The organism is Brevibacillus nitrificans (genome assembly GCF_003710965.1).
Lineage (GTDB): Bacteria > Bacillota > Bacilli > Brevibacillales > Brevibacillaceae > Brevibacillus > Brevibacillus centrosporus.
This window is the reverse complement of sequence record NZ_RHHU01000028.1, coordinates 1-105015: the sequence shown is the minus strand read 5'-3', so window position 1 is coordinate 105015 and position 105015 is coordinate 1. Positions and strand designations below refer to the sequence as shown.

The following is a 105015-nucleotide window of genomic DNA, read 5'->3' as shown; positions in this document are numbered from 1 at the left end:
TCAGTTTTCAAAGAGCATTTTACCTAGCGGCCTCTACCGCAGGATTTCATTCTATCAAGTTCGAGCAAGAAAGTCAATAACTTTTTTAAACTCACTTTAACTTGTTCTACCGCGTTGTAATTCGTGTTAGCGGGTAGATCTATAATCTAGCAGAATTTCATTCGTAAATCAATAGCTTTTTTATAATTAATGAAAAGAATCTCCTATTTCCCTAAATCCATTTCAGCACAGAGCAGCCTTCCCCGTGCGAACAAAAGCCTTCATCCACATGGATAAAGGCTTCTGCTGCTTTCTTTTCGCAAGGTCCTAGTCGTCCCAGTCCACATCCAGTATGGCACCAGTTGTAGCGGAGATATCCATTTCGACTTCAGCCCATTGGCTCGTTCTCATTTCCACTTCGTAGATGTATTGCCCATCATCCTCGTCCAGCTTGGCTTTCACGATGGTACCTGGCACTTTGTTCAAAGCAATTTTCTTCGCTTCTTCCAAACTGATCTTGACTACCTTTTGCCTATGCTGCGGATCATTTTCCCTCCAGGTCTCGCCCGTAGTGGCATCCACGTAAACATCCACTTTCTTCGCCAATGTCTTGATCTCTACTTTATAGAGGAGAAGGCCGTGCTCCCACTCAAGCTCGATTTCTCGAATCGTCCCTGGTTGTGCGGCAAGCGCGCGCTTTTTTGCCTCTTCCGTAGAGATTTTGACGTTTTTCCATACGTCCGCACGGATATCATCATCGATCTCTACATAAACAGTGGAACTCTGTGGTTGAACGCCCCCACTATTCCCTTGCACTTTGTTTTCCGCTTGGGCACTGAAGCCGATACTCCCTACGATTACGGCCATGACTACTGCCGCTGCTGCTATCTTTTTCATATGATCTCACTCCTATTCTCTGCTTTTCTTCATAATAAGAAGGCCACATGAGAAGGACATAAGAAAAAGATTAGAATTTGATGAGAAAATCATTAGTCTTCCCACAAAACGGACAGGACCACTCCTGTATGGGCATCGACCTGTACTTTCACTTCCTGACCATTTGGGGTATCCACTTCTACTTCATACACCGCCGCTCCGCCTACCTCCTCGATCTCAATACCGTCGAACACGCCTTCTACCTGCTTCAATGCGATGGCTTTCGCCTGCTCTAACGAGATACCGTACGCGGCGTTTTCAGAGGATTGGGGTTTGGCTGGGTCAGATGGCTTTACTGGTGTAGGCTCGCTTGGATGATTGACATGAATCTGCAGCAGGGAAATGCGCAGGATATGGCCAGAATAAGCATCTGCGCGAATTTCATAGGTACCGGTTTTACCCTGCAGGACACTTTTATACGCTGCTTTGCCAGCCTCATCCACCAACGCAATGGAGGTAACGCTGCCGGCATAGCGAGACTCCAGCGTTTTTTTCATCGTGTCGCGGGGAATCTGATTATCCTCTTTGTCAGCAGTCCACAGCTGAACACTGGCGATGACGAGAAGGAGAACCAACAGCCCAAGAAGAAGCCACATGTTTTTCCGCTGCCTCATTGACTCACCCCCGATATCTGCACTTCTTTGGGTAATGTCACCATAAAGGTAGTTCCTCGGCCCTCTTCACTCAGCACGTTGATTTCTCCGCCGTGCGCATCGACAATGCGTTTGGCAATGGACAGCCCAAGTCCGGTTCCCCCGGTTTCCCTTGCCCGTGCCTTGTCTACACGATAAAAGCGATCAAAAATGTGCGGCAAATCTTCTGCGGGAATGCCCACCCCCTGATCAATAACAGAAATCTTCACAGCTCGCGGTTGCTGCTCTATCTCGATCTGAATCGGCTTGGAACTGTACGTTAGCGCGTTATCGAGCAAAATAACGAGCAGCTGCTTAATCTTTTGCTCATCTACACACACTAGCACCTGTTCCTCTCGAACATGAACAGTAATGGGATGTTCATAGGTCCTTTTCATCCACTTGCTCGTTTCCTCACTGAGCTTGACTAGATCAACCTCTTGCAAAGCCAGCTCCGATTTCTCGTCCGGATTGGCCAGCATCAGCATTTGCTGCGTCATCGTTTTCATCCGCACCGCTTCGGCGTAGATGGCGTCGACAGCTTCTTCCAGCATATCCGGCTCTTTCATTCCCCATCGCTTCAGCATCGTCGCGTAGCCTTCGATCACGGTCAAAGGCGTTTTCAGTTCGTGCGAGGCATCTGAAACAAACTGCTGCTGCTTGGTGAAGTTTTGATGCAGAATATCAATCATCTTGTTAAACGTATTTCCGAGCTGGTACAGCTCATCCTTTGAAGGCGGCGGCAGATTCAGCTTCTTGAAGACGCCCCTCTTTTGAATCTCCTCCATCGTGAGCATCATGGACTGGATGGGCCCCACTATGATGTTTCCCAGCATCCTTCCAGCAAAAAGGGCGGGCAATAACACAAACAGCGAAGCCAGCACGAGCACTACCAACAGCATGCTCATAGTTTCCTGGGTGCCTGCCAAACTGTTCGTCATTTCAAGCGAAACGACTGTCCCATCCTTCCAGATCACCGGGACTTGTGCAATTGCATACAACACCCCATCTTTCTCCTCCAAACGGTATACCTCCGCATCGCTGTACGCGGGCTTCAAACCGCCAAATTTGACATCCTTGGCAGCTGTAAGAACTGCGTGTCCCTCCGCATTCACGACTCTGATCATACCGATTGGCGTCAAATAGGCCTGCAGAAAATCTGCCGGATCGACCTGATTGACTGTGGCATGCAGCGTTTGCGCTATGTTTTGCGCCTGTTGCTGGAGCCTCCCGATTTCCTGATCCGTCATTTGCTTATAAAACAGCCAGTAGATCGAGACGTTGGTAATACATAAAATCAGCACCAGCCAAACCAAGGAAAAAACCTGAATCTTGTTCCGGATATTCATCAGCTTCTACCCCTTGATCGAATACCCGATACCCCGCACCGTATGGATAAGTGGAGTATGAAGGTGATCTTCCAGTTTCTTGCGTAAATAGCGGATGTACACGTCAACGATGTTCGTGTCGCCGTAATAGTCGTACCCCCAAACGTTTGTCAAAATTTGCTCTCGATTCAACACCTGGTTGGCGTTCTTGACCATATAGACGAGCAAATCAAACTCACGGGGAGTCAGCTCAATTGGATTGCCACCCCGCGTAACCGAGCGCAAGCGTTCATCTACGCAGAGGTCCCCCAGTGTAACAGTCTCGTTTTCTGTCTCCTGCTTGAGATGGTTCGCCATCCGCATGCAGACGCGGAGCCTCGCCAGCAGCTCTTCAATGGCAAAAGGCTTTGTGATGTAATCGTTCGCTCCCAAATCCAGACCGCTTACTTTGTCTGGCAGCGAGTCTCTCGCGGTTAACAAAATGACTGGCGTGATGCTGTCCGAAGCACGTATGCGCCGCAGCACTTCCATGCCATTGAGCCTGGGGATCATGACATCCAGCAGCACGACATCCCATTTTTGGCTGGCATAAAGCTCAAGCCCGCTCACCCCATCCTCCGCGCAAAGCACCTCGTAGCCCTCATATTCCAGCTCTAGCTGCAGAAATCTGCTAATCTTCTTCTCATCTTCAATCAGTAAAATGTTGGCCTTATCCATAAAACTCTCCCTCCATTCTCTTGATCAAGGTGCAAGGGAGCTGTTCGCAGCTTGATGGAAGTATTCCCTCTCTATTATAAGCAGTGATCTCCCACTTTGGATAAGCGTAAAAAACGAACGGCTTTTCCCACAAATAAAGTCTAGTATCGGAGTCAAAAACCACATACTATCTATAGTAAGAGAATCGACAATATGCAGACAGCCTTTCATAAGGAGGAACCGCCCCATGAAAGAATTAGTAATCGCAGGAGCTCTTGCTGCCGCTATTTCCTCGATTGTACTGGGGGCATCCATGGCCTCCCCAATGGACACTCCAGACGGCATGCTTGCAATGCACGATGAAGTAGACGGGGTCTTTGAAAGCCATGGAATGCTGCTCGACTACCATTAAGGCCATTCTATGAAAAAAACAAGCTGGCAGAAACTCGCAGCTTGTTTTTCTTTTGCTTCTCTATTCGATTGCGGTCCGCTCACGCCAATTCTACGAGAACATCCCCTTCGTTGACGAAATCAGCTTCGCTCACCTTCACTTCTTTGACAGTGCCGCTGCTCTCCGCTGCGATCGGAATCTCCATTTTCATGGACTCCAAGATCACGACATCCTGCCCCTCTACCACAGCGTCTCCCGGCTGCACCAGTACCTTCCACACATTTCCCGCCATACTTGCCACAATTTTGCTCATTCTGATTCCTCCCCTATGCGGTAGTTATTCGCTTATTCGACTTCTACGAGCGCTGCATTCTTGACCATGAACGACATCTCTCACATCTGGAACACCGATCACCGCCACCTCCCGAACCAGGGGATGTCGAAACAGAACCTGCTCTATTTCTACTGGATATACATTTTCGCCGTCGGTTATGATCATATCCTTCTTTCGATCCACGATATACAAAAATCCTTCGTCATCCTAGGTCAAGCCTCGCCTGCTTCAATTTCCATGCGCAGAAGATTGGACCCAAAGCATTTGCCCAAATTGTCCATTCGGATAGAAGTAGAGCCTCCACCAGCCAATGCTCCCCGCAAGACAAAGTTCATCGCGTGAATATTGGGCATCAAGTAACGTTCCACCTCTCCTTCTACCAAGCCTCGAAAGTGTTCTTTGACCCGCTCTGGCGTCACTTCTCTCACGAACACCTCATACCACTCCGGACGGGCAGCGAACAACCCGATGTTTACGGTGTTTCCCTTATCTCCCGAACGCGCAAAGGCTACTTCGCGCAATTGTACGTTTCCCATGTACTACCCCACCTCCACCAGGCTGACCTCGACTCTGCTCTCCACCACTTCTCGCGGAACAAGACAGGACCACATCCCAAAAAGCTCACGGGGCGCAGTCATCCCACCGATCCCACTCATCGTCGGCGGTCCGCTCAGCGCCAAAGGAGGAAACAATCGGGGAAACTTGGCGGCAGCCTCCTTCTGCGGAGTCCAAACCGCCATCCGCAAATACACCTCATTGAGATTTTCCTCCGGAAGAGTCGAGAGTGGCCCGTGCAGAGAGTTGTAGCCTAGAAACTCAGTCTGCACCTCCTCATACTGCCAGCCCATGCGCTCTAGCTGCTTTCGCACAATCCGATCAGCTGCTTTTGCCTTTTCCAGCGCATTTGGCCAGGAATAGCCGACCATCGCCTGGCCGACATAGCCATTTGGATACCCCATCACGACTTTGAGCGTATCCGGGCTGGGCTTTCCCTTTGCTCCTCGGACGCGAACGCGATGCTTGCCGGACTCCTCCAGCACGACCTGTGTCATATCCAGAACTACATCAGGCGTCATATAGGCAGCCGGATTGTGGATTTCGTACAGCATCTGCTCTTTTACTGTTTCGATAGAGACAAGTCCGCCAGTTCCCTCAGCTTTGGTAATGACAAAGCTACCGCTCTGCTCCACTTCGGCGATCGGGAATCCGAGCTGATCCATCTCCTCCACTGCCTGCCAGTCGCCGCTGAAATTGCCTCCTGTCACCTGCCCGGAGCATTCCATCAGATGCCCCATAAGAATTCCTTGGGCGAGTGAGTCCCAATCGTCCTTTTTCCAGCCGAATTCATAGATCAGCGGGGCGAGGAATTGGGCCGAATCCGTCGTCCGTCCCGTAATCACGATATCCGCTCCTTGCCGCAGTGCCTCTACGATGGGCCAAGCCCCCAGGTACGCATTTGCAAAGCTGATTCGCGGCAAAACGTCGTCGATCGACCGACCATCCTCCATATGGGAGAGCGAAATTCCCTTCTCGCGAAATTCAGAAAGCCGCAGCAAAATGTCATCTCCGGTCACCACCGCTATCTTCAAGCCTGTGATTCCCTGCTCCCGAATCATTCGCAGGACTTCCTGCTGCGCGCCAAGCGGGTTTGTGCCGCCCGCATTCGTCAGGATCTTGAAGCCCTTTTCCTTCATGTACGGCAGCAAAGCTGGCATGGAGGAAGCGATATCACGCGTATACCCTTTGGAAGGATCCTTCTTGCGGTCCTTTTGCAGGATTGCCAGCGTCAGCTCTGCTAGACAGTCGAAGCACAAATAGTCGAGGTTTCCCCGTTGAACGCTCGCCACAGCGGGCAGGATGGAATCCCCGTAGAAGCCTTGAGCAGCTCCGATCCGTATGGTTCTCATCTATTTCCCCTCCCAAACCGGTGCTCGCTTTTCCAAAAAGGCTGTGGCACCTTCACGCAAATCATAGCTGGAAAAAGCAACGAGGCGCAGGGTACTCAGCTGAGCCATGGATGTGAGCAAATCTGTCTGTTCCGTCGTGCGAAACGCCTCGATCCCGAGCTTCACCGCCAATGGACTGTAGGACGCAACCAGCCTGGCCAGCTTCCATGACTCTTCCTCCAGCTGCTCTGGTGCGGTCATGCGGTGAATCAGCCCGTACTCATACGCCTTTTGCGCGGAGATGATGTCTGCTGTGAGCATCATCTCCATCGCCCTTCTTTCCCCGACCGCTCTGCGAATCCATGGCAAAATGACAAAGGGGACCAGACCGAGCCGCAGCTCAGTCGTCCCGAACTTCGCCTGATCAGACGCAATCGCGAGGTGGGACATCGCGACCAAACCACAGCCTCCCCCCAAGGCAGCTCCATGAACCGAGGCAATCAGCGGCGTACGAATGGCAGCCCCAAGCTCAAACAAGCGCGTGCCTTCCTTTCCTTCGAAGTAGAGCTGTGGAACGCTTTTGCTGAAATTCTCCTTGAACTCGTTCATATCTCCCCCAGCACAAAAGGCCGGCCCATTCCCCGTAAGAATGATTGCTTTTACCTGCTCATCCTGATCCGCTGCTTCGATGGCGGTGATCAGTTCGCTGGTCAGGCGTGTCGTCAATGGATTGCGCATCTCAGGCAGATTCAACGTGATTTTTGCGATCGTATCCCTGACCTCATACAAGACAGCTTCCTTGTCCATAACCAGTACCTCCTACACCGGATGAATAGCATTGCGTTTTGGATAGACGACAGGCTGCTTGTTTTGGTAAAGCTTGAACCGAGCGATGACGTCGGATCTCAGCCTCTCGTACGGGACGATGTCGTCGATGACCAGCTCCGAGCCCAGACGGTAAATGTCGATATCCTCCGTGTACTCCTGGCGTTTTTGGGCGATGAAATCCGCTCGCTCTGCTTCGGGAAGACTCATGATTTTGTTGTAGTAAACGGCATTGATCGCGGCCTCAGGTCCCATGACGGCGATGGAAGCACTGGGCAAAGCAATCGTCGCATCCGTTCCGAAAGCTGGACCTGCCATCGCGTAGAGGCCCGCCCCGTAGCATTTGCGTACGATAACGGACAGCTTGGGCACGGTCGCTTCCGAGACGGCAGACAGCATCTTGGCTCCGTGGCGAATGATTCCTTGCCGCTCCACCTGCGAGCCGATCATGAAGCCGGGTACATCGCTTAAGAAGAGCAGTGGTATTTGAAAGGCGTTGCAAAGCCAGATGAATCTGGCGCCTTTGTCCGCAGAGTCGACGAACAGTGTGCCACCCTTTACCTTGGACTGGTTCGCGACGATGCCGACTGCCTTGCCGCCCATTCGCGCCAGTCCGGTGATGATTTCCTGCGCCCACAGCTTCTTCACTTCAAGCCACGTGTCCTCATCGATAATTTGCATGATCAGCTCCTTCATATCAAAGGGGACATTTTGGTTTTCCGGAACGATTTCTGCCAGTGGCCGCCCAGCGACTGGCTCGCGTCTCTCGGTCACAGGTGGCTTCTCCCTCCAGCTTTGCGGCATGTAGCTAAGGTATCGCTTGCATGCGGCGATCGCCTCTTCCTCGGATTGCACGAGTACGTCCCCGAGTCCGCTCACGCTGCAGTGCATGCGCGCGCCGCCCATGTTTTCCATCGTCGTCTTCTCGCCAATCGCCATCTCCACCATCCGCGGTGATCCCAGATAAGCACTCGCATTTTTCTCCACCATAATGGTCAGATCGCAAAAAGCAGGAATATAAGCGGAGCCCGCCGGTGACGGACCGAACAGGATGCAGATTTGAGGAACGATCCCCGATAGCTGCACCTGGTTGTAAAACAGTCTGCCTCCGTGTCTGCGTCCGGGAAACATCTCGATCTGGTCCGTAATGCGCCCGCCTGCGGAGTCGATCAGGTACAAAATCGGCACATGCAGCTCCATCGCCTTTTCCTGCATACGAATCTGTTTTTCCACAGTCCGTCTGCCAAAGGAGCCCGCTTTCACTGTCGAGTCGGAGGCCATGAAACAAACGGGTCTGCCGTCAATCGTCGCCATGCCAGTCACGGTGGCATCTGCCGGAAGATCAGGTGCCTGTGCATTGGCGAACAAACCGTCCTCTACGATGGAATCTGCATCAAACAGCAGCTCCAGTCTTTTACGAACGAACATTTTATCTTGAGCTTCGAGATTTTGATGGTATTTGGCATCCCCGCCTTGCCTGATACGCTCGATTTCGTCTTTTAGCTTCTGATTGGGATTGTGCATGGGAGCTCCTCCTTTTTGTTCTTCGCTCCTTTTTGTTTGCAACACATATGCCAGTCATTACGAATCACGAAAAGCCCCAGCTTGCTTTTGCAAAGGGGCGCTGTCTGCACACACATTTGTTAGTGGGTCCGCACAACTGTACGGATACTGATACACCTGTAATCAATGGAAGCGACGACTGAGACAATAAGAAAACCTCTAGCGAGGCCATCTCATGGAGGAGCGACCGCGTTTTAGCGGAAAGATTTACCGAAGGAATGCCAGAAGCGGACGCTGAGGCACTTCGCCATGCGCTCCAGAATTCATAAGCATTACGCTTATCAATTCTTATACGTTAAAAAAGGACTCCCTTCGCTGTGGAGTCCACTCTCATTTGCGAGCTATGCGGTTAGAATAATCGGCTGCCCGTTCGTCACGACCACCGTATGCTCGAACTGAGCTACCAAGCTCTTGTCCGGCGTGATCAGCGCCCAACCATCCCGACCTTCCTGAACATACTCTGCACCGGTTGATATAAACGTTTCCACCGCAATGACCAAGCCCTCTGTCAGCAGTCGTTTATCCCACTTGTCGTAGTAATTCAGGATATGGGTCGGTTCCTCATGCAGCCTTCTTCCGATTCCGTGTCCTGTCAGATTTTTCACGACGGTAAAACCCTTCTGCCGCGCTTCATTATGAACAACTCGCCCGATCTGACTCAGCTTTGAGCCTGCTCTTGCGGAAGCGAGCGCTTTGTACAGCGAATCCTCCGCACATTTGCACAGCGCTTGCCGTTTTTGATCACCGTTTCCGACGACGGTGGTAGCCCCTGTGTCTGCGTAGTACCCATCCAGCTCGGCAGACACATCGATGTTGATCATGTCGCCTTCTTTAAGCTGGTAGTCATCGGGGATCCCGTGAGCGACGACATGGTTGACACTGATGCACGTGTAGCCCGGAAAGTCGTACTCTCGCCTCGGGGCTGAATGTGCACCGTGCTTTGTTAGCACTGCTTTCCCGATCTCATCTAATTCCTTCGTGGATACACCCGGCCAGACTGCCATCAGCATCGCTTCTCTCGCCTCTGCCACAATCTTGCCCACTCGTTTTAGACAGATAAGATCCATTTCATTTTGAATGGACATGCAATTCCTCCTACACATCAGAATGATCCACATTATATCCTATTTCCGGCAAACTCTTCTTCTCATCTCACAAACCGACTCAGCGCAAACGGTGTAAGGTCGAAATCCGTTTTCCCTTGCAAAGTCAGCTGTGCGGAAATCTCACCTACAACACTGGCAAATTTGAATCCGTGCGCGGAGCAAGCCGAAACGAGCAGCACGTGGTCATGGTTGGGATGGCGGTCGATAATAAAGTCGTGATCCGGCGTCCATGTAACGAGACACACTTGCCCACGCACCCGATTGTTGGTAACACCCGGAAAGAACCTTTGCGCGACCGTACCTAGATCACCGTCATCATCCGGTTCGCTGCCAAAAAGGCGATTCACCCGATCAGGATCGGTATTGCTGCCTGCATCATGACTGCCGATCTTCAAGCCGGAACCTTGAATGCTTGGAAAGCCGTAGAAGCGATCATTCGGCAGATCCATGAAATACGAAGGAAACCTCCCGAGCCCATACATAGCCTCGTCCGCTTCGTACCATGCCACCGTCTTGCGGAACGGCTGCAGAGGAATCTCCAAATCTTTCAGCAAGGAACCGGTCCAAGATCCTGCTGTTACAATCAGCTTGTCGGCATGATAATCTCCCTTTTCTGTGTGAACGGTGACCCCATCTGCATGATAGGTGATCGATTTGGCAGGAGTATTCGTGAGCAAAGCTGCGCCATGCCGGGTAGCGACTTGCCGATACGCCTGGATGCATTCCTCGCTGTACAGGATACCCGAGCTCGGCTCAAATGCGCCCATAATCTCATCAGACACGGTGATACCCGGCCAGCGCTTTCTCACTTCCTCCGCCATCAAGATCTCCAATGGCAAATCAAACTGCTTGGCACTGATGATCTCTTCTTCCAAAAAGGCAGAGCCGATATTGGCGAGCCCCAGTACGCCTGTACGCTCAAACAGATGCTTGCCTGTCTCAGCCTCCAGCTCTTCCCACAGCTTTTGTGCACGCAGCACCATCGGAACGTATTTCTTGCCTTCCCCGTAAGCATGGCGAATCATCCGCGTATCCCCGTGGTGGCTGCCATTGGCATGTGGAGGATCAAAAGCATCCATCAGCAATACCTTGGCATTCTGCTTCGCCAAAAAAGCGCCTGCCGCCATCCCCATCGAGCCTGCTCCCAAAACAATGACATCATATGTGTGATTCATCCCGTTTTCCCCTTCCTTTTCCGTGCCGTTATGTCTAAAGAAAAGGGTCCCCTCCCCTACAGGAAGAAGACCTTTTCATCAAAGAATGGTCAGATTCACTCGATTACCAAGCCGTAACCATCGAATCTCCGTATTTTTCTGTCACCAGCTTTTTCACTTCATCCGAATGGAAGGCTTTCACAAGCTTTTGGAAAACAGGCTTGTCTTTGTCCGCCTCCCGTACCGCAATGATGTTCACCCACGGAGAATCCTTTGGCTCCATGAAGATCGCGTCTTTGGTCGGAACCAGACCACTTTCGATGGCAAAGTTGCTGTTGATGACAGCAGCCGCCAAGTCATCCAGCGCTTTGGTCAGGAAGGCCGCGTCCATTTCCTTGAACTCCAGCTTCTTCGGATTGTCGACGATATCGCGAATAGTCGCTTTTACCCCAACGCCTTCCTTCAGCTTGATCAGACCTGCTTGTTCAAACAGGATCAGCGCCCTCGCTCCGTTCGTCGGATCGTTCGGCAAACCGACGAGATCGCCTTCCTTCAATTCCGCTACGTCTTTGACTTTTTTGGAGTACATCCCGATCGGGTAGTTGATCGTGTCAGCCAGCTTCACGATATGTGTCCCTTGACCGGCATTGAATTCCTCCAGGTACGGCACGTGCTGGAACGCATTCGCATCCAGCTGTCCATCTTCCAGTACCTTGTTCGGCTGTACGTAGTCACTGAACACGACGAGCTCAAGATCCAGGCTATCCTTGGCCGCTACTTCCTTTACCACTTTCCAGATGTCTTCTTCAGGACCGGACATGATGCCGACCTTCAGCTTTTCCACTTGTCCTGCACCAGCATTCCCTGCATTCGCTTCTCCACCTGCTTGCGGATCTTGTCCCTGTCCGCCTCCGCAACCAGCTACCACAAGTGCCACTACGAGCGACAGGAATAGGGATACGTACGATTTCTTCATGTTGACCTCCCTAAAATAACTATGTTTTCCGATGCGAATAATACGAATTAGATCGTAATCCTTTTATTACCTTGCGTCAAGTGCAGTTTTGCAAACTATCTCTCACAGCGCACAGGCGAAATGCTTTGGAACGATCTGCTGCGGCTCTCGGTCCAAATACAGTACGATCTCATCGCCCTCTTCTTTTGCGTCGTACATCTTGATGGAAACCTGAGGGGAAAACAGCGCTTTGCCTGTCTTCAGGTTGAATTCCCATCCATGCAGCGGGCAGCGAATGATTTCGTTGTGGAGCCCATACACGTACTCTTGCGGCTCGGAAGGCAGCATCGTGCCTACGACCGATCCATACAGCATGGGTACACCTTGATGGGGACAGCTGTTGCGAAAGGCATAGCAGGCTCCTTCCGCCCGGATCAGGCCGATCTCGACTCCGTCTACCTCAAAAAGCCTGCGCTCTCCCTCCTGCAGCTCCTCTGCGGAACACAAGACGAGACGATGTTTTTCCTGTGATCTCATGATGCTCGTGCTCCTTTTCTACGGTTGTAGGCGGAATGATGCCAGCGGATTTTCGTAAAAGACTTTATGCCGCAGCTCTTTGGGAAAATGGAGGAAAGCGCGATCCAGCTCGTCTCCGTCCCAATGCGGGTAATCACTGCAGAACAGCAGCATATGCTCGGCATCAATCATTTGAATGAGCTCAACCAAATCCTTCGGGCGTGCCGGCTCTTCAATCGGCTGCGTGCCAAAACGGATGTTTCTGCGGATATACTCGCTCGGGAGCATCTTGACCCATGGCACCTCATGGCGCAGCGCCTTCCAGTTTTTATCCATGCGCCACATCGTGGGTGCGATCCAGGAGAAGCCATACTCGATGAAGTTTACTTTCAGATTGGGGAACCGCTCGAAGACTCCCTCACACACCAGACTGATCACGTTGCGCTGTCCGATCAGTCCAAGAGACGTGTGCCACTCCATATAAGTCGAAGCAGGTCCTACCCCAAAGCTGGCAGCATATTCCCCGGTTCCCTCCGTATCAGGATGCAGCACGATGGGCAAATTATACGCTTCGGCAATCTCGTAGATGGGCCAATAATGACGCTTGCCTAACGGAATATTCACACAATGCATGTTAATCCCGACAATCTCGGGGCGCTTCCCGATTCGTTCGATTTCCTGTACAGCAAGCATTGGATCAAGCGGGGTAATCTCCATCGTCATTCGGTAACGCGGATCGCTTTTCACCCATTTGTCATAGAGCCAATCATTGGCGGCAGACGTGTACTTGGCGGCAACCTCCACATTGTGAAAGGCTGACATCGTTCCATGCCCAATGTTTAAAATCGCATAATCTGTCTGGCAACGATCGAGCAAATCACTCGCCAGGAATGCAGGATCGCTCCCGGGTATGTCTCCGTTCGGCGGAAACGCATCTGCCCGCAATGGCACAGGAAGCGGATTCGCGTAGGCCGAAGCCGGGAATTTGAAGGAGCCGCTGTTTTGCTTGCTCAGAGCGCCCTTGGCAAACTTGCCGATGTTCATGTACTGCTGAATGGATTCATCAAGATACGGGACCAATTCGTTAAAATCGCTCAGGACCGGATGCACGTCGCAGTCGATTAACCCATTATGCTTTTCTCTGGTTGTCACGCCTCTCCCACCCTTACCCAATCATTTTGTTACTAAGTTCAATTTATGAACACGTTCATTTTTCGGCATGAATCTATTATGAGCCCCTGAAAAACGAGGGTCAAGTGAAAATACTTACCTTGCTCGCCCCTCTTGCAAAGGACTCATCATATTGCGGATGTACCTCATCGTTTTTTCTGCGGCCTCTTCCGGCTTCATGTCCCGTCTTTTGTTCAAAACGGTCGTGATCATCCCTTCCCAGATCAGGACGCACATCTCATTTACCTCTTCAATCGTTGCGGCGTCGATGTCCTGCTCCTTTTGTGCCAGCTCCAATAGCGCCTTGCTGCGAGAGGTCAAATCCGGGTCGTAGAGCATCGGCTTGATTTCGTCCGTGAAGCCGATCAGATCACTCGAGTAGATGGAGAAATAATGATTGACCATCTCGTCCGTCTTCTTCCCCAAATCGGCGATATAGATGGCATGGTAAATTTGCGGTTTTTCAAAAGAATGCTTGCAAAAACACTCCCAGCTCGAGATGTACTTCTCTACGTATGTATTCCCACGCGCCAAATAATCCGGAAGCTCTTGCAAATATTCCTTTACAAAACGCATAGACGCAAAGTAGATCAAATGCGACAGCTCATCAAAATAGTTGTAGATCGTCGAGCTGGTATAGCCCGCTCGCTCGCCGATTTTGCGCGCACTAACATTTTCGATGCCTTCTTCCTCGATCAGCTCTACCGTCGCCTCCACAAAATACTGCAGCATTCGTTTGACTTGGATTTCTCTTCTCGCCATTCCCATATCGTCCCTTCGAAAAAATCGTTCGCTTCATTATATCTCAGGAGAAGCGTAAAAAAACCTCTCCCGGGATGTGGACGCGAATAGGTGCGAAAAAGAGCGGAACCCCTCCATGAGAAGAGTCCCGCAGTCTCAAGCCATGCAGTTGTATTCCTATGCCTTTCTCTTCCGGCGAAGCTGATAGTACGTCACAGCCAAAGCCAGCGCCAATACGACCCCTTTGACAATATCGTAGGCGTAGTAAGGCAGGTTGAGCATCGTCATTCCGTTCAGCAGCACCCCGATCAGGATGGCACCGACAAAGGTACCAAAGACATTCGGTTTCCCGGCACCGAAAACGGAGAAGCCTACGAAAGCAGCTGCTACCGCGTCCATCAGCATCGAGCCGCCGCTGCTGACTTGACCCGTACCGATCCTTGCCGCGAGGAGCATCCCGCCCAGACCCGCGAAAAGCGCAGACAAGACGTAAGCAAGCGTGCGATAGCGATCAACCGGAATACCGGAGAGACGTGCTGCCTCCAGGTTTCCGCCCGTCATGTACAGCATCCGTCCCTGACGTGTGTAGGTCAAATAAATATGCGTGACGACTACGAGCAGGAAGGTCAAGATAACAGGCACAGGAACAGAAGCGATCTCCCCTTGTCCCAGCCACAGGAACCATTCCTGGAATTTACCCGGTGCCACGGATCCATCCTCCATCGGCATGTTTGCGTAGATAGAGTAGCCTTTGGAATAGGTCATATGAATCCCGTTTACAATGTAGAGCATCGCCAGTGTTGCCAGCAAATCCGGAATGCGGATTTTTACGACCAGCAGTGCATTGATCAGTCCGACGAGAAGGCTCAGGACGATAGGTGCAAGCAGGGTAACCAAAGGACCTTGCTCATGCCACACCATCATGGAGGCCGCGACGACTGTAGTCAAGGACACCGTCGAGCCTACAGAGAGGTCAAACCCACCCACAATCAGGGAAAACGTCACACCGATCGCAACAAAGGTCACAATCGAGATGGACCGCAGGATGTCGGTAATGTTGTCATAGGTAAAGAAATACGGGTTGGTCAGGCTGAACACCAGCATGACGATGACGATCACCGCTACCGTCCCGTATTTGTATACAAAATCAAAGAGACTGAATTTCTTGCCTTCCACATTACTCACCTCCGCTAGCATAATACATGATCAATTCTTGTGTCGCTTGGTCGCGACTCAGTTCCTTTACGATCCTGCCCTCAAACATGACGAGAACTCGATCCGCGATCCCGATGACCTCCTGGAACTCGCAGGAGAAGTAGAGAACACCTTTTTTCTGCTCAGCCAGGTTCCCGATCAGTCGATAAATATCGCTTTTCGCCCCAATGTCCACGCCCTTGGTCGGCTCGTCGAACATGAAGATGCTGGCGTCCGTCTCCAGCCATTTGCCGATCGCGACCTTCTGTTGGTTTCCCCCGCTGAGAAATCCAACCAGCTGGCTAATATCCGCTGTCTTCACACCCAGACGCTGCACCAGATCCTTCGCCAGACCGGCTTCCAATCCGCTGCGGATAAAGCCGAACGGAGACCACTTGGAGATCGTTGCCACAGACAGGTTGCTCTTTACCGATTCCTCTACGAAAATGCCTTCTTTTCGTCTTTCCTCTGGCACGAGAACGATTCCTGCATCCACGGCGTCTTTTGGTGTACGGATGCGCAGCTGTTTTCCTTTCAGCTTGATCTCTCCCGCTTCTGCCGCGTCCGCTCCGAACAGCAAGCGGGCAAGCTCGGTTTTCCCGGCACCCACGAGGCCGACGACTCCGACGATCTCTCCCTCGCGTACAGTCAGATCGGCATGGCGCACCTTTCCGCCTTTGGCACCGGTGACTTCAAAGATCGGCTCGCCAATCTCGACAACAGCTTTCGGGAATTCCTCCGCAAAGCTTTTTCCCAGCATGTGACTGATGACCTCGTCCATATTGGTCGCCTGTGTTTCCGTCGTTATCACGTGCTGACCGTCACGCATGATGGTGATGCGATCACAAATTTCAAAGATTTCCGGAAGGCGGTGAGAAATATAGATTATACCGACGCCTGCCTTTTTCAGCTGGGCGATAATGTGAAACAGCCGTTCGCTTTCCTTCGTGCTCAGGGGAGCTGTCGGTTCATCGAAAATGACAAACTTGGCCTTTTGCACAGTCGCCCGCGCGATGAGAATGAGCTGCTTTTCCGACAGCGAGCATTCTTCTACTGTCATTTGAACAGGAATGGAGAATCCGAATCCACGGAGCAGCTCTTCGGACTGAGCGTATAAACGCTGCCAGCTTACGAAGCTCGAGCCTTTGTCCTGGACGAGCTGATCCAGCAAAATATTTTCCGCGACACTCAAATACGGAACCAAAGCCGTATCGACTTCCTGATAGACACATTGAATTCCCAGCGCCTTGGCATCCTGCGGGGATTGTATCTGGACCGCTTGATCGTCAATCGAAATGGTTCCACCATCTGCCTGGTAGGCGCCCGTGAGAATTTTCATCAGCGTACTTTTTCCTGCTCCGTTCGCTCCGAGCAGCGCGTGAACCTCCCCTGCCTTCACTTCAAAATCAACGGTTCGCAGTGCAGGCACTCCGGAGAACTGCTTCTCGATGCCTTGCATGTGTAAAGTAGACAATCTATCCACCCCCTAGTTGCGCTTTTACTGGCTAAGAAATCCATCCATTCTTTTCTATAAATAAGGAAGATTCCCGTTGAGAGGTTCAACGGGAATAGCCAATCCTTTCATCTATACGATCTTATTTGCCCCACTCTTGCACGTATTGGGAAAGATCAGCCATCGTTACTTTTTTGTCTTTTGGCAGGTCCGATTGTTGTACGAGCACTGGGTTCAGGTTTACGTTGTCTGGTACTTCCTCGCCTTTGATCTTTTTGAACACTGTTTCAGCCTGGATGCGACCGATGTTGGATGGGTCTACCGCAGCTGTTGCTGTCCAAGGAGAGTTTGGTTCTTGGATCATTTGCAGGTCTTCGTCGCTCAGGTCGATGGAGTATACTTTGATCTCGGTGCGTCCTGCCTGCTGAATCGCACGCGTCGCGCCTTTTCCGAACTCATCCCATGCTGCCCATACCGCTGTGATGTCACCTTTGTTTGGATATTTCTTCAGGATTGCTTCCATTTGGGATTGTGTATCCAAAGCAGTATTGTTGGTAGCCGAACCGAAAGCGGCTACTTCCTTGATGTCCGGATATTTCTTCAGGAACGCATCATAGGTGATTTGGCGTTTTTCCATTGGCGCAAAGCCAGCTACCCAGATTTTTACGATGTTTCCTTTGTTGCCGTTGTCCGCAGCAAGCTTCTCGAGACTCAGGTCAGCCAGCTTTTGGTCATCCTGCGCAACGGTTGGTACTCCTGCGATTTTGATATCGGTGTCAAAGAGTACAACCGGGATCTTCTTGTCTACCGCCTTTTGGGTGCCTTGCTGCAGGGCTTCTGCCGTACCGTGGTCGATCAGAATTCCGTCAAAGTGCTGGTTCACCGCTGCATCCAGGTTGGAAGCCATTTTCGCCAGATCGGTGTCTGCATTGAAAACAGTCAGCTCTCCGCCGTTTTTCTCCACTTCCTTTTTCACCCCGTTGATGTACTGCGCCGAGAACGTCCCCACATTTTGGCGCATAATCAATGCGATTTTCTTCGCTTTCTCGCCGGAAGCGCCGTTTGCGCCGTTCGGAGCAGCCGCCCCTCCACCGTTTCCGCACGCTGTCAGGGCGAGCGATGCTGTCAATGCAAGAGTCACGAGCAGACCAAATTTCTTTTTCATGGATGTTCCCCCTTTTTTTGTGAACTCATCGCAGAAAGGAGCTAGTTTTTGCCCATTAGAAAAGCCTCTTTCCACCAGAAAGAGGCTAAAATCGTCAGCACGATATTCCGCCTCTTATCTGTCAGGTATTTCTACCTGGTGGAGTTAGCACCTTGGCGCGGGAGACAAAAAATCTCACGTGCTAGGTTGCCGGGCTTCATAGGGCCATTCCCTCAGCCTTCTCTGGATAAGAGTAGTTATTATTTTCAAAACGTTTCTTGAATATATACAGACTATAATCAATCCATTGCCCACCTGTCAACTAGGACTTTTTTAGGAGATGTTTCTTTATTGTGACAAATTTGATACTCGAATCTTTGGAGGGATTGTCGTATGCCGTGTCGAATTAACGGTGGATGATTCAGAGCCAGTCTGCGGTGGAGATGCACGATGAGCCTATTAAAAGAAGTCATTCTTCAAATGTTTTTTGTCCTGATCCCTTTTGTCCTGTTCAATATCTACTACCGGGATAAAATGAGAAATTTTAGCCAGTCCTTCATCCTGGTTACTAGTTCGATCAGTTTATTCCTCGCTATGACGTTTTCTTCCAGCGTAGTAGAAGGGGTCATCTTTGACGTTCGCTACGTCATCATGTTTTTCGGGCTTGTCTATGGCGGTGTCCAGACAGGCTTGATTTTGCTGGGCGAATTCGTCATTTATCGACTCTACCTGGGCGGCGATGGTTCGTTTATCGCCTTGGTCATTTCCGTCTTCTCCTTTTCGGTGTCCCTCCTCATGTACAGAACCTACAAAACTACTCACCGGAAAACGTTTTTCACAATATTGGCGGGCGTATTGTTTTCCATCATCGCCTTAACGCTTACCTACTTCTACCTCCCCCACTATTTTGTTAAACATTTGACGTATCACATGCTGGTCATCCCCTTGCAAAACACGCTCGGTATCTGGATTCTGATGTCCCTGTTCAGTAAATCCGTATCGGACAAGGAGATCTTTATCAAGCATGCGCAAAATGAAAAAATCGAAACGATGAGTCATGTCGCAGCCTCGCTCGCTCATGAGGTGCGAAACCCGCTAACGGCCGTAAAAGGCTTCTTGCGTTTGATGCAGGAGAATCCGCATGACTTCACCAAAAGCGCCCAGTATATGAACATCTGCATGGACGAAATCCAGCGCACGGAAGTGATTCTCTCGGAGTATCTGGCTATTTCCAAGCCTTTGACAAACCGGCATGAGCAGGTTAACGTCGTAGAGCTGTTAAAGGTCATGCGAGCTGTGATGTCGCCTTTTGCGATTCTGCACAATGTCGAATTGGAAGTGCGTACACCTGATATATCCGTCACGATCATGGCCAACCCGGATGAGATCAAGCAGGTGCTCGTGAACTTTATCAAAAATGCGATTGAAGCCTGTACGAACGTAAGGAAAGGGAGAGTGTTCCTGTCGCTGGTAGTCGAGGAAGGCAAAGCGATTCTCATCATCAAGGATAACGGCGTAGGAATGGATGAGGGCCAGATGAAGCGTTTGGGGTCCATTTATTTTTCTACTAAGTCGAGTGGAACCGGACTTGGTCTGACGTATTCCTATCATGTCATCCACACAATCGGTGGTACCGTGACCGTGAACAGTAAACCAAATGTCGGCACAAAATTTTCGATCATCTTCCCTTATCAAGAGTAAATCCCCATACCCAGGTCGGGTGATGGGGATTTTTTCATTCCAAAAGATCCGTTTGCTAGACTCCGCCGATTTTCGCGGAGACCGTCGCGGCCTTTTCTTTGACTCTCTCAATCAAAAAAGACATGCGATCTTCTGTCACGCGAAAGCTGGGGGCATTGATCGACAGTGCCGCCACAATCTGATTTCCGTAGCTGAAGATAGGGGCCGCCACCGCGACAGTCCCTTCCGTTTTCTCCCCGTAGCTAATCGCATAGCCTGTCTCTTTGACATGCGCCAATTGATCAAGAAACGGCTGCTGCAGGGCAGGAGCGAGCTGAGCTGCGACGACCTTTCTCACTTCCTCTGGCTTCCAATGAGCGAGAATCGCCTTATTCGGGGCACCGATGGTCAGTGGGATCCGCTCGCCCATGTTCTCGTCAATGCGAATCTTCAACGGACTCTCTACCTTTTCGATCGGAATGGAATCATACCCGGCTGGCACGCTCAAGAAGATGCTCTCTTCGACTTCGTGAGCAAGCTCCTCCATAATCGGCCTCGCCACGTAGCGAAAATTGATTCGGTTATGCAGGGTGAAACCGATTTCCATCCACGTGTAGCCTGCCTTGTAATGCTTGGTGACCGGCTCCTGCTCGACCAGACCGAACTGCATCATCGAATCGAGAAACCGGTGAAGCGTACTGATCGGCAATCCGGTAGCACTCGCCAAATCGGATATTGGCCAAGCTTGTTTCTCGTCGGAAATCAGCACCCGGATAATTTTCATCGTCCGCTCGATTGATTGAACCATAGTCCCCCGCCCTCTTTGGCCATGCGCTGGTTACGCTGCCACACTGTTATCCTTGGCTTGCTTTTTCGAAAGTGCGACCGGTAGACAGCCGCCCTTCCAGCCTGTTCACAAAGTAAGTGAAGATCGTAATCATAACCAGGTAATACAAGCCTACTACCATGTAGGTTTCAAGCTGGCGATAGTTCGAGGCCGCTTCGCTCAGACCCGTTCCCCATAGATCCTGCATTCCTACGTATGCCACCAGAGACGAGTCCTTCAACCCGATAATGAACTGGTTTCCCAAGGAAGGAATTGCGCGGCGGAACGCCTGTGGCAAAATGATGCGTCTCATCGCGAGCGGATAAGACATCCCGAGAGATCTCGAAGCCTCCATTTGCCCGCGGTCAATCGACTGGATCGCCCCACGGAATATTTCGGCAATATAGGCGCCATTATGAACAGCCAAGGCAATCGCCCCTGCCCAAAATTGGGAGAGCGTCACCAGATTGGATATCCCGAAATACAAAATGGCAATCTGCACGATCAGCGGTGTGCCGCGAATGACCGTGATGTAAATATGCGCGATGTAGTTCAGTACCTTGGAGCTGGAAATCCGGAAAAAAGCAATGACGAGGCCCACTCCACAGCCGAGCAAGAGCGCAACTGCCGTCAGCTTGAGCGTGAGCCATGACGCTTTCAGAAAGAGGGGATAACTGGATAGAAGAATGTCGAGAATCACGTAAGATCACTCCTCGCATGTAGCTGAAAAATGGGGGCGTCCAGCCTGGACACCCCGTAACCCGCCTTATTGCTTCTGCAAGATGTTGCGACCAAACCATTTTTGGCTGATTTTCTCATACGTGCCGTCTTTGATGATCTCATCCAGCGCCTTGTTGATGCGATCTACGGATTCCTGATCCCCTTTGCGTACTGCGATCGCCTGTTCATCAAAGCTGAGTGGTTCGCCCACATCCATCACTTTACCGCCGCCCTCTTTGATGAAGCGCAGACCTACCACCTGGTCTGTAATCACGGCATCCAAGCGTCCGGTTGGAAGATCGAGCAGCGCTGTAATATCGCTGTCATAGGTCGTGATTTTGTCCTCATCCGTGAGCTTTTTCGCCCAATCCAGGTAGTTGGAGGCTTTCACTACCCCGATCTTTTTCCCTTTCAAATCTTCTTTGGATTTGATCGTGGTATTGCCCTCTTGTACGAAAATCTGCGAACCGGAACGATAGTAAGCATTGGTAAAGGATACAGCCTTTTGGCGTTCCTCCGTCACCGTCAAGCTCCCGATGATGGAATCGTATTTTTTCGAGTCGAGTCCTTGAATAATCGTCTCAAACGGATTCGTGATCGGTACGGCATTCATGCCCATTTTCTCTGCCAGAGCTTGTCCAATTTCTACGTCAAAGCCTGTGAGGTTTCCGTTTTCCTTGAAGCTAAACGGCTTGTACACGCCGCTCATCGCATAGGTAAAGTCCTTTTTGCCAGAGTCAGCTTGCCCGCCTGCTGCTGGAGCACTGCTTGACTGCTGCGAACCACACGCAGCCAAAAGAAGGGAGCTCATCAATACAGTCGACAACAGAATGCCTGTCCATTTTGCCTTTTTCATTTTTATTTCCCCCAGTATCGTTTATTTATCTTTAGCGGATGCTTCCCAGGAATTGCTTTGTCCGTTCGTTTTGCGGATTTTCAAAGAAGGTATTTGGAGGACCCTGCTCCAGAATCTGACCGTTGTCCATGAACACCGCGCGATCGGCCACCTCACGGGCAAATCCCATTTCGTGGGTGACGACGATCATCGTCATGCCTTCCTTTGCCAGCTGCTTCATGACCTGCAGCACTTCCCCCACCAGCTCGGGGTCGAGCGCTGATGTAGGCTCATCAAACAGCATGATTTTCGGCTTCATCGCAAGCGCTCTGGCGATAGCCACCCGCTGCTTCTGTCCACCGGAGAGCATATCTGGATACACGTCCGCTTTATCCTGCATATTTACTTTTTTCAGCAGCTCGTAAGCCAGCTCTTTCGCTTCAGCTACGTTCATTCGTTTGACATAGACGGGTGCCTCGATGACGTTTTCCAAAACAGTCTTGTGCGGAAAGAGGTTGAAATGCTGGAACACCATGCCGACTTCCGCCCGAAACTGATTCAAATTGGATTTGTACGGATCGATCTGAGTGCCGCCGACCCACACTTCACCCTCGTCATAGACCTCCAGAAAATTCAGGCATCGAAGCAACGTACTCTTTCCTGAACCGCTGGCACCGAGCAAAACAACGACTTCTTTTTCCTGTACGGTCAGCGTAACGCCCTTCAGTACAGTCAAGGAACCAAATGACTTCACAAGATGCTTAACCTCAATCATCCTGCTATCCCCCTGTCTATGGACTATCGGATGGATTTTCTATACTTTTCCGAATATCGGAAACAGTTTCTATTTTTAAATTATACTTATATTTTTTCTGATATTCAAGAAAAATCTGATAGATGCATATTTATTCGTTTTTGTGAATGGTGCGAGTGGTCTTCATGCAAAAAAAAGCTATCCCTTGGCCAGTAATCACGGCTTTCGGGACAGCTCCCCTTCTGATGATGCTTCTTGCTTATGGGCGAGTGAATCTCTGGAATTGCCCAGCAGGTACCTCTTTGAAATCCGGCAGCGTGGTCAAGCCTTTTTCCGCCCCTCCCGGATTGTAGAAGGCCAAGAGGCGCAGCGGCTCCCACCCGGTGTTATACGTCGAGTGGAACACAGCCTGCGGAATGTAGATGACATCCCCCGCCTTTACGGAGAAAGGCTCTTCATCTCCGATCATTTGCTGCCCTTCCCCCGACAGGACGTACAAAATTTCCTCTGCATCCGGGTGATTGTGCCGGTCATGCCCTTGTTCAGGCAGCAGAATGACCTCCCCAAAGGTGACTTTTGCCCCTTCCGTCTGGTCAGGCGTGATCATCCACTTGATCATGCCCCAGTCGAAGGAATGCGTAGAAACATCGTTTGGATGGATTTGTTTCACATTATTCCCCTCCGTGTCCGATTGATTTGAATTTGCGCATATTCGTAGAAATGGCTACTTCAGTAGGCAGCCGCTCCATGCTCGACGCCCCGAAAAACCCGACCACGCCAGTCGTTCTCTCCAGTACGTAGGCCGCATCGTCCGGCTCCGCGATCGGACCTCCGTGGCACAGCACGATGATGTCTGGATTGATTTCTTTCGCAGCATCGTGCATCGCCTGTACGCGCTCGACAGCTTCGTCGAGTGTCAGTGCCGTTTTTGCCCCGATCGTGCCAGAAGTGGTCAAGCCCACATGCGGTACGAGAATATCCGCTCCCGCCTCCGCCATCCCTCTCGCCTGTTCCTCATCGAATACATAAGGCGCTGTCAGCAAGCCGAGCTCATGGGCGTGACGGATCATATTCACTTCCAGATCGTAGCCCATGCCTGTCTCTTCCAGATTCGCACGGAAATTGCCATCGAACAGCCCGACCGTTGGGAAGTTCTGTACGCCTGTAAAGCCCATCTCCTTCAGCTGTTTGAGGAAAACAGGCATCAGACGGAACGGGTCAGTCCCGCACACCCCTGCGAGAACCGGCGTTTTTTGGACGACTGGCAGCACTTCTCCTGCCATTTCCACGACGATCTGATTGGCATCGCCATAAGGCAAGAGGCCAGCCAACGAGCCGCGTCCTGCCATCCGGTAGCGCCCCGAATTGTAAATGATGATGAGGTCTGCGCCGCCAGCTTCAGCCGACTTAGCCGACAGTCCCGTTCCTGCTCCCGCGCCGATAATCGGCCGTCCTTCTTCGATCTCTTTTCGCAATACGCTTAGCGCTTGTTCGCGTGTCATCATGATTGATAGGTCCTCCTTTTGTCATTGCCCAGATGAAATGTGCTTACTGCCTCGTCACAGAGGCTTGGAACAGCTCATGCAGGCGTTCTGCCATCGCACGAGCAAACGCAGGATCGTTGATATCGGTATCCATCTCCACCAGCTCGACTACTGTCGTGTCCAGGTGCTCGTACAGTGCTGATATCAGTGCCTTGTCAGCGACCGGATCGTGGAACAGCTGACCTTCCTTCGCAATAATGGAAACTCCGCGCAAGGGAACGAATAGCGACACAGGTCCCTTCGCCTGATTCAGCTTGAGCGCGATACGGCGTCCCAGCTCTGCACACTCCTCCGGGGTCGTACGCATCAAGGTCACGGTCGGGTTGTGCTCGTACAGCAGTCTGTCTTGGAACGCTTTTGGAACGGTATCTTTCGGCCCGAAGTTCACCATATCGAGCGCACCTAGCGACACGACTTGCGGAATCCCCAGCTCTCCCGCTGCTTCCAAACGCTGCGGACCGGCAGACAGCACGCCGCCTACCAGATCATCTGCCAGCTCGGTCGTGGTCAAATCGAGCACGCCGCTGATGAAGCCGTCTCGCATCAGCGCTTCCATGGACTGCCCGCCCGTTCCTGTCGCATGGAAAACCAGGATTTCGTAGCCGCGCTCCTCCAAATGCTTGCGCGCTTCCTCGACAGCAGGTGTCGTCACCCCAAACATCGTCGCGGCAACCAGGGTTTTCCCGCCTGTCAGATCAGGTGCAGAAGCTTTGGCCATTCCCGCGATCGCTCCTGCTGCGTTGGACAAAATCTGCGCCGAGAATTGATTGATGCCTGCAATATCCACGACGGAATACATCATCGTGATATCGACTTCCCCCACATAAGGACGCGTATCACCAGAGGCCATCGTAGAGACCATCAGCTTGGGAACACCGATCGGCAGCGCACGCATTGCCTGCGTAATCAGCGCCGTACCCCCTGAACCGCCGAGTCCCAGAATTCCCTGCAGCCTTTTTTCTGTATACAGCTGCCCCACGATGCTCGCCGCTCCCGCAGCCATCGCCTTGATTGCGGCCCCTCGGTCTTTTGCCTCCAGCAGCTCATACACATCGTACCCCGCTGCCTTGGCGACTTCTTCTTTCGAGATGTCCGGTTGAACGGCTGGCTCGCCCAACACGCCCGCATCCATCAGGATCACGTTCACACCGTTCTCATGTAAGCGCTCTCGAATGTATCCATACTCGATTCCCTTTGTATCCAATGTGCCAAGCAGCACGACTGTCGGTGTGACTTGTTGTCCCATCTGCCACTTTCCCCTTCCCATGGATTGGTGTCCCATGAATATTGAAAGCAACTCTCATGCCAACCTCGTTGTCCCGTATGCTGTGCTTATTCGTCATTGGTGTGAGAAAAAATTTTCCCATTCTCATACTCAGCGTGAGAAAAAAATTCCCAAGCAAAAGAACGAATCGCTCTTTTATTTGGGAATGGGCTCAATACCGTATTTTTTCATTTTGTTAAACAGTGTTCGGCGGGTAAAGCCCAGTGCTTCCGCTGTTTTCGTTCGGTTCCAGGCGTGTTTGCGCAGCGTCTCGAGAATCCATTCCTTTTCCACGGACTGCAAAGGCTTGTCTGCAAAATCTCCCTCGCCAACCGCTTCGCCCGTGACAGGTGCGGCTTGCTGAATATACGCTGGCAGATCCGCGATCCCGATCCGATCTTCCTCGCACAAGACAGCCGCACGCTCCAAAACATGCTCCAGCTCACGGACATTGCCCGGCCAATCATAAGCCAGCAGAGCATCCAGCGCGGGTGCGGTCACCCCACTGACATCCCCTTGGAATTTCTCGTTGATCTTTTTCAGGAAGTGACTGACCATCAGGGGAATATCTTCTTTTAGCTCACGCAGCGGGATTGTTTGAATGGAAATCACGTTAAGGCGGTAGAACAAATCCTCGCGAAACCTGCCTTCCTGTACCGCTTTCCACAAATCCCGATTTGTTGCACAGACGATTCTCGTATCGACCTTGATCGTCTTGTTCCCGCCCACCCGTTCAAACTCGCGGTATTGGATCGCGCGGAGAAGCTTGGCTTGCGTGACCAGACTCATTTCCCCGATCTCATCCAAGAACAGCGTGCCTTGATGAGCCAGCTCAAAACGACCGATGCGCTGCTGAATCGCTCCTGTAAACGAGCCTTTCTCGTGACCGAACAGCTCACTTTCCAATAGCTGCTCAGGTAGTGAAGCGCAATTGACTTTAATAAAGGCATGCTTGTAGCGGTCACTGTTGTAATGGATGGAACGCACGATCAGCTCTTTTCCGGTTCCGCTCTCTCCTTGTACCAGGACATTGACGTTTTTACCGGCTACCTTGCTGATGATCTCGTATATTTCCTGCATCGCCCGACTTTGACCCACGATCTCGTCGAAGCGCATCTTTTTCATCAATTCTTTTTTGAGATAGCGATTTTCCTCTGCCAGAACCCCGACTCTTTTAAACTCCCCGATGACGCCCTTGATCCGTTCCTCTGTAGGGATTCTTTCAAAGGTCGAGCCGCCAATGACACCGACTGCACTCGTCTCCAGATAAAAATGACTGGCATGCTCGGGTGAGACGATCGGGCCTCCGTATACCATGTGCAGAGCTTCGGGATTGATCTCTTTGGCAGCGCGGAAAATGCGATTTGCCAAATCTACCGCTTCCGGAATGCTCATCCCGTGCTTGATCCCGGTCCCCCCGCCAATCGTCCACCCGAAGTGAGCGCAGATGACATCGACATTCGCTTTCGCCATCGCACGGGCCTGCTCTTCCGTAAAGACAAACCCGATAGTGAACAATCCCCGCTGTGCACACTCCGCCAAAAAATCCACTTCCTGCTGAAAACCGAAGCCTTCTTCCTCCAGCATGGCTCCTACCGTACCATCGATCAGTCCCACGGAAGGAAAGTTATTGACCCCTTGAAAGCCCGCCCCCATGATCTGGTCGATCAGCACGGGACGATGGATCGTAGGATCGGTCGCGCACACGCCAAAAACGACAGGTACCTCCCCGGCATGAGGCAGCACTTCCCGTGTTCCCACTTGCATCACCATCTCATTGCTGTTGGCAAAAGGCAGCAGGGAGCCAAGTGAGGACACGCCGGCATTGCGAAACAGACTCGCGTGCAGCACGAGCAGCAAATCCGCACCGCCCGCCACAGCCTGCTTGGCAGAAAAACCAGAGCCAGTCGCGACACCAATAAGCGGTTTGCGCTTTTGGAGGGAGTCTGTGAGCGCTTTGCGGATGTTTGTTTTTGGATTCATGGGGAGAGGACTCCTTTCTGGGCATAGGCGAAACTCTATGTCATCCGGTTACAAATTTGTTTCGATCTTTCCAAGATACAAAGAAATATGTGGAGAGATCCTTCCACCGCCCGGGACATGTATAGGGCCAACTAGTTTCCCCTTTTCAATCTTTCGGCGTTGTAACAATTCCCCAACAAAAGCTTGTAGATCCCTTTCATTTTGTTCCGCCTTCTTCGTTTTGCCCGTTGGTGGCACAAATTCATGTATGATCAATACCGCATGAGCTGCCTTTTGCAATTGCGCCTCAATCAGTGTACCAGCCACAGCATGGAGTAATTGGTAGCGCAAATGCTCGACTTCCGTATGACTAAATATCGCTTCAGCAAGTTGCCTGATTCGATCAGGCACACGACTCCGTGGATTTGCCTTAACGCTCGCAGTAAGGTAATCTCCAATCCTCTTTCCAAAAGGTTCATCCGTCTTAGCTTCTATTGCGATAAGCAACCCCTTTGCAGCATTCGTACCTGACAGCACCAAATCATGCTTTCTGCCGCTTCCGTGAAAATCGTCAAGAGTGGTTTCTTTTTCTATCATCCCGTACTCTACTACTGCACCACGCGTAATTGGATAGGATTCCAATAAGGTGAGCATCTCGTGGGGCATTTGTGCCGTTTCATTTCGAAACCACGCCTTCGCCAGCTCCTTGGCACTTCGCCCCTCTTTCCATTGATCTTCACCTTTTAAAGGAGGGGCATAGGAGAACCAGTCTTCTACGCTGACGATGTTTTTTCCGTTGGGGGAGTTTAGTATCATTACGTACTCCTATCTAAAATAAGAGGTATTTTAGACTCCAGCTCAATATGTATCCCTTTTCCCTTTGGAAGAAGTGATTTCCTGCTAAATACAATAGAATTAAAAAAGGAGCTTCCATCCGGAAGACTCCTTCACTGCTATGCTTTACTTCACAACTGTTTTGGCAACGAAACCGACGAGTATTTTCCCGTTTGCATCTTTGGATGACCCATAGTAAAATCCGTTACTCTCTCCTACCACCTGAACTAGCGTATTTTTTATTGTGCTCCCTCTCACCGTGCTAGTTGCAACCGGTGTAGCAAAAAAATAAGCCTTGTCAGTGGCTATTGTAACAGTTTTCGCCTGGGTTACTGTATATTGAGTCAATACCAACTTCGACACATAGCCCTGTGCAATTTTCACAAACTGATCATCATAGCTTCCTTCATCACTGATCTCAAACCCATACCATAATGCACTTACCGCTTCTGTACTATTCGGATAAGCCACTACTTTCGCCTGATCAACTGCTACAATCGTTTTCATTTGAACGACTGGAGTTGCAGTTTGTGCTGGAGCAGGTTTTACAGTTGATGGTTTGGGTTGAGATCCTCCGCTCGAAGTCGAACCGCCATTGTGATAATGATATTGACCGTACTGAAGTCCCCACTTCTCACAATTGGTACGACAAGTATGTCCTCCATTTGCATCAGTCCGCCCCGGATGTGCATCGACCATGTTGAAAGGGACAAGGAGTAATGTTAGTAACACAATAAAATGATAGAAGTATTTCATATAATCCCCCTAATAAATTTATGTACAGCACGACCATTTTACAATATTTTCTTTTGTATAGGAATTTTTAACATTTGGTTCCTCTTTGAGAATCTATTACTATGTCTTTCAAATCTCTGTTCTATCCACCAGCAAGCACCCGCCATATATATCAACCGTCCAAATTTCCTTGTACTGTGGCCATTGCCTCAACGAGACGCTGTACAGCCATTCATCGGTTGTAACCACTAATAGGTGGCGATACTGCTCCTGCTGCTCGATGGTTTGAAAAAAAGCAATTTCGTGACCCAATTCCCGGACAAAAAACTGGAGAAGCACACGGCGATAATCTTTCCGGCTGGAATGACGCTGCAGCTTCTTTAGCTGTCTCCCATCAGGCTCTTCTCCAGAATCAAACTCATCAATGCGAGAAAATTGCTCTACCAGCCGAATGCGCTCCGGGAAAGGCAGGGGAGGGATTGCGTCGCGGATGCTTGCCTGTTTTGGGCCGTCGTACCTGCTCGCCAGCAGCATGACGAGAAGCGTCGTTATGTTCCTCATCCCTTCCCCCCCCTCCACTTGCCCGTCCTATCTCCAGCCTCCAATGCCTAGACGACATCATATTCTGAAAGGCTCCTTTTATACCCCAAACAGGCTATCCCAAATGAGAATGCTTGGCAGGAAAGACAAACTGCCATAAAAAAAGCTGCCTACTTGGCCAGCTTTTCGATACCTCTTCGTTCCTTTTGTTTATTAGGTGTGCAGGCCTCCCTGTAGCCTTGGGCGAGGGCGATAAGGACCAACCGGGATTTGAATCAGGCTCGTTTTCCCCTCTGGCCCCAGCCCGTATAGCTCATCACACGTATTCCCATCATAGCCCAGCAGCGGGTGCCCTCCCAGACCGAGTGCTGCTGCTGTCAGAAGCACTCGCTGAACCAGCATGCCTGCCTCCATTTGTTGAATGCGGTAGCCTCGATAGCCCAACGCTGAGATAAGATGATCGTTATTCCCCGCTATGTGCATACAGATTGGCACCTGCATCAGATTGACATTGTCTACCGCCATCGCATACTGCAGCCAAAGCCGATGATCGCCCGGGCGCACAGCGTATAGGCCGTGACGCTTGGCATCGTACCGATAAGCCCCATCCTCGACTGCTTCGATGCTGAATAAACAGCTATACAAACACAGACGTGAAAACGCACCATCCTCTTGCTCATCCAGGTCATTTCGGTATCGCAGAGCAGTTGTCGCCTCTTGCAGCAAGGCAGCTGTCTGTTCCATTGTGACTTTGCCCAAGACAAAATCCTGCTCCGGCGAATACCGTTGCCTACTCGCCGCAGCGAGGTCGTACTCCAGTCGCTTTGTCTGAGGGAGCAGCCGTATCGCTCCCTCTTCATCTGCGGCCTCTCCTCCCCTCAAGCAGCGAAATTGCTCCGTAGATTCATACTGCGCCGACTCATTCATGCGTAAGAGCAGCGGGTGCTCCTTTGCTCTGCTTGACCGGACGAAGTGTTCATGCTCGATGGCAGGCAGCTCCCTGCACACGTCATCAGCAGTGATCCGTTCGACTTTTGATTTCCCATCCGCCAGCCAAGCCGCTCCCCTCTCTGCTGACAAAGGGATGATTGCGTACACAGCCTCTTCCTGCTCAGACACCCCCAGCAAATGATGGACAGCCCGATCCAGGAACTGAAAGTACACGCCCGCCTCGTAGTCAAACCGTTTGCCCACCTCCAGCAATTGCCCGATGACGGCACCTGCATCCAGACCTTGCAGACGATAGGAGAAGTTGTAGTATTTAAAAAAGTTCTTCCCATACATCGTCGAGACAAATACGGTAGCAAAGGTCTTCGTAAGATCGCAGCGGTTCCCCAATACACGAGCCACGTACGAGTCGAAGTGACCGGACCGCAGCAACACGAGTCGATGGTGAGCAGCATCATAATGATAGATTCCGCTGGGTGCCCCCGCTACCTTTAGATACACGTAAAGCTCACTCGGATACAAGCCACCGCCCGAGGGAACGAATCTTCGGGCTGACTGCGTCGTCCCCCCCTGGGCAAATGGCGATTGGCTGAGCTGGGTGATGCCATAGACGTACCAGAGAAAATGTCCAAATTCTCGCAGTTCCGGTCTGGCACGAAGTTGATGCACAGGCTCATCCAGCGTCAGCGGAATATCTGCGGACAGCGCTACGGCAGGCAAGCCGCGGTAAAGCTTATAGGGAAGCGGCGCGTCATCCCAATCGATTTCATAGTCGCCAGCTTTTGTGCGATCCAATCCAGCATGCAGTTCGTGCAAGAATGCCTCGAGACTCATCCAGCTCCCTCCTCGACAGCGCTTATGGAAACGGATGCGGATGTGGATTCAGCTTTTCATAGGTGAGCGGCTCTGCTGTATACCCCAACTCCATCGGAACGCGCAGCACCCGATCCAGCCCGGACAAGCGTGTCAGATGGTGTCCAAATGTCATCGGCAGCATCCCCGGGATCAGTACCTTGACGCAATGCAGGCCGTTTCGCAAAATCTCGGGGGTCGTCTGATCGACCACGATCACATCCTGCTTGAGCTGCTGGAACCTTTGGAGCATATCCTTTACATCCTCGGTCAAATCCGCATGCCTCGCCGGCTGCTTGAATTCTTCGGCAAACGTCCGCAGTGGCCGCTCGTCATTCAGCAAAAAGTGCAGGCGTTCTTCTGCTTCTGGCAACGCATACAGCATCGAGTGATCGTCCATCTTTCGCACCTTGGCAGGATCGTGCAGCATTTGCAGGTACGTATCCCGATTCGCTTGGAATTTATCATTTAAGGTAAGTACCATTGCGGCCGCTTCATAGATCGAGCTTTTCACCGCGCGGATCGGATCAGGATGGGCACCCCCTGCGCAAATGACATTGAGCCCCTCCTTCCTCGTATTTTTTGCCAGCGTCCAGACACTGGGAATCCCGTTTTCCATCGTGGCATTAAATAAATGAACCTCATAGCCCGCCACCGCCTGCAGTCGATCCAGCATGAAACGCAGCTCCTGATCCGGTGCGGAGTATGGATCCAATCGGGGCAGCCCCAGATTGGCATACCAGGTCATCAGAAAGGAATCCCGCTCCACCACTTCCAGAATGCCGTAGAAAATCGCCTCCTCCAGACTCCCGCCGAGCGCGCACCCATTGGAGGTCTCAAAAGCAAAACCTTCCCCGAAGCCGAGGCTGTAATAGGCCAGCAGCTCCGGTACCAGGATTGGCCGCTCCTGCGCAAAGGAATAGCCCCACACCCAGTTCAAGGAACGATCCGGATCGAAGGGAGTAAACGGATACCCCGGCTGCTCATACTGTTCCTTTGTGTGCAGCCCTACTGTTGTCGGATCAAGCGCTTGACCTCTGAGATTGCGGTAGGTGTCGCGGATGACTGTCCGTTTGCCACGCGGTGCCATGCCGCAGTACCTCTCCAAGCCTTCCAATATCGCGGTCATTTCGCTGTCTGCGTAGGAGTGTGTTCGTCCAGCGGTCCCTTCGTCTCCTTGGAACAGAGGCAGGTTGACGCTCACGTCTGCAAACGGAGACACGAGATCGCGAATTTTCCCGTTCAAAAAGCCTGTCCGGTAGTCCAGATAGTCCCTCTTAATTCCCTTTTTCAGATCATCCAGAGAGCGGCAGCGATAGCTGCTTGGCCCAAGCTTTGGACTCGGCTGCAAAACGATTCGGGCGGCCTCAGGGGAATCCTCCGGGAGCGTCCCGCACACCTTGCACGATGGATCTGGCAGGAAAAAGTGACGCGAAGTCTTGAGCGTTTTCAGATGGATCAGGTACATATGCCCTTCCGTGTGTGCCTGCTCACCCTGCAGCACTCGCTTCGTCTCCGCTGCGAGCAGATGGGACATATGCAGAAGACCGCTACGCGATGCCCAAGCGTCTTTCGCGATACTGCCGCGATCCCGAACACGCTGATGCAGCTCCCACATCTCTTTTCTGTCTCGTCCCCCCATGAGCATTCGCATGTCCGCGCACTGTGAACAACCGGTCATACCTGGGCGCACCAGCGGCCCAATGATTCCTTCTCCAAAAGAGACAAAACCACGCAGCCAGGGAATTCCATAAGACCTCGCTCCCTCCTCTGCCTCCAGGTGAGCGAAAGGCTGCCAGCCATCGTGCAGCTGCAGCGCCAAATCTGCCTCTCGGGGCAAAGAGGACCTCCAATCTGGCTGGCGCACGACAACGTAATGGACAGCCAGCTCCTTGCAGACGAGATCTGCCAGCTGGCCCGCTCCGACAACTACCACTACAGCGCTCATCAGACCTCCTCCTCCCGCAGCATGACACCAAATACACCGGCCAGCTCTTCTTTCAAAAAGGGCTCCACGGCTGCATCGCAACAAACGAGCCTTTTCCCATGTTGCTGCAGCGTTTGCAAAGCAGACCTGAGAACTTCCTGCTGGTCATCCTCAGCGCACGCCGGAATCTTGTACAGCTCGGGCTCTTGCTCTTCCCAAAGGACGCGAGAGGCAGTCGCAGGCAATTGCCCCCAGTCTTTCTGCACCTGCAAAAGTGCTGCTTGCAAGGCTTTGCGTAGAGCCAGCGTGACATTCAAACCAACACTGCCAAACCAGCCTTCACGTATCCCCACCCAAACGACGGGAAAGCCGTGCACAAGCGCTCCCTGGCCCACCTTGGGCTGATCTCTTAGCGTCGTCAGAGCTTTCAGGTAGAACTGGCAATGTGCATCCTCGATCTCCCCGATCTGAATTTGTTTGACCACGGAATTTTCCGTCTCCAGCCGAGCCTCCCATTCTTTTGACAGGCAATGCTGTATCGCTCGTGCCAATGCCTCTTCGACCGTTTCTCCCGCTCCTATACCGATCTTCCCGCCTGGCACCGCTTCCGCAATCCATTGCGAAACGTAGGCTTCGATTCCCGCGAGTCCCGCTTCCTTGCGCGCCTCTTCGTGGGTCATGCCTGAACAAACCTTCTCAGTCAACAGCTCGGCTGGCCCGCTGGACAACGGATTCGCCACCTGCACGAGACATTGGGACAACGGCAGCTGTATCGACTCCCCCTCTTCCCACAGATGGAAAACGCCCGTCTCTGGCGAAGTCAGCTCACGGAAGTAGGACATCAGCCCTTTTGACGCTGTCTGCTTTTCGTCCTTTTGCTCGAGAAGCACCTCCACCTGCTCTGTCCAGTTCAGCTGCGGTTTTCCTGTCGCAGCGGGATGGGGCAGAAAAGAGTGCCAGCTGCCTTCCAACGTCTCCAGGTTTAACAAAAAGACCTTCTCCTTCAGCTCCGAATCTACCACCTCGGTCGCTGTCTTAAACCATTCAAATGCGATGACGTTGGCTAACATGGCACCTGCCGTGACGGAAAAGCAGTGATGCTCCGATGCCTTTTGGATGGCCGACTGATGCAGCCGCCTCCACGCCGACTGCCAGCTGCCATTGGAGCCTGGTGTCACCAGCGGACCCGCAAGACCTGCCTGCTCCAGACAAATAGCCGGCAAAAAGGCTTTCCTCTCCTCTTGGCAGGCGGCTTGGATCGTTTGCAGCTCTTCCAGGCTCCCGGTCTGCGATACGTACAAGATCGCTTCAAAGGGCTGGACTGCCTCCCGCCAAGCCTCTACTCCCCGCCGCTCTACCCTGCGCACTTCGATAGCTGCGTCCGGATCCGTTTTCCGTGCAAAGGCAACCAGCTCCTCAATCCGCCGCTCATCGGTTTCCATCGAATCCGTCAGCAAAACGTGAAAATGGGACAAGCCCGAATCCAGAAGAGCTGCAGCCAGAGAGGCCAGCATGGGACCAGCACCTACTGCCGCTACCTTCGACTGTCGATAGCACGAGAAGCGATAGGCACCCGAATCAGCCACATGACTTAGAAATTCAATCTGGGATCCAAACCGTTCGAGGACCTTGTCCGTCAAAGAATGGCTTCGATCCTGGCTGACATCCTGGACGAACCCGTTTTGAAACAGGCTGTCGGCGATGTCCATGACCCGATCCCGGTACTCATCTGGCAGACCATCTGTGAGCTCCTCCAGCGTGTGCTCGCCATTGAACATCGGCAATAGCTGCTCCACCCACTGGTCAATCATGCTTCCTTCCATGCGAAAGGAGCCTACATTGTTGCGAAAATACACGCTGCCTTCTGGGTCAGGTAGAAAAAACGTATCCCGTTTCACTTTCAGGCGCATAGAAGGGGTCAATTTCTTCATGTCGCTCCTCCTAACCGTAAGCCGTTCCTGTTCTTTTGATCGAACGCTTTCACGTAATCTTATGTACGACGCTTTGTCCGTCATGCCAGATCCGCACACAGGAAAGGGCCTCTGCAGATGTTCTTCCACCTCTGCAGAGGCCCTCTTGAAAATCGTTTGGAAGGATTAGCGGAAGCAGTTAAAGAAGCACGGGAAGAAACAACTGCAGAAACAACTGCACGAGCAACTGCAGGAACAGCTGCACGAACAGCTATGACAGCGGCCACAACCTCCGCAGCCCCCACAGCGCCCGCAGCCTCCTCCGCATCTGCCTCGAACCATCATCGCATCTTTGTCCTTTTCTTGATCCCAAGGTTTGACCTCTCCGCCTTTGAATTTATCCACCTTTAATTTTTTTAGCTCATTTTTAAATTCATCCACGTTTTCCACCTCCAGCATGAACGAACGGGTAACCCTCCTGCACAAATACCCATCGCGGTTATACCATAGGTGTATGTCGCATCGCCTATCAGAGGTGACTGCGCCAAACGCCTATTTTTGATTAGCAGAAGCAACGACGTGTTTATTGACAGAATTTTTGTATTACAATAGGAAGACAAGCCACAAGCCAGAAAGGGAGCGCTGCATGCTACTGACCACAATCGGATTTTCCAAAAAATCACTTCGTACCTTTGCCACTGCCCTGCAAGAGCATAAAGTAGATCGCGTCATTGACACACGCCTGCAAAATACGTCTCAGCTGGCCGGATTTGCCAAGAAGGAAGACCTGTCCTACATATTGGAGCTGCTCAGCATCGATTACATACATGAGCTTTCCCTGGCCCCTACCGAAGAGCTGCTAAAGGCGATCAAGTCCAAAGAGATTCCGTGGGGAGAATTCGAAAAGACCTTTCTGGACTTGCTGCAGGAGCGCAAAGTCGAAACGAAAATGAACGAATGGCTGGGCGACCGTGTCCCCTGCTTTTTGTGCAGTGAGGAAAAGCCGCATCATTGTCACAGAAAGCTGGTCGTCGAGTACTTGCGCGAGTTTGACCCCCGGATTGAAATCGTTCATTTGTAAAAAGAAAAAGTGCAGGGAGCTGGTATCGCAGCCCTGCACTTTTTGACGTATTGCCGATCGGCTCCTCCATTCCTAGAGCAGCTTTTCCATCGCCATTACATCTACAAATTTCCCATCCAGAATGCCCTGATTTTGAAAGACGCCTACCTCGCGATACCCACTTTTGCGATAGAGTCCCTGCCCCAAGCCGTTAACCGGAAACGTAAATAACACGATCTTGTAAAATCGCTCGGAGCGGGCGGCCTCCTCCAGCTTTTCCAGCAAGGCTCCCCCCACTCCTTTTCCCCGGTAGGAGCGTTCGATGTAAATGGACAGGTCCGCGACACCATCATAGGCGCTGCGTGCTGAGTAACGGTTGAGGGACGCCCATCCGACCACTTCCTGTTGTATGCAGGCTACCAGCACCTGGTATCGCCCTTGATGGTCGCCAAACCATGCCTGGATGTAGGCGTCGTCCTTTTCTTCGACCTCGAGCGTAGCGATCCGATCTGCGATTCCCTGATTGTAAATCGTTAAGATCCTTGCAAGATCTGCTTCTCTTGCTGTACGTATCGTTACGTCCATTTCGGTCACTCCTTCTTCCAGCTTTGCTTTTTCGTGCTATCCGCAGCAACGGGACGTCTTTATCGGTGCAGGAGCACAGCAAGAGGTACCTGCCGCAGGATCAACAAGCGGTCCTCCTGCACTGCAAACCCCCGTCTCCGGCAAGGAAAGCTCGACTCTTTTTGCTGCTTCCCAATCTCCTGCCAAAGCTGCCACTACCGATCTTACTTGCTCATAGCCCGTTGCCAAAAGAAACGTTGGCGCACGTCCGTAGCTCTTCATGCCCACGATGTAGAAATCCTTTTCCGGTTGACGAAGCTCTCTTTCTCCATGCGGTCTCACTGTACCGCAGCTATGAAGGTTCGGATCGATCAGCTCTGCCAAAGCTGGCACACACTCGATAGACGCGTCCAGCTGAAATCTGACCTCCCGTAAAAACTGGGCATCAGGTCTTGAACCGGTATTGGTGATGATTTCGTCGATGCCATCCAGCCGCATGGGAGCGCCGTTCCACACCCCCGTTACGACTACCCCATCGTTCTTTGTTGAAACTTCTTGGATGTAGGCAGGGGTATGTACGCTCACACGCCCGCTCTCCACCAGGCTTTGAATCGCTGTTCCCAAAGCGCCGCGTGCCTGCAGCTGGTCTGCCTCCCCTCCCCCGTACGCCTCGCGAACGTCTTTCTTCCGCAACAGCCACATAATCTCAGTCGCTGGCACTTCTTCTTTCAACCGATTCAGGTCAAGAAGCGTATTGATTGCTGAATGACCGCTGCCTACGACGAGAACCCTTTTTCCGGCATAGCGTCCGCGCTGTTTGCCATACACATCGGGAATGCCGTAAGTAATCCGATCAGCTGCTTCTGCCTCGCCTACAGCAAAAGCGCCACCTGCTCCAAGCGGATTGGGCTGCTTCCATGTACCTGAGGCGTCGATTACCGCTCTTGCTTCGATCTGCCGGATTTGGCCATCCTGTTTATAGCGTACGACGAACGGTGCCTGCTCCCTGCCTTTTGATTTCATCTTATCCAAATCTTTTTTCCCGACTGCGATCACCTGACTGTTTACGTGAATGAAAGGAGCGATCTCTGGAAGGGCAGCCAGTGGTTGCAGATACTTTTCGATGAGCTCCCGTCCAGTCGGGATGCCGCTTCCATCTGGAGCCTCCCATTTATGCGTGGACAGCAGTCGCGTGGCCGATGCATCCATATTGTATTCCCAAGGTGAAAACATCCGAACATGCCCCCACTCCAACACGCTCGCACCGACCTGGCTTCCTGCCTCGAAAAGAACAAAAGACTCTCCTCGCTCCAAAAGCTGGGCAGCTGCAGCAAACCCGACTGGACCTCCACCGATAATCGCAACTGGCAGTTTCATTTTTCATCAGTCTCCTTTTTAAATAATTGTCATTTGCAACTATTGGTTTTAAGGAAACTCCTCTATGAGTTATAGAGGAGGCGTACAACAATCCGCGCTCTTCTTCATCGCTTCGTTCATAAGAAGAAGGCTCTCCAATACCTGCTCATGCTTTTCCACCGGTATTTGCTCAAATACATTGGCAAAATAGCTTTCCATATAGGCTGCGATCTGGGCGTGCTGCTCTTCTCCCTGCGCCGTTAACGAAAGCACCACGTATCTCCTGTCTTTCGGGTCTGGCAATCGGTTTATCATTCCCGTTTCCACGAGATGATGAACCTGGCGGCTGAGCGTACTGGTATCCATCGATAAGAGGTCGGCGAGTTCATTCAGGGCGATGTTCGGTCTTTTTTGCAGCTCATACAGGATATGACTATGGACGACCGAGATCCCGCAGCATTGGGCGCCATCCTTTTGCAAAAGGCCAAAGCGCCGCACCAGGACCTGAAAGGTTTCTCGTATATTTACAAATGTAGCTACTGGTTTCATCTTCATCACCTGAAACCATCTTACAGCACAGTAATTGATAAATGCAACTATTCGCCAGAGAAAATACTGCCCATCTTCTATCTGCCCTCTTTTACAAAAGCCTCGATGCGCGCTTGGATGGTATCACGGACGCGGCGGAAGCTTGCCATGATCTCTTCTTCGGTTCCAGTTGCTTTAGCTGGATCATCAAAACCCCAGTGCCATTTCACCACATGGGGATTCGAAATTACAGGGCAATGCTCATCCGCGTGTCCGCAAAGCGTAATCACATAATCCGCGCTCTGGAGAGTCCCGGCATCTATGACTTCAGAAGAGTGGCCGCTAATATCTACGCCCGCTTCCTTCATCACCTGAACAGCACGAGGGTTCAGTCCATGCGCCTCCAAACCTGCACTTTTGACCTCGTATTGCTCACTGCCCATTGCTCGCAAAAAGCCTTCTGCCATTTGGCTTCTGCAGGAGTTCCCTGTACAAAGGAAATACACGAGAGGTTTATTGTCCATGTTTAAGCTCCTTTTGTGTTGTTGAAGTATTTCTTTTGCAGCCAAAGCGCCACATTCACGAGGGCGATCATGACGGGTACCTCAACTAACGGCCCAATCACCGCAGCAAAGGCAGCTCCCGAATGAATGCCAAAAACACCAACCGCAACGGCTATCGCAAGCTCAAAGTTATTGCTCGCAGCCGTAAATGCCAGCGTAGAGCTCACCGGATAGCTGGCTCCTGCCTTTTTGCCCATGAAAAACGAGATGGCAAACATCACCACAAAGTAGATGAGCAAAGGAAGCGCGATGCGAACGACATCCAGAGGCAGTGCCACGATGACTTCGCCTTTCAAGGAAAACATCACGATAATCGTAAACAACAGCGCGATCAACGTAACGGGACTGATTTTCGGGATGAATCCTTTTTCGTACCACTCGCGTCCTTTTGCCTTCACGAGTGAATAGCGGGTCAGCATTCCGGCTAGAAAGGGAATCCCCAGGTAGATCAGGACGCTTTTCGCCACCTCCGAGATGGTAATATCCACGACCATCCCCTGCAAACCGAACCAGCCTGGCAGTACCGTTATGAAAAAATAAGTATAGATCGAGTAAAACAGCACTTGGAAAATCGAGTTGAACGCAACCAGACCTGCCGCATATTCCGTATCGCCCCTGCACAGATCGTTCCAGACGATTACCATCGCGATACAGCGGGCCAAGCCGATCATGATCAGTCCCACCATGTACTCCGGGTAGCCTTGGAGGAAAACGATCGCCAAGACAAACATCAAAACGGGACCAATCACCCAGTTCTGAATCAGGGAGAGCCCCAGGATCTTACCATCCCGAAATACCCGCCCCAGCTCTTCATAGCGTACCTTGGCCAAAGGTGGATACATCATGAGGATAAGCCCGATGGCAATGGGGATGGATGTCGTCCCTACCTGAAAAGACTGCAAGGAAGACACCAGCTCTGGAAACAGAAAGCTGCTCCCGATCCCGACCACCATCGCTGAGAATATCCACAGCGTCAGATAGCGGTCGAGAAACGATAACCGTCTTCCTACCTGTTTGCCCATGACTCACTCCCCCCTCCTATTCGCATGTGACGAGCAGTCCCTGCTTTTCTAACTCGTCGAATTCAGAGGAGAAGTCTGGCAAGCGCTGCAGCGAATAGCCGATGTCCTCAAACTGCTGTCGGTTCAAGGAGTAGAATACCCATTGTCCTCTCCGCTTTTCCGTAACGAGATCCACATTTTTCAGGCGGCTCATGTGCTTGGAAATAGACGGCTGCGAAATCCCGAAGATCGGTACCAGCTCGCATACGCAGCAGTCGCGCATGTTCAGCAAAGCCACGATTTTCAAGCGTGTCGGATCTCCAAGCGCCTTTAGGACATCTGCTAGTTTGTTAAATTCCATCGTTATCCTCCTCTCTGCCCTAAATTCTAATATAGCCATATGGTTATTTCAATATTTATTCTTTACTCTTTGATAAACTCATACCCCTTCGCCGTCACCTGGCAGCCTGCTCGTCCGATTTGCACATGGACCAGTCCTCTCTCGCAAACGGTCGACCAGCTTGCGGATGCTGCTCTCCGCTAGAATCACCCCTTTTCTTCGCGCCAGAACCATGATGTTTTTCCACCCCGTATGTAGTCCGGTTATCTTCGCCTCCAATATCAGCTCCAGCACAAACTGCTCCATGTCCGCTCCACACACCTGCGACGGACGAGCGTCAGCATGCACAAAGATCCTGAATCTCCAGCTCCCGGACATTTCCTGGATTTCTCATGCGTCTCATCTTCATCTATTTTTCTGCCAGAGAAAAAAGCGACATCCATGCATGTCGCTTTTCTCCTTACTATCGTTTGCCGCTTCGCTCATCTCGTTAGTCGAGCGTGAAGTCTCCGGAGCCCGTAGAAACTTTAAGCATAGTTTTACCGCTGCCAAACGTCCCTTTTATCATTTCCCCATCCTCTGCACGATCTGTTTCCTGGAAGCCATCCCACCGGACATGGCCCGTTCCCGAACCACCTCTATAATCGACCGTCAACGATTTCGGCTCCTGCTCCAGCTTGATGTTCACATCACCGCTACGGGCGGAAACGTCGACATCATGCAAAAGCTCTGCAAATTCGATCTGAATGTCCCCCGATTCTGCTTCGCCTTTTAAAGCGGCTTCTCCCTCTTTGAGAGAGACGTCTCCGCTATCCGAATGAAATTTCAACATATCTGCGTGAAAGCCCTCTGCCTGTATATCACCAGAGTTCGTACTCAACACAATCGTCGAAGCATGGCTTTCTTCCAGATATACATCGCCACTTCTCGTCGATAGATCCATGCTTTTTCCTTCCACATCTTCTACCGTGATATCTCCACTGCCTACTCCTACTTTTAACTCATCCCATTGTTTCTCTGGCAGCTCGACGGTCAAGTCCACGCTTTCGTAACGGAACATTCGAAACCCTTCCTGCTTTTCCAAACCAATCTGAAGCCTGCTTCCTTTATTTTCGCCCGTCAATCGATATTGATCAGCAATCTTTGGGCTTGCTTCGCCTTGAAGCCGTACTTCGATTTTCTCGGAGCTTCCCCGGACAACTCGTACGTCCGTACTGGAAACATCCACGACTACCTCTTTTATGTTGCTTGCATCAAAAGATTGTTCGAGGTTGACTTCCTTCGTTTCAGTAAAAGGCAAATTCCACGCGAAAACTTTTCCTGAACTCAGCGCGGATACCCCCAGCCATACGCCCACTGCAATCAGAACGACACCGATCAGACCATTCTTACTCATGTTTTCATTACTCCTTATAGGTAGGTACTTTGTATTTTGATCCTTGCTCCCGAGAACTGTTCTGGAAAAAGTGTAGCATTGAGAAGAAATGGATATCAAAGGGCCGCCGGCTGATCATGCGTAAGCCCTGAGATTGATTGACAAGGAAGTCAGATTGTGATTTACACCCTTCTCAGGTATACGTGAACATTTTCCTTGCGATCAGGTAAATATCGTACTGAGAATGGTAAACTAAGGATGATTCCTTGCAAGAAAGGATGATCGCATGTCGATCCGTATTTACCCCATCGATCAACAAGTATCTGGCCAGTTTGACGAAGGCAGACTTGTCGAGCAAAAGCCCATCGGTTTTCCGGGTGAAGGCTCCGCAGTCGAACGTGTAGGAACACTCTTTTACTGGGCATGGTTTCAAGCGAAGGAAGATGCCTATCTCCCGCCGCACCCGCATCGCGGTTTTGAAATCATTTCTTATCTCTTAGAAGGTCATATTCAGCATCAAGATACTCTCGGGACGCAACGCTCTCTCAAAGCCGGCAGCTTGCAAGTCATGCAAACCGGCAGCGGCGTACAGCACTCCGAAAAATATGAAAAAGGGACCTCCGGCTTTCAAATTTGGTTTGAGCCGTTTCTGGGTGAGGCTAATTACGCTACCCCAGCTTATTCAGACTATCTGGAGCAGGACTTCCCCGTGGTACAAAGAGATGGCTGCACCATCAAATCGGTGGTAGGTGGCAGCTCTCCCGTTCAATTGGTTGCAGACGCAAACATGTGGGATGTCACGATTTCTGCCGGACAGGCGTTCGAAATGATGGTGCCAGAAGGATATTCGATAGCTGGGCTCGTAGTCGAGGGCTCATCCACTTGGTGTTCCTTTACCGAAACAAGATCAGCGGGGCCGCGAGAGTTTGTGGTTTGCGAAGGCGATGCACCTGGCCTACTACGAGTGGAAGCAGATGTCGGTGGAGATACGCGTCTGATCCTTATTCAAGTTCCCAGCGAGCTCCCCTATCCTTCTTATAAAGAGGTGAAGATACGGTTAAAGGTGGAGAAAGAGAGGTAGTCCGTCTCCCGCCCATCACCCCCCATACATAAAAAGGCACCCAAAAAGGGTGCTCGTCTTATGTATGGGTAGTGGCGGGGGGCGAAGCTCTGGCCGATCGTAGCATCTCATCGTGTACTTGCCGTTCTGGATGCCACGGAAGAAGTCCTCGTATTCCTAACGCTCTTCCTATCCATTTGCTTTGCATACCTTCGTACCTGGTCATCTAGGAGACACGGAAACGTTGTCTTCTCATCCACATCGTTGCCACCCACTTTTCCCCTTTGATTACTTGTGTCCCTGCATGCAATGTGGACTCGTTTAATTCATCATTTCTGTAAAAATATTCAAAGTACACAGCCATTCCTTTGACAGGCGAAACAGAAAAATGAAGCATCGGGAATACCGTTTCTCCGCCTTCCTCTACATCATTTAAATACATCACGAGCGTGCTAATTCGATTATTGCTGCTAGCTCGACTCGTTTTTGCAAAGAAATCGTAATGAGGCTGATATTCTTGGCCAGGGGTATATCGCAGAACTTGCAAGCCATCACCGTGTTCAATCGGAATATTCATGATTTGAGAGATTCGCTTCTCGATTCTTGTAATCGTCTCCGTCTGCTCGCAGAACACCCCGCTGCTCGTTCGAATGGTATTGACCGTACGATCTTCACCCGTTTTCGAGCGTTGCAATCGTTCTCTGGAATGTTCAATGAGCTCATCGCATTCGTCATTGCTAAGCACATTCCCTAATACGACAACCAGCGGTTCCTCATACTTCGCAAGAATTCGAATCTCTCGATCTTCAGTCTTGATCCGATTCCCCGTATGATCAAATATCGTCCGTTCCTTTTCTGTCGCATGGCCATTCATTCTTATGCACCCCATATATATGGCATCCATTACGGAAAATAGAATACCATAAAACGATCAACCCTATTCAGAAAAATAGAAATGTTTATAAAACTATTTTTCCAATGTCCACTATAAGGGGTACACTTCACCTCGGTTGAGGGGAGAGCTGCAATTTTTCTTTACCTATTCCGTGATGCCTTGTTAGCCCGCAAGCCAAAGACCAGAATCAGCGTAACTACAGCTAAGAAAATACTTCCTCCTACAGCCAAGGTGAATGCGTTTAGCTGAATTTGTATATCTGACACTGTTTGCTTAGAGAGAGCCGCAAAGAATACCGTCCCGATTACCGCGATCCCTAAGGCATTGGCTGTCTGCATGAAGGTGCTTAAGATGCCTGACGCCGCCCCTACGAACTCTCTCCTGACACCTGACATAATCGTCCCCATCAACGGAGCTCCAACCAACCCCTGCCCCAAGCCAATGAATAAGAATGGCAAAATGAGCTGCTGCCAGTAGAGTTCAACAGCAAAGGTATAACACGCTGCTATGACTGACGCATAACCCGCGATCAAGAGAGTTGCCCCTACTTTCAGCACATGGGCATTTTTCTTTGCCCATTTCGGTCCAATTAATGATGCGATGAAAAAGCCTATCCCGATCGGAGTAAACGCCAGTGCCGAATCCATGGCAGAAAGGGACATGGCATCCTGCAGCGTGATAGATACGACGAGAAAGAATCCGCTATTGCCAATTTGATAAGCCAAAATGGTAAGTACGCCAAGGGTAAAAGAACGTTCGTTAAAAATGGCTGCAGGAATTAATGGCTTCTCCCCGCGTTGAACCATTCTCTTTTCGTGTATCAGAAACAGGAAGAAAGCAACGAGCGCTCCCCCAAAGCTCAGAAATACCCAAAGCGGCCAGCCTGCCTCTCTCCCGATAACCAACGGATAAATAAGCAACAGTAAGCTGCCTGTCAAAATAAAGATGCCTAGCGCGTCCATTTTTTGCTTTCCCGCCGATTTTGTTTCATTCATCAATGGAATGATGAGCAGGACAGCCAAAATGCCAAAAGGAATGTTAATAAAAAACACAGAACTCCAACCGAGTCCACCGATATCAAAATGGAGCAATGCACCGCCGATCATTTGTCCAGCGATTAATCCAAGTCCGCTTACAGCACCATAAAAACCGATTGCTTTCCCTTTTTCCTCTGGTGGAAAGATCACCTGAATAATAGCTAATACTTGAGGGATCAGGATGGCGGCACCAATCCCCTGAATGACCCGCGAAAAAATCAGAAATCCGGCGCTCGTGGAAAATCCACACAAGGCAGAAGCTGCAGTAAATAGGATCATTCCCGTGATGAACATTTTCTTTTGTCCCAGCCAGTCTCCTAAACGAGCGCCGGTAATCAGCAGCACAGCATAAGACAGCACATAAGAGGCAACAATGAATTGAATTTGTGTGGTACTAGCATGTAATTGCTCTTCAATCGTTGGAATGGCTACGTTCACAATAAACGAATCCAACAGCACCATAAAAGTCCCCAGCAATAAAACAGCCAGCGCCCACCACCGCTTTGGGTCGATTGCCTTTGCGGTTTCTGGATTAAACGTGTTCATACAGTCCTGCACTTCCTTTTCTCGTGATATTAGGTGTATTTTAAAATACCACTAATGTGTATTCAAAAATAGAGGAATACTCTTTACAAGTATTCCTGATACGGATGAAGAATGCTCTCATAGTCTTTTCCGTACTTTTCGCTCAGCTCCTTGCCGAAGTCCCGCTCCATTTGCTGCATGATGAGGTCATGGTAGAACGCATTTTGCAGCAGCTCGATGAGAGAGGGATGATCCGTTTCCAGCACAGTTGGTTTGAGGCCTTTTCCAAAGCTGCCGAGCAACGCAGAATGAGCGTCACATACCATCGAAAATTTTCGCGTGCGAACGGAGCTCCATTCTTCACTTCTTTTGTGGATTAACACGTTTTTCAAGCTCGTCATGCATTCCCCAATCGAGATCAGCGTAACAGCGACCCCGCGTTTTTCCGCTTCCAACAGAAGCTCTTCAACCCAGTGCACGTCTTCAGACCAAATATCTACCACGATGCTTTTGTCCGCATTTGCAACGAATCGCCGAATGACTGTTTCGATCGCTTTGTCCCCTTGCCAGCTGTAAAAAGAAGGCGATGTCTTAGGAGACGCACGCAGTTGTTCTTGAAGGACACGCGTTGATTGTTCAAATTCTGATTTCAGCAAACGGACAAGCTGTTCAATCGGGACAGCATCATAGAGAACAGGCTCACTTTCAATGACCCGGCATATGCCTTTTTCCGTTAATGAGCGCAAGGCCGCATACACATTCGTACGGGAGACAGATACTTTTTTGGCAACCTCATAACCGGAAATCTTCGGGTCCTCGTGAAGCACCAGGTAGCATCTTGCTTCCAGATCTGATAATCCGATTTTTCGAAGCTCATCAATCATGGACTTCCCTCCTTTCCTGCGGCGTTTATAGTGGTGTTTTTAAATACTACTACGATTCAGGTGTGGAAGTCAACTCCCGTTCCCCGCTGATGATCATGGCAAAGTGGGTGGAGCCCTCGCTCCTGCCCAAGGTTTTGACGACTACTGATAGTCAGCGATGGAGGCAAGCGCCTGCTGCAATGGGATGGGATTAAAATATTCTCTCCACAAAGAAATTTGCCCATCGATCACCTGCACCAGACTAACATACGATTGGACATACTCAAATCCGCTTTGTTTCACAATCCCCTTGCTCTCCATTTCTACGAAAAAGAATGCGGACGTCTCTTCACTCACTGGGTCAACTGGGTACACACGGATGTTGCTAATTTCCCACACGGAGTACATCCCATTCTCTTTTCCAATGAACTGATCAAGCACTTGCAGCAGCTTTTCCTTGCCCTGGATCCGACCTGCTTGAAGTCCAAACGGCATCTCATAGACGATTTCACTGCTCATCAAGCTCCCCATCTCCCGGATGTCCTGGTTAGCTTCCCGATGAAAAAACTCGCTCACGATTTCCACTGCGTTCATTCATGCTCCACTCCTTCTCATTTCCTGGCAAACCTGCCTCCAAAGTATAGCGCCAGCTTTGCCGGAAAATATTGAACAGAATGCGCCATTTTTTGTGGAAAATGACACTTTATTCATCGGGAAGACGCGTATTGCAAAGGGGTTACGCCCGTTGCTTTTTTAAACTGCCTGGTAAAATGAGCCTGATCTGCGAGTCCGATCTGGGCGGCAATCTCTTTTAAACTCATGTGCCCGCAGCGAATGAGCTGCTTCGCCCTTTCCATTCTCAATTGGATCAAATATTGATGCGGTGTTACTCCCGTATGCCGCTTGAACAACCTCACCAGATACGACAGGCTGATATTCGCAACCAGCGCAAGCTCTTTCAGGGAAATGTCATTCTCCATATTCATTCGCATGTACTCGATTACGGCCGTCACCTGCTGGTTTGTTGCTTGATAGGATGCCCCAGCACTTTTGGCATGTGAAGTATAGTTCCTTAGCAAATGGACGGCCATTGTCGTCGCAAGCGATTGGCTGTACAACTCCCCGCTGGCCCCGCCGTTTCGCACTTCCTCTATCATCCAGCGGGTAAGCACGATAAGCTTTTCGTCCTTGACCAAAGATTTTGTTTCCAGCTTCCCGTTGCCTACATGCCCAAACCCTGACTCTTCCGCAATCTGTCCGAGAAAATGCGGATCGATTTCCAGCTTTACAAAGGAGATCGATCTAGTCCAACGGCAGGACCACTTCTCACCCGCTGTCAACATCTGAATATCTCCTGCTGCCATCTTTTTTTCCGTTCGATTGGCTTGATGAAAGAACTGTAGGTGCATCGGTTCTTGTGTGCCTTGTATAGCAATTACATGTCTATTGGCAAGCGAAGCATCGTACATATGGGCAGGGGGTATGTTCTCCCATTGGGAAAGCGTGATGTTCGACCATCCCAGATCGTCGCTGGAAAGGATCGGCTTTGCACCGCTAGATACCAATTCCTTGATCGTTCTATCCATTACGTTCACCCTGTTCCCTCAATGTTTTTTGTATCGGCTAGTCTAGCATACTCCACTTTTTCCCACGAAGCAGCCTCCCTCTAAAAAAGAGCCGCATAAGCGGCCCTTTGACGCCATCTTCATAGGCGCATGTTATTTCGCTGAGCTGGTGGCAGCCGGCATTTCATCTTGCTCGATCACTCGCACAGTCTGTATTTCACCCGTTCCTTTTTGCAAATCGGCTTTTGTGAAATAGACGAAATACACCTTGTCCTCCATGTTGTTCATCGGCCCGATGCCGTCAAAGCTATTTGGGTACCAGTCTATTTGCACATCTTTTGACTCGTTGTCGATGTATTTGCTGCTAATCCAGTAGCCATGCTGGGGCAGCTCGATCTTCCTGGACTTGAAAGCCTCCGTTGCCGCTTTGATAAACGGCTCGGCTTGTTCCTTGGACATGGCGGATGGAAACACCATTTGGGACTCCGCCTGCAGGTTCTGCTGTTTGGGAGCATGCGCAGCGATTTCTTTGCCATCAAGCTCTTTGGGTGGTGCAGCTTCTGTCATGACCACATTCATCTTACTCTCCACCACAGATTGAGCATACGTCGCTATGGAGAAGCTGGATGCTACCGCGAGCGTCCCCATTACAGCAAGACCGAGCATCAGTCGAGACTTCCTGCTTGTTTTTTTACTGGTTTCCATACGATTCCCTCCCTGTAAAAATGAGGCCGAACCTCCGGATGTTCGACACCCTTAGCGTATCACCCGCATGTCATCCTTCCGTCTGCTTTCTGTCATCGTTTTGCAAAACTTGTCCATTCGGCACTCGTATATAGACACTTGTCCCTTCCCCACAACGGCTGACGATCGAAATACTCCCGCCGTGCGCTTCTGCAATTGCCTTGCAAAGGGACAAACCCAATCCATGACCGCTGTACTTTCGATTCCGAGCAGTATCCAACACGAAAAACGGTTGAAACACATCACCAAGATGCTCTACTGGAATGCCGCAGCCCCTATCCCTTACACAAAATACAACAAGCTCCCCTTCTGTATAGACGCTAAGAAGAATGCTTTCATGATAGTCCGATGCTTTAGAAGCATTCTCCACCAAATTATTCAGTAAAACCTGCAGCAGCTCCTCATCCACCACAACAGTCTCCACGATTGACTTGCTCACCAATGACTGCCCTTTACGAGCAAGTGACAGCTTCGATATCCTTTCCAGGTGCTCCAAAAGCAAAGAAACGCGGACCGGCTCTTTTCGCAACACAACACGCTCATTGCCTAGACGAAACAAGTTCAGCAGCTTTTTTGACAGGTCATCCAGCCGTTTGCTTTCTAAGTGAATCAAGTGCAGCGCTTTTTGTTTGTCAGCTTCGTTCAGTTCATAGTTTTCCAGCAAGCTGGCGTAGCCCATAATCGACGTAAGCGGTGTTTTCACTTCATGGGCAAGGCTGGCAATCAAGGTTTCCCGATCTTTTACCTCTCTGCGCAGAAGCTCCATGTGGGCCTGAACAGCATCGGCCATATGATTAAACTCCATCGCCAATTGCCCGATTTCGTCCTGCCGAGTCATCTCGATTCGCGGATCGTAATTTCCCCTGGCAAGTGCTTTTGCCTGGGCACTCAGTTGAGCGAGCGGCTTTAAGGAATGACTGATGAGGAAATACAAACCGACTCCAAGCAGAATCATTCCTGCTGAAAACCATAGAGAGATTTGAGTAGTGAGAGACCGCTGACCAGCTATCATGTCTGTCACATCGTTTTCATAATCGAGGCGATAGAGCTCACCTGCTATGCTCATCCACCCTGAGACAAACAGGACGCTGCGCTCGCCAGATTGACGAATCACAAAGCTTCGTCTGCCGTCTTTTGGCGGGTTTAGATCCATAAGCTTTTCATCCTCTGGGGAGAGGCTGCTGTACAGCTCTTCCCCATCCGGACCCGTCATCGCTATGTGGCTCTTGCCATCAGCATAGTACCATCCGTAATTTTGCGCCGCTCTTGTCAACAAATCTTGCCGCATCCCTGGATTGAACGCCATTTTCTCGATTGAGGCGGCGTACATTTTCATCGCACTCGCGAACATCACATGTCTGTCAAGCGAGCGGCTATATTCTCTCTGAATGCTATGCTCACTCGATGCCGCTATGATTGGATAGGAGAAGAACAAAATAATCACCGTGCTAAGGCCAAATGTCAGCAAGTAAACGCGTATCCAAAGCGGCATTTGTCCCCAAGTTCGCTGCATCACATCAGCTCCAATCGGTAACCTACTTTATGCACAGTCTGAATGTAGTTGGACAGTCCAAGCTTTGTCCGCAGGTTCAAAATATGTGTATCCACGGTTCTCGTACTTCCGTAGAAATCATACCCCCACACTTGGCGAAGCAGGCTTTCACGGGAAAAGGCAATATTCGGGTTTTGTAGTAAAAACGCAAGCAATTCATACTCTTTCGGTGTCAAGGTAATGAGTTCTCCCATTTTGTACACCTTACGTCCGATACAATCTACTTGCACGTCAGCGACCAACAGTCTTTCTCCTGTCTCCGAAGTCCTCCTTCTCAGGACAACCTCTACCCTTGCCAGCACTTCCAACAGCTCAAACGGTTTTGCAATATAATCCTCAGCCCCTAGCCGCAGCCCATGCACTTTGTCCGTCACATTCGTTTTGGCGGTCACAAAAATAACGGGTACATCGTTCTCTTTGCAAATGTCCAGCAGCTGATAACCATCCAGTCCTGGCAGCATGATATCAAGCAAGGCCAAATCGTAACGGCCATCTACAAGCAGCTGCTTCGCCCTGTGTCCATCCTCTGCAATCCTGCAGCAATAGCCCGAAGCAGTTAACGCCATATGAAGCAGCTTAGCAATAGAGGAATCATCCTCTGCAAGTAAAATGGAATATGCCATACGTTCCTCCCTCCTTTGTCCTTCATTCATTATCGCAGCAGCCTCATGTTTTCTTGTCAAAGAAATGTAAATTTTTCAGGCATATAGACAGTAAAACAACCCTCTTTTCGCTCATTGAGAGAGAAGATAGTTTAAAAAATTGAACGCTTGGGAGAGATACTGTAAAATCAATATATCTTTGGGCGTAAAAGGTGGTTTTTGACATGATAGAAGCTTTGCAAACGTGGATGGCTCTCGATCAGTTGTACGTTACCCTGAATCAGCAATTGGAGAAGTTTCTTAAATCTAACTACGATTTAACTGTAAGTGAATTTATGGTGATCACTGTGCTCAATGAAGACACGAGTGAAGGACTGACAATCGATCAGCTGAGCAAAATGGTTCATTTGAGCCACAGCGCGGTTTCCCGTCTTGTTAGCCGCCTGGAAACCTGCCAAACCGTAGAACGCCGTTTAAATGAAACGGATCGCAGAAGTTCATTGGTTCGTCTCTCCGATCAAGGAAGAGTGGATTATCAAGGGATTTTGCCGGAAATCACCACCATCATCCGCAATGTAATGGACAAAAAAAACATCTCCATCACGATTTCATGAGCGTGCTGCTTTTCGTGGTCATTGACGGATAAAGGGTGACTTGTTATATTATATGTGCGTGCGCACGCAAATAAAAGCCTTTCATTTCGCTTTTCAAAAAAGGAGAATAAACCCATGAAGAGTCGCCCTCTATCGTATACCGCTGCCCGTCCCTACCAAATCTCGATCGATCAGCAAGCTCTGGATGATTTGACCTCTCGTCTCAAACAGACGCGTTGGCCTGACCGAATTCAACATACAGGATGGAGCTATGGTACTGACGATATCGTTTTGCGTGAACTCGTTTCCTATTGGAGCGATGGCTTTGACTGGCGCAAACAGGAGGAAGCCTTAAACGCGCTTCCGCACTATATGACAACCATTGATGGGATCGAGATTCACTTCATTCACGTACGCGGAAAAAGCCCTTCAGCTAAGCCTCTCCTGATGCTCCATGGTTGGCCAAGCTCCTTCGTCCAGATGACGGAGATTGCCCCCCTCCTGGCTGATCCAGCCTCTCACGGCGGACAGGCAGATCAAGATTTTGATGTCATCATCCCTTCCCTGCCTGGCTATGGCTTCTCTGGCCGGCCAAGTGCAGCCGGTATGGATATCGCTTACATGGCGGACATTTTCTCCACCCTGATGACGAAGGTATTGGGCTACGAGCGCTATATCGGGAGAGGTAGTGACATGGGTCAAGGTGTGCTCATGCATCTCGCCCACAAATATCCAGACCAGCTCATCGGTCTGCACTTCTCGGGTACCAATCTCCTCGTATCAGAGGTTCCTGACGATATCACACCAGCTGAGAAAGAGTTCATCGCCAACTCCGCCGCCTGGATGCAATCGGAATGGGCCTACGCGCTCCTGCAATCGACGAAGCCGCAAACGGTAGCCGTTTCCTTGAATGACTCTCCCGCTGGCCTAGCCTCGTGGATTTTAGAAAAATTTCATTCCTGGACAGACCGCCCCGATGATTTCGTCAATCGCTATGGACGGGATCGACTTCTGACAAATTTGACAGTGTACTGGGTGACTCAAACCATCGCTTCCTCGATCCGACTATATGCCGAGTGTACGCGCAGCAACAGCTTCCATGTCGATGTAAACGTTCCGACCTGCATGCTGATGGCCGGTTGCGATATGTTTGTAATGCCCCGCGAATGGGCAGCTCGCAGCATCAATCTCGCCCGATGGGTCCAGCTTGACTGCGGAGGTCATTTTCTGGAATGGGAGGAACCTGAGTTGGTCGCCGAAGATTTGCGCGCAGCCTACTTCCAATAGACTGAAGCAAACAAAAGCCTGCAGCAGCATGACGTCGCTGTTACAGGTTTTTGTTGTTTGTCTTTATTCTAGATCCAATATATCCCGAATCCCTTCTTCCGTGAGCTTCCACGCAAAATCCTGCCCTGAATGGATAACCTCTTGGACGAGCTTCTTTTTCCTGGTTTGCAAATCGTGGACTTTCTCTTCAATCGTTCCCTTCGCAATGAGCTTAACTACTTGTACGTCTTTCGTTTGTCCCAACCGGTACGCGCGATCGGCTGCTTGCTGTTCAACAGCCGGATTCCACCAGAGATCGTACAGGATGACCGTGTCTGCCCCAGTAAGATTCAAGCCTGTTCCACCTGCTTTTAATGAAATGAGAAACACTTCTCCCTCCCCTCTGTTAAAGCGATCGCACAGTTGTACCCGCTCAGAAATAGCAGTATTCCCATCTAGATAGAAGAAGCTGCATTCCTTTTGATTGATTTCTCTTCTTATAATCGCCAGCATTTCCGTGAACTGCGAAAAGATGAGGATTCTCTTTCCTTGCTGGCGATACTCTTTCACGATTTTGACTAGCTGCTCAAGTTTGGCCGAGCTTCCTTCGTACCCTTCCAAAAATAAGCCTGGGTGGCAACAAAGCTGCCGAAGCCTGGTCAAACCGGCAAGAATTTTCATCTGATTTTCTTGAAAGCTATCCTTTCCGACATGCTTCAGAGATACATGCTTGAGCCTAGCCAAGTAAGCGGCGTACAGCTTTTTCTGCTCGGGCAGCAAATCTGAGGTCAGAATGGTTTCCGTTTTTTCCGGCAGTTCCCTCAGCACTTCCTCTTTCATCCTGCGAAGCAGAAAGGGGGCAATCAGTTTTGCTGCTTGTTCCCTAGGCAGCTCAAGAAAGAGGCTGCGATCCGGCATCAGCTCGGGAAAAACGATCTGGAAAATAGACCAAATATCCTCGATGCTATTTTCAATCGGAGTGCCTGTCAGAGCGAAGCGATTGTCCGCCCGGATTGATCGAAGCACCCTTGCCGTCCTCGAAGTGTGATTCTTAAAGGCTTGAGCCTCATCCAAAAATAGTGAATGAAAAGCCCTTTCCTGGTACAAATGACTGTCCATCCTAAGCAACGGATAAGAGGTGATGAGCACATCCGCCTGGCTAGTTTGTTCCAGCGCGGCTTTTCTGTCTTTAGGCAGACCGTCCACCACTGTGACACGTATGTCTGGTGTAAATTTGGCAAACTCATGCTGCCAATTATAAATGAGAGAGGACGGCGCTATGACCAAAACTGGTTTTGTCTGCTCCCTGATCTCTGCCAAAGTCGAGGCGATGAAGGCCAAGCTTTGCAGCGTCTTCCCCAACCCCATGTCATCCGCAAGAATCCCGCCGCAGCTATGCTTGGATAAACGCTTTAACCATTGATACCCCGCCTTTTGATAGTCTTTCAGAATAGACTCAAGCTGTGGGGGAAAAGGAAACTCTGCTTCCCTTGCGTTTTTCCATTCCCCCATCCTCTTTTGAAAACAACGCCCCTCGGACACGATGCCCTCAGACGCTCGTGCCAATTGTTGCAGGCCAAAAGCAAACGGGACACGAATTTCGTCCTCCTCGATTTGCGCCCGTCCCTTGCTTAGCTGTTCTAAAAACAAGCTCACCTCTACGAACTGCTTGGACTCCAAAGACAGCAAGCGCCCATCTCTTAGCCGGTAAAACTTCCTTTTTTCCCTCAGTCCTAGCAACACCTCTCGAATCTCGATTTCCGGAATTCCATGCATATCAAACTGAAAGATGAGCCAATCGGTCCGTTCATCGACTTTTACCTTGACCGTCGGCCGCATATCTGTTTTGCATATTCGGTCCCGTACGGCTGTCGTTGCATAGATATCTACATACGGTTGTAGCTGCGGAATGACGTGAACAAGAAAATGGTATTCATCCTCTTCGCTGCTCCAAAAATAGCCACTTTCTGTTCGCGTCCCAAGACTTTCTTTCATGAGCCTGAGAATCTCCTGTTCCTTCTCTCCTGGTTGTATGCGGCTTATTTCGCTTTCCCTGTTTTGAAGATTTGCAACCAATGGATTTATGATGACTGAATCATAATGGAATTCTAGGCCAGCCAGCAGCTTGTTTTTTATTCGATCCAGGAACAGCTTGCCTTTAAAAGGAGCACCTGTAAATTCATCGGTGCATAAATTCCCCAGTATATTTTCAGCTGATGACGGAGTAGAAGACTGGCGAGAAGTGACTTGTTGTGCGGGAAAACCGTTCACCTGAATGTCATGCAGGCACAGGAGAACAGCCGCAACATGTTGGCAGCTGTGATGGTAAGAAGAGAGTCTGGGGCAAGTACACTCTGTATAGATGTAGCCGTTCCTATCCTTTTTAATGATGACCTCAAACGGTGTACCACCACTATGCACCGTTGCTTTGAAAAGAGACTGGCTCGAGTCATAATCTTTGAGCTTTACTCTCTTTTCTTCAAAGTACTTCTTCCCTCTTTTATAAGAAATATCTCCACAGATCTGCTTTATCTTTTGTTTGTTTAAAAAGTAGTTCATGAATGGCTCCTTAAATAAGGAAGGATTTTATTTGCGTGCGCACACAAATAAAATACCAGTTTTCAGACCTAGTCGCAACTTTATTATGCCAGTTGGTGCCTTTCATATTCCCATTCCTTCCCTCTGCTACGTCCCTTCAGCTGGTTAAAGATAAAGGATGATTCGTTACTTAAAAATAGAATACACGGTCCCATGTTGAAGCAGTTGGGAAAAAAGCGTTTTCAATTGACATTAATAATGATTACCGTTATCATTTACCTGTTTGGAAAATAATGATACTCATTCTCATTTATTCAGGACCAAGAAGCCATGTTTTTGGCAATTCAATGATTTAGGGGGAAATTGAGCAATGAACAAGAAACGGAATTTATTCGTTTTATTCATGGCGATCATGCTAATGGCTGTGGGCTGCTCCTCTGGTGTATCCGAGAGTGCCCCTGGCAATTCTACTACTGTTTCAGACAACGGTTCGAGTCAACCCATCACGATCAAACACTTGCGAGGGGAAACAACTCTGGACAAACCTGCCGAGCGTGTAGTCGTGCTGGAATGGGCTTTTGCCGAAAATCTAATTGCGCTCGGCATACAACCGATCGGCAATGCGGATAACCAGCAATACAAAATATGGGAGCCAGCTGAAGCCGCTCTGGATGATAACGTGACGGATATTGGGTTGCGCAATGAACCGAATTTGGAGACAATCGCTTCTTTGAAGCCTGACCTGATTATTTCGAATGCTGATAATAATGCTGCCATTTACGATCAGTTAAATGCGATCGCTCCGACTATTGAGTTTAATCAATTTCCTGATCAAGGCGATCAATATACGGAAATGGTACATATTTTTGAATCCACTGCTGCCGCCGTCGGCAAAACGGACAAAGCAAAGCAAGTGCTAAGCGAGCTTGAACAGCATTATGTGGATGCGAAAGAAAAGCTATCCAAGGCTGGAAAAGAAGGCTCGAACTATGTGCTTACGCAAGCTTTTACTGTACAGAACGCTGCAGCACTCAGACTGTTTACAGATAACTCCATTGTTGTACAAACGTTGGATCGAATTGGGCTGAAAAGCGACTGGAAATCCAGCAAGTTCGAAAAGTATGGCTTTACCGATGCTACCGTTGAAGCGCTTCCTGCCGTAACGAATACGAATTTCATTTACATTGTGGAAAATACGGATAATGTGTTCGAAAACCAACTAAAAGACAACACCGTTTGGAACGGATTAAATTTCGTCAAAGAAAAACGGGCACACATGCTTGATGCCAGCACATGGACATTTGGCGGTCCGATTTCCTCCAAAGTGCTTGTCGACCGTGTTGTGCAGGTATTCACTCAATGAGTTCCGCTTCAGATATCCAGAGACAACCGTACGTTTCAAGTGCAGCTAAAAAGGCTGTCCTAATATTCGGAGGAGGTTTTGTCGCTTTAACGGCTTTGTTGTTTGCCAGCTTATGCTTTGGAGAAGCGTCCATCTCGATACAAACGGTAATGGAAGCGCTTAGCAACCGGCAAAACCTATTGGACCATCATTTAATATGGGATATTCGAATGCCTCGAGCGATTATTGGGATGCTTTCTGGTGCCGCTTTGGCCGTGGCGGGAGCGGTTTTGCAAAATATCACGAAAAACCCGCTTGCTGCCACCGATACACTCGGCATCAATGCTGGCGGATATTTTATGGTTGTGCTCGGTACTGTCTACTTCCCGTCTCTGCTGCATCAGTCTCCCTTTCTGGTTGCTGCAGTCGGAGGCGGCTTGGCAGCAACCGCAGCCTACTTTCTGGGAGGCGGCCGATCCGCGACTCCTATCCGGCTGGCTTTGGCTGGTTTAATTGTTTCCATGGTTTTAGGCTCGTTCACGAGCGCCCTGCATATTTTTCATTCATTTAAAACGCAATCCCTGTTTCTATGGGGATCGGGATCACTTAGCCAATTGGATTGGAGCGGAGTGCAATACGCATGGCCTTGGATTATCGTTGCCATTGCTGCTGTTTTTGTACTTGGACGTCAATTTGACGTTTTAGAGCTTGATGAGTCAACAGCTAGCTCGCTCGGGCAAAAAGTGGATGTCATTCGCGTCCTTGGGCTAGGATTAGCCGTACTATTAGCAGCTGTTATCGTCAGTGTTGTGGGACCGATCGGATTTGTTGGTCTCGTAACCCCTCATTTGGTTCGACTTGCAGGACTCAGGCTCCACAGATACTTGATTCCCGCTTCCGCATTGTGGGGAGCTGTACTGATTACGGCTGCAGATGTACTTGCAAGACTTGTGCGTAGCGGCATGGGTGAATTGCCAGTCGGAGCCGTGATGGCGATGATCGGTGCTCCCTGGCTCATTTGGTTTGTTCTAGTCAAAATCAAAGGTGTCTCCGGATCGACAAGTCCCTCCTCAATGAATATAGGCAGACTCCCGATTCGGTTTCGCTATGTTCATCTCGTAACGATGATGTCCGTGCTGACAATTGGCCTGATTCTCATCAGCATGACGCTCGGAGGCACCCGTATTCCGCTTGATTCCTTACTTGGAAGTCTTATCGGAGCAAAAGGAGCTTCCTCCTATTCCGTCCTTCTTCAATTGCGTCTTCCCCGCACACTGGTTGCTGCCGGAGCTGGCATTGCGTTGGCTGTCAGCGGTGTGTTAATTCAAAGCGCGGTTCGCAATCCGCTCGCGGACACTTCCGTGATCGGTGTGACGTCGGGCGCGGGACTCGGTGCACTCGCTATCTTGATTGCTTGGCCAACGTTACCAATTGCCCTGCTGCCGATTGCAGCGATTATCGGGGCAGTAACGTCCGCCACCATCGTGTTTTTATTCTCTTGGCACAAGCAATTGAATCCGTCCGTGCTTATTTTGCTTGGAATTGCTGTATCTGCACTCGCTTCGGCAGGTATTCAAGCTTTGATTATTCACGGCTCCTTATGGGGAAGCACTGCTTATGTATGGCTTACAGGGTCCACATACGGACGGAGCTGGAACCAGGTTGTCATCATTATGGGATTTCTTGTTGCGTTGTTGCCATTTGCCTGGATCCTTGGCCGCCGCTTTGACTTGCTGGCACTTACAGACGAGAGTGCCATCGGTCTTGGACTGCCCGTTCGCAGAACTAGGCTTGCCGCTATGACAATAGGTGTGCTGCTTGCAGCTGGCGCCGTCGCATGTGTGGGGACGATTGGTTTCCTTGGCCTAATGGCCCCTCATGCCGTTCGTATGATGATCGGTCATCATACGCGAAGATCGATCGTTCTCTCCGCATTGCTTGGTGCCCTACTCCTTGTAGCAGCGGATACCATCGGCCGGACTCTAATGGCTCCGATGGAGATTCCCTCTGGTATTCTCATTTCGCTTATCGGTGCACCTTATTTTTTGTATATGATGTATCGTTCATTTATTAAATGAGCCTTATCTAGCTTTCCGTTTTCAAGCTGCTCCCTTTTCCATCTGGCAGGCAAAAGAAAGTGCCGATGCATGTAAGGCAATCGCGCTTAGATATTTTTTCGATGAGCGCAGGTAAGTTATACAAAAGCGACTTCCCTCCCTTGATGTTTTCGGGTTTGCTTACTCGAAAACTTCTCCAAGTCGAGGGGAGTCTTTTTTTGTGTCTTGTTTTGAGGACCTATGTGGTTCAACGGGTTAGGTTTCTGTAAAATGCTGAATTGCACAAAAATAGAGCTCTTGCCCACTTCGAATAAAGTTCTGCTTGCTCTTGAGCATCTATTGATTCAAACGTTCTTTACATTCAACGTCTAGCTAGTAGATAGTGATCCATGATCCACTCCCTCCTCTTTCTTTTTCTATATTGATTAGAATTGCTTGAGTCATTAAATAAAGAAATTCCTAAATTACTTAAAACAAAAAAACAGTTATCACAATAAATAAACTGTGATAACTGCAAATCATGTTGATATGTTAAATTGATACATTTTAGCATTTGTAGATATGTAAGGTGAGGCAGGGGGATTCGAGCCCCCGTCCGACCTGTACCCGCAGGGTGAAACAGCGATACATGAGCATCTCCGAGCGCAGTCACTCACTTAGGGTTTAGGAGATGGATGATTCGCGGATTGACGCGCTGACCTGGCACCTAGCCTGATTGATCTTCTTGCTTCGGCTCCAGGCGGAAGCCTCCGGCGTATCCCTCTAAAGTTGAGCGCTAGTCATGCCACATGGGCGATGGAGTGGTAGCGCCTCACTGGTTATTCTTTTGACAAGATCTTTTGCATAACGACTTTTAATTCTGAGTCATCGAGAGGAGAATGAATCATTGCCTTAAGGATCTTAGAACCCTCAACTTTTGTCCAATCTATCCGATACCCTGCTTGTAAAGCTAAACACCTAATAAATTCACGCTGTGTCCTACCGTTTCCCTCACGAAAAGGATGAAGGACATTGAGTTCTACAAGATAGTAGGTTAATCTGTCCACCAAGAGCTCAAAAGATAGTTCTTTCAGAAAATTCCCTTGTTTTAATTTGTTTAATAGCTCCTCAGTTTGGTCATTCAAGAACCGTGCTGTTGCAAAGCGGAAACTGCCTTTTGAGATTTCTTCGTCGCGCATACTTCCCGCAAAGGGATAAACATCCCTAAAAATAAACTTATGGATAGCACATAGGTGCTTTTTATCAAACTTTCCGTTTAAGGGCCTCAGATTTAAGGCCCTTAAACGTTCCGCTGTAACCATCCGTTCAAACGCATCAAGTTGATCCTGCTCTTTAAACCCTGGAACGTTTATTAAAACTTCACTATCAGGATAACAATACTTGGAATGCTCCTGTTCATACATTTTTTGCGATTTCCTTGGCACGAGCTAAAAATTCACTATACTTTATTTTCCCTTCTGCTCTATCCAATAATAGCCGGTCTTCTTGTGGAGTTAAAAACAGCCCTTCAATCTCCAAAGATGCTTTGGCACTTAGTAGAGCACGTCTTACTTGTTGTTGTGAGTATCTTTTCAAGACAATCACCCTTTTCCTGTTGGAAAGCATTTTATAACGAAAACTTACTACATGTATATGCATTTAAGTTTGTCCTCCTTGCATAAAAAAATACCTTATCATAATGATAACAAAAACCAAACGCTTTGACTCAAGCTACACTACCATACCTCTACTTTATTATATGCCGATTCAATATCAAAAAGCTTCTGTTTTTGCCCTTCCATTATCAAAAACACATCAAGTCTCTGGAATGCATCACATGCTTCTTTCCTTGCTTGTTTTGTCAAGTCCAATTGGGAGGTGCCATTGAGATACCTTTATACTACTTTACTAAAAAAGCCACCTCTACAGGTGGCCATCACTGATATGTATTTGGTGGAGGCGGGGGGATTCGAACCCCCGTCCGAAAACAGCGATACATGAGCATCTCCGAGCGCAGTCACTCATTTAGAGTTTCGGTGACAGATTCGCGGAGTGACGCGCTGACCTGGCACCTAGCCTGATTGATCTTCTTCCTTCGGCTCCAGGCGGAAGCCTCCGGCGTATCCCACTAAAGTTGAGCGCTAGTCATGCCACATGGGCGATGGAATGGTAGCGCCTCACTGGTTATTAAGCAGCGAGAGAAAGTTGTTTGTTGCCAGTTAAATGGCGTTTGCGTTGATGACGAGGTCCGCAACCCCCCGGCTCGCTTCTCATGCTCTACCATCCCCGTCGAATCCAGAACGCCCCCAGGATAAGAGGTGACAAAAAGTCTAGGTGAAGAGACAACCATCATGTTCCGCACCTAGACTGTGTTTAACAGTGTACTGTTTACTGCTCCTTAACTATAGCACATGGGCCAAGCAAAACTCAACGTTGATTCCTGCCAGCCGTGCCATCGGGAACCAGACTTGGAAAGTCAAACTTTCTTTGCCCCCGCCCCCGCTATAGTCGTGTGCGTTCCCGCCTTTGTACGGGCGGTTCATCATGTGTAGCGGACTATCCCAGCCTACGCCTTCTGCCGCTCACGCAAGGCACGTTCCACTTCACGCGCAGCGTCCTTCTTCTTGAGATCCTCGCGCTTGTCGTAGTTCTTCTTCCCTTTGACCAGCGCCAGCTCGACTTTGGCCCAGCCGCCCTTCAAATAAATGCTGAGCGGTACGAGCGAATAGCCTCTCTCGCGGATCAGGCCGTTGAGCTTGAGAATTTCCAGGCGTCTCATCAGCAGTCTGCGGGTACGCTCCGGCTCATGGTTAAAGCGGTTGCCCTGCTCGTACGGGCTGATGTGCACGTTGTACAGCATCAGCTCGCCGTTTTGCACACGGGCGAAGCTGTCCTTGAGCTGGACGCGGGCAGCTCGCACGGATTTGATCTCCGTTCCGGTCAGCTCGATACCCGCTTCAAATACTTGCTCGATGTGGTAGTCGTGGCGTGCTTTTCGATTTTGGGCAACGGTTTTGGTCCCGGCTTTGTCTTTTGACATGGAGATCACCTCACTTGCGATTTTCCTGCGTTTCGTACCAGTAAGTCTAGCAAATTTTAACCAGTGTGGCAAGCCATTTACCGGGCAAATGCCTCATAAACGGCCCTTACACAACTGTTTAACGGCGTTTCCGCTTCGCTGTTTGCGTCACGTTTTTCCGGTTCTTCTTCTTGGAGCGAACGAGATCCTCCCAGAACCCTTTTTGACGTTGGGTTGGTGTATCTGTTCCCTCTCCAGTTCCGATAGCGACCACATCTTCACTCGCAGAAGTTGTACTGCGTTGTCCACCGCGTCGGGAAGATGTTTTGGATCCTTCATTCTTCCTGCGCTCTTTGTACTTTTGGCGGATGGCAGCTGGATGCGGCTTATCCTTATCCTTTTGACGGTCCGGTCGATCTGAACGGGAACGGTCCTGCTTGCCACCACGGGCGCCGCCACGACGCTCTCCACCGCGTCCGTCGATGACCTTCGGCGTGCGTTCTCGACTTCCCCGGAAGCCTGCTGCCTTGGTCATACCCACGATTTCAAAATCGATGGTCCGCTCATCTACATTGACACTTGCCACGCGCACCTGCACCAGATCGCCGATACGGAACTGCTTGCCCGTCCGCTCCCCGACCAGAGCGTACATTTTCTCGTGGTAGTGGTAGTAATCGTCTGTCAAAAAGCTGACGTGAACCAAGCCTTCGATGGTATTCGGCAGCTCGACGAAGATCCCGAACGAGGTGACACTGGAGATAACGCCCTCGAACTCTTCTCCGACTCGCTCCTTCATGAACTCCGCTTTTTTCAGATCGTCCGTTTCCCGCTCAGCATCTACAGCCAAACGCTCGCGCTGAGAAGCATGCTCCGCGATTAACGGCATGTGCTCTGCCCAATACGCCATGCGCTTTTCTGACAGCTGCTCTCCAGATTCGATCCAGTCACGAATGCGGCGGTGAACGATCAGGTCGGGATAACGGCGGATCGGCGAGGTGAAGTGCGTGTAGAACTCCGTGGAAAGACCATAGTGCCCGAGGCTTTCCGCGTCATAACGCGCTTGCTTCATCGAACGCAGCATCACGGTGCTGATAATGATCTCTTCCGGCTTCCCTTTGACCTCTTCCAACAGCTGCTGCAGGGCTCTCGGATGTACCGAGTTTCCTTTTCCGCGAATGGAGTAGCCAAAGTTGGTGATGAACTCCATGAAAGCCATCAGCTTCTCGGCATTGGGATCTTCGTGGACCCGATACATGAAAGGCTGCTTCATCCAGTGGAAATGCTCGGCTACTGTTTCGTTGGCAGCAAGCATGAACTCTTCGATGATCTGCTCCGCGATAGAACGGGTGCGGAACCCGATATCCGTCGGTGTCCCCTCTTCGTTCACGTAAATTTTTGCTTCACGGAAGTCAAAATCGATAGCACCGCGCTGCATCCGTTGCTCGCGACGTTTGCGTGCCAGCTTCTCCATCTCCTGAAACATCGGGACGAGCTCGCTGTACTTCTCGATGAGCGCTTCATCCTTGTCTTCCAGAATGCTGCGAACGTCCGTATACGTCATCCGCTCGTTGGTGCGAATCACGCTGAGGAAAATGTCGTACTTCACGACCTTCGCCTCTTTGTCCATCTCCATGTCGCAGGAGATTGTCAGTCGATCGACCTTTGGATTCAAGCTGCAAATCCCGTTGGACAAACGGTGCGGAATCATCGGAATCACACGGTCGACCAGATAGACGCTGGTTCCGCGGCGATACGCTTCATTATCTAAAGCCGATTTTTCCTGTACGTAGTAGCTCACATCCGCGATATGAACTCCCAGGCGCACATTGCCATTCGGCAGTGTCTCGAGGGACACGGCATCGTCCAGGTCTTTGGCGTCTGCCCCGTCGATTGTGACCATCATGCGGTCGCGCAGGTCGCGGCGTCCTTTGATCTCTTCTTCGGAGATTTCACCAGGCGCAGCCTCTGCTTCGGACAATACATCCTCGGGGAATGCTTCTGGCAGATTAAACTTGCGGATGATCGAGAGAATATCGACGCCCGGATCGTTTTTGTGACCCAAAATCTCTACGACTTCTCCCTCCGGATTCACTCTGCCTTCCGGATAACGCACGATGTTGACCACGACTTTGTGGCCATCTACGGCTCCGTTGTACGCATTTTTCGGAATGAACACGTCCTTGCCGATCCGCTTTTCATCCGGGATGACAAACGCGTAATGCTGCTCATCCTTAAACGTCCCCACGACTTGCTTGATGCCCCGCTCTACGACGCGAATGATGCGTCCTTCCAGCCGGTTGCCCCCTGGCTCCTTCTCGACTCGCACGAATACGGTATCGCCGTGCAAAGCGCCATTCATATCATTCGCATGGACGTAGACGTCTTCCATCTCCGGTGTCTCCGGAATGACAAAGCCAAAGCCTTTCGGGTGACTCTGCAAACGCCCCCGCACCAGATTCATTTTCTCTGGAACGCCGTAGCGATTCGCCCTCGTCCTGATGACCTCGCCGCTCGCTTCCAGTCCATTGAGCGTTTTCACCAGTTCTTTAAACGTTGCGGAATCCTGAATCCCGAACGCTTCTTCCAATTCCTTTACGGTCATCGGGTGGTATGCCTGCTCCCGCATGAACGCAAGAATATCTTGATCCTTCATTCACAAACCTCCTTTTTCGCTTGGTTGATCACCGAGCTTCCTTTTCACTCATTACTATGTAGTATTCACCGGTTACACGCATCGCAATCGGAATAGAGAAAAAGGCAGCAAGTCGCACTTGCTGCCTTTTGGCCATTCGTCTATTACGCCCCTGTTTTCAAGAAATAACCGAGCAAAATCGCAAAAATCATGAAAGCTACCGCAAATACAACGGTCAGCTTGCCCAAAAGTGCGTCAATCCCACGAGCTTTTTGTTTGCCCATGAGTTGCTCAGCACCGCCACCAATCGCTCCCGAAAGGCCGGCACTTTTACCAGATTGTAACAATACGACGATAATTAAGCCAATACTTGCAATCACAAGTAAGATTTTCGCAGCCAATGCCATCTTCATTCACCTCAAAACGTATTTCCAAGGCGGTAAAAAACCAATACGTCTACTTTATCACAATTCATAGCTAGCATCAAGCTGGCTGTGCCTACAGAATTAGTGAACTTCTACCAGAATTGTTACGTTGTATGCAGGGCAATAATATATAGAAGGAACGAATAGTGGAGTAGAGATTATTTGGAAATTGTGTACTTTCTTTGTCGGTTTTTTAGTCGCCTTGCAACTGTCAAGATTTTGCCGTAAAATTGCAGTTGAACCTTTATTACTTGCCTTGGGAGGTCTTTGTCAGATGGCTGGGTCCAACAAAAAAGACATGAATCAAAACGACGTAATTGATTCCGCGAAGGCCTTTTTTACTTCGTTTGGTATCTTGTTTCTAGTTTTTCTCATTGCACTTGTAGGATCGATTATTTTCCCACCAAAACATGGGGAAGAAGCTGCAGGCCCAGGTGGAGCACCTACTGCTAACATTGACGCTGCTGCTATTTTTAAACAAAACTGCGCTTCCTGTCACGGTCAAAACCTGGAAGGGATCGTTGGACCAAACTTGACTAAGGTTGGTGCAACTCACAGCGCTGAAGACATCCAGAAGATCATTAAAGAAGGTAAAGGCGGCATGCCTCCAGGATTGCTGAAAAAGAATCCAGAGATTCAAGCTGTTGCCCAATGGCTGTCTGAACACAAATAAGTACATAGATGGCCCGATTAAAGAACACCGGAGACTCGTCCTCTTCGGTGTTTTCGCCATTATATAAGGAAGTGAGCAGCCGAACATGACGACCCGACTAGAAATCGAAAATCTAGGAAAGCAGCACGCTACTCTCGCAGATGCTTGGCTATTTCGCCATTTCTCCGCAAGCGTCACCGAGCCTGAAATCGTCGGCATCCTCGGCAAATCGGGGCAAGGCAAAAGCACGCTGCTCCGTATTTTGGGACGCTTGGATAAAGCCAGCCAAGGCAGCATCCGCCTCCAAAATAAAGATCTTAGTCTATGGGAGCCTGAAGCGTGGCGGATGACGATGAGCTACGTCGCCCAGCAGCCCGTGATGCTGCCTGGCACGGTCGGAGACAATCTGCGGATCACGAGCGTGCTTCATCAGCGCCCTTTTGACGAAAAGCTGGCGAAAGACTACATGGAGCAGCTGGCTATGGACCATCTGGATTGGGACAAATCAGCAGCCCAGCTCTCAGGTGGCGAAAAGCAGCGTCTCGCTCTCATCCGCAGCCTTCTCTTGCGGCCTCAGGTGCTCTTATTAGATGAAGTCACATCCTCACTCGATATGATCAGCAAACAAGCTGCAGAACGCCTCCTGATCGATCTGCATACACGTACAGGCACGACTCTGCTCTGGATCACCCATGATCTCGAAGAAGCGCGGACAGCATGCAACCGGATCTGGTTTATGGCAAACGGACAGCTCGAGGAGGATTCCCCAAGCCAATCCTTTTTTCGCTCCCCGCAATCAGCTGCCGCACGTGATTTTCTGAATCACCCGACTTCACCGGCAATGGCAGCCACGGAGGTGCAAGCATGACCTATTCTTCCTTTTCCTTGTGGTTCGCGTTTGCCTTTGTCCTCATCGCTCTTTTGCTGTCTGTCTGGCAAAAGCTCGGTCTGGAAAAGGAAATCGCTATCGGAACAATCCGCTCAACGGTGCAGCTCCTTTTGATCGGCTACGTTCTTCAGTTCGTTTTCCACTCCAACAGCATCTGGTTTATTGTGATACTGATTGCCATGATGGTGACTGTCGCTGCGAAGAATGCCGCGAGCCGCGGCGCCCAGCTCCCCGGGATCTTTTGGCGAATCGCCTTTTCCCTTCTCATCACCGAAGTCATTACCATGGGGCTTCTGGTCGCATTCAAGCTGGTTACGCCTACCCCGCAATACTTGATTCCCATGAGCGGTATGATCATCGGCAGCTCCATGGTTGTCTGCGGACTTTACTTGAATCATATGAATCGGGAAACCGAAAGTGCCCGCGGAGAAATCGAAGCCTTGCTTAGCCTTGGCGCTACTCCCCGTCAAGCGATCCAGGGCGTTTTGAAGCGCGCAGTCAAGTCGAGTATGATCCCTACCTTTGATACCATGAAAACGATCGGTCTCGTTCAGCTGCCGGGCATGATGACCGGCATGATCGTGGCCGGTGCCAGCCCGATCGAGGCTGTCCGCTACCAAATTCTGATCATGCTCACTTTCTCCTCTTCTGCGGCTATTTCTGCCGTTCTCATCAGTCTCGTCAGCTACCGTCTCTGGTTTACCCGTGAAGCCTTGCTACGTTCCTAATAATTCTTTCTCCACCAACTGCCGGGCATCTCGGCAGTTTTTTTTCGCGAACTGTAATGAAATCATACTCGATTCGTCAAATTACAAGGAGAAAGAGCAAAGGTGGTTCCGCTATGGACAAAAACGACTTAATTGAGCAATGGTTTCTGCGCTATGGCGATGATATTTACAAGTTTCTCGTTTACTACACAGGCAGTAGAGACGTAGATGACTTAGTACAGGACGTTTTCCTAAAAGCCCTCGGCTCCATTGACTCGTTCCAAGGGAGATCGCAGCCAAAGACATGGCTCTTGACGATCGCTCGTCATACGGCCATCGATCACGCCAGAAAAAAGCGTCTGCGCAGCTGGCTGCCCGACATGTGGCTCTCTCATCTGGCTTCCGATGAAAAGACCCCCGAGGAGCAGCTGGATCTGCAGGAAGAACAACAAGCGCTTTATCGGGCGATCCAGCAAGTAAAGCCCGCTTATCGAGAGGTACTCATCCTCCGGGGCATCAAGGGTCTGTCTGCCAAAGAAACAGCGGAAATCCTGCAATGGTCGGAAAACAAGGTCAATGTCACTTTGCACCGCGCCATGAAAGCAGTCAGAGACAAGCTGGAGCTGGCAGGAAAGGAGCTGATCGGAAATGTCATCTAAAACAGACGAGCAACTGATGGAAGAATTGCGCAAACTACCTGATATCCAGATGTCACACGTCACAAAACAAAAGATCGTTTCGACGATTCGATCCAAGGAGGCACTCAACATGGAACAAACTGTACACCCTCGACGCTTCGGCTATTTCGGAAAAGGATTGGCGATTTGCTCCGTACTCGCAGCTACTGTCTGGATGGGGACCACACTCATCCAAACCAACCAGCCAGCAACATTGCCTGGCATCTCTAATGGCGCAAGCCCTACTCCTTCTGCTCCGAATCCAGTACCGAGCTCACAAAACGGTGTCGTAACCCCTACTCCGACTGCGCCAGCAACCCCGCAAGGAGAGGAATTGCTCAATACTATCCGCAAGCAGGCGGAAAAGGGAGCCGTCATCAACTCGACCTATACCGTAGAGACTACTGTTTTTGACGATGTAGAAAAGGCATGGGGGGCTCCAGACCGCTCTGTCTATGCAAATGGGCTCACGTACGCTACCTACGAAAAACACGGCGTGGAGATCGGCTACAACAAAGGCATGCAAATCGTAGAAATCCGTTCGTTCGACCCGCGAATCAAGCAGCTGACCCTCGCCGATATCGAGAAAAAATGGGGAAAACCCAATCGTGTCGGAGAATTCGCTGGCCAGCAGATCTACACCTACGATGTGACAGACAAGTACCAGGTCAAATTCGTGTTTGAGCCATCCGCAGCAAACAACAACCAGATGGTGCTCGTTCGCTACAGCGTCTACTATCCGCAAGGCAATCACAATCTGATGGCGGATATGAACCCGACAGAGCTGCTGCAAAACCTGCGCGATCTCGCCAAGGACGGAAAAACGCTCGGAAGCGAGTTCCGCGTAGAAAAGGATGTTTTCGATACGGTTGAAAAAGAGTGGGGCAAACCGGATATCGTCTCGACCGTCAATGGAATCACGTACAATACGTATCGTGACCGTGGTTTAGTCTTTGGCTTCAATAAAGGAATGCAGATCGTCGACATCCGCTCCTACAACTATCAGCTGCAGTACATCCCACTGGCAGACGTCGTGAAAACGTTGGGCAAACCGCAAAGCACCGCCAATGTCGGCGGGCAAACCATCTACACCTACAAGGTCAACGACAACTACGAGCTGAAGATCGTCTTCTCCGGCATTTACGACGGAAGCAATGCCAACAAGCTGTACATCGATCATGTCAATGTCTTTTATCCACGAGGAACGATCAACAACATGGCTGGATAACTCCCTAGAAGCAACGAAGCACACACGAGCTCCCCGAGAGCTTATGTGTGCTTTTTTTTGAAGAAAAAAGACGATCGGAGCCCATGCACTCCAATCGTCTTTCTGTTAGCGTGAATCTTATTTACCGATGATGTAGCCTTCCAGCTCATCCAGTACTTTGTTCGCTGCGATTACACCGCCGGAAGTGTTCCAGATGGTGTCATCCACTTTGAATGCTTTACCCGCTTTTACTACGTTCAGGTTTTTCCAGAGAGAATCGTTTGTCCACTCTTGCTCCAGCTTGGAAGCTTCGCCTTTACCTGTTTCGTAAGTGAAGTAGAACATGATGTCGCCGTCCATTTCTGGAATGCGCTCTTTTGTTACTTCCGCTGCGAACTCTTCCTTGTTTTGGGAAGCTGGACGAGCAAGTCCGAGATCTTTGAAGATCGCGCCAGTGAAGGTGTCGTTGTAGTAAATGCGAACTTTACCTGGCATGAAACGTACTACGGAAACTTGTGTTTTCAGCTTGTCGCCTGCTTTAGCTTTGAAATCTTCTACACGTTTGTTCCAGTCAGCGATGACCTTCTCGCCTTCTGCTTTTTTGTTTACTGCTTCAGCGAACAGGGAGAAGTTTGCTTTCCAGTCGCCGCGTGGCTCATCTACGAAAACAGTTGGTGCGATTGCACTCAATTGTTGATAAATTTTCTCTTGGCGGAATTTCATACCCAGAATCAGGTCTGGCTTCAGAGCCGCGATGGCTTCCAGGTTTGGTTGAGACTCAGAACCAACTACTTTTACACCTTCCAATTGCGGTTTTACGAAATCGTAGAACTGCGTTGGATCAGTAAAGGAACCTACAGCACCCACAGGTTTTACACCCAGTGCCAGCAGTGTTTCCACCCCTTGCGTAGTCAACATAACAACGCGTTGTGGCGTACCTTTAATCGTCGTTTCACCCATGACGTGTTTGACTGTGTAAGATTGATCCGCGCTACCCGTGTTGCCATTGCTGCCTGCCGCTTGTTCAGCTGGCTTTTGTTCGGCTGGTTTTTGTTCAGCCGCTTGTTGACCTCCGCCGCAACCAGTTACGATCAACAGCATCGCCATCAGGACAGCAAAAAATGCCTTGCCGCCTGCGGTCCGATATGTACGAGAAAACATGATGAAAGGACCCCTTCCTTCTCTAAAAGTTCACGATGAGATTGAGAATTACCTTCAATAACAATGATTATCCTACAGGCAAGCCCAAAAGAAGTCAACAAGAAATTGATAATGACTATCAACATCATTGACACATCTCCCACCTCCATCTAAACTTAACCTTGTTACGAAATTCACTCTAATGAAAGCAGACTGCTAAATAAAAGGATGTAACTGCCATGAATGCTTTATTATCCAGCAATTTTCGTAAGATTTTGGGAGTCGTTATCGCCCTTCTTTTCCTTGCTTATCTCAGCTATGCCAGTCTCGTTTTCGGCGTAATCGATACAAGCTGGCAAACGGCTATCGATGCTTACACACACTTCAACGGCACAAACGAGCACATCGTCATCAAAGAGGTTCGTGTCCCGCGTGTGCTAAACGGTCTAACCGTCGGCTTTTGCCTCGGCGTGGCAGGTATGCTGCTGCAATCGCTGACGCGAAATCCCGTAGCAGATGTGGAGCTGTTCGGTCTCAACGCAGGCGCTTCCGTTTTCGTCGTGTTCGCCGTCACCTTCTTTGGCATCAGCTCCCTGACCGAGTTTACTTGGATCTCCTTCCTTGGTGCAGCCGTAGCAGGCCTTATCGTGTATATATTAGGCTCCCTGGGTCGAGATGGTTTGACACCAGTCAAGCTCGTGCTCGCGGGTGCTGCGATTACTGCCCTGGCCGGATCTATTCGACACGGCATGATGGTATTAAATGAAAAGGCTACCGACGAGGTCCTCTTCTGGCTCGCAGGCTCCATCGGCGGCAGAAAGCTCGAATATTTGGCCACCGTGTTTCCTTACATGCTGCTCGCCTGGATCGCTGCCTTCCTGCTGGCTCGCCCTATTCAAACGCTATTAATGGGGGATGATGTCGCAAAAGGCTTGGGGCAACGAACGCTGCTCGTCAAAATCCTCACGGGTGTGGTCATCGTGCTTTTGTCCGGCTGCGCTGTAGCCGTGGCTGGCCCAATCGGCTTTGTCGGTCTGGTCACTCCTCATCTCGCCCGATACTTTGTCGGCATCAGCACGGCATGGGGAATGCTGTACAGCGGTTTGCTCGGCTCGATCCTGCTGCTCGTCTCAGACATCGCTGCTCGCTTTATCGCGATGCCTGCTGAAGTACCGATTGGTGTAATGACAGCCCTTATCGGCATCCCGTTCTTCATCTATGTCGCACGAAAGGGGCTGGAAAAAGGATGAAACAATACCTGCCTCTCCGCATTGGCAAGACATCCATTCATCTACATAAGAAAACCGTGGTCTACACGACTCTGGCGATTCTGCTGACCATCGCGGCTGCTATCGTCAGTCTGGGAATGGGTGAAATGTACATTCGCCCTCTCGACGTCGTCAAAGCCTTGCTTGGCTTCGGTGCCGAGCAAGATGCGCTAATCGTTCAGCAGTTCCGCATGCCACGGATCATCATCGCCATTCTCGTCGGTGCCGCTCTAGCTGCTGCCGGTGCTATCATGCAAGGCATCGTGCGAAATCCGCTGGCTGCCCCGGACATTCTCGGTATTTCCAGCGGGGCTTCCGTGGCGGCTGTGGCGTTTTTGCTCCTGTTTGAAAACGTCAGTATCAAGTGGCTGCCCCCAACGTCCTTTCTCGGAGCCATGGCGACTACGATTCTCCTTTATGCGCTCGCTTGGAAAAAAGGCGTGACCCCGCTGCGACTCGTGTTAATCGGGGTAGGGATAAAGATCGCTGCAGGCGCGGTCGTGACGCTCTTGATCATGTTCAGCCCGTTTCTTTTGCAGAACAAAGCCTTGCTCTGGCTGACAGGCAGTATCTACGGTGTGGACTGGAATGATGTACTGATGATCCTGCCGTGGGTTGTGATCTTGATCGTGGCAGCTGCCTTGCTCGCGAGAAGAGTGAACATTCAACAGCTCGGAGACGATATTGCTACCAGCTTAGGAAGCTTCCTGCAGCTGGATCGCTTTCTCCTCCTGATCATTTGTGCCGCATTGACAGGTACAGCCGTTTCTGTAGGCGGAGACATCAGCTTCGTCGCACTGCTCGCGCCTCATATCGCCAAGCAGCTGATTGGCCCCTCTTTTGGTGGAGCCTTGCCGCTTTCAGCTTTTATCGGATCCTTGATTCTCTTGATTGCCGATCTCATCGGCCGCGTCGCTTTTTCACCGCTCGACATACCGGTCGGCGTTTTCACCTCAGCAGTGGGCGCCCCGTTCTTCATTTACCTGCTTTACAAAAATCGAAATCGCTAGTGGAAGGAGACGAATGATCATGCAAGCTCTGGAAACCCGTCAGCTCACTTTGTCCTATGGAGATCGCAACATCATTGAGACACTGGATTTGAATATCCCCCGTGGAAAAATCACCGTCTTTATCGGGAGTAACGGAAGCGGGAAGTCTACTCTGCTTCGTTCGCTGGCTCGCCTGCTCAAGCCAAAGGAAGGAGCCATCCTGCTCGAAGGCGAATCCATCGCCAAGCGCTCGACCAAGGAAGTAGCGAAACGACTGGCTATCCTGCCCCAAGGTCCTACCGCTCCGGAAGGTTTGACCGTTCTCCAGCTGGTGAAGCAGGGACGCTATCCTTACCAAAACTGGCTTCAGCAATGGTCCGAGGAAGATGAGAAAATGGTAAATCGCGCGCTGGAAGCGACACAGCTGACTGCCCTCGCCAATCGTCCGGTAGACTCTCTCTCCGGCGGTCAACGTCAACGCGCCTGGATCGCGATGACGCTGGCGCAGGGAACGGAAACCATCCTGCTGGATGAGCCGACTACCTACCTCGATATGTCTCACCAAATCGAGATTCTGGACCTGCTGTTTGAGTTGAACGAGACCGAGCAGCGTACCATCGTGATGGTCTTGCATGATCTGAATCTGGCTTGCCGCTACGCTCACCACATCGTGGCAGTCCACAATACCACAGTCGTGGCAGAAGGCTCGCCTGATGACGTACTGACAACAGACCTCGTGCGTACTGTATTCGACATGGATTGCCAGATCACACTCGATCCTCTGTATGGCACGCCGATGTGCATTCCGTACAGCAAAAGCCGACTGGCTGCCGCCGTGCTGGAGAAAAAACCTGCGCTGCTTTCCTGATTCGAAAACTTGGTTCCGCCAAGCCTTTTCGCGGAGCCTTAGCTGCATTTATACTGGCTGAAAATCTTATCCATTCTTGCTGTACAAACAAAGGCTGACCCCATTCGTGCGGGTCAGTTTTTTTGCTTTTTGCATGCACAGGCGAAAGAGATATAGGCACACTCCGCCCCTTCTCCATACAATGGAGGTATCATCGGTTTTCTGCCTGCGGAAGGGAGTGTACGTGATGAAGCCAGCCAAGTCTATCAAAGGAAACGAACAAAATCCGACGCCGATGTCCCCTCCTGACTTCCCAGGCTCCTTGCAGGAAGTATGTATACGTGCGCCCAAAGTATACGACTGGATACTCTCCAGCTGCTGGCAGCGATACCAGATAGCCGTTCCGGAAAAATACATCTGCATTCTGCAAAAGGCGGTCTGCTCCGGGCGTGACATCTACGTAAGCTGTTTGGATCCCTTTTCCGTCGACCGTGCCAAAGATCTCTCGATACGAGTGCTGCCACCGATTCGCCGGACGGTTCTGCCTGTAAATGGTCACGGCGTTCCAGCAGGCATCGTTCGCACATTGCTCGAGCTCTATGCCGCGATTTTCGTGTTTGCGGACAATGAGCTGCTGTTTGATTTCACGACCACCCTGCTCTTGCAAGACGAGCTGGTCGTCTGCGTTCCTGAGACTTTGCACGAGGAGCATATTCACTGCCGCATCGCAACCGGGGAATGTCTTCCCTTCACCGGTTTTGTGCAGCATAACCTCATCGAGCTGGAGCTGCTTGTCTGTACAGAACTCATCGTAGAGGCGATGGCGCAGATCGAGCTCCAGGCCAAACCATGCCTTCCTCGAGTCGACCTCATCCCAGCGCCACCCCGCTCGCTCCCACTGGAGTGTTCCCCTTTCCTAGTGCCGCCATGCCCGCCTCGGCGATAGCTCGATAAAGCAACGTAAAAAAGGCTGTTTCCACACCTTTTGCAGGTGGAAACAGCCCTTATCTTCCTATGCGATTCGATTCTACTTCTTCAGGTTGTAGAAAGCAGCACGGCCGCCAAAGCGGGAAGTATCGCCCAACTCGTCCTCGATACGAAGCAATTGGTTGTACTTCGCTACACGGTCTGTACGGGAAGGTGCACCTGTCTTGATTTGCCCAGCATTTGTCGCTACAGCGATATCAGAGATGGTGGAGTCTTCGGTTTCACCGGAGCGGTGGGAAATAACCGCTGTGTAGCCTGCACGCTTCGCCATTTCGATCGCTTCGAAGGTCTCTGTCAGCGTACCGATTTGGTTTACTTTCACCAGGATAGAGTTTCCTGTCGCAGTTTCGATCCCGCGAGCCAGACGCTCGGTGTTCGTTACGAACAGGTCGTCCCCTACGAGCTGCACTTTGCTGCCCAGCTTGTCAGTCAGTGCTTTCCAGCCATCCCAGTCGTCTTCGGACAGACCGTCTTCGATGGAGATGATTGGGTATTTGCTTACCAGATCTTCGTAGAACGCGATCATTTCTTCCGTTGTTTTCACAACGCCTTCGCCTTCGAAGTGGTATTTGCCATCTTTGTACATTTCAGTAGCTGCTACGTCGAGCGCGAGGAATACATCTTTACCTGGCTCGTAGCCAGCAGCCTGGATCGCAGCCAAAATGGTGGTGATCGCTTCTTCGTTGGATTTGAGGTTTGGTGCGAATCCGCCTTCATCCCCTACAGCTGTGCTCAGACCTTTTTCGGACAGCACTTTTTTCAGGGAGTGGAAGATTTCCGCACCTGTGCGCAGTGCTTCTTTAAAGGATTCTGCCCCGACAGGCATTACCATGAATTCTTGAATATCAACGGTGTTGTCTGCGTGCTTACCACCGTTCAGGATGTTCATCATAGGGACTGGCAGTGTTCTTGCGTTGAAGCCGCCCAGGTAGTTGTACAGTGGCAGACCCAAGGAATCTGCTGCTGCACGCGCGACTGCCATGGATACGCCCAGGATCGCATTTGCACCCAGCTTGCCTTTGTTGTGAGTACCATCGAGCTGCAGCATCGCCATGTCTACGCCTACTTGATCCAGCGCGTCCATACCGATCAGCTCAGGTGCGATGATTTCGTTTACGTTCTCAACCGCTTTCAGCACGCCTTTACCCAGGTAGCGGGATTTGTCGCCATCGCGCAGTTCAACCGCTTCATAAGCACCCGTAGAAGCACCCGACGGAACAGCAGCGCGGCCCATCGAACCGTCTTCCAGATACACTTCGACTTCCACAGTTGGGTTACCGCGGGAATCCATAATCTCGCGTGCGTAAATGTCTGTAATCATCGCCATTTCTCATCCATCTCCTTTGTTTTCGAGCGGGTCTCCCCACCATTATTTATAGACTTGCATTCGGCACCATTTCAGTTTGTGCCAGAGCGAGCTATTTTGCAAGTAACGATTTGCCTGACATTTCTGTAGGTTGTGGAACACCGAGAAGAGCCAGCAAGGTTGGCGACAAATCAGCCAAAATACCGTCTTCGCGCAGCGTCACACCTTCTTTGGTCACAATGACCGGAACAGGGTATGTGCTGTGCGAAGTAATCGGGCGTCCAGCTGGGTCCAGCATCAGGTCAGCGTTTCCATGGTCGGCTGTGATGACTGCCACTCCGCCTTTTGCCGTAATCGCTTCTACGACACGTCCCAGGCATGCATCTACCGTTTCTACCGCCTTGATGGTCGGCTCCATGAGCCCGGAGTGTCCCACCATGTCGCAGTTGGCAAAGTTGAGGATGATCGCATCAAAGTTGTCTGCTTCAATCTCGGCAACTACGGCATCTGTCAGCTCGATCGCACTCATTTCCGGCTGCAAATCGTAGGTCGCCACTTTCGGAGACGGGATGAGAATACGGGTCTCTCCCGGGAATTCCTGTTCACGTCCGCCGCTAAAGAAGAACGTTACATGCGGGTACTTTTCCGTTTCTGCAATGCGCAGCTGCTTGAGCCCCTGCTGGGAAAGCACCTCGCCGAGTGTGTTGTCCAAATTGGACGGCTTGTAGGCCACATAGCCATCGACTGACTCGGAAAAGTGCGTCAGGCAGACGAAGTGAAGATTGCGCGGGCGCTTTTCTCCCCGGTCAAATCCGCGGAAATCCTCATTCGTGAAAGCCTGCGAGATTTGAATCGCACGGTCCGGACGGAAGTTGTAGAAGATGATGGCATCCCCGTCCTGAATCGTAGCGACTGGCGCTCCCTGCTCATCCACAATCGCGGTTGGCATGACGAATTCGTCCATAATGGACTTCTCGTACGATTCCTTTACAGCTTTGATCGGATCCTGATAATGCGGCGCATCCGCGTACACCATCGCGCGGTACGCCTTTTCGATCCGCTCCCAGCGCTTGTCGCGGTCCATCGCGTAGTATCGTCCTTGCACGGTTGCGATTTTCCCTACACCGATTTCTGCGATCTTGGCTTGCAGATCTTCGATGTATCCCACGGCGCTGTCAGGAGATACGTCCCGGCCGTCGAGGAAGCCATGGATATACACTTTCTCGAAGTTTTGTTTCTTCGCCATTTCGAGGATCGCAAACAAGTGGGCAATATGGCTGTGTACGCCCCCGTCGGACAAGAGGCCAAACAGATGCAGCTGCTTGTTGTTCTCTTTTACATGGCGGAACGCATCCAGCAAGGTTTCGTTTTCAAAAAACTCGCCTTCGCGGATGGACTTGGTGATACGAGTCAGGTCCTGATACACGACGCGCCCTGCTCCGATGTTGAGGTGACCCACTTCCGAGTTACCCATCTGACCTTCTGGCAGCCCAACTGCGAGCCCGCTCGCTTCCAGGGTGGCATGGGGATAGTGATTCCAATAACGGTCAAAATTCGGTTTCTTCGCTTGCGCTACGGCGTTGCCGTACGTCTCTTCACGCAGGGCAAAGCCATCTACAATCAGCAGCGCAACCGGTTTCGGCCGGTTTGCCATCTCGTTTCTCCTCCTATTGCTGAGCTTCGTTTACAAGCAAGCTTCGTTTACGAGCAAGCTTCGTTTACGAGCAAGCTCCGTTTACGAGCTGCAAATAACTTTCTGCAACCAGGCTCGCTCCACCGACCAACGCTCCGTCGATTTCCGGCTGAGCCATGTAGCTGGCGATATTCTCCGGTTTCACACTGCCGCCGTACTGAATGCGAATGTGCTCCGCAGTTTCCTGTCCAAAGCGCTCGGCGATCGTCTGACGAATGATTGCGATCGTTTCGTTGGCATCCTCTGCTGTAGAAGATTTGCCTGTCCCAATCGCCCAGATCGGCTCGTACGCGATCACGACATTCGCAAGCTGTGCTGTCGTAAGTCCAGCCAACGCTCCCTCTGTCTGTGTACGCACGACGTTCGCTGTCTCTCCCGCTTCCCGCTGCTCCAGACTCTCGCCTACGCATACGATGGGCACCAAATCATGCTTCAAGGCAGCATGCACCTTTTTATTCACGATCTCGTCGGTTTCTTGAAAATACTGGCGGCGCTCTGAATGGCCGAGGATGACGTATTTCACGCCAATTTCCTTTAGCATGCCCGGGCTGATTTCTCCGGTATAGGCTCCCTGCTCTTCAAAGTGCATGTTTTGTGCACCCAGCGCAATATCCGTACCTGCGAAAATCTGGCCCAATGCCGGAAGCGCTGTAAAAGGTGCGCAAACGACCTTTTCTACGCCAGCCTTTGTTGTCCCCGCTTTGGCTTCCTGCGCAAAGGCAGTAGCTTCCGCGATCGTTTTGAACATCTTCCAGTTCCCCGCGATAATTGGTGTTCTCAAGAAAACTCCCCCTATTCGTTATCGGCGAGCACCGCAACCCCTGGCAGTTCTTTTCCTTCCATGAATTCCAGGGAAGCTCCGCCGCCCGTAGAAATATGTGTCATTTGTTCCGCTACGCCTGCTTTTTCAACAGCCGCTACCGAGTCTCCGCCGCCGATGATGGTCGTACCCGAGCATTCCGACATCGCCTTCGCTACACCGATCGTACCTTGGGCAAATGCATCCATTTCAAACACACCCATCGGTCCGTTCCATACGACCGTTTTCGAGTCCACAATCACTTTGTGGTACTGCTCTACGGTTTTCGGGCCGATATCGAGTGCCATCCAGCCATCTGGAATCGCATCGATACTCACCGTTTGCTTCTCCGCATCGGCTGCAAAACGGTCAGCGACTACCACATCTACTGGCATGAGCAGAGACACGTTGCGCTCTTTTGCCTGAGCCATCAGCGTGCGGGCCAGATCCAGCTTATCGTCTTCACACAAAGAAGCACCGACACGCAAGCCCTGTGCTTTCAAAAACGTATTCGCCATGCCGCCGCCGATAATCAAATGATCGACCTTGGTCAGCAGATTTTCGATGACAGCAATTTTATCTTTCACCTTTGCTCCGCCGACGATCGCCGTAAACGGACGCTCCGGACGGGAAAGAGCTCCACCCATAAAGCGGATTTCCTTTTCCATCAACAGTCCTGCTACAGCCGGTATGTAATTAGCGATCCCTGCTGTAGAAGCATGGGCGCGGTGTGCGGTACCAAACGCGTCATTAACAAACAGATCAGCCAGCGCTGCAAAACTTTTTGCAATTTCCGGATCGTTCTTTTCTTCCCCTGCATGGAAGCGTACGTTTTCCAACAGAATGACGTCTCCTGCTTCCATTTGCTGCACGGCTGCTTCCACTTCTGCTCCGATGGAGTCATCCAGCTTCTTTACGTCTTTCCCCAAAAGAGTAGACAGATGGGCAGCGACCGGGGTCAGACGCATCTCTTCCACTACTTGCCCTTTAGGACGGCCAAAATGGCTTGCCAGGATTACTTTTGCCCCTGCTTCCACCAGGAATTGAATGGTCGGCACGGCAGCACGGATGCGTGTATCATCGGTGATAATCCCGTCCTGCATTGGCACGTTGAAGTCGACGCGGCAGAATACACGCTTGCCTGCCAGTTCAACATCGCGGATAGATTTCTTGTTCATGAACGATCCTCCCAAATCATTGGCTTTTTATTCGTAAAACAGATATGGGAAAAGGGAGATTGCTCTCCCTTTTTTTCCACAACAGTTCTATTTTATCTGTTACAAGCCGCGCTGCGCAACAAAATGACACAAGTCTACAACACGATTTGAGTAACCCCATTCATTATCGTACCAAGATACTACTTTGACCATGTTTCCTTCTAGGACCATAGTAGACAAAGCATCGATTGTCGAGGATGCTGGGTTCCCATTGTAGTCGGAGGATACGAGCGGCGCTTCGGAATAGCCGAGGATGCCTTTGAGTGGACCCTCTGCTGCTTCCTTCAACGCCTGGTTCAGTTCATCAACCGTTACATCTGCTTTCAGCTCAGCTACCAGATCCACAACAGATACGTTTGGAGTTGGTACGCGCATAGCGAAGCCGTTCAGCTTGCCTTTCAGCTCAGGCAGTACGAGTGCCACTGCTTTTGCTGCCCCTGTAGAGGTAGGGATGATATTCTCAGCCGCTGCACGCGCACGACGCAGATCTTTGTGCGGCAGGTCGAGAATTTGCTGGTCGTTGGTATAGGAGTGGACGGTTGTCATCAAGCCGCGCACGATGCCGAATTTGTCATTCAGAACTTTCGCAAAAGGTGCCAGGCAGTTCGTAGTGCAAGATGCGTTGGAAATCACAGTGTGCTGTGCTGGATCGTATTTATCTTCGTTTACGCCCATAACCACGGTGATGTCTTCATTGGTAGCAGGTGCGGAAATGATGACTTTTTTCGCTCCACCTTCCAGGTGCTTCGCTGCATCTTCGCGTTTTGTAAAACGCCCTGTGGATTCTACCACGATCTCTACGCCGTAGTTCGCCCATTTGAGCTGAGCTGGGTCGCGTTCAGCAAGAACCTTGATTTCTTTTCCGCCTACGATCAGCGAGTTTTCGCCTGCTTCTACATCCAGATCAAGCACGCCATGAACCGTATCGTATTTGAGCAGATGGGCCAATGTCTGTGCATCAGTCAGGTCATTGACTGCCACGATTTCCACATCTGGATTGTTCAGCGCTGCACGAAACACGTTGCGACCAATGCGTCCAAAACCGTTAATACCAACCTTTACCATAAGGAATACCTCCCACTAGTTATATCGCTTTTTTATTGGTTATTGAGCCCCCCTCCGTGTTGAAATTTCGGGAGGCAACAATCGTTACAATCGGCAACAGCAAGGAAAAGAACAGGTACGGCAGTGTTTCTACCGTAGATACACCCAAGGCGATGGAAATCACCATCGCCAGCCCATTCCAAGGGATCAGAACAGGCATGACCAGTGTCGTGTCCATCATCGTTTTCCCCAAAAACACTCGTCCGTCGTTCCACTGCGAGAAGCGGTGGAGCAAGGTAGATCCGAGCACGAGGATCGGGATCGTCTGATTGCAGCTGATGATGACGACCAACAGCGACAGGGCTGCAGCCTTCGCTACCAGAACCGTGCTCTTTTTCGTAGATCCCATCATCTTGTCAACGATGGGGGTCAAGAGGTTAGCCCTGTTCAAAATTCCGTTCAAAAATCCTGCAAGAATGATCAGGATGAGTACACTAATAATCGACAGCATCCCGCCACCGTGTACCAGCTCATCGAGTGACGTGCCTGAGTGCAGCTCGTAGCCGTAAAGCATGGAGCCTGCAAACGTCTTAACGTCAGGAGCCGCCGTCACAAACACCAGAATGGCACTGGCAACAATTCCGTAAAGCAGGGCGACTACCGCTTTTACTCGAAAGGCAAAGGAAGCGATCAGCACAATCAGCGGCAGCATGAGCAGCCAGCTGATGGCATAATGACGCAGGAGAAGCTCCTGGTACATCTGAATGGTATTGCTCGAGCCAGCCTGTGACCGAAAAAGATCGAGCACCAGGTACAGTACCCCACAAATACCTACGGTCAGCCATGCAGGGCGTCGCGTCTGTCTGTCCTGCTCTTCTGTCATTCCTACGTTGGACAATACCAGCAAGCGGCTGCTGGAGATGGGCGAGAAACGCTCACCAACCATCGCTCCAGAGATTAAAGCGCCTGCGACCATTCCCTGTGAAATGTCAGCAGCATGCGCGATCCCCATGAGCGACAAGCCGACGGTACTCAGTGTTCCCACAGACGTCCCGAGCAAATAGCTCACGGCCGCAGTCATGAGAAAAGCAAGGACCAGCAGGTAGTCAACATTGACGATGGAAAGCCCATAGTAGATGATAGCGGGAATCGTACCTCCCATCATCAACAGCGGAATCAACAGCCCGACCAGAAACAGGATCATCAGAACAGGCTTTGTCTGTTTGACGCCTTCCCACCCAAAGGCAAATTGTGCTTTCCATGAATAGCCAAGCTTCACTACACTAACCAGTGTGACCAAGATCGCGAAAACAATCCCCAGCGCGAGCGGAAAACCAATCGTCAAGCTGAGCACGATACCTGCGATCAGCGAGAAAATCGGGAGCATCGCTGCCATAGGCATTTCAATCAACTTCCTTCCTTTTATACAGTCATGTAGACAACAGAGACCTCGCAGCCCCTTCATCTGTGATAAGTACATTCTGACATGACTGTTTGGCAAAGGAAAGAATCGCTTTTGCCTTGCTTTCGCCACCCGCGATGGATAGCACTTTCTCCGCTTTGTGAACCTCCTCCAGCTGCAATCCGATGGTCGGCATGCGCTGGACCGTCACTCCCGCCTCATCAAAGTAATACCCAAACGCCTCTGATACCGCTCCAGCAGCCTCCAGCTCCTGAAGCTCATCCTCGGAGTAGTTCCTCCGTTTCGCCATCGTCATCGCGTCACCGATCCCATGCAAGACGATGCGCGCCTCTCCCAAGAGCGAAAGGACGTCTTGTACCTGCGGCTCCTTGAGCAGTGTCTGCAGCGCTTCTGGATGGAGTCGGTCAGGCACGTGAAGCAGTCGGTAGGTAGCCCCCGTCTTTGCCGCCATCGCAGAGGCAAGCGTATTTGCCTGCAGCTCCACTCGCTCTCCAAGGCCGCCGCGAGCCGGTACAAACTGGACGGAGCGGAAAGCAGCGGATGGCGATAAATGCTTCGCTACACTGGCTATGGAGGAGCCACCTGTAACCGCGACGATATCTCCCTCGGAGATGACCTGCTTGAGTACGCGAGCTCCCACGCGTCCCAGCTCTTCCTTCACCCAGGGTGACTGATCGGCATTGCCTGAGACGACGATGACTTCCGCGATCCCCAGCTTTCGCTGCAAGCGCTCAGCAAGATCTGTCAGACCAAACAATTCGCCTACCATCGGCTCCATCTCATCCAACACCTGCATGCCTTCTTCACTGAGACTCATACCCGCTGCAGTCACATGGAGCAGTCCTGTCTCTTTTAAAAGATCCACTTCTGCTCGCAAAATCCGCTCGGTCGTACCCATTTCCTGAGCCAGGCCCCTTCTGCCAATCGGCTGCAGGTGATAGATCGAGCGCAGCAGCATGTATCGGTCGCGCAAGATAGGAATCAGGTCGGGCAAAAGCTTTTGTTGCAACTCAAGTAATCGGCGCATAAACCTTCTTCCTTGTGTGTGTGGATGGGCTATTCTTATTACGGGACGTTTTTTGTCCCTCTATATACATTTTATGTCCCGCGTGGTGCAAAAAAAAGAAATCTCGCTACAACACGAATGTAGCACATCTCCTAAAAACTTGCAAGACCTCCCCAAGCCCACTTGACGTGGGGAGACCTTTTACTTGCTGGTCCTGCGCGTCAATTCCTGATGCAGCTCTTGAAATGTCACGACATGCGTCACGGAACGGAAAACAATCTCCCCGTCGATCGCCACTACAGGAATGACCAGCATCATCTCTTCGTGCAGCACTGGATCACTCTCAATATCAACCACCTGCAGACGAAGCGGAAACTCCTTTGCCAAAGTGCGGATCAAGAGCTCCACCTCGTCGCACAGGTGGCATCTGTTTCTTCCATAGAGAACTATGTCCATCACTCGTTCTTGTACCAAACGTTAAAACCTCTTTCTTTTTGCGGACGACGGAATCATCATTTCTTCCCGGTATTTAGCAACCGTTCGGCGAGAAATCTCGATCCCCTCTGCCTGCAGCATTTCTCCCAGCTTTTGATCGGACAGCGGTGCCTTCCGGTCTTCCTGCTCGATCAAGGCCTTGATTCGCCGCTTCACACTCTCTGATGAGGTCGCTTCCCCGCTCGAAGTAGAGAGCGCAGAGGTAAAGAAGTACTTCAGTTCAAATATACCCCTTGGCGTTTGCACGTATTTATTGCTCGTCGCCCGACTGATGGTCGACTCGTGCAGATTGACCTTTTCCGCAATTTCCTTTTGTGTCATCGGCTTTAAGAAATCGATCCCGCGGTCAAAAAAGTCCTGCTGCATTTCGACGATCGCCTGGGTCACGCGCATGAGTGTCAGCCTACGCTGCTCCAAGCTTTTCGCCAGCCACATCGCCGCATTCAGCTTTTCGTGAATGAACTGCTTGGCTTCCTCCTGGCTCTTTTGCTGATTCAGCATTTTTTCATAAAAGCTGTTGATTTTCAGGCGAGGTGTCGCAATGTCATTGACCAGGACCACATACTCGTTTCCTACCTTTTCGACGGCTACATCCGGGATCACATAGCGTGTATCGGCGTGAGAGTACGCTGCACCCGGACGCGGATTTAGTGTACGCACCAGATCCGCCATCGCCTGCACGTCCAAAGGGGTACATCCGACCTTATCGGCGATGCGCTGGTAGCGATTATCCGCCAGATCCTGCAAGTGGAACTTCACCACCTGGACGATCTTTTCATCATCGAGGGCCAGGTGTTCCAGCTGCAGCAGCAAGCATTCCTCCAAGCTTCGCGCCGCGACTCCGACCGGGTCAAAGTGCTGCAGGATCGACAGCACGTCTTCGATCTCCAAAAGATCCGCTCCCAGCTTGGCGCTCGCTTCCTCGAGCGTGACCTCCAAGTATCCCTTTTCATCCAGATTTCCGATCAAGAACAAAGCAATTTTCTTTTGCAGCGGAGTAAAGCCTTTTACATACCCGAGCTGGCGTTCCAGGTGCTCATACAGGCTATCCGACCCTTGATGGACAAAATCGAGCGGATTGTAAGTGCTTTCATTTTTGGTTGCAGTGTACTCGCCTGATGCCCGATTCCCTACAATTTCCTTCCAGTCAATTTCCGGCGTCGGCTTTTCCGCCTTGGCTGAGGCCACTTCCCGCGGTGCTTCCAGATCGAAGACTGGATTTTCGATGGCCTGCTCCTGCAAATAGGAAATCAGATCGACGGCAGAATACTGCAATATGGTAATCGCCTGACGCAGCTCCGGCGTCATCACTAGCTTCAGCGTCTGTTCTTGAAACAATCCCAGTCCCATGTTCATGAAGAAATCGCCCCTTTCCTCTTTCCGGCACTTCCTCTAGCTGCTTTTCGTCTCTCGTCTCTATTGTCATTATATTCGTTCTCTCTTGCAATTTTCCTGCCAATAAATGAATACCTAGCGGAAAAAAGTGGCCCATCGATCAAGGCCACTTTTCTGGAGGATTTGCGTTTATTCTCTTTTGCTTCTATATAACAGGTACATAAAGAAAGGGGCACCCACAGCAGCCGTAAAAACACCAGCGGGCACATCCAAAGGTACAAACAGCGTCCGCGCTGCCAAGTCCGCCAACAGGACAAAGAGTCCACCCAATAGCGCAGAGGTCGGCAGCAGGGCACCGTAGGACGAGCCTACCAGCTTGCGTGCCATATGAGGCGCCATCAGGCCCACGAAGCCGATTCCTCCGGCAATCCCTACGGCAGCAGCTGCCAGGGCCACACTGACCGCGATGAGGATCAGACGCTTCCTTTCGACCCGCACCCCTACGCTTTTGGCAATATCATCTCCCAGCTCCTGCACATTGAGCGTACGCGACTGGATGATCGTCACCAGCAAAAAGCCGACTACCCATGGCAAAAGGGTAAGAACATGATCCCAGGAGGTTCCATAAACCGTTCCCGACATCCAGCCAAGCGCTTGAGATGTCAGATACAGCGGACCCGAGATCATAAAGTAAACGGACAACGCTCCCATCGCCGCCGAAATGGAGACACCGATCAAGGCAAAGCGAAACGGCGACAGCCCCCGCTTCCAAGCCGTCACATAAGTCAGCGAAGCTGCGAAAAAGCCGCCGATCAAAGCTACCAGGGGCAGCCAATGAATGCTGTAAGTCCCATTGGAAAAAGCGATAAACGCAACCGCAGCAGCAGTTGCTCCATTTGTCGTCCCGATCAAGTCAGGTGAAGCCAGAGGATTGCGGACGAGCGCCTGCAAAATGGCTCCAGAAACAGCCAGCGCGGCACCGACCATGACCGATACCAGAATGCGAGGCAGACGCAAATTCACAACGACGAGCTGGAAGGTGCTGTCCCCCATCCCGACTAGCGATTTCAGTACTTCCGACACCGGGATGCGAATGCTCCCCAGCCCAATACTTGCCACAATAGCCACAGCAAGCAGGCCAATGAGCATGCCGATAATCACAAAAGAACGAACGTGAATCTGAAACGAAAGCAAAGGCTTTTGGCTGCGAACGACCGCAAATTTACTCATGCGCCCTCCTCCTTACGATGGCGATGACAAACGGCACGCCGATGACAGCCGTAGCCACTCCTACAGGTACTTCCTCCGGCATCAGCAGAAAACGGGATACCAGATCCGCCAAGACGAGAAACATGCCCCCTATGACCACACTGTAAGGAATCACCCAGCGATGGTCTATCCCCACCAGATAGCGGCAAATATGCGGAATTACGATCCCGACAAAGCCGATGGGTCCCGTGAGCGCAACCGAACCCCCTGCGAGAAGGACGACGACGATCACGATACAAGCCTTCACCCAGACAATTTTTTGTCCGAGGCTCTTCGCGACATCATCGCCGAGGGCCATCAGATTTAAAGAGCCAGCCAGAAAAATGGAAAGGATCCATCCAGTCACAAGATACGGAATAATCATCTGGGCGTGGCGCAAATCTCTGCCTGACACGGACCCTACCAGCCAGTAGAGCGCTTCTTCCATCGTCTTATCGTCAATGAGCATAAACAGCGAGGTCAAAGAGGACGCAAACGCAGCGACTGCCGCGCCAGAGAGTGTCACTTTTACGGGAGACATCCCTCCTCTTCCTGCAGAACCAAGTATGTAGACGATCAAGGCAGTCAAGGCAGCGCCCAAAAATCCTACCCACATCATCTGCGTAAAGGTAAATACGCCTCCGAACACAAACAAGGAAACGACAATCAGCAGCGCCGCTCCCGAGTTGATCCCAAAAACGGAAGGGGAAGCGAGTGGATTGCGGGTCAAAGCCTGCAAAAGGACTCCCGCCAATGCCAAGCTCCCTCCTACAAAGGCTGCTGCGATCGCTCGAGGAACCCTCGTATGCAAAATGATGAGCTGCTCGTTGCTCCCGGTAAAGCTGGTATACGCTTCAATCGCGGTCGCAATGCGAAAGTTTTGGATACCGTACAGGACACTGGCAACCATCGCTAAACCCAGCAAGACGATCCCTACAACTAGAACAACCGACTTTTGAACGCGGCTGTGCAAAAGAAATTTCACGGCTGTTCCCTACTTTCTTCCCACGCAATTTCCTCTCATTGTAAGCTGTCTATTTCCAGCTAGTCAATGAGATTGATTATTGTTATCAAAAAAATCATTGACATGCCTTTTCCTTAATTATACAGTATGACTTGTATAATCAATAATGAATATCACTCTCAGGAGGTCGTCCACCATGCTTACTCCTCGTAAGCCAGTCTTTCGGGTCTTATGCTCCCTCGGCTTGTCTTTGATGCTGTTTGTCACAGGCTGCGGCTCAGGTAGTCAAAATGCTACAGGCGGTCAGAATGCCGCAAATAGTCAGCCAGCAACAGCAGCAACAACAGCACCCGCTTCAACTCCCGCTTCCAGCGATACCAGCTCGGAAGTGAGAAAGATTAAACATGCGATGGGAGAAACCGAGCTTAAAGGGGATCCCCAGCGCGTTGTAATCCTCACCAACGAAGGAACAGAAGCCCTTCTCAGTCTCGGCGTCAAGCCCGTAGGAGCAGTCAAGTCCTGGCAAGGCGAGCCCTGGTATGACCATATTAAAGAGCAAATGCAAGGTGTCACCGATCTCGGCGAGGAAACCCAGCCCAATATCGAACTGATCGCCAGTCTGAAGCCGGATCTGATCATCGGCAACAAAGTACGTCAGGAAAAAATCTACTCCCAGCTTTCCTCCATCGCACCGACCGTATTTGCCGAGGACCTGTCCGGAAGCTGGAAGATCAACTTCAAGCTTTATGCGGAAACGGTGAACAAAAAGGCGGAGGGCGATAAGCTTCTGGCCAGCTTTGATCAAAGAGTAGAGGAAGCGAAAACCAAACTGGGCGAAAAGACAAAGACGAAGGTATCGATCGCCCGCTTCTTGCCAGGAAAAGTCCGCCTCTACATGAAAGACACGTTTGCAGGCGTGCTGTTCAACCAGCTCGGCTTTGCACGTCCGGCTTCTCAGGATAAAGATGAATTCATGCAAGTCATCGCAAAAGAACAAATGGCGGAAGCCGATGGCGATGTCCTGTTCTACTGGGTCTCCGACTACGATGATAAAGCGGCAGCGACTTACCGTGACGAATGGGTCAATGATCCCCTTTGGAAAAACCTGAGCGTTGTAAAAAACAATCAAGTCTTTCAAGTCAATGAAGTCATTTGGAATACAGGCGGCGGCATCCTGTCCGCCAACCTGCTGCTCGATGAGATCGTGGCACACTTTTCGAAGTAAGATCACGTAAAAGCAAAAACAAAAGGGGCAACGTCACGGCGCGGCTGCCCCTTCCCTTTTCCTTGAATGAGTTCACCCTCACGAAAAAATTGAACCAAAAGCAGGTTTTTTGTTTGCATTTGGCTCAGAAGATGTCTTATAATGGGTAAGTATCACTATTCCATACCATACGCCTGTAGCTCAGTGGATAGAGCAATGGTCTCCGGAACCATGTGCGGGGGTTCGATTCCCTTCAGGCGTACCATTGAAGTAATGAGAAGACTGGATGATTCCAGTCTTCTTTTGTTTTCCTTACCCTTGTTTATTTGATTTCCCCGAAGATCCTCTCCACGTCTTTTACCATCAGTTCAGCAGCCAGAATACCTCCTGAGGAGTTCCAGATCGCTTCGTTCACCAGGTAAGTGCGTCCTGTCTTAACCACCTTCATGTTTTGCGCGAGTGGATCGCTGAGCCATTCCTTTGCGGTTTTGGTCGCTCCGTCATCGCCTTCACGATCGGAAGTAAAGTAGAAGAAAACATCCCCATCCAGCAGGTTGATCTGCTCTTTCGCTATGTCTTGCGTGAACTCATCCTTGTTTTGTGCCTCCGGTCTTGCAAATCCGATCTTATCCAGAATGACGCCAGCGAAATTGTTTTTGAGGTATGCACGTACTTTGCCAGGCTGGAAGCGAGCCATGGATACCTGCATGTTTGTTTTATCCCCGAGCTTCGTTTTCGCTTCCTCGATCGTTTTGTTGAAAGCGTCGAGTACGGCCTTTCCTTCTGCCTCCTTGTTCAGTGCCTTTGTGTACAGCTCAAAGTTCTCGATCATGCTGTCACCGAGATTTTCAGTAAATACGGTAGGAGCGATGGACGAAAGCTGCGTGTAGATTTTCTCTTGGCGTACCTTCGTACCGAGGATCAGATCCGGCTTCAGGCTCGCGATCAGCTCCATGTTCGGCTGCGTTTCATCCCCTACTACTTCCACTCCGCCCATTTGATCCTTGATGTGATCGTACCACGGGTCACCGATCCACGATTTGACGGCCCCTACCGGCTTGATTCCCAATGCGAGCAAGCTCTCCGTCCCCTGTGTGGTCAACACGACAATGCGCTGTGGTGTACCAGTAATCTTGGTTTCTCCCATGGCATGCGTGATCGTTCTCGCCTCTTCTGCGGCTGGCGCTGGGCTTTCCTTGGCTGCAGGTGCTTGTGTTGCCTCTGGTGCTGGAGCCGTTGTCTGACTCCCGCACGCGGATACGAGCAACGATAATACGACGAGCAGCATCGCTGTGATTTTTCCTTTTGTGAAAGCTCTGGTAAACATGAATCTTTTCCCCCTAGCATTTTTCGTTAAAAATGAATATCATTATCAGTTAAAAAGACATAAAAAAAATAGAACATCCTGTCCCGACATCCCTGCCCCCTCCTCTGTTCTCCCGATGCGCATGCGGCAGATCAAATGTTACAATTGTAACACTAATATAGATTTCCCTCGTTTTCAAATGATTTCACGCAAATCAGAGGGAAAATAGACAAACGAAAGGATTTGTCACTCTACCATGGTTACCCAGCCCACTCGATCTCAGCAATCAAGAGAATGGATCATCCTGGCACTGCTCCAGTTAATGGAAAACACCCCTTACTCCCAGCTCTCCATTACCGAAATTGCGCGCAAGGCTGGTCTGGCAAGACAGACCTTTTATCGCAATTACCAAGATAAAGATGATATTTTGTTTGACTATTTATGCCAGCTTTATGCGGAGTTCTGGCTGAAAGCAGATGAGCCCAATGTTCTGGACGAAACTATGTTTATCTCGTTGTTTCGCATGTGGAAGGAGCATGCGCCTGCCTCCCTTGTAACCAACATTAACAACCGGGACCGGAAAATCAGGCAAATCATCTTTCGAAGCCTGGAATACGTCATTTCTGAGCTCGTCCAGCCTGACTCGGAGGCAAAGAAGCCATTTCCTCTGGAAGGACTGGATTACTATGCCCAACGCTCTCTTTCCTCCACCCTGCACGTCTTGCTAACCGAGTGGACTTTGCGCGAGTTTCGCGAGACACCGGAGGAAATCGGACAACTCGCCTTCCAGCTGACTAGCTCGATGCGGGTCTTGCTGTAAACGTTGCAATAAGAAAACCTCTATCGAGGCCTGCTCAAGGAGGAGCGACCGCGTTTTAGTGGAAAGTTTTCATGCGCTCCAGAATTCATAAGCATTACGCTTATAAATTCTTATACGTTGGAAAAAGCCTGCAGCAGCGGCCGCAGGCTTCTATATGTGAAAGCTATTGATCCAATTCTTTCTGAATACCCTCTTTACCCGGTAACGGATCGATCCGCTCCGACTTGCGGGAGTAAGCTTTATTCGTGACCCAGAGGGTGCTTCCGATAATTAGAACGAATATAATGACCACCACTACAAGAAAACCCGTTGTCATCCACAATCCCCCCTGTCTTTCTATTTCTCTTCATTATACCTGATTTCTACGCTGCAGGATGTTACTTATTTAATCCAATCTCGTGAATTTCAAATCACTCTCGATAATTCCGTCCTTGGCGATAGGAAAAAGACCTCTTCAAAGCGAATAGTTACGACATCATCCATCACAGTGCATTACACCACCCCACTGACAAGGCAGGGAACCAACAATGGACAAGCTCACTTCCTCCTTTTCATGGAAAAGGAAGAGATCCAAAAAGCAATTATCCACGCAACGGCTTTCCGATCAGCTTCTTCGTGCCTTTTTTCACTACACGACGGATGCGATTTCATTCAGTGATATGGACAACACGCTCATCTTGATCAATCAAGCTTTTGAACACAATTACGGATGGACAATGGACGATCTAAAGGAAACACCCTATTGTTTCATCCCGGGGGATCTGAAGGTGGAAGCCCATCAGCTCTTTGACGCAGTACGCACAATGGGGGTACAAATCACCAATTTCGAAACCGTTCGCCAGCGCAAAGACGGATCCCTGATGGATGTGAACCTGACGATTGTCCCCATTTTCGACGAGCATGGGACCATTATCGGTTCTGCTTGCACCGCTCGCGATATTTCGGATCGCAAAAAAGTCGAAGAAGCCTTGAAGCAGAGCGAGACCAAATATCGCCTGCTGATCGATCATACCCAAGACATTATTACGATTTTCAATCCCGCCATGGAACGCATTTATATCTCACCATCTGTCGAGCAGCATCTCGGTTATTCGCATATGGAGTTCCAGTCCTCAAGTCGATTGCTGCTCGTTCATCCTGACGACATGCCTCTTATGCGAGCTTGCCACCAGCAAATCATGGCAACCAAGCAGCAAGTCCAGTTTGAAGTTCGCTCCCTAAGCAGAGACGGTTCACCCATTGTGTTTGACACACGCGGCTTCCCCATCCTCGATGATCAGGGACAGGTGGAAAACATCATGTTCGTCGCACGCAACGTAACGGAACGAAAGTATTCCGAGGCTGCCCTGCTCCGAAGCGAAGAGAAAAACAGGATCATCCTCGAGCACACCGACGATTTCATCATGATTACCGATAAACAGGGAGAAATCCTGTACCTGTCGCCCTCACATGAACGAGTGCTGGGGCGCCGTAAGCTCATGTCACAAGTGACGCTGGAGCGCGTACATCCCGATGACCGCGATCTTTTCATCAAGCATTTCAACCAGTTGATCCATTATCAAAAAGCAGGAACGTACGAATTCCGCTATCAATGTGAGAACGGCAAGTGGATTGTCTTAGAATCCAAAGGGGTACCGATCATGACCAAGGATAATGAATGCGACGGCTTCATCTTGGTATCCCGCGATATTACCGAGCGCCGAAACAATGAAGAGCTTTTGCGCAAAGCAGAAAAGCTTTCCGTCATCGGAGAGCTGGCGGCAGGAATCGCCCATGAGATCCGCAATCCCTTGACCTCTCTAAAGGGCTTTATTCAGCTGCTGTATCCGACTCTGCAGGACAACAAGCTGTACGCCGACATCATGCTATCCGAGCTCGAGCGAATCAATCTCATCGTCAGTGAGCTGCTGATCTTGTCCAAACCGCAGAATCTGCAGATCAAGCCGATTTCCCTCGTGGTTCTGATGCAAAACCTGCTGGCATTGCTCGCCTCGGAGGCCAACCTGAAAAATATACGGTTCCAGACCTCCTTTGGCAAATGCCCCCCTATCGCTGGTGAAGAAAATCAGCTGAAACAAGTATTTATCAACATTATAAAAAACTCGATCGAGGCCATCGCAAGTCAAGGCCAGGGGGAAATCCGTATCTCTACCCGCTTGCTGCCCAATCGTCACGTCTTGGTCAGACTGGCTGACAACGGTTGTGGGGTACCCGAGGAATTATTGTCCAAGCTGGGCGAGCCGTTTTTCACGACCAAAGAAAAGGGAACGGGTCTTGGCCTGATGATCAGTAACAAAATCATCAAGGATCACAATGGCACCTTTCAAATCACCAGCAAAAAAAATCAGGGAACCGTCGTAAAAATCACCCTGCCGATTGTCGACGATGACATTGGGTCATCCTAACAAGGTACGATTCCTTAGGGCAATGGGAGGTGTGCCATCCATGGATTTTACGAAAATGAGTACAAGTGAGTTTGTGGCCAAAATCCACGAAGCGCAAGCCAAAGACCTCAAGAACAAGCAGCATCAAGGGTACAATCACCCCGAACAACGCTTGCCGAACAAGCAGCGCGTATAGTCGCTGCTCCTGTCCCGCATGCAGACGAAAGCCCACCCTCGAGCACTCAGCTCAACAGGTGGGCTTTTCCTTTGCTGCAATTACTGCGGATCCTGCTTGTTCAGGTTGCGGTCTCGCTCAGACTTTTGGTTCTGGCTCTTTTGATTCTTACCGCTGTGACCTTGGTTGCCGCCGTTTTGGGTGTTGCGATTGTTTGACATTCGAATCCCTTCCTTTGCTCGGGCTTAAGGTTGTCATGCCAAACGTAGTATGTCCCAAAACGTCTACGCACCTAAGTCGTTATTTCGCTTCGCCGATGAATACTTTTTGTCCGTTCTCGTATTTGTACACGTATACGGATGCAAATGTGTTGTCGCCTTTATCGTCGAAGGTTACGTTTACGAATTTACCTTTGTAGTCTTTTGTTTTGTGAACAGCTTCCAGCACTTGCTCACGGGAAGGCTTTTTGCCGCCGTTTGCTTTGATTGCTTCTTCCAGACCATTCAGCATAACACCCATGGAGTCATAACCAAAGGAAGTAAAGATCCCTACTTTGTTGCCAGTCGAGCTTTCGAAGTCGGAGATCCACTTCTTGCCGTCTTCTGTAGCGCCTACATCGCCAACCGTGGAAGTAAAGACAACGTTGTTCGCATTGTCAGCCCCTGCGATTTTCACCAGGTCTGCAGAGTCGTAGCCGTCTCCACCCATGAAGATCCCTTTGAAGCCTTTTTCACGCGCTTGCTTCACGATGATCCCTGCATCGGAGTAGTAGCCTCCGAAGTAGACCATCTCTGGGTTTGCCGCAACGATTTGGTTGATCACTGCGCTGTAGTCTTTTTCGCCAGCTGTTACGCCTTCGAAGCCCAGGATTTGAACGCCGTCTTTCTCAAATTGCTTTTTCACTTCTTCAGCCAGACCTTGGCCGTATGCTTGCTTGTCATGCATCAGATAAGCTGTTTTAATATTCAGCTGATTTTTTGCGTAGATTGCTGCTTTGGATCCTTGTTGGTCGTCACGCGCGCAAATGCGGTGTACGATCTTTTTGCCTTGCTCGGTCAGGTCGGAGCCTGTTGCCGATGGAGATACCATTACCAGCTTTTCTTGATCGTATTGAGCAGCTGCCGTAATGGAAGCACCAGTAGTCGCATGTCCAACTACCCCTACTACGTCTGGGTTGGAAATCAGCATTTGTGCTACCGCTACCCCTTGTTTCGGGTCAGCCTGGTCGTCTTGAGCGGATAGCTGCACGTCGAAGCCCAGTTTCTTGAAGGCTTCCGCTTTCTCTTTCAGTGCGTACTCTGCACCAGCTTTTGCCGTGCTGCCATAGTCAGAATATTGGCCCGACATTGGTCCTACGACGCCGATTACCAGCTTTTCCAATGCGCCGCCTGCACTTGCACCGCCGCCGTTGCTTTGCTCCGATGTGCCGCTTTGTTGTGGAGCAGCACTTTGACCTCCACCACAGCCAGCCAAGAGTGAACCCAACGCAAACGTAGCTGCGAGAATTGACAGTGTCTTCTGTTTTTTCATAGCAAACATCCCCCTCTTTATTTACGAACAAACTATGAACTACTACTACATTGTAAAATAAATTAGAAAATTTGCAACTAAAATAACAATTTTTCTATTCCATATGAACGATGATTATATATTTAAATAGAAAAAGCCGCTTCCCGATAAGGAAACGGCTTCATTTGGAAAATACTTTCTATTCTTTGTATTTATGGGAATACGCTTTGCACATCACGTAAATGGCCACTGCCACAAAAACAATGATCATGACTACGCTGGCAATCGTGCTTCCTTGCATATCTGGTGCTCCTCTCCGTTGCACGTGCTTTGCCTCTATTATAGGGAAGCTCAGAGACGACTACAACGGAGGATTCCTCCAGAAACTTTCGTTGACTACGATTTCATTTCGATCGTCAGGCTGTAGGTAAGCTTTTTCGCATCGTAGCTGACTTTTGCTCCCAGCTCCTGGGCAATGAATACGAGCGGAACCAGAACCGCACCCGTCGTTACACGCGGTGCATACGGGACTCTCGTTTCCTTGCCGTTTTTATACGCAAACGTGCTGTTTTGGTACATGCGCAGCGCGTACTTGTTGTCTTTTGCCACCAGAAGCGATTTGCTCATCGTATCCCAAGCTGCCGAACCGCCCAAGGCAATGGCAAGCGTGCTGGAGTTCACGTAAGCCACCCCATTTTCCGTGACGATGTCCTGCGGGAAAGCAAGCTCCTTTCCGTTCAGGTTGACCTTGATTTTTTGCTGTTGGACCGGAGCCGACTGGGCAAAGGCAGCCGTTGCTGCTACACTGCCAGTCAAGAGCGCTGCTGTCAGGAAAAATGCCGAAAGCTTGCGAAGCATGGTAAACACCCCTCAATTGTTAATGAAATAAATTCCAAATTTGTAACTTCGACGACTGTTTTACGGAATCCTTTTTTCTACCACTCTTTTCCTATGCAGAAGAATCTTCATTCATGCCCACACTATGGACAATAACAATCATTTACCCAGTCAAATTTTTCTTGGTAGAAAAAAATATCCCGCGAACAAATGTTTTTGTGCACAAGCTGTGGATAAAACTGTGGATAACTTATAAACGTGAGGTACTTATGGCAGAAGAGCGTTATTTCTTGATTTTCCAGGAAGCAAGCGACGAGGAATGCCTGCTGACCATCCAGCCCTATCAGGACGAGCAGTCCTTGGCGGAAGCCATCAACCAGCTGCAGGCCAAACAAATCGACGAATACACGATCATTCACGGGAAAAAGATGACGGCGAAGCTGCGTCTTGCCGTGGAACTAAGCGAGGCAGAGGACGAAGAATAAATGTTTTCTTTGCTCAATAGGTTTAAGGGTAGGCAAGTTGGCAAACATGGTAGTGAGGGCTTGCAGTTAAGTGTTTGACCTTCATTGACCTTTTGTGTATGATATTCTTACAAAGAGAGGAGGAAGACTAGATGCACATGAATTTGATCCCTACTGTCATTGAACAGACCAACCGCGGTGAACGTGCTTATGATATTTATTCCCGCCTGCTCAAGGACCGCATCATCTTTCTGGGAACCCCCATTAACGATACGGTAGCGAACATTGTGGTGGCCCAGTTGTTGTTCCTTCAGGCAGAAGATCCAGACAAAGATATTTCTCTGTACATCAATAGCCCTGGCGGTTCCATTACAGCCGGTATGGCCATTTACGATACGATGAACTTCATCAAGCCTGCTGTCTCCACGATTTGTATCGGTATGGCAGCTTCGATGGGTGCCTTCTTGCTGGCAGCCGGTGAAAAAGGCAAGCGTTTTGCGCTTCCGAACAGCGAAGTAATGATCCACCAACCTTTGGGTGGCGCGCAAGGTCAAGCGAGCGACATCGAAATCGCTGCAAAACGTATTTTGAAAATGCGTGACCACTTGAATCAAATCCTTGCTGAGCGTACCGGCCAGCCTCTGGAGCGCATTCAGAAGGATACAGATCGCGACAACTTCCTCAGTGCTGCTGATGCAGTTGAATACGGACTGATCGATAAAGTGATCACTTCCGAGCCTTCTTCGAAAAAATAAGCTTTCCGAATGAAAAAACACCCGCCCGAGTGGCTGGGTGTTTTTCTTATAGGTTACGGTATGTAGGCGTATCCCGTACGTATAGCGTAGCTGTAATCAGGTCTGCCCTTTTCTTCTGCAATTCGGCTAGCCTGCTCCCAATCATAGGGAACCATGATTTGCTCCGCCCTCCAGCCATGCGTGGTTCGCCACAATATCGCGTATTTCGCATGTGGAGACAAGGACTCCATCGCGTGGGGATACGGCTCTTCCTCGTAATAAGCGGGAAAACCGACACTGCCCGGATTCATGACAAGCTTGCCATCTGGCAGCTGCACGCTCTTTGGCAGATGCGTATGCCCACAGACAATGACACGTTGGTCGAGGTGCTTGAGCTGCTCCACAACCGCTTGAAGCTCTCTGTTGGCTGCTCCGTTTTCCGTGACCTCCTCCAGCAGATACATATCATCTGAAAAAGGCGTTCCGTGGCAAAAGAGGATGTCTTCGTAGACCCACGTCTTCCGAAACGTACGGATCCATTCCAGGTGCGCATCGGTAAGCAACGGCTTCACTTGCTGAAATGTCAAGGACTCGCTTTGCTCCTCCAACAAAATCCGATCGCAATTTCCCATGATTGAAATGACATTCTGCTTGGCCATGAGTCTCTCTGCCGTCTCCAGAGGACATATCGGCCCAAATAGCACATCTCCCAGGTTTACAATCATATCAATTTCTCTCTTTTCCAGATCAGCCAGTACCGCATCCAGAGCAAATACGTTGCTATGCACGTCTGAGAGGATCGCAATCCCTTTTGCGGTCATGATTCGCTGGCCGCCTTTTTCACAGACTTCACCTCATAGAGAGCAGCTTCCGAACTTACGATATATTCAGGCTTCGGCTTTCCGAGATTCGCTTTGTGTCCAGCGATATGAGCGTCACTCTTCTCCCATTGCTTCCAGTGAGCCTCTGACTCCCAGCGGACGATCACCATGACCTCTTCGTCTCCACGACTGACCTTTTTTACGAGAACGGTCGAGTCAATGAAGCCTTCCTGCTTTTCGACTAGTCCCTCTCCACTGAATCGATCGACTACTTTATCTGCATTTCCTTCTGTTACAACCGTTTTTCGAACCTGTACAAACATGCCAATCCCCTCCCTATGTATCTTCTTACTGAAAAGTATATTTGACCCTATTTTTCATTGTCAAATGACTGCCAGTTGATAGTAGCGAAAAAAACCGAGCGCATGGGATTTTTCTCCACTGAACGCCCGGTTTGTCTACTGGTCACAGATCTCGTTTTTCCTCCAGCTGACCTACTTGTACTCTCAAGCTGCTGGCAGGATTTCGTTCGGTATGGATGCGAGCCGTTTGCGTTGACTCATCCAGCTCGTCAATCCATACGGAATCTCCCTTGTAGTGCACCACGATTTTTTCGCTGGAGTGAACAATCTCCTGCGCACGTGTCAAATCCATTCTGCTTCCCTCCTGATCATGACTTCCCCGTAGTTATTCAAGCGCTTGCTTGGCTGCAGTAGCACCGGTCATTGTGTCGACACTCGTCTCCTCGATCAATCCATTCTGATCGGTGACTAGCCCTCCACCCAAGCCCTCGTTAATCATGCGGTCAATATCCATGTCATAGGAGTCGCGGCCTTCATTGCAGCTGTCTTGGCACGTATCGCGATTGGTCATTTTCGTTCCCCCTTGTTGAGTTTTTCACATGGATTAGCATGTCCCAACGAGGCAAAAAATGACGCAAAAACCGCTAAATCCGATCCATCCAAAAAAAGACACCTCCCACGTGGAAAGTGTCTTCTGCTCTACTACTATTCTTCTTTGCTTACTAGCTTGGCAAGACTCGTTACTGCCTGGGAGGCATCCGGCCCTTCTGCCAAAATGGTGATTTCCGTACCCGAACTGATCGCGAGGCTCATGATACCCATGATGCTTTTCGCGTTCACTTTCTTATTTTCCTTTTCTACGAACACTTCCGAAGCAAAACGGTTGGCCTCCTGCACGAAAAAGGCTGCCGGACGTGCCTGCAAACCGGTTTTCAATTGGACCACTACCTGCTGTTGAACCATGAATGGACCTCCTTCTCTAGAGACTATTATCCTTTAGTATATCATGCATCTACATCGAAATATTTTGTTTTTCTCGTAATTTGTCAGCGATTTCGTTAATTTTTCGCAGGCGGTGATTGACTCCCGATTTGCTGACAACTCCGCTAGGCAGCATCTCACCCAATTCCTTTAAGTTAATATCGGGATGAGCCATCCTCAGCTCCGCTACCTCTCGCAGGCGTTTTGGCAAATTCTCCAAGCCCATTTCCTGATCGATGAGCTGAATATTCTCCAGTTGCTGCGTCGCTGCATTGACCGTCTTGTTAATATTGGCTATCTCGCAGTTATGCAAGCGATTCACCGAGTTGCGCATATCCTTGACGATTCGTACGTCCTCGAAATAGAGAAGTGCCTGGTGAGCTCCAATCAAACTCAAGAACTCCGTAATCTTTTCGCCTTCTTTAATGTAGAGAACATACCCTTTTTTCCGCTCGATGCACTTGGCATTTAGTTTATACCGATTGGCGATCTTGGTCAATGCCTCACAAAAATCCTGATAGGCCGTAAAAATCTCCAAATGATAGCTGGACGCCTCCGGATGATTGACCGAACCCCCTGCCAGAAAAGCGCCGCGCAAATACGCTGCGCGGCAGCATGATTTCTTCACAATGTCTGGCGCCACACCCGAGAGAAACGAGAGGCTCGAATCCATGATGCCCAAATCCTGCAAAATTTCGTTCGCCTTATTGGGTATCCTTACGATGTACACATTGTTCTTCTTCAAGCGCATTTTTTTCCGGACTAATAACTCGGCGTGAATCTGGAACAGCCTTTTGATCAAGGTGTAAATCCGTCTCGCAATCGCCGCGTTTTCCGTTGTGACATCGAGTACGAACCGTCCTGCGCCGAACTGAAGGCTGCCGTTCATGCGAATCAAGGCAGACAGCTCCGCTTTGCTGCAACAGTCAGCACCCTCCTGCATCGTTAATTCTTTTTTGGTCTGCGCGGCGAATGACATCGACCCTCACTCCTTCTCTATCTTCAGCACCTTTCGCCTGCGCTTGACGAGTGCAACCACTTGTTTACTTACTGCCAGTGCATCGTGTCGCAGATAGCCGTCCTCAAATGTGACCAGCGGCTTGGCGACAACCTGTAGTCCTAGCTGTCGCAGCTTTTTCAGATCACATGGGACAGGAGCTGCTCCCTTTTCCGCATACTTATCCAATACATAGGCTGGCAGCTCTGCTGAATTGACAATAATCGTATCTAAAAATGGTCCATCGACGTGCTCATACATGACGTTGACATGCTTGGAAGCCGTAAACCCATCCGTCTCCCCAGGCTGTGTCATCACGTTGCAGATGTAAATCTTCGGAGCCGTCGAGCTTTTGATAGCGTCAAACAATCCTCGAACCAGCAAATTGGGCAGGATGCTCGTGTACAAGCTTCCCGGCCCAATCAAGATCGCATCTGCTTCAGCGATCGCTGACAGAGCATCTGCCAGGGGGACTGCATCCTCCGGGTCGAGAAAGACTCGTTTGATTTCCTTGCCAGTCAGGGGAATCTGCGACTCTCCTACCACGTACGACCCGTCTGTCATTTCCGCGACGAGACGAATCGACTGTGTCGACGCGGGTAAAACATCCCCTCGAACCGCCAGAACTCCGCTCAATGTTTTCACAGCCGTAACGAAGTCCCCCGTGATCTCGTTCATCGCGGCAAGTAATAGATTTCCCAAATTATGCCCAGCTAATCCCGTGCCTGCGGAAAAACGATACTGCATCACTTTTTCCATCAATGGTTCTGTATCGGCCAGAGCCGTCAAAACGTTTCGAATATCTCCTGGCGGGAGCATATCCATTTCCTCGCGCAATCGACCAGAGCTTCCCCCATCATCGGCTACTGTCACAATTGCAGTTATATGCACAGGCTCGTGCTTCAGCCCTCGTAACAAAACGGACAGACCCGTACCTCCGCCGATTACGACAAGACGCAACTGCCTTGCCTGCAGCCTCCCCATTCCCTTAGTAGGCATATGTCACCTCATTATTCCTATTGCACACAAACACATGGCCTGGCTCTTAGCGGGAACGATCCCCTTTATCTTCCTGCCATCCTATGCTCACTTGTTCTTTTCCATGTCTCGATGACTAACCCGTACGGTAAAATCTTTGCCGAAGGTCTCACCCAGATGCTCCGCAATCGCTACGGAACGGTGCTTCCCTCCCGTACAGCCAATCCCAATCACCAGCTGACTTTTCCCTTCGCGCTGATAATGCGGCAGTGTGTAGGACAAAAAGTCGACCAGCTTCTCGATAAACTCTTGTGTTTCTTTGTGCTTCATCACGTATTCCGCCACTTCCGGATCACAACCGGTTTTGGGACGAAGGTCTTCTACATAGTGCGGGTTCGGTAAAAACCGCACATCAAACATCAAGTCGGCATCGATCGGTGTGCCGTATTTAAACCCGAACGAGAGTACGTTGATCGTAAGCGGTGACCCTTGCTGACCGTATTGGTTAATAATTTTTTCCCGCAGCTGGGCAGGTTTCATTTGACTTGTATCAATAATCTGATGCGCCCAGCCCTTCATTTCCTGCAGCAGGCGTCGTTCAGCATGAATTCCTTCCAATGGCGAACCGTTTGGCGACAACGGGTGGCGACGACGTGTTTCCTTGTATCTGGACACCAACGTGGTATCACTCGCATCGAGGTAGAGAATATGGTACGAAAGTCCGCTCATCTGGTTCAGGCTTTCGATCGTGACTGACAAGCTCTCAAAGAACTCCCGCCCACGCAAATCGATTACCAACGCAACCCGCTCAATACTTCCACCGGACTGTTTGACCAGTTCAGCGAATTTAGGAATCAGTACTGGCGGTAGGTTGTCTACGCAAAAGTAGCCCAGGTCCTCCAAGCTTTGTACCGCAACCGTTTTTCCTGCACCTGACATTCCCGTAATGATCAGCAGATTAATGGCCTTATCGTTTCCCAATTCTGTCACGCAACTCGCCTCCTACGATTCTGACAATAGCATACCATATTGACCGGCCCATTCGCACCTTTTTGGGAGTTTCCCCGCTTTTCCCAACAAGGGAACAAGCCCTTATACACAAAAAAGATGCGCGACTGAGTACCAGCCACGCAACAATTGTTTATATAGATAAGGGGGTCAATTCATTGAGTTAATCATAACTCCCAATTATTTCACCTATGTTACAACCAGGTTAAGAGATTGTGACATTTTGTTCCTTTAATGCTTCATTCAGTTCTTCCACGTAGTGTTGAGCCGATTGAGCGGCAATGGAACCGTCGCCTGTTGCTGTCACGACTTGGCGCAGCAATTTTTCACGAACGTCCCCTGCTGCAAATACACCTTTTACTTTGGTGTTCATTTTTTCATCGGTCAAAACGTAGCCAGCGTCGTTTGTAATTCCCAGCGGGCGTACGCTTTCCGTCAGTGGATCCATCCCTACATAAATGAATACACCATCCGTAGCGAATTCACTTTGCTCACCGGTTTTCAAGTTTTCCAGCAAAACGGATTGCACTTTGCCTTCTCCACGAATTTCTTTCACCTGTGTATCCCAGATGACTTCGATTTTTTCATTTTCGAACGCGCGTTTTTGCAGGATTTTTTGCGCACGGAACTGGTCACGTCGGTGGATAATGGTCACTTTGGTAGCAAAGCGAGTCAGGAACACCGCTTCTTCAACTGCAGAGTCACCGCCCCCTACAACAACCAGCTCTTTGTTGCGGAAGAAAGCACCGTCACACACTGCGCAATACGATACGCCGCGGCCAGACAGCTCTTTTTCACCCGGAGCACCCAACAGACGATGCTCAGCGCCTGTCGCAATGATTACGGATTTAGCCAAGTATTCTTTATCTCCCGTAACAACCCGTTTGTACGGTGCTTCGTCACGGATTTCCTTGATTTCTCCGTATGCGTATTCCGCACCGAACTGTTGGGCGTGCTCGAACATTTTGGTCGACAGATCCGGACCGAGAATAGAGGTGAAGCCTGGGTAGTTCTCGATCTCTTCTGTGTTCGCCATTTGGCCACCAGGGATACCGCGCTCCAGCATCAGGGTGCTCATATTCGCACGAGAAGTGTATACAGCAGCCGTCATACCGGCAGGGCCAGCACCGGCGATAATTACATCATAAATTTTTTGGTCACTCATATAGGATGCCTCCTTCGTCAAGCAGGTTTGTCTTTGCTCATTTCTTGTTTCTTATTTATACTTATTATAATGTAAGAATCTATTTAAAATCAAGCTTCGACAGCACTTTGACGCACTTCGCTACAGTAGAAATAGAAACCCCGTACTTTTCAGCAAGATAGGCTTGCGATTTCTTCTGCTGACTCACCGTTCCGTATACATATTCTAATGCAGCGACCCATGCGATTGATTTCCGCACTTGTACATGATTGACCACGTACTTCTGATGCTCCGCCCAGAACTGGAGGCACCAATTCCCGGCAGCTTCCTGACCTTCCTCGAACAAATAGAGGCGAATTCCCTCTTCGACACTCTCCACATCCTGTGGGCTTGCATCTGCCTTTTCTACTGGGTTTGGAGCATCCTGTGGCATTGCAGCTCCCATATCCGCCAAAGCCAGCAGAGCCAGCTTCTGAAGCTGCTGGTTGTCGGTCGAGTGGTAAAACTGGCGAACCGCTGTTTCCGCTTCGTCATCACCAATCATCGACAGCGTCTGCAGTACAGCAAACTTCACTTCATCTCTGCCATGCTGCAGCGCCCACAGCAGCGAAGCGCGAATCATGGGATCGGTCTTGAAATCTTCAACGCCGTTAAACGTGGCTTGCTCCCACGAGACTTCCCGCTGTGTCGGGTTGTATTGATAAGGGATCGGTTTTATAGTTTCCCCTTCTTGCTCGCTTTTTACCATCTGAATGTATTGATCTGCGACACCGGCTTCCGGATCCATTTGCTTTGCTTTTTGCCACCAGCGCAGCGCTTGGTCTTTTCGTCCGCTCAAATAGGCAGAGATCGCAGCGTAATGATACGTACATGCTTCATGTGGACGGCCTGCCTTCAGGATGCGCTGGTAGTGGAAGTACGCCTCTTCGTGCTGCCCAAGAACCCCCATGGTAGTTGCCAGCTTATACGTGTTTTCCGGATGGAAGGGCACAACCTTTTTCAGCATGTCCATCAGCGCAATCAATTCGGTCGTATGATTGTGATGGGAAAGCAACACCGCCAAATTGCACAGGGCGTGGAGGTTGCCTTGTTCCATTTCCAGCGTTTTCTCGATCGTCTTCATGGACTGCTGAAAATCGCCTACGTAATAATAAGCAAGCGACAAATTGTTCCAGGCTGGGAGAAAGGACGGGTCATTTTCCACGATTTCCTTTAAGGTGTCCAGTGCTTCCAAAAAGCGGCCTTCTTCCAGACTGCGGCGTGCACGCTCGTGCTTGCTGTAGACGTCTTCGTTCTCGCTCGGCTGAAAATGACGCGGCGGCATATCGAGCTCAAAATAGATGTAGTCTAAAAGCTCCTCTGCATCCTCACGGTATGGTCCGTTGCCATCCTCCTGAAGGTAGCGAACAGCCATTTCTTCCGCCATCTGATAATCTTCCAGATTGGCGTAGTTGTTAGCCATGTAGAAGTAAACTTCCGACATGGACGTATCCCATTTTTCTATCACCTCATAGAGAACATCATTTGAGGCTTCAAACTGTCCTGTCTCAGCGAGTGCGCTGGCCAGATGGCAATGGCACTCAGCGTTGGCAGGCTCAAGCTCAATCGCTCGGCGAAAGGAACGCAATGCTTTTTCATAGTCATACCGATTTAAAAAGCGCGTGCCACGATCCACAAAAAAAGCGGCATCTTGCTTAAAGTCAACGACGGTTGTTTTCTTCAAAATACTCTTGTTATGTTTCATAGAACCTCCAACATCGTAGGAGAAGCACTCCAAGTATCGTACCAGATGCGCTCGCGCCCTACAAGCTGACTCGTCTTGTAAGTGTTTTGTGCCTAAAAGCAGGAAAACACCACTTGCTATGGAGCCAGTGGTGTTTACAGACAAGAATGGAGCGGACGAAGGGTCTCGAACCCTCGACCTTCGCCTTGGCAAGGCGACGCTCTACCAATTGAGCTACGTCCGCATGTGGTAACATTTTCTTTATTCAATTAAGGTAAAAACTGGTGAGCCATGAAGGACTCGAACCTTCGACCCTCTGATTAAAAGTCAGATGCTCTACCAACTGAGCTAATGGCTCGTACATGGTGGCTCGGGACGGAATCGAACCGCCGACACGAGGATTTTCAGTCCTCTGCTCTACCGACTGAGCTACCGAGCCATACGTATATTCCGTTTTATGCCATTTAGAAATGGCGGAGCTGACGGGACTCGAACCCGCGACCTCCGGTGTGACAGACCGGCGTGAACTCCAACTTCACCACAGCTCCGTGGAAAAGGATATTGACTACTGTCATTCCTTCAAAACTGAATACGCATGTTTGCTAAGAGTGTGTGGATAAGTCCTCGACCGATTAGTATTCGTCAGCTCCACGTGTTACCACGCTTCCACACCGAACCTATCAACCTCATCGTCTATGAGGGGTCTTACCAGCTTACGCTGTGGGAAGTCTCATCTTGGAGGGGGCTTCACGCTTAGATGCTTTCAGCGCTTATCCCGTCCGCACATAGCTACCCAGCTGTGCCACTGGCGTGACAACTGGTGCACCAGCGGTGCGTCCATCCCGGTCCTCTCGTCCTAAGGACAGCTCTCCTCCACCTTCCTACGCCCGCGACAGTCAGGGACCGAACTGTCACACGAC

General features: G+C 50.4%; 104 protein-coding genes, 5 tRNA genes, 1 rRNA gene, 1 other RNA gene, 1 pseudogene and 1 riboswitch. Of the genes and pseudogenes, 24 read left to right on the top strand and 88 right to left on the bottom strand.

The annotated features are described in order from the left end of the window. Positions 1–306 precede the first annotated feature (306 nt). From EDM59_RS30410 to EDM59_RS30395, 4 genes are all read right to left on the bottom strand, one after another. Complete coding sequence (locus tag EDM59_RS30410) at positions 307–876, bottom strand: PepSY domain-containing protein (protein ID WP_122927008.1); 570 nt, start codon at positions 874–876, stop codon at positions 307–309. A gap of 92 nt (positions 877–968) precedes the next feature. Then, on the bottom strand, positions 969–1529 hold the full coding sequence (locus tag EDM59_RS30405; RefSeq protein WP_122927007.1) for a PepSY domain-containing protein: 561 nt from the start codon (positions 1527–1529) through the stop codon (positions 969–971). Then, positions 1526–2896, bottom strand: a complete 1371-nt coding sequence (locus tag EDM59_RS30400) for an ATP-binding protein (RefSeq protein ID WP_122927006.1) — start codon at positions 2894–2896, stop codon at positions 1526–1528. Before EDM59_RS30400 ends, EDM59_RS30405 begins: the two co-directional genes overlap by 4 nt. Before the next feature lie 6 nt (positions 2897–2902). After that, positions 2903–3592 (bottom strand): response regulator transcription factor, encoded by a 690-nt coding sequence (locus tag EDM59_RS30395; RefSeq protein WP_122927005.1) that lies wholly within the window; start codon positions 3590–3592, stop codon positions 2903–2905. A 226-nt stretch (positions 3593–3818) separates the two neighbouring features. On the opposite strand from EDM59_RS30395, the gene EDM59_RS31275 reads away from it, so the two are divergent. Beyond that, on the top strand, positions 3819–3983 hold the full coding sequence (locus EDM59_RS31275) for a hypothetical protein (RefSeq protein ID WP_170184482.1): 165 nt from the start codon (positions 3819–3821) through the stop codon (positions 3981–3983). A gap of 79 nt (positions 3984–4062) precedes the next feature. On the opposite strand, the gene EDM59_RS30390 is transcribed toward EDM59_RS31275, so the two are convergent. The 15 genes and pseudogenes from EDM59_RS30390 to EDM59_RS30320 form a co-directional block, all read right to left on the bottom strand. After that, positions 4063–4275, bottom strand: coding sequence for an acetyl-CoA carboxylase biotin carboxyl carrier protein subunit (locus tag EDM59_RS30390; RefSeq protein ID WP_092275094.1), 213 nt, complete (start codon positions 4273–4275; stop codon positions 4063–4065). A gap of 84 nt (positions 4276–4359) precedes the next feature. Beyond that, positions 4360–4503 (bottom strand): annotated as a pseudogene (locus EDM59_RS31545) (AMP-binding enzyme); the annotation flags it as partial. 5 nt (positions 4504–4508) lie between these two features. Continuing rightward, positions 4509–4832, bottom strand: a complete 324-nt coding sequence (locus tag EDM59_RS30380; RefSeq protein ID WP_122927004.1) for an AtuA-related protein — start codon at positions 4830–4832, stop codon at positions 4509–4511. A 3-nt stretch (positions 4833–4835) separates the two neighbouring features. Further along, a complete protein-coding gene (locus tag EDM59_RS30375) occupies positions 4836–6203 on the bottom strand; it encodes an acyclic terpene utilization AtuA family protein (RefSeq protein ID WP_122927003.1) in 1368 nt (455 codons plus the stop codon). Next, the gene (locus EDM59_RS30370) at positions 6204–6989 is read right to left on the bottom strand and encodes an enoyl-CoA hydratase/isomerase family protein (RefSeq protein ID WP_122927002.1); all 786 of its coding nucleotides are present in this window, start codon (positions 6987–6989) and stop codon (positions 6204–6206) included. A gap of 12 nt (positions 6990–7001) precedes the next feature. After that, positions 7002–8531: an acyl-CoA carboxylase subunit beta gene (locus EDM59_RS30365; RefSeq protein ID WP_122927001.1), complete on the bottom strand. Its 1530-nt coding sequence runs from the start codon at positions 8529–8531 to the stop codon at positions 7002–7004. Between the two features lie 380 nt (positions 8532–8911). Further along, positions 8912–9655, bottom strand: a complete 744-nt coding sequence (map, locus tag EDM59_RS30360; protein ID WP_122927000.1) for a type I methionyl aminopeptidase — start codon at positions 9653–9655, stop codon at positions 8912–8914. Positions 9656–9717: 62 nt separating this feature from the next. Continuing rightward, a complete protein-coding gene (gene solA / locus EDM59_RS30355) occupies positions 9718–10851 on the bottom strand; it encodes an N-methyl-L-tryptophan oxidase (RefSeq protein ID WP_122926999.1) in 1134 nt (377 codons plus the stop codon). Between the two features lie 103 nt (positions 10852–10954). Continuing rightward, the gene (locus tag EDM59_RS30350) at positions 10955–11806 is read right to left on the bottom strand and encodes a MetQ/NlpA family ABC transporter substrate-binding protein (protein ID WP_122926998.1); all 852 of its coding nucleotides are present in this window, start codon (positions 11804–11806) and stop codon (positions 10955–10957) included. Positions 11807–11908: 102 nt separating this feature from the next. Further along, positions 11909–12322 carry a Rieske (2Fe-2S) protein gene (locus EDM59_RS30345; protein ID WP_122926997.1) on the bottom strand — a complete coding sequence of 138 codons (414 nt, stop codon included), beginning with the start codon at positions 12320–12322 and terminating at the stop codon, positions 11909–11911. An 18-nt stretch (positions 12323–12340) separates the two neighbouring features. Further along, positions 12341–13453: an amidohydrolase family protein gene (locus tag EDM59_RS30340; RefSeq protein ID WP_183193080.1), complete on the bottom strand. Its 1113-nt coding sequence runs from the start codon at positions 13451–13453 to the stop codon at positions 12341–12343. A 114-nt stretch (positions 13454–13567) separates the two neighbouring features. After that, positions 13568–14233: a TetR family transcriptional regulator gene (locus tag EDM59_RS30335; protein WP_122926995.1), complete on the bottom strand. Its 666-nt coding sequence runs from the start codon at positions 14231–14233 to the stop codon at positions 13568–13570. 156 nt (positions 14234–14389) lie between these two features. After that, positions 14390–15388 (bottom strand): ABC transporter permease, encoded by a 999-nt coding sequence (locus EDM59_RS30330; RefSeq protein ID WP_092275128.1) that lies wholly within the window; start codon positions 15386–15388, stop codon positions 14390–14392. A gap of 1 nt (position 15389) precedes the next feature. Beyond that, a complete protein-coding gene (locus EDM59_RS30325; protein WP_122926994.1) occupies positions 15390–16880 on the bottom strand; it encodes a sugar ABC transporter ATP-binding protein in 1491 nt (496 codons plus the stop codon). A gap of 121 nt (positions 16881–17001) precedes the next feature. After that, positions 17002–18024 (bottom strand): sugar ABC transporter substrate-binding protein, encoded by a 1023-nt coding sequence (locus EDM59_RS30320; RefSeq protein ID WP_092275134.1) that lies wholly within the window; start codon positions 18022–18024, stop codon positions 17002–17004. A gap of 111 nt (positions 18025–18135) precedes the next feature. Continuing rightward, positions 18136–18257, bottom strand: a riboswitch (SAM riboswitch). 196 nt (positions 18258–18453) lie between these two features. On the opposite strand from EDM59_RS30320, the gene EDM59_RS30315 reads away from it, so the two are divergent. Next, on the top strand, positions 18454–19704 hold the full coding sequence (locus EDM59_RS30315; RefSeq protein ID WP_122926993.1) for a sensor histidine kinase: 1251 nt from the start codon (positions 18454–18456) through the stop codon (positions 19702–19704). Between the two features lie 55 nt (positions 19705–19759). On the opposite strand, the gene EDM59_RS30310 is transcribed toward EDM59_RS30315, so the two are convergent. The 15 genes from EDM59_RS30310 to EDM59_RS31815 all read right to left on the bottom strand — a co-directional run bounded on the left by EDM59_RS30310 (position 19760) and on the right by EDM59_RS31815 (position 35793). Further along, a complete protein-coding gene (locus tag EDM59_RS30310; protein WP_122926992.1) occupies positions 19760–20491 on the bottom strand; it encodes an IclR family transcriptional regulator in 732 nt (243 codons plus the stop codon). Positions 20492–20537: 46 nt separating this feature from the next. Further along, positions 20538–21206: an amino acid ABC transporter permease gene (locus EDM59_RS30305; RefSeq protein WP_183193081.1), complete on the bottom strand. Its 669-nt coding sequence runs from the start codon at positions 21204–21206 to the stop codon at positions 20538–20540. Between the two features lie 69 nt (positions 21207–21275). Next, positions 21276–22085: an ABC transporter substrate-binding protein gene (locus tag EDM59_RS30300; protein WP_122926990.1), complete on the bottom strand. Its 810-nt coding sequence runs from the start codon at positions 22083–22085 to the stop codon at positions 21276–21278. Positions 22086–22116: 31 nt separating this feature from the next. Beyond that, on the bottom strand, positions 22117–22839 hold the full coding sequence (locus EDM59_RS30295) for an amino acid ABC transporter ATP-binding protein (protein WP_122926989.1): 723 nt from the start codon (positions 22837–22839) through the stop codon (positions 22117–22119). Positions 22840–23077: 238 nt separating this feature from the next. Further along, positions 23078–23488, bottom strand: coding sequence for a cupin domain-containing protein (locus EDM59_RS30290; RefSeq protein WP_221176075.1), 411 nt, complete (start codon positions 23486–23488; stop codon positions 23078–23080). A 1-nt stretch (position 23489) separates the two neighbouring features. Beyond that, complete coding sequence (locus EDM59_RS30285; RefSeq protein ID WP_122926988.1) at positions 23490–24323, bottom strand: phosphoenolpyruvate hydrolase family protein; 834 nt, start codon at positions 24321–24323, stop codon at positions 23490–23492. Positions 24324–24366: 43 nt separating this feature from the next. Beyond that, a complete protein-coding gene (locus tag EDM59_RS30280) occupies positions 24367–25608 on the bottom strand; it encodes a Tm-1-like ATP-binding domain-containing protein (protein ID WP_122926987.1) in 1242 nt (413 codons plus the stop codon). Positions 25609–25782: 174 nt separating this feature from the next. After that, positions 25783–27609: a phosphoenolpyruvate hydrolase family protein gene (locus EDM59_RS30275; protein WP_122926986.1), complete on the bottom strand. Its 1827-nt coding sequence runs from the start codon at positions 27607–27609 to the stop codon at positions 25783–25785. Between the two features lie 48 nt (positions 27610–27657). Then, positions 27658–28404: a DUF6946 family protein gene (locus tag EDM59_RS30270; RefSeq protein ID WP_122926985.1), complete on the bottom strand. Its 747-nt coding sequence runs from the start codon at positions 28402–28404 to the stop codon at positions 27658–27660. A gap of 144 nt (positions 28405–28548) precedes the next feature. Continuing rightward, complete coding sequence (locus EDM59_RS30265; RefSeq protein ID WP_122926984.1) at positions 28549–29178, bottom strand: YHYH domain-containing protein; 630 nt, start codon at positions 29176–29178, stop codon at positions 28549–28551. Between the two features lie 108 nt (positions 29179–29286). Beyond that, positions 29287–29718, bottom strand: coding sequence for a hypothetical protein (locus EDM59_RS30260; RefSeq protein WP_122926983.1), 432 nt, complete (start codon positions 29716–29718; stop codon positions 29287–29289). 192 nt (positions 29719–29910) lie between these two features. Then, positions 29911–31479, bottom strand: coding sequence for a SagB family peptide dehydrogenase (locus EDM59_RS30255; protein WP_122926982.1), 1569 nt, complete (start codon positions 31477–31479; stop codon positions 29911–29913). Positions 31480–31501: 22 nt separating this feature from the next. After that, entirely contained in the window at positions 31502–33445 is a 1944-nt protein-coding gene (locus EDM59_RS30250) for a TOMM precursor leader peptide-binding protein (protein ID WP_122926981.1), read from the bottom strand. After that, positions 33445–35355 (bottom strand): putative thiazole-containing bacteriocin maturation protein, encoded by a 1911-nt coding sequence (locus EDM59_RS30245; protein ID WP_122926980.1) that lies wholly within the window; start codon positions 35353–35355, stop codon positions 33445–33447. Before EDM59_RS30245 ends, EDM59_RS30250 begins: the two co-directional genes overlap by 1 nt. A gap of 165 nt (positions 35356–35520) precedes the next feature. Then, the gene (locus tag EDM59_RS31815) at positions 35521–35793 is read right to left on the bottom strand and encodes a heterocycloanthracin/sonorensin family bacteriocin (protein ID WP_122926979.1); all 273 of its coding nucleotides are present in this window, start codon (positions 35791–35793) and stop codon (positions 35521–35523) included. Positions 35794–35980: 187 nt separating this feature from the next. Here EDM59_RS31815 and EDM59_RS30235 point away from each other — a divergent pair, with 187 nt between their 5' ends. Then, positions 35981–36415, top strand: coding sequence for a DUF488 domain-containing protein (locus EDM59_RS30235; protein ID WP_122926978.1), 435 nt, complete (start codon positions 35981–35983; stop codon positions 36413–36415). Positions 36416–36487: 72 nt separating this feature from the next. Here the strand turns inward: EDM59_RS30235 and EDM59_RS30230 are convergent, their stop codons facing one another. The 8 genes from EDM59_RS30230 to EDM59_RS30195 form a co-directional block, all read right to left on the bottom strand. Next, entirely contained in the window at positions 36488–36979 is a 492-nt protein-coding gene (locus tag EDM59_RS30230; RefSeq protein WP_122926977.1) for an arsinothricin resistance N-acetyltransferase ArsN1 family A, read from the bottom strand. Positions 36980–37015: 36 nt separating this feature from the next. Then, positions 37016–38335, bottom strand: a complete 1320-nt coding sequence (locus EDM59_RS30225) for an NAD(P)-binding domain-containing protein (protein WP_122926976.1) — start codon at positions 38333–38335, stop codon at positions 37016–37018. A gap of 69 nt (positions 38336–38404) precedes the next feature. Beyond that, positions 38405–38863, bottom strand: coding sequence for a MarR family winged helix-turn-helix transcriptional regulator (locus EDM59_RS30220; RefSeq protein WP_122927012.1), 459 nt, complete (start codon positions 38861–38863; stop codon positions 38405–38407). A gap of 77 nt (positions 38864–38940) precedes the next feature. After that, positions 38941–39366, bottom strand: coding sequence for an arsenate reductase (thioredoxin) (gene arsC, locus EDM59_RS30215; RefSeq protein WP_122926975.1), 426 nt, complete (start codon positions 39364–39366; stop codon positions 38941–38943). A 2-nt stretch (positions 39367–39368) separates the two neighbouring features. Then, positions 39369–40427: an ACR3 family arsenite efflux transporter gene (gene arsB / locus EDM59_RS30210; RefSeq protein WP_122926974.1), complete on the bottom strand. Its 1059-nt coding sequence runs from the start codon at positions 40425–40427 to the stop codon at positions 39369–39371. Between the two features lie 16 nt (positions 40428–40443). Then, a complete protein-coding gene (locus tag EDM59_RS30205; protein WP_122926973.1) occupies positions 40444–40767 on the bottom strand; it encodes an ArsR/SmtB family transcription factor in 324 nt (107 codons plus the stop codon). Between the two features lie 78 nt (positions 40768–40845). Further along, positions 40846–41052, bottom strand: coding sequence for a hypothetical protein (locus EDM59_RS30200; RefSeq protein ID WP_148040862.1), 207 nt, complete (start codon positions 41050–41052; stop codon positions 40846–40848). Positions 41053–41236: 184 nt separating this feature from the next. Beyond that, positions 41237–42142, bottom strand: coding sequence for a DUF4097 family beta strand repeat-containing protein (locus tag EDM59_RS30195; protein WP_122926971.1), 906 nt, complete (start codon positions 42140–42142; stop codon positions 41237–41239). A 265-nt stretch (positions 42143–42407) separates the two neighbouring features. Here EDM59_RS30195 and EDM59_RS30190 point away from each other — a divergent pair, with 265 nt between their 5' ends. Next, a complete protein-coding gene (locus tag EDM59_RS30190; protein WP_122926970.1) occupies positions 42408–43202 on the top strand; it encodes a pirin family protein in 795 nt (264 codons plus the stop codon). 205 nt (positions 43203–43407) lie between these two features. On the opposite strand, the gene EDM59_RS30185 is transcribed toward EDM59_RS30190, so the two are convergent. The 8 genes from EDM59_RS30185 to EDM59_RS30150 form a co-directional block, all read right to left on the bottom strand. Next, positions 43408–44055 carry a 2OG-Fe(II) oxygenase gene (locus EDM59_RS30185; RefSeq protein WP_122926969.1) on the bottom strand — a complete coding sequence of 216 codons (648 nt, stop codon included), beginning with the start codon at positions 44053–44055 and terminating at the stop codon, positions 43408–43410. Between the two features lie 161 nt (positions 44056–44216). Further along, complete coding sequence (locus tag EDM59_RS30180; protein ID WP_122926968.1) at positions 44217–45659, bottom strand: MFS transporter; 1443 nt, start codon at positions 45657–45659, stop codon at positions 44217–44219. A gap of 83 nt (positions 45660–45742) precedes the next feature. Then, positions 45743–46522 (bottom strand): TrmB family transcriptional regulator, encoded by a 780-nt coding sequence (locus EDM59_RS30175; RefSeq protein ID WP_122926967.1) that lies wholly within the window; start codon positions 46520–46522, stop codon positions 45743–45745. 141 nt (positions 46523–46663) lie between these two features. Continuing rightward, complete coding sequence (locus tag EDM59_RS30170) at positions 46664–47095, bottom strand: nuclear transport factor 2 family protein (RefSeq protein ID WP_122926966.1); 432 nt, start codon at positions 47093–47095, stop codon at positions 46664–46666. Positions 47096–47208: 113 nt separating this feature from the next. After that, positions 47209–48087, bottom strand: coding sequence for a helix-turn-helix domain-containing protein (locus tag EDM59_RS30165; RefSeq protein ID WP_122926965.1), 879 nt, complete (start codon positions 48085–48087; stop codon positions 47209–47211). A 132-nt stretch (positions 48088–48219) separates the two neighbouring features. Next, the gene (locus EDM59_RS30160) at positions 48220–48771 is read right to left on the bottom strand and encodes a hypothetical protein (protein WP_122926964.1); all 552 of its coding nucleotides are present in this window, start codon (positions 48769–48771) and stop codon (positions 48220–48222) included. 70 nt (positions 48772–48841) lie between these two features. Further along, entirely contained in the window at positions 48842–50323 is a 1482-nt protein-coding gene (locus EDM59_RS30155; RefSeq protein WP_122926963.1) for a sensor histidine kinase, read from the bottom strand. Then, the gene (locus EDM59_RS30150; protein ID WP_122926962.1) at positions 50323–50985 is read right to left on the bottom strand and encodes a response regulator transcription factor; all 663 of its coding nucleotides are present in this window, start codon (positions 50983–50985) and stop codon (positions 50323–50325) included. Before EDM59_RS30150 ends, EDM59_RS30155 begins: the two co-directional genes overlap by 1 nt. A gap of 203 nt (positions 50986–51188) precedes the next feature. On the opposite strand from EDM59_RS30150, the gene EDM59_RS30145 reads away from it, so the two are divergent. Both EDM59_RS30145 and EDM59_RS30140 read left to right on the top strand, forming a co-directional pair. Beyond that, positions 51189–51578 carry a MarR family winged helix-turn-helix transcriptional regulator gene (locus EDM59_RS30145; RefSeq protein WP_122926961.1) on the top strand — a complete coding sequence of 130 codons (390 nt, stop codon included), beginning with the start codon at positions 51189–51191 and terminating at the stop codon, positions 51576–51578. 114 nt (positions 51579–51692) lie between these two features. Next, on the top strand, positions 51693–52844 hold the full coding sequence (locus EDM59_RS30140; protein ID WP_122926960.1) for an epoxide hydrolase family protein: 1152 nt from the start codon (positions 51693–51695) through the stop codon (positions 52842–52844). A 63-nt stretch (positions 52845–52907) separates the two neighbouring features. Here the strand turns inward: EDM59_RS30140 and EDM59_RS30135 are convergent, their stop codons facing one another. Continuing rightward, complete coding sequence (locus tag EDM59_RS30135) at positions 52908–55382, bottom strand: DEAD/DEAH box helicase (RefSeq protein ID WP_122926959.1); 2475 nt, start codon at positions 55380–55382, stop codon at positions 52908–52910. Between the two features lie 349 nt (positions 55383–55731). On the opposite strand from EDM59_RS30135, the gene EDM59_RS30130 reads away from it, so the two are divergent. Together EDM59_RS30130 and EDM59_RS30125 are read left to right on the top strand one after the other, a co-directional pair. Next, positions 55732–56724 carry an ABC transporter substrate-binding protein gene (locus tag EDM59_RS30130; RefSeq protein WP_122926958.1) on the top strand — a complete coding sequence of 331 codons (993 nt, stop codon included), beginning with the start codon at positions 55732–55734 and terminating at the stop codon, positions 56722–56724. Further along, on the top strand, positions 56721–58781 hold the full coding sequence (locus EDM59_RS30125) for an iron ABC transporter permease (protein ID WP_122926957.1): 2061 nt from the start codon (positions 56721–56723) through the stop codon (positions 58779–58781). The genes EDM59_RS30130 and EDM59_RS30125 overlap by 4 nt, the downstream gene beginning before the upstream one ends. A 797-nt stretch (positions 58782–59578) precedes the next feature. Here EDM59_RS30125 and EDM59_RS30120 read toward each other — a convergent pair. The 6 genes from EDM59_RS30120 to secG all read right to left on the bottom strand — a co-directional run bounded on the left by EDM59_RS30120 (position 59579) and on the right by secG (position 64797). Next, entirely contained in the window at positions 59579–60163 is a 585-nt protein-coding gene (locus EDM59_RS30120; RefSeq protein WP_122926956.1) for a Fic/DOC family protein, read from the bottom strand. Next, positions 60156–60398, bottom strand: a complete 243-nt coding sequence (locus EDM59_RS30115) for an antitoxin VbhA family protein (protein ID WP_122926955.1) — start codon at positions 60396–60398, stop codon at positions 60156–60158. The genes EDM59_RS30120 and EDM59_RS30115 overlap by 8 nt, the downstream gene beginning before the upstream one ends. A 292-nt stretch (positions 60399–60690) precedes the next feature. Beyond that, positions 60691–61047: a transfer-messenger RNA gene (gene ssrA, locus EDM59_RS30110) on the bottom strand. Between the two features lie 258 nt (positions 61048–61305). Next, positions 61306–61779, bottom strand: coding sequence for an SsrA-binding protein SmpB (gene smpB / locus EDM59_RS30105; RefSeq protein ID WP_055745511.1), 474 nt, complete (start codon positions 61777–61779; stop codon positions 61306–61308). Between the two features lie 118 nt (positions 61780–61897). After that, complete coding sequence (rnr, locus tag EDM59_RS30100) at positions 61898–64411, bottom strand: ribonuclease R (RefSeq protein WP_122926954.1); 2514 nt, start codon at positions 64409–64411, stop codon at positions 61898–61900. A gap of 143 nt (positions 64412–64554) precedes the next feature. Then, positions 64555–64797, bottom strand: a complete 243-nt coding sequence (gene secG / locus EDM59_RS30095; RefSeq protein WP_003843341.1) for a preprotein translocase subunit SecG — start codon at positions 64795–64797, stop codon at positions 64555–64557. Positions 64798–65089: 292 nt separating this feature from the next. Between secG and EDM59_RS30090 the strand changes: the two genes are divergently transcribed. From EDM59_RS30090 to EDM59_RS30070, 5 genes are all read left to right on the top strand, one after another. Further along, positions 65090–65488, top strand: a complete 399-nt coding sequence (locus EDM59_RS30090) for a YqzM family protein (RefSeq protein ID WP_092275265.1) — start codon at positions 65090–65092, stop codon at positions 65486–65488. An 85-nt stretch (positions 65489–65573) separates the two neighbouring features. After that, on the top strand, positions 65574–66335 hold the full coding sequence (locus EDM59_RS30085) for an ABC transporter ATP-binding protein (protein ID WP_122926953.1): 762 nt from the start codon (positions 65574–65576) through the stop codon (positions 66333–66335). After that, positions 66332–67084, top strand: a complete 753-nt coding sequence (locus EDM59_RS30080; protein WP_122926952.1) for an ABC transporter permease — start codon at positions 66332–66334, stop codon at positions 67082–67084. The genes EDM59_RS30085 and EDM59_RS30080 overlap by 4 nt, the downstream gene beginning before the upstream one ends. Before the next feature lie 113 nt (positions 67085–67197). Continuing rightward, the gene (locus tag EDM59_RS30075) at positions 67198–67722 is read left to right on the top strand and encodes an RNA polymerase sigma factor (protein WP_122926951.1); all 525 of its coding nucleotides are present in this window, start codon (positions 67198–67200) and stop codon (positions 67720–67722) included. A 109-nt stretch (positions 67723–67831) separates the two neighbouring features. Beyond that, positions 67832–68968: a YjgB family protein gene (locus EDM59_RS30070; RefSeq protein WP_246011303.1), complete on the top strand. Its 1137-nt coding sequence runs from the start codon at positions 67832–67834 to the stop codon at positions 68966–68968. 117 nt (positions 68969–69085) lie between these two features. Here EDM59_RS30070 and EDM59_RS30065 read toward each other — a convergent pair whose 3' ends face one another. Then, complete coding sequence (locus tag EDM59_RS30065) at positions 69086–70108, bottom strand: ABC transporter substrate-binding protein (RefSeq protein WP_122926949.1); 1023 nt, start codon at positions 70106–70108, stop codon at positions 69086–69088. A gap of 218 nt (positions 70109–70326) precedes the next feature. On the opposite strand from EDM59_RS30065, the gene EDM59_RS30060 reads away from it, so the two are divergent. From EDM59_RS30060 to EDM59_RS30045, 4 genes are all read left to right on the top strand, one after another. Further along, positions 70327–71337: a FecCD family ABC transporter permease gene (locus EDM59_RS30060; RefSeq protein WP_122926948.1), complete on the top strand. Its 1011-nt coding sequence runs from the start codon at positions 70327–70329 to the stop codon at positions 71335–71337. Beyond that, positions 71334–72365, top strand: coding sequence for a FecCD family ABC transporter permease (locus EDM59_RS30055; protein WP_122926947.1), 1032 nt, complete (start codon positions 71334–71336; stop codon positions 72363–72365). Before EDM59_RS30060 ends, EDM59_RS30055 begins: the two co-directional genes overlap by 4 nt. A gap of 19 nt (positions 72366–72384) precedes the next feature. Beyond that, positions 72385–73212, top strand: a complete 828-nt coding sequence (locus EDM59_RS30050; RefSeq protein ID WP_122926946.1) for an ABC transporter ATP-binding protein — start codon at positions 72385–72387, stop codon at positions 73210–73212. Between the two features lie 226 nt (positions 73213–73438). After that, complete coding sequence (locus EDM59_RS30045) at positions 73439–74137, top strand: hypothetical protein (protein ID WP_122926945.1); 699 nt, start codon at positions 73439–73441, stop codon at positions 74135–74137. Between the two features lie 81 nt (positions 74138–74218). Here the strand turns inward: EDM59_RS30045 and eno are convergent, their stop codons facing one another. The 11 genes from eno to EDM59_RS29990 form a co-directional block, all read right to left on the bottom strand. Beyond that, entirely contained in the window at positions 74219–75505 is a 1287-nt protein-coding gene (gene eno / locus EDM59_RS30040) for a phosphopyruvate hydratase (RefSeq protein WP_122926944.1), read from the bottom strand. 91 nt (positions 75506–75596) lie between these two features. Next, positions 75597–77138, bottom strand: coding sequence for a 2,3-bisphosphoglycerate-independent phosphoglycerate mutase (gpmI, locus tag EDM59_RS30035; RefSeq protein WP_122926943.1), 1542 nt, complete (start codon positions 77136–77138; stop codon positions 75597–75599). 64 nt (positions 77139–77202) lie between these two features. Then, positions 77203–77958, bottom strand: coding sequence for a triose-phosphate isomerase (tpiA, locus tag EDM59_RS30030; RefSeq protein WP_122926942.1), 756 nt, complete (start codon positions 77956–77958; stop codon positions 77203–77205). An 11-nt stretch (positions 77959–77969) separates the two neighbouring features. Further along, positions 77970–79154 carry a phosphoglycerate kinase gene (locus tag EDM59_RS30025; protein ID WP_122926941.1) on the bottom strand — a complete coding sequence of 395 codons (1185 nt, stop codon included), beginning with the start codon at positions 79152–79154 and terminating at the stop codon, positions 77970–77972. A gap of 99 nt (positions 79155–79253) precedes the next feature. Continuing rightward, a complete protein-coding gene (gene gap, locus EDM59_RS30020) occupies positions 79254–80258 on the bottom strand; it encodes a type I glyceraldehyde-3-phosphate dehydrogenase (RefSeq protein ID WP_122926940.1) in 1005 nt (334 codons plus the stop codon). A 19-nt stretch (positions 80259–80277) separates the two neighbouring features. Beyond that, on the bottom strand, positions 80278–81639 hold the full coding sequence (locus tag EDM59_RS30015) for a Na+/H+ antiporter NhaC family protein (protein ID WP_122926939.1): 1362 nt from the start codon (positions 81637–81639) through the stop codon (positions 80278–80280). A gap of 28 nt (positions 81640–81667) precedes the next feature. Continuing rightward, positions 81668–82687, bottom strand: coding sequence for a sugar-binding transcriptional regulator (locus EDM59_RS30010; protein WP_122926938.1), 1020 nt, complete (start codon positions 82685–82687; stop codon positions 81668–81670). A gap of 180 nt (positions 82688–82867) precedes the next feature. Continuing rightward, positions 82868–83122 (bottom strand): glutaredoxin family protein, encoded by a 255-nt coding sequence (locus EDM59_RS30005; protein ID WP_122927011.1) that lies wholly within the window; start codon positions 83120–83122, stop codon positions 82868–82870. Positions 83123–83143: 21 nt separating this feature from the next. Then, a complete protein-coding gene (gene rpoN / locus EDM59_RS30000; RefSeq protein ID WP_122926937.1) occupies positions 83144–84517 on the bottom strand; it encodes an RNA polymerase factor sigma-54 in 1374 nt (457 codons plus the stop codon). A 168-nt stretch (positions 84518–84685) separates the two neighbouring features. Beyond that, positions 84686–85726 carry a FecCD family ABC transporter permease gene (locus EDM59_RS29995; RefSeq protein WP_122926936.1) on the bottom strand — a complete coding sequence of 347 codons (1041 nt, stop codon included), beginning with the start codon at positions 85724–85726 and terminating at the stop codon, positions 84686–84688. After that, positions 85719–86729, bottom strand: coding sequence for a FecCD family ABC transporter permease (locus EDM59_RS29990; RefSeq protein ID WP_122926935.1), 1011 nt, complete (start codon positions 86727–86729; stop codon positions 85719–85721). Before EDM59_RS29990 ends, EDM59_RS29995 begins: the two co-directional genes overlap by 8 nt. Before the next feature lie 175 nt (positions 86730–86904). Here EDM59_RS29990 and EDM59_RS29985 point away from each other — a divergent pair, with 175 nt between their 5' ends. Together EDM59_RS29985 and EDM59_RS29980 are read left to right on the top strand one after the other, a co-directional pair. Further along, positions 86905–87933, top strand: coding sequence for an ABC transporter substrate-binding protein (locus tag EDM59_RS29985; protein ID WP_246011301.1), 1029 nt, complete (start codon positions 86905–86907; stop codon positions 87931–87933). 169 nt (positions 87934–88102) lie between these two features. Then, positions 88103–88177 (top strand) — tRNA-Arg (locus EDM59_RS29980). Positions 88178–88234: 57 nt separating this feature from the next. Here EDM59_RS29980 and EDM59_RS29975 read toward each other — a convergent pair. After that, positions 88235–89239, bottom strand: coding sequence for an ABC transporter substrate-binding protein (locus EDM59_RS29975; protein WP_122926934.1), 1005 nt, complete (start codon positions 89237–89239; stop codon positions 88235–88237). A 235-nt stretch (positions 89240–89474) separates the two neighbouring features. On the opposite strand from EDM59_RS29975, the gene EDM59_RS29970 reads away from it, so the two are divergent. Next, positions 89475–90038, top strand: a complete 564-nt coding sequence (locus EDM59_RS29970; RefSeq protein WP_122926933.1) for a TetR/AcrR family transcriptional regulator — start codon at positions 89475–89477, stop codon at positions 90036–90038. Positions 90039–90201: 163 nt separating this feature from the next. On the opposite strand, the gene EDM59_RS31270 is transcribed toward EDM59_RS29970, so the two are convergent. After that, complete coding sequence (locus tag EDM59_RS31270; RefSeq protein WP_175530592.1) at positions 90202–90354, bottom strand: hypothetical protein; 153 nt, start codon at positions 90352–90354, stop codon at positions 90202–90204. 211 nt (positions 90355–90565) lie between these two features. On the opposite strand from EDM59_RS31270, the gene EDM59_RS29965 reads away from it, so the two are divergent. Together EDM59_RS29965 and EDM59_RS29960 are read left to right on the top strand one after the other, a co-directional pair. After that, entirely contained in the window at positions 90566–92443 is a 1878-nt protein-coding gene (locus tag EDM59_RS29965) for a PAS domain-containing sensor histidine kinase (RefSeq protein WP_122926932.1), read from the top strand. Positions 92444–92483: 40 nt separating this feature from the next. Beyond that, entirely contained in the window at positions 92484–92618 is a 135-nt protein-coding gene (locus tag EDM59_RS29960) for a DUF4023 domain-containing protein (RefSeq protein ID WP_122926931.1), read from the top strand. Between the two features lie 279 nt (positions 92619–92897). Here EDM59_RS29960 and EDM59_RS29955 read toward each other — a convergent pair whose 3' ends face one another. Both EDM59_RS29955 and EDM59_RS29950 read right to left on the bottom strand, forming a co-directional pair. After that, positions 92898–94127 (bottom strand): branched-chain amino acid ABC transporter substrate-binding protein, encoded by a 1230-nt coding sequence (locus EDM59_RS29955; RefSeq protein ID WP_092275331.1) that lies wholly within the window; start codon positions 94125–94127, stop codon positions 92898–92900. A 375-nt stretch (positions 94128–94502) separates the two neighbouring features. After that, positions 94503–94964 (bottom strand): copper amine oxidase N-terminal domain-containing protein, encoded by a 462-nt coding sequence (locus EDM59_RS29950; protein WP_122926930.1) that lies wholly within the window; start codon positions 94962–94964, stop codon positions 94503–94505. 248 nt (positions 94965–95212) lie between these two features. On the opposite strand from EDM59_RS29950, the gene EDM59_RS29945 reads away from it, so the two are divergent. Together EDM59_RS29945 and clpP are read left to right on the top strand one after the other, a co-directional pair. Continuing rightward, entirely contained in the window at positions 95213–95428 is a 216-nt protein-coding gene (locus EDM59_RS29945) for a hypothetical protein (RefSeq protein WP_122927009.1), read from the top strand. Between the two features lie 137 nt (positions 95429–95565). Further along, positions 95566–96162: an ATP-dependent Clp endopeptidase proteolytic subunit ClpP gene (clpP, locus tag EDM59_RS29940; RefSeq protein ID WP_174769314.1), complete on the top strand. Its 597-nt coding sequence runs from the start codon at positions 95566–95568 to the stop codon at positions 96160–96162. Positions 96163–96215: 53 nt separating this feature from the next. Here the strand turns inward: clpP and EDM59_RS29935 are convergent, their stop codons facing one another. The 15 genes from EDM59_RS29935 to EDM59_RS29865 all read right to left on the bottom strand — a co-directional run. Then, positions 96216–96962, bottom strand: coding sequence for a metallophosphoesterase family protein (locus tag EDM59_RS29935; RefSeq protein WP_122926929.1), 747 nt, complete (start codon positions 96960–96962; stop codon positions 96216–96218). Then, positions 96959–97285 carry an antibiotic biosynthesis monooxygenase gene (locus EDM59_RS29930; protein ID WP_122926928.1) on the bottom strand — a complete coding sequence of 109 codons (327 nt, stop codon included), beginning with the start codon at positions 97283–97285 and terminating at the stop codon, positions 96959–96961. The genes EDM59_RS29935 and EDM59_RS29930 overlap by 4 nt, the downstream gene beginning before the upstream one ends. 142 nt (positions 97286–97427) lie before the next feature. Further along, positions 97428–97616 carry an H-type small acid-soluble spore protein gene (locus EDM59_RS29925; protein ID WP_122926927.1) on the bottom strand — a complete coding sequence of 63 codons (189 nt, stop codon included), beginning with the start codon at positions 97614–97616 and terminating at the stop codon, positions 97428–97430. Between the two features lie 33 nt (positions 97617–97649). Then, positions 97650–97835 (bottom strand): hypothetical protein, encoded by a 186-nt coding sequence (locus EDM59_RS29920; RefSeq protein WP_092275353.1) that lies wholly within the window; start codon positions 97833–97835, stop codon positions 97650–97652. A 134-nt stretch (positions 97836–97969) separates the two neighbouring features. Continuing rightward, on the bottom strand, positions 97970–98227 hold the full coding sequence (locus tag EDM59_RS29915; RefSeq protein ID WP_055745544.1) for an HPr family phosphocarrier protein: 258 nt from the start codon (positions 98225–98227) through the stop codon (positions 97970–97972). A gap of 49 nt (positions 98228–98276) precedes the next feature. Then, complete coding sequence (gene whiA, locus EDM59_RS29910) at positions 98277–99224, bottom strand: DNA-binding protein WhiA (protein WP_092275356.1); 948 nt, start codon at positions 99222–99224, stop codon at positions 98277–98279. A 6-nt stretch (positions 99225–99230) separates the two neighbouring features. After that, the gene (locus EDM59_RS29905) at positions 99231–100241 is read right to left on the bottom strand and encodes a gluconeogenesis factor YvcK family protein (protein WP_122926926.1); all 1011 of its coding nucleotides are present in this window, start codon (positions 100239–100241) and stop codon (positions 99231–99233) included. An 87-nt stretch (positions 100242–100328) separates the two neighbouring features. Further along, entirely contained in the window at positions 100329–101210 is an 882-nt protein-coding gene (gene rapZ / locus EDM59_RS29900) for an RNase adapter RapZ (RefSeq protein WP_092275362.1), read from the bottom strand. A 223-nt stretch (positions 101211–101433) separates the two neighbouring features. After that, positions 101434–102393 (bottom strand): thioredoxin-disulfide reductase, encoded by a 960-nt coding sequence (gene trxB / locus EDM59_RS29895; RefSeq protein ID WP_122926925.1) that lies wholly within the window; start codon positions 102391–102393, stop codon positions 101434–101436. A 79-nt stretch (positions 102394–102472) separates the two neighbouring features. After that, on the bottom strand, positions 102473–104116 hold the full coding sequence (locus EDM59_RS29890; protein WP_122926924.1) for a tetratricopeptide repeat protein: 1644 nt from the start codon (positions 104114–104116) through the stop codon (positions 102473–102475). 147 nt (positions 104117–104263) lie between these two features. Further along, positions 104264–104339, bottom strand: a tRNA-Gly gene (locus tag EDM59_RS29885). A gap of 38 nt (positions 104340–104377) precedes the next feature. Beyond that, positions 104378–104453, bottom strand: a tRNA-Lys gene (locus EDM59_RS29880). A gap of 5 nt (positions 104454–104458) precedes the next feature. Next, positions 104459–104534: transfer RNA gene (locus EDM59_RS29875), tRNA-Phe, on the bottom strand. Between the two features lie 32 nt (positions 104535–104566). Then, positions 104567–104643: transfer RNA gene (locus EDM59_RS29870), tRNA-Asp, on the bottom strand. Between the two features lie 64 nt (positions 104644–104707). After that, positions 104708–105015, bottom strand: a 23S ribosomal RNA gene (locus EDM59_RS29865); the annotation flags it as partial.

Excerpts from the sequence above, each read along its gene's own strand:
- EDM59_RS30410 (WP_122927008.1), bottom strand. The coding sequence starts at position 876 with ATGAAAAAGATAGCAGCAGCGGCAGTAGTCATGGCCGTAATCGTAGGG.
- EDM59_RS30405 (WP_122927007.1), bottom strand. The coding sequence starts at position 1,529 with ATGAGGCAGCGGAAAAACATGTGGCTTCTTCTTGGGCTGTTGGTTCTC.
- EDM59_RS30400 (WP_122927006.1), bottom strand. The coding sequence starts at position 2,896 with ATGAATATCCGGAACAAGATTCAGGTTTTTTCCTTGGTTTGGCTGGTG.
- EDM59_RS30395 (WP_122927005.1), bottom strand. The coding sequence starts at position 3,592 with ATGGATAAGGCCAACATTTTACTGATTGAAGATGAGAAGAAGATTAGC.
- EDM59_RS31275 (WP_170184482.1), top strand. The coding sequence starts at position 3,819 with ATGAAAGAATTAGTAATCGCAGGAGCTCTTGCTGCCGCTATTTCCTCG.
- EDM59_RS30390 (WP_092275094.1), bottom strand. The coding sequence starts at position 4,275 with ATGAGCAAAATTGTGGCAAGTATGGCGGGAAATGTGTGGAAGGTACTG.
- EDM59_RS30380 (WP_122927004.1), bottom strand. The coding sequence starts at position 4,832 with ATGGGAAACGTACAATTGCGCGAAGTAGCCTTTGCGCGTTCGGGAGAT.
- EDM59_RS30375 (WP_122927003.1), bottom strand. The coding sequence starts at position 6,203 with ATGAGAACCATACGGATCGGAGCTGCTCAAGGCTTCTACGGGGATTCC.
- EDM59_RS30370 (WP_122927002.1), bottom strand. The coding sequence starts at position 6,989 with ATGGACAAGGAAGCTGTCTTGTATGAGGTCAGGGATACGATCGCAAAA.
- EDM59_RS30365 (WP_122927001.1), bottom strand. The coding sequence starts at position 8,531 with ATGCACAATCCCAATCAGAAGCTAAAAGACGAAATCGAGCGTATCAGG.
- map (WP_122927000.1), bottom strand. The coding sequence starts at position 9,655 with ATGTCCATTCAAAATGAAATGGATCTTATCTGTCTAAAACGAGTGGGC.
- solA (WP_122926999.1), bottom strand. The coding sequence starts at position 10,851 with ATGAATCACACATATGATGTCATTGTTTTGGGAGCAGGCTCGATGGGG.
- EDM59_RS30350 (WP_122926998.1), bottom strand. The coding sequence starts at position 11,806 with ATGAAGAAATCGTACGTATCCCTATTCCTGTCGCTCGTAGTGGCACTT.
- EDM59_RS30345 (WP_122926997.1), bottom strand. The coding sequence starts at position 12,322 with ATGAGATCACAGGAAAAACATCGTCTCGTCTTGTGTTCCGCAGAGGAG.
- EDM59_RS30335 (WP_122926995.1), bottom strand. The coding sequence starts at position 14,233 with ATGGCGAGAAGAGAAATCCAAGTCAAACGAATGCTGCAGTATTTTGTG.
- EDM59_RS30320 (WP_092275134.1), bottom strand. The coding sequence starts at position 18,024 with ATGAAAAAGAAATTTGGTCTGCTCGTGACTCTTGCATTGACAGCATCG.
- EDM59_RS30315 (WP_122926993.1), top strand. The coding sequence starts at position 18,454 with ATGAGCCTATTAAAAGAAGTCATTCTTCAAATGTTTTTTGTCCTGATC.
- EDM59_RS30310 (WP_122926992.1), bottom strand. The coding sequence starts at position 20,491 with ATGGTTCAATCAATCGAGCGGACGATGAAAATTATCCGGGTGCTGATT.
- EDM59_RS30300 (WP_122926990.1), bottom strand. The coding sequence starts at position 22,085 with ATGAAAAAGGCAAAATGGACAGGCATTCTGTTGTCGACTGTATTGATG.
- EDM59_RS30295 (WP_122926989.1), bottom strand. The coding sequence starts at position 22,839 with ATGATTGAGGTTAAGCATCTTGTGAAGTCATTTGGTTCCTTGACTGTA.
- EDM59_RS30285 (WP_122926988.1), bottom strand. The coding sequence starts at position 24,323 with ATGATGACACGCGAACAAGCGCTAAGCGTATTGCGAAAAGAGATCGAA.
- EDM59_RS30280 (WP_122926987.1), bottom strand. The coding sequence starts at position 25,608 with ATGGGACAACAAGTCACACCGACAGTCGTGCTGCTTGGCACATTGGAT.
- EDM59_RS30275 (WP_122926986.1), bottom strand. The coding sequence starts at position 27,609 with ATGAATCCAAAAACAAACATCCGCAAAGCGCTCACAGACTCCCTCCAA.
- EDM59_RS30270 (WP_122926985.1), bottom strand. The coding sequence starts at position 28,404 with ATGATACTAAACTCCCCCAACGGAAAAAACATCGTCAGCGTAGAAGAC.
- EDM59_RS30265 (WP_122926984.1), bottom strand. The coding sequence starts at position 29,178 with ATGAAATACTTCTATCATTTTATTGTGTTACTAACATTACTCCTTGTC.
- EDM59_RS30260 (WP_122926983.1), bottom strand. The coding sequence starts at position 29,718 with ATGAGGAACATAACGACGCTTCTCGTCATGCTGCTGGCGAGCAGGTAC.
- EDM59_RS30255 (WP_122926982.1), bottom strand. The coding sequence starts at position 31,479 with ATGAGTCTCGAGGCATTCTTGCACGAACTGCATGCTGGATTGGATCGC.
- EDM59_RS30250 (WP_122926981.1), bottom strand. The coding sequence starts at position 33,445 with ATGAGCGCTGTAGTGGTAGTTGTCGGAGCGGGCCAGCTGGCAGATCTC.
- EDM59_RS30245 (WP_122926980.1), bottom strand. The coding sequence starts at position 35,355 with ATGAAGAAATTGACCCCTTCTATGCGCCTGAAAGTGAAACGGGATACG.
- EDM59_RS31815 (WP_122926979.1), bottom strand. The coding sequence starts at position 35,793 with ATGCTGGAGGTGGAAAACGTGGATGAATTTAAAAATGAGCTAAAAAAA.
- EDM59_RS30235 (WP_122926978.1), top strand. The coding sequence starts at position 35,981 with ATGCTACTGACCACAATCGGATTTTCCAAAAAATCACTTCGTACCTTT.
- EDM59_RS30230 (WP_122926977.1), bottom strand. The coding sequence starts at position 36,979 with ATGGACGTAACGATACGTACAGCAAGAGAAGCAGATCTTGCAAGGATC.
- EDM59_RS30225 (WP_122926976.1), bottom strand. The coding sequence starts at position 38,335 with ATGAAACTGCCAGTTGCGATTATCGGTGGAGGTCCAGTCGGGTTTGCT.
- EDM59_RS30220 (WP_122927012.1), bottom strand. The coding sequence starts at position 38,863 with ATGAAACCAGTAGCTACATTTGTAAATATACGAGAAACCTTTCAGGTC.
- arsC (WP_122926975.1), bottom strand. The coding sequence starts at position 39,366 with ATGGACAATAAACCTCTCGTGTATTTCCTTTGTACAGGGAACTCCTGC.
- arsB (WP_122926974.1), bottom strand. The coding sequence starts at position 40,427 with ATGGGCAAACAGGTAGGAAGACGGTTATCGTTTCTCGACCGCTATCTG.
- EDM59_RS30205 (WP_122926973.1), bottom strand. The coding sequence starts at position 40,767 with ATGGAATTTAACAAACTAGCAGATGTCCTAAAGGCGCTTGGAGATCCG.
- EDM59_RS30200 (WP_148040862.1), bottom strand. The coding sequence starts at position 41,052 with ATGGAGCAGTTTGTGCTGGAGCTGATATTGGAGGCGAAGATAACCGGA.
- EDM59_RS30195 (WP_122926971.1), bottom strand. The coding sequence starts at position 42,142 with ATGAGTAAGAATGGTCTGATCGGTGTCGTTCTGATTGCAGTGGGCGTA.
- EDM59_RS30190 (WP_122926970.1), top strand. The coding sequence starts at position 42,408 with ATGTCGATCCGTATTTACCCCATCGATCAACAAGTATCTGGCCAGTTT.
- EDM59_RS30185 (WP_122926969.1), bottom strand. The coding sequence starts at position 44,055 with ATGAATGGCCATGCGACAGAAAAGGAACGGACGATATTTGATCATACG.
- EDM59_RS30180 (WP_122926968.1), bottom strand. The coding sequence starts at position 45,659 with ATGAACACGTTTAATCCAGAAACCGCAAAGGCAATCGACCCAAAGCGG.
- EDM59_RS30175 (WP_122926967.1), bottom strand. The coding sequence starts at position 46,522 with ATGATTGATGAGCTTCGAAAAATCGGATTATCAGATCTGGAAGCAAGA.
- EDM59_RS30170 (WP_122926966.1), bottom strand. The coding sequence starts at position 47,095 with ATGAACGCAGTGGAAATCGTGAGCGAGTTTTTTCATCGGGAAGCTAAC.
- EDM59_RS30165 (WP_122926965.1), bottom strand. The coding sequence starts at position 48,087 with ATGGATAGAACGATCAAGGAATTGGTATCTAGCGGTGCAAAGCCGATC.
- EDM59_RS30160 (WP_122926964.1), bottom strand. The coding sequence starts at position 48,771 with ATGGAAACCAGTAAAAAAACAAGCAGGAAGTCTCGACTGATGCTCGGT.
- EDM59_RS30155 (WP_122926963.1), bottom strand. The coding sequence starts at position 50,323 with ATGCAGCGAACTTGGGGACAAATGCCGCTTTGGATACGCGTTTACTTG.
- EDM59_RS30150 (WP_122926962.1), bottom strand. The coding sequence starts at position 50,985 with ATGGCATATTCCATTTTACTTGCAGAGGATGATTCCTCTATTGCTAAG.
- EDM59_RS30145 (WP_122926961.1), top strand. The coding sequence starts at position 51,189 with ATGATAGAAGCTTTGCAAACGTGGATGGCTCTCGATCAGTTGTACGTT.
- EDM59_RS30140 (WP_122926960.1), top strand. The coding sequence starts at position 51,693 with ATGAAGAGTCGCCCTCTATCGTATACCGCTGCCCGTCCCTACCAAATC.
- EDM59_RS30135 (WP_122926959.1), bottom strand. The coding sequence starts at position 55,382 with ATGAACTACTTTTTAAACAAACAAAAGATAAAGCAGATCTGTGGAGAT.
- EDM59_RS30130 (WP_122926958.1), top strand. The coding sequence starts at position 55,732 with ATGAACAAGAAACGGAATTTATTCGTTTTATTCATGGCGATCATGCTA.
- EDM59_RS30125 (WP_122926957.1), top strand. The coding sequence starts at position 56,721 with ATGAGTTCCGCTTCAGATATCCAGAGACAACCGTACGTTTCAAGTGCA.
- EDM59_RS30120 (WP_122926956.1), bottom strand. The coding sequence starts at position 60,163 with ATGTATGAACAGGAGCATTCCAAGTATTGTTATCCTGATAGTGAAGTT.
- EDM59_RS30115 (WP_122926955.1), bottom strand. The coding sequence starts at position 60,398 with ATGCATATACATGTAGTAAGTTTTCGTTATAAAATGCTTTCCAACAGG.
- smpB (WP_055745511.1), bottom strand. The coding sequence starts at position 61,779 with ATGTCAAAAGACAAAGCCGGGACCAAAACCGTTGCCCAAAATCGAAAA.
- rnr (WP_122926954.1), bottom strand. The coding sequence starts at position 64,411 with ATGAAGGATCAAGATATTCTTGCGTTCATGCGGGAGCAGGCATACCAC.
- secG (WP_003843341.1), bottom strand. The coding sequence starts at position 64,797 with ATGGCATTGGCTGCGAAAATCTTACTTGTGATTGCAAGTATTGGCTTA.
- EDM59_RS30090 (WP_092275265.1), top strand. The coding sequence starts at position 65,090 with ATGGCTGGGTCCAACAAAAAAGACATGAATCAAAACGACGTAATTGAT.
- EDM59_RS30085 (WP_122926953.1), top strand. The coding sequence starts at position 65,574 with ATGACGACCCGACTAGAAATCGAAAATCTAGGAAAGCAGCACGCTACT.
- EDM59_RS30080 (WP_122926952.1), top strand. The coding sequence starts at position 66,332 with ATGACCTATTCTTCCTTTTCCTTGTGGTTCGCGTTTGCCTTTGTCCTC.
- EDM59_RS30075 (WP_122926951.1), top strand. The coding sequence starts at position 67,198 with ATGGACAAAAACGACTTAATTGAGCAATGGTTTCTGCGCTATGGCGAT.
- EDM59_RS30070 (WP_246011303.1), top strand. The coding sequence starts at position 67,832 with ATGGAACAAACTGTACACCCTCGACGCTTCGGCTATTTCGGAAAAGGA.
- EDM59_RS30065 (WP_122926949.1), bottom strand. The coding sequence starts at position 70,108 with ATGTTTTCTCGTACATATCGGACCGCAGGCGGCAAGGCATTTTTTGCT.
- EDM59_RS30060 (WP_122926948.1), top strand. The coding sequence starts at position 70,327 with ATGAATGCTTTATTATCCAGCAATTTTCGTAAGATTTTGGGAGTCGTT.
- EDM59_RS30055 (WP_122926947.1), top strand. The coding sequence starts at position 71,334 with ATGAAACAATACCTGCCTCTCCGCATTGGCAAGACATCCATTCATCTA.
- EDM59_RS30050 (WP_122926946.1), top strand. The coding sequence starts at position 72,385 with ATGCAAGCTCTGGAAACCCGTCAGCTCACTTTGTCCTATGGAGATCGC.
- EDM59_RS30045 (WP_122926945.1), top strand. The coding sequence starts at position 73,439 with ATGAAGCCAGCCAAGTCTATCAAAGGAAACGAACAAAATCCGACGCCG.
- eno (WP_122926944.1), bottom strand. The coding sequence starts at position 75,505 with ATGGCGATGATTACAGACATTTACGCACGCGAGATTATGGATTCCCGC.
- gpmI (WP_122926943.1), bottom strand. The coding sequence starts at position 77,138 with ATGGCAAACCGGCCGAAACCGGTTGCGCTGCTGATTGTAGATGGCTTT.
- EDM59_RS30025 (WP_122926941.1), bottom strand. The coding sequence starts at position 79,154 with ATGAACAAGAAATCTATCCGCGATGTTGAACTGGCAGGCAAGCGTGTA.
- gap (WP_122926940.1), bottom strand. The coding sequence starts at position 80,258 with ATGGTAAAGGTTGGTATTAACGGTTTTGGACGCATTGGTCGCAACGTG.
- EDM59_RS30015 (WP_122926939.1), bottom strand. The coding sequence starts at position 81,639 with ATGCCTATGGCAGCGATGCTCCCGATTTTCTCGCTGATCGCAGGTATC.
- EDM59_RS30010 (WP_122926938.1), bottom strand. The coding sequence starts at position 82,687 with ATGCGCCGATTACTTGAGTTGCAACAAAAGCTTTTGCCCGACCTGATT.
- EDM59_RS30005 (WP_122927011.1), bottom strand. The coding sequence starts at position 83,122 with ATGGACATAGTTCTCTATGGAAGAAACAGATGCCACCTGTGCGACGAG.
- rpoN (WP_122926937.1), bottom strand. The coding sequence starts at position 84,517 with ATGAACATGGGACTGGGATTGTTTCAAGAACAGACGCTGAAGCTAGTG.
- EDM59_RS29995 (WP_122926936.1), bottom strand. The coding sequence starts at position 85,726 with ATGAGTAAATTTGCGGTCGTTCGCAGCCAAAAGCCTTTGCTTTCGTTT.
- EDM59_RS29985 (WP_246011301.1), top strand. The coding sequence starts at position 86,905 with ATGCTTACTCCTCGTAAGCCAGTCTTTCGGGTCTTATGCTCCCTCGGC.
- EDM59_RS29975 (WP_122926934.1), bottom strand. The coding sequence starts at position 89,239 with ATGTTTACCAGAGCTTTCACAAAAGGAAAAATCACAGCGATGCTGCTC.
- EDM59_RS29970 (WP_122926933.1), top strand. The coding sequence starts at position 89,475 with ATGGTTACCCAGCCCACTCGATCTCAGCAATCAAGAGAATGGATCATC.
- EDM59_RS31270 (WP_175530592.1), bottom strand. The coding sequence starts at position 90,354 with ATGACAACGGGTTTTCTTGTAGTGGTGGTCATTATATTCGTTCTAATT.
- EDM59_RS29965 (WP_122926932.1), top strand. The coding sequence starts at position 90,566 with ATGGACAAGCTCACTTCCTCCTTTTCATGGAAAAGGAAGAGATCCAAA.
- EDM59_RS29960 (WP_122926931.1), top strand. The coding sequence starts at position 92,484 with ATGGATTTTACGAAAATGAGTACAAGTGAGTTTGTGGCCAAAATCCAC.
- EDM59_RS29955 (WP_092275331.1), bottom strand. The coding sequence starts at position 94,127 with ATGAAAAAACAGAAGACACTGTCAATTCTCGCAGCTACGTTTGCGTTG.
- EDM59_RS29950 (WP_122926930.1), bottom strand. The coding sequence starts at position 94,964 with ATGCTTCGCAAGCTTTCGGCATTTTTCCTGACAGCAGCGCTCTTGACT.
- EDM59_RS29945 (WP_122927009.1), top strand. The coding sequence starts at position 95,213 with ATGGCAGAAGAGCGTTATTTCTTGATTTTCCAGGAAGCAAGCGACGAG.
- clpP (WP_174769314.1), top strand. The coding sequence starts at position 95,566 with ATGAATTTGATCCCTACTGTCATTGAACAGACCAACCGCGGTGAACGT.
- EDM59_RS29935 (WP_122926929.1), bottom strand. The coding sequence starts at position 96,962 with ATGACCGCAAAAGGGATTGCGATCCTCTCAGACGTGCATAGCAACGTA.
- EDM59_RS29930 (WP_122926928.1), bottom strand. The coding sequence starts at position 97,285 with ATGTTTGTACAGGTTCGAAAAACGGTTGTAACAGAAGGAAATGCAGAT.
- EDM59_RS29925 (WP_122926927.1), bottom strand. The coding sequence starts at position 97,616 with ATGGATTTGACACGTGCGCAGGAGATTGTTCACTCCAGCGAAAAAATC.
- EDM59_RS29920 (WP_092275353.1), bottom strand. The coding sequence starts at position 97,835 with ATGACCAATCGCGATACGTGCCAAGACAGCTGCAATGAAGGCCGCGAC.
- EDM59_RS29915 (WP_055745544.1), bottom strand. The coding sequence starts at position 98,227 with ATGGTTCAACAGCAGGTAGTGGTCCAATTGAAAACCGGTTTGCAGGCA.
- whiA (WP_092275356.1), bottom strand. The coding sequence starts at position 99,224 with ATGTCATTCGCCGCGCAGACCAAAAAAGAATTAACGATGCAGGAGGGT.
- EDM59_RS29905 (WP_122926926.1), bottom strand. The coding sequence starts at position 100,241 with ATGCCTACTAAGGGAATGGGGAGGCTGCAGGCAAGGCAGTTGCGTCTT.
- trxB (WP_122926925.1), bottom strand. The coding sequence starts at position 102,393 with ATGAGTGACCAAAAAATTTATGATGTAATTATCGCCGGTGCTGGCCCT.
- EDM59_RS29890 (WP_122926924.1), bottom strand. The coding sequence starts at position 104,116 with ATGAAACATAACAAGAGTATTTTGAAGAAAACAACCGTCGTTGACTTT.